Raw genomic sequence first — 114,178 nt, 5'->3', positions numbered from 1 at the left:
GGCCTCGCGGGCGTCGCCTCCCGCACCCTGATCGTCAACCTGCCCGGCTCCACCGGCGGGGTCCGCGACGGCCTCGCGGTCCTGTCCCGGCTCCTGGTGCACGCCGTCGACCAGCTCCGCGGCGGCGACCACCCCCGACCGGGGAGCCCGAGCTGAACATCGCGACCTGGCCGGTGACGCTGACCGACGGCGAGATCGTCCTGCGCCCGATAAAGATGCGCGACCAGCGGGTGTGGCGTGAGGTCAACCGGCGCAACCGCGACTGGCTGCGCCCCTGGGAGGCGACCGTCCCGCCGCCCGCGCCAGGCGGGCCGGTCGCCCAGCGGCCCACCTACCGCCAGATGGTCCGCCACCTGCGCGCCGAAGCGCACGCCGGGCGGATGCTGCCGTTCGCCATCGAGTACGAGGGCCGGCTCGTCGGCCAGCTCACGGTCGCGGGGATCACCTGGGGTTCGATGTGCTCGGGTCATATCGGCTACTGGGTCGACCAGGGCGTCGCAGGGCGCGGAGTGATGCCGACGGCCGTGGCGCTCGCCGTCGACCACTGCTTCCGCTCGGTGGGGCTGCACCGCATCGAGGTCTGTATCCGCCCGGAGAACGCGCCGAGCCGCCGGGTGGTGGAGAAGCTCGGGTTCCGCTCCGAGGGCGTGCGCCCGCGCTATCTGCACATCGACGGGGCCTGGCGGGACCATCTGGTCTTCGCGCTCACGGCCGATGAGGTGCCCGAGGGCATGCTCCGGCGCTGGCGCCGTACGCGGCCGACGGCCCCGCGAAGCCACGGACAGCCCGGCGAAATAAAATAGATGTTCGAATTTGATCGACGGATGGCAGCAATGGGTCGCACTATCGGTGACTGTTGATCCGATCAATCACAAAAAAAGTCCGTGATATCAGCCGGATCGTGCGACACACCGGGCCAATTGGCGGATGCCTCCGCGTAAACCCCTCTACGGTGTGAGCGTGAGCAGCAGCGGCCTCATCTACGCAGTCATCGTCGGGGCCTGGGCCGCCTACTTGGTGCCGATGTGGCTCCGCAGGCAGGACGAGCTCAACGAAGCCCGTCCGACGGAACGCTTCAGCACCGCCATCCGGCTGCTGTCCGGACGGGCGGCGATGGAGCGCCGGTACGCCAGGGAGCTGCGGGAGCGCACCGCCGAGGAGGCGGGGCCCGACGTCGACCCGGACGCCGAGACGGACCGTATGGATTCCGTCGACGTCCGGGCCTTTGCCGCGCCTCCGGCGCATACGGAAGTCAGGGTGCAGGACCCGGCGCACGCTCCCGAGCGAGCCCCTGGCCCCCATGCTTCCGAACGCCAGGCGCACGACCGGCGCCCGGGGCACCAGCCACCGGACCGCCAAGCGCACGACCGCCGGTCCGGCGAGCGCCCCGCGCCCCCCGGACCCCCGGACCAGCGCCGCCCGCGCACCGAAGCCGCCGACGCCGAGCGGGCCCGGCGCGCCCAGCGCTCCCAGGTCCTGGCGCGGCGCAGGCGGACAACGGTGGTCCTCTTCCTGGCCTTCACCCTCGGCGCGGTCGTGGCCGCGGTCGGCGGACTCGGCTTCCTCTGGGCGCCGGCCGTCCCCGCCGTGCTGCTGAGCACGTACATCGTGCATCTGCGTGCCCAGGAGCGGCGCCGGTTCGCGTTCACCATGGACCGCCGCCGGGCCGAGGTGGCGGCGCAGCGCCTGCGTGAGAACCGTCCCCGCGGGCACCAGCCCGCCGCCTCCACCCCCGCCGACCAGGACGACGACTCCGAAGCCCACCACCCGGAGCCGGAACCCACTCCCACCGTCTCCCCGCAGGAAGCCGGTCGCCGCGCCCTCGTGGAGCAGACGGACCACGCGGAGTGGGTGGACCAGCAGCGCGAACGCGGCCGGGTCCAGGGCGACAGCTGGGAGCCCGTTCCCGTACCGCTCCCCACCTATGTCACCGCCCCCGTCGCCCCCCGGGCCACCGGCGGCGTCGAGGTCGGCGACCCGGAGACCTGGAGCGCGGCCCGCTCCAGCACGGCCGAGCCCACCCAGACCGGCACGTCGCACCCGACCGCCCCTGCGGTGGACCCGGCGCCACGCCAGCGCACCAACCAGTCCCGCCGCACCCGCGACCGGGGCCGGACCCCCCTCTTCGACCAGTACGACGACGAGGACCGGCCCCGCGCGGCCAACGAATGAGACCGGCGGAACCCCGGCACCGCTGACCAGCGGAGGAGCGGATTTCCAAGCACCCGGGTAGGGGTGCTAGAGTTTCACTCGTTGCAAGGGCCTGTGGCGCAGTCTGGTAGCGCACCTCGTTCGCATCGAGGGGGTCTGGGGTTCAAATCCCCACAGGTCCACAACATGATCGTTCCGGAGTTCGCTCGGGAACGGTCCGCGAAATCCCGCCCAGTTGTTTCAACTGGGCGGGATTTCGCGTTTCTCAGGCTGGTGCCACGCGGAGGCCGCTGTTCCTGCGGTTCGGGATGTGGCGGAGCCGCCCGGGGAACGGCGTCGGAGGGCGCGTGGGAGGCCTTCACGCCCGCCATGCGCGAGCAGCGCCGCGGGTGTTGGGACAGGCGGCCGCAGGCGCCTTGCCGCTCTCGGCGAGGGCGGCCGTCCGGAGTGTCGGTGCCGCCGCAGCGGCGGCCTGTCCATCCTCCAGCGCCCAGCCCTCGTACCGGGCGGGTTCTCCAGGAGATGCCGTCGGCCGGCAGCTCGTCCAGATCCGGACCTTCGAAGAAGATCTCCGGGAAGTCGAGAGCTCTGGCGATGCGGCCCGTGGTGGCCCGTCGGGCGCTGTGCGACCCGTCTCGTGGCCCGTCGCGGTGGGTGACGGGTCCGGGCGGGTGCCCGGCCGGAGTTCCGGCCGAGGCACCCGCTCGTTGTGTTTCCGTCGTGTTTCTCTACAGTTCTCGGCCAGTTCTGTAGATAAGAGCCCCATCTCCGGTCCTTGTCGCGGCAGTTCCGATTACGCGAGAGTTCGATGCGCGGCGACAGGAACATGTCATCGCCGTCGGGCAGTGTCCATGGAACACATCGCGTGTCCCCAAGCGCGGTGTGGCCACCCCCCCCATTGTCTGGACGCTCGCCCGTGTAGCGGAAGGAATCGCGTGAAGCACGGAAAGAAGAACGCGCGCAGATACATCGTGGCGGCCTCCATCGGCGCCCTCCTGTCGGCCGGAGTCGCCACAGGGGCTTACGCCGGTGCGGCGGAATCCGCACCGCTGAAGTACCAGCCGGAGATGGTCCAGGCTCTCGCCACCACCCTGGGTGTGAGCGAGCGGGAAGCCGTCGAACGGCTGGATGAAGAAGCGCGGCAGCAGGGCCGGTTCGCGAAGCTGCGGGCCGAGAAGGTCTCCACCCTCGGGCCTTCTTCGCCGAGGACGGGACGCTCGTCGTCAACGCCGCCGACGCGCGGGCGGCGAAGGAGGTCAAGGCGGCGGGACTCGCAGCACGGGTCCCGGAGCGTGGTGAGGGCGAGCTGAACCGGATCAAGGCCCAACTCGACGCCAAGGCGCTCAAGAGCGCCCCGGCCGGAGTGTCGGCATGGTCCGTGGATCTCGCCTCCGACACCGTGACCGTCGAGGTCAACGGGGCCTCCGACGCCGCCACCCGTACCTTCCTCAAGGCCGCGAAGAGCAACGGCGACGCCGTACGGGTCGTCCAGGGCCAGGAGAAGCTGGAGACGCAGGCCGTCGTACCGCCGGGCAGCCGTATGACGTTCAACGGCTACCTCTGCTCCGTCGGGTACGGGGCGAAGGACCGCAACGGCAAGCAGGTGCTCGTGACCGCCGGGCACTGCATCGAGGACCTGCCCGCACTGGCCTACAACGGGACCCGGTTCGCCAAGGGCACCCACACCCGGTTCGCGCTCGGCACCCGCAGCGTGGACATGGGCATCGCCTCCGTGGACTCCGGCCACTCCATCGGCCTGGACATCACCACGTACGGCAAGGCGGGCACCGTCGCCGTCCGGGGCAGCCAGCGGGCCCCGCAGGGTTCGGCACTCTGCAAGGCCGGCCAGACCACCGGCTGGACCTGCGGCAAGGTCGGCTCGTACAACGTCAGCGTCACCTACACCGACCAGAACGGCGGTCCGGACACCGTCGTGACCGGTCTCGCCAGCTCCACCGTCTGCACCCAGGGCGGGGACAGCGGAGGCGCGTACGTCTCCGGCAACCAGGCCCAGGGGATGACCTCCGGCGGGCCGATCAGCCAGCGGTGCAACGGCCAGGTGAACTCGCCCGGTTCGTCGTACTTCCAGCCGCTGGACGACGCCCTCGCGTACTACGGGCTGACGCTCAACACCAAGTAGCCCCGACCGGGTGAAGGTGCCGCATACGCGGGAGACCGTCCACTGACCCTGGGCGGTCTCCCGTTTCCAACGTGTCCGTCATTCCGTCGTGTTCGTCATTCCGGCGCCTCGAAATCCCAGGCCACTCCGTGCACTCCGGGTTTGCAGCGGGAGGCGAGCACGTGGGTGCTGTGGGAATCGTTCATCGAAATGCGTCGCTGCGCGCGGGGCGGGGCGCCCACCTGGTCCCGGAAGTACCGCCGGCAGCCCGAGGGAAGCGCGTCCGGATGGAAGAACACCTGCTGAAGGTATTCGTGCAGATTCGCCCGCGACCACCGTTCGTAGTGCGTTGCCGGTTCCCGGGAGGGGCTCACATCGACCGAGTAACTCACCACTGTCGTATCGAGTTTGGCGAGTTCGCGGCCGAAGTGGATTTCCAGCACCAGGGATTTGAGTCCCTTGAGGTACGTGGCCTCGCCCAGCCGTCCGCTGTTGACACGGATGTCGAGTGGCTCGGCCTGTTCGTCGTCGAAGCTGAGCACGAAGAGCGCGCGGTCGGCTCCGGCGCGGCTGGCCCGCAGCACATTGGTCGTGCTGATGCTGCTCAGCGTTCCGCTCGGGCCCAGCCGTACGATGTCGTGGATCAGCAGCGAGCTGGTCTCCTGGTTGAAGTGGCGGAACCGCTCGCCGAGCGCCTTCTCCACCACCGAGTCCTCGCCCAGCACCTGAAGGGCCGCTCCCTCGCCCCGGGCCGGTGCGATCCGGCCGCGCGGGCGGCGCGGGCCGAGCAGCGAGCGCAGCGCCCCGCCCGGCAGGTCCAGGATCTCCTCCAGCACCTCCACGGCCCGCAGCGACCGGGCCCGCTCCGGCTGGCTGCGGCCGCGCTGCCAACTGCTCAACGTGGCCTGGCTGACCCCGATACCGCGCGCCCTGAGCCGCTCGCTCACCCGCTCCAGGGAGAGCCCGCGCCGGCCCAGCGCCTCCCGCAGGGCCGCCGGGAAGGCGTCGGCGCCCGGGGGAGGGGAGTCGCCCGAGGACGACCCGCCGTGGGAGGGGGCCCCGGCCGACGACCCGCCGTGCGGGGAGGCCGTGGCCGACGAGGCCCGGCCGTGGGGGGAGGTATCGGCCGACGAGGACCCGCCGTGGGGAGGGACTCCGGCCGACGGCCCGCCGTGGGGAGGGGGTCCGCCCGCCGGCCGTCCGCCATGGTGAGGGCCTTCCGCCGACCCCGCCTTCAGCGTGGCCCGCAGGTCACGGGCGTTCGTGGCGCCCGTGGCGCTTCGTCCGCCCTCGGCGTCCGGCAGTCCGACGCCCGCTTCCATCCTGCTCGACATGTCCCTCCCCCATCCCGGCACTCCCGCCGCAGGGCATCCGCAAGGCCCCCGCATACTGGTTGACCACCGGAGAGGGACCGGATAACAAAACCCCCAGGAGTGACCTGCCCCACACTCCGAGGGTGCGCTGCCTGGCGTCCTCCGCACGGCCCGAGGAAGTGAGCACGTGGTGAACAGCGTCAACGGTGTGGACGTCACCGCTCTGGTCGTCGCGGCCAGGGACGGGGACCAGGGAGCCGGGGAGCGGCTCGCCGCCCTCTACCTGCCGCTCGTCTACAACGTCGTGGGCCGGGCCCTCAACGGCCACCCGGACGTGGACGACGTGGTGCAGGAGACCATGCTCCGGGCGCTCTCCGGCCTCTCCTCGCTGCGCGATCCCACCCGGTTCCGGTCCTGGCTGGTGGCCATCGCCATGAACCAGGTCCGCACCCGCTGGTCCGTGCTCGGCCACCGCCCCGCCGCGCTGGAGGAGGCCGACGAGCCCGCCGACCCGGCCGCCGACTTCGTCGACCTGACCATCCTGCGCCTGGAGCTCTCCGGCCAGCGGCGCGAGACCGCCGAGGCGACCCGCTGGCTGGACGACGCGGAACGCGATGTGCTCTCCCTGTGGTGGCTGGAAACCACCGGCGAACTCACCCGGGCCGAACTGGCGGAGGCCCTCGGCCTCTCCCCGCAGCACGCCGCCGTACGCGTACAGCGGGTGAAGAACCAACTCGACGTCGGGCGCGCAGTCGTCCGGGCGCTGGCCGCCGAACCCCGCTGCCCGATCCTGGGCGACCTGGTCGCCGACTGGGACGGGGCGCCCACCCCCCTGTGGCGCAAGCGCATAGCCCGCCACATACGCGGCTGCGCCTCCTGCTCGGCCGGCGCTTCGGGGCTCGTACCGCCGGAGGGGCTGCTTTCGGGGCTCGCTCTGGTGGTGCCGTTGTACGAGGGGGGCCAGCACGCCGCCGCCGCTGTCGCCCCGGCCGTGGCTCCGGCCGCGTTCTCGGCGGGGAAGGCGGCGGGGCTCGTTGCCGCGGCGGCCGCCGTGACCTCGATCGCCGTACTCCTGTGGCCGTCCGCGCCCGCTCCGCCCGCACCCCGCGCCGAGGGGGGTACGACGCAGCTCCCGGCGCCCGCGCCCGTCACGACGACGGCGGCGGCCACCCCGTCCGTGTCCCCGACGCCCACCGCCACGCCGTCACCGACGCCGAGCCCGACCGCGCCGAGCGCCTCGCCGTCCACCGTGGCGCCGCCGCCGTCCCCGAGCGCGGCGCCCCGGGCGCGGCCCCGCCCCGAGACGCTCCTGGTCGCCGAGGTCAACACCCTGCGCGCCCACAACGACTGCCCGCAGCTGACCACCGATCCCCGGCTCACCGAGGTCGCCCAGCGCCACTCCGAGGACATGGCGGCCCGCGACTATTTCGACCACACGGACTCCACGGGCCGGAACATGGGCGACCGGGTGACCGACTCCGGCTATCGGTGGACCGCCGTCGGCGAGACCATCGCCACCGGGAACGCCGATCCCGCCGCCGTCGCCGAGCAGTGGCGCCGCAGCCCCGGCCGGGACGACGACATCCTCAACTGCAACTTCACGCACGTGGGCGTGGGCATCGCCGACTCTCCGCGCGGCCCCTACTGGACGCAGGTGCTGGCCACGCCCCAGTGAGGCGTCAGGGCTGCCGGAGCGGCTTGGCCATGCAGATGCTGCTGTCGTACGTCCGGTAGTGGCCGAACCTCTCCTCGCAGACCGTGTAGCCGCACGAGGTGTACAGCGCGACCGCCTCCGGCTGCTGGTCGCCGGTCTCCAGGACCATCCGGACCCGGCCGGCGGCCCGGGCGTCCTCCTCCAGGGCGGCGAGCATCCGGCGGGCCAGACCACGGCCGCGCCCCTCGGGGATCACGAACATCCGCTTGATCTCGGCGTCACCGTCCCCGTAGCCCTCGTCGTTTCGGTCCTGGGTCCGCCAGCCACCGGTCGCCACCGGGCGCTCCAGCTCGTCGTAGGCGAGCAGGTACAGACCGTGCGGCGGTACGAACATGGCCGGGTCGAGGTAGGTGACATCGCCCTCGTCGCCGTAGCGCTCGGCGTATTCGAGCTGGACCTGGTCGTTGAGTTTGACGGCGTCGGGGTGGTCGAAGCGGGATGGCCGGATGTTCATGCTGAGTATCGTATATCTATGAGTGGGGGTGGGGTAGGTACTGTTTCCGGATGCTGACTGTTACATCTGTGAATGTTAATGGGCTCCGGGCCGCCGCGAAGAAGGGCTTCGTGGAATGGCTGGCGGACACCGAGGCCGATGTGGTCTGCCTCCAGGAGGTCCGTGCCGAGCCCGGCCAGCTGGCCGAGGAGGTCCGTACCCCCGAGGGCTGGCACACCGTGCACGCCCCCGCCGCCGCCAAGGGGCGCGCCGGGGTCTCCCTCTACTCCCGGCAGGCGCCGGAGCGGGTCCAGATCGGCTTCGGCGGGTTCGGCGTACCCGGGGCCGAGGAGTTCGACGCGAGCGGCCGGTACGTCGAGATCGACCTGCCCGGTGTGACCGTCGCGAGCCTGTACCTGCCCTCCGGCGAGGTGGGCACGGAGCGGCAGGACGAGAAGGAGCGCTTCATGGCGGCCTTCCTGCCCTACCTCCAGGGTCTGAAGGGGCGCGCGGCGGCGGACGGGCGTGAGGTCGTGGTCTGCGGTGACTGGAACATCGCGCACCAGGAGGCCGACCTGAAGAACTGGAAGGCCAACCGGAAGAACTCCGGCTTCCTCCCCGAGGAGCGGGCCTGGCTGACCCGGGTCTTCGAGGAGGCCGCGTACGTCGACGTCGTACGGCAGCTGCACCCGGACGCGGCGGGGCCGTACAGCTGGTGGTCCTACCGGGGGCGCGCCTTCGACAACGACGCGGGGTGGCGTATCGACTACCAGATCGCCACGCCGGGGCTTGCCGCGCGTGCGGTCAAGGCGTGGGTGGAGCGGGCCGCCACGCACGACGAGCGGTGGAGCGACCATGCGCCGGTGACGGTCGTGTACGAGCGGTAGTTCCGGTCAGCCGGCTTTCGGCGGCTGCGTGCCGTCCTCGCGGCGCAGCCGCCGGTCCAGCGCCATCGACAGCTCCGCGTCCACCACCGCGCGGGCCAGTGGCCGGAGTTGGGCCGGTTCGGTCTCGGTGGCGTGGGCATGCAGTACGCGTACGAAGATTTCGGCGAGAGCGTCCGCGTGCTCGCGGACGCGGCGGCCCGAGGAGAGCACCGTGGCGAGCGGCACCCCTTCCCGTACGAGCTCTGCCGAGACCTCCAGCAGACGCCGGCTGATGTGGACGATCTCGTCGCCGTCGGTGGCGAGATAGCCCAGATCCAGCGCGGTGGCCAGGTTCTCCGGGGTCACCTCGCCCTCGAAGTAGTCGGCGAGCTGCTCCGGGGTGAGCCGGACCGGGGTCTCCTCGGTCGGCTCGCCGAGCCCCAGCACCTCGGCGACATCGCGCCCGCTCTCGAAGGTGGCGGCCAGATCCGCGATGCCGTTGAGGGTGTGGCCGCGCTCCAGCAGGCCCGTGATGGTCCGCAGGCGGGCCAGGTGGTGGCCGCCGTACCAGGCGATCCGGCCCTCGCGGCGGGGTGGCGGGATCAGGCCGCGCTCCCGGTAGAAGCGCAGGGTCCGCACGGTGATGCCGGCCTCCTCGGCCAGCTCCTCCATGCGGTATTCGCGGTCCTCGCGTCCTTCAGCCACAGGGGCACCCTATGTTGTACCGCCGGTAACTTTCCTCGGTCGGACCCCTACCCATCGGTACGAGCCTGCTCTACTCTCCGAACCATGCCAGTGATTGCTGGCGTAATCGTGTGACGTACCGCGGGAGGCGGCAGCATGGCCCAGCACGAGCACGTACGTGTGGCGGTGATCGGAACCGGATTCGGGGGCCTGGGGGCCGCCGTCCGGCTGCGCCGCGAAGGCATCACCGACTTCGTCGTCCTGGAGCGCGCCGACTCGGTGGGCGGCACCTGGCGCGACAACAGCTATCCCGGCTGCGCCTGCGACGTACCGTCCCACCTCTACTCCTTCTCCTTCGCGCCCAACCCCGACTGGCCGCGCACCTTCTCCGGCCAGGAGCACATCCGGGCCTACCTGGAGCGCGTCGCCGACACCTTCGGGCTCCGCCCGCACATCCGGCTGAACCACGAGGTGAAGCTGATGAGCTGGGACAAGGAGAACCTGTACTGGGTGATCGAGTCCGCCAACGGCACGACCCTGCGCGCGGATGTCGTCATATCCGCCACCGGGCCGCTCTCCGACCCCAAGACGCCCGACATACCCGGGCTGGACTCCTTCCCCGGCAAGGTCTTCCACTCCGCGCGCTGGGACCACGACTACGACCTGGCGGGCAAGCGGGTCGCGATGGTCGGAACGGGCGCCTCCGCCATCCAGATCGTCCCGGCGATCCAGCCGAAGACCGCCAAGCTCACGCTCTTCCAGCGCACGCCCCCGTGGGTCATGCCGCGCGTCGACCGTACGATCAGCAAGGCCGAGCAGGCACTCCACCGCGCGATACCCGCCACCGGCACCGCACGCCGCGGACTGCTGTGGGGCATAAGGGAGTTGCAGGTCAGCGCCTTCACCAAACACCCCGACCAGCTGGGCCTGGTGGAGAAGATAGCCAAGTCCAACATGGCGCGGGCCATCAAGGACCCGGCCCTGCGGGCCAAGCTGACGCCCGACTACCGCATCGGCTGCAAGCGCATCCTGCTCTCCAGCACCTACTACCCGGCGCTCGCCCAGCCCAATGTGGACGTCGTGGCCTCCGGTCTCAGCGAGATACGCGGCTCCACCGTCGTCGCCGCCGACGGCAGCGAGGCCGAGGTCGACGCGATCATCTTCGGCACCGGCTTCCATGTGACGGACATGCCGATCGCGGAGCGGGTCGTCGGCGAGGAGGGCATCACGCTCGCCGAGTCCTGGAAGGACGGGATGAACTCGCTCCGCGGCGCCACCGCCGCCGGGTTCCCCAACTGGATGACGATCATCGGCCCCAACACGGGCCTCGGGAACTCCTCGATGATCCTGATGATCGAGTCCCAGCTGAACTACATGGCCGACTACCTGCGCCAGTTGAACGTGCTCGGCGGCCGCGCGGCGCTCGGCGCCCGCTCCACCGCCGTCACCGCCTGGAACCACCGGGTCCAGGAGCGGATGAAGCGCACGGTGTGGAACACCGGCGGCTGCACCAGCTGGTACCTGGACGAGTCGGGCCGCAACACGACGGTCTGGCCGGGCACGACGGGTGAGTTCCGGCGGCAGACCCGGTCGGTGGACCTCGCGGAGTACGACGTCATCCGGGCGGCCGCGAAGCCGGGCGCCGGGCGGCTGGGCGGCAGCGGTCTGGTACCGGAGCAGCCGCGACGCGACGAGCGGGAGACCGTCACCGCGACGGACCCGGTGGCGTCCGCGGGGTCCGGCGGCGGCAGCGTCGTCGAGGAGGCCTCCCGATGAGCCGGCTCCTGCACCGCGACGACGCCCCGCCCGTCCCCGCGGACGAACTCTTCGTCACATCGGCCGACGGCTCCCGCATCCATGTGGAGCTGCACGGCCCCGAGGACGCCCCCGCCGTGGTCCTCGCCCACGGCTGGACCTGCAACACCCACTTCTGGGCCGCGCAGATCCGGGACCTCGCCGCCGACCACCGCGTCATCGCCTACGACCAGCGCGGCCACGGCCTCACCCCCGAACCGGGCCCCGGCGGCTACAGCGTCGACGCGCTCGCCGACGACCTGGAGGCCGTGCTCGCCGCCACCCTCGCCCCCGGGCGGAAGGCGGTGCTGGCCGGGCACTCCATGGGCGGGATGACGCTGATGGCGGCGGCCCGCCGCCCCGGCCTGCGCGAGCACGCCGCCGCCGTACTCCTCTGCTCCACCGGCAGCGGCCGGCTGACCGCCGAGGCCCTCGTGCTGCCGCTGCGGGCGAGCGCGTTCCGGACCCGCCTCACCGCCGCGGTCCTGGGGGCGAAGGCGCCGCTCGGCCCGGTCACCCCGGTCTCGAAGAAGCTCCTCAAGTACGCCACCATGGGCGTCGGTTCGGCCCCGGAGCGGGTCGACGCCTGCGCCCGGATCGTGCACGCCTGTCCGCGCCGCGCGAGAGTGGGATGGGGGCATGTGCTCGCCGGGCTGGACGTCACGGCGGACGTGCGGGAGCTACGGGTGCCGACGGCGGTCATCGCCGGTACGGGCGACCGGCTCACCCCGCCGGTGCACGCCCGGGCCATCGCGGCGGCGCTGCCGGTCGGCCTCGGACTGACCGAGCTGCCCGGCATGGGCCACATGACGCCGCTGGAGGCCCCGGAGGCCGTCACGGCGAAGCTCAGGGAACTGACCACCCGGTACGTCGCAGCCCCGACGGCCGCCACGGCCGCCCCGTCCGAGAAGGAGGATGTCGCATGAGCAGCAGGCGGAGTCTGGAGGGCCAGGTCGTCGTCGTGACCGGCGCGGCCCGGGGCGTGGGCGAACTGCTGGCCCGCAAGCTGTCGGCGCGCGGCGCGATGCTGGCGCTCGTCGGCCTGGAGCGGGACGAGCTGAAGAAGGTCTCCGAGCGGCTGCACGGCGAGAGCGACCACTGGTTCGCCGATGTCACCGACCACGCGGCGATGGCCCAGGTGGCGCGCGAGGTCAAGGAGCGGTTCGGCAAGGTCGACGTGGTCGTCGCCAACGCGGGCGTCGCCTCGGGCGGCCCGTTCGTCGACTCCGACCCGGACGCCTGGCGGCGGGTCATCGAGGTGAACCTGATCGGCGGGGCGGTCACCGGACGGGCGTTCCTGCCGGTGCTGACGGAGAGCCGCGGCTACTTCCTCCAGATAGCCTCGCTGGCCGCGATCACCCCGGCGCCGATGATGACGGCGTACTGCGCCTCCAAGTCGGGCGTCGAGGCGTTCGCGCACAGCCTGCGCGCCGAGGTGGGCTACAAGGGCGTCAAGGTCGGCGTCGGCTACCTCTCCTGGACCGACACCGACATGGTGCGCGGCGCCGACCGGGACGACGTGATGCGCGAGCTGCGCCAGCGGCTGCCGTGGCCGATGAACCGGACGTACCCGCTCGGCCCGGCCGTGGACCGGATCGTCGACGGCATCGCGCGGCGCTCCCCGCATGTGTACGCCCAGTGGTGGCTGCGCGGGATGCAGTCGGTCCGGGGCTACCTGCCCTCGGTCATCGCGATCGGCGGACAGCGCGAGATGCGGCGCTTCGAGCCCCGCCTCCACACGGTGTCGAAGGGGCTGGTGGGGGCCGGGGGAGCGGCGGACCAGGACGCGCGTGCGGAGCGTGCGGACCGTACGTAGGTGCGCCTGCGGGGCCCACGTCACGGTCGGTAGTGGTCCGAAATGCGCGGGATGTCGGGGCGTGCAACGCTGAGCACGGCCCCGCTGGGGGCCATCCCCACACGTACCCCAGGCATCCCACAGGAGTGAACAGCATGGGTATCGCAGACCAGTTCAAGGACAAGGCGCAGGAGCTCGCCGAGCAGGCCAAGCAGAAGGCCGGCCAGGGCAAGGACGAGGCCCAGGAGCGCGGCTCGAAGGGTCGCGACCACGACCGCGACCAGCAGCACGGCTCCGACGCGTCGACCGGACTGCGGGACCGGGCCCAGGACGCGGCGGACCAGGCGCGCGAGCGCTTCGACCGTTGACGGTCGCTGAGGTGTGACGCGTGCGCGCTGCGGTTCGCGCGTGCGTGCGCGTCGCTTGAGGAGGCGCACCCGGGTTTCCGGGTGCGCCTCCTTCTTGTGCGGGATGCGCCCCGCAGGCCCCCCTCGTGGCGCGCACCCCGACCCGGGCGGATCCGGCGCGCCCCCGGCCCGGGCGGAGAAGATGTCCTCAATCGCCGGACGGGCTCGGTTTCCGGGCGGGCCGGATCTCCGTACGGGCTGGACTCCGGACGGGCTGGATTCAGCGCGGCGGCAACGGCGGTCGCCGCAGGTCCGGGGCCGTGTCGTACGAGGGCGGGGTCGACGCCGGGTGGGCGGCCAGCAGCTCCAGGGCGATCCGGACCGCGTCGTCCAGGACCGCGTGGCGGCCCTCTGCCCAGTCCAGGGGGGTGCGCAGGGCCTCCACGTCCGGTTCCACGCCGTGGTTCTCCACCGACCAGCCGTACGCGTCGAACCAGGCGGCGTTCATCGGCACCGTGATCGACGTGCCGTCGCCGAGCCGGTGGCGGCCGGTCATGCCGACCACCCCGCCCCAGGTCCGCTGGCCCACCACCGGGCCGAGCTTCAGCAGCCGGAACGCGGCGGTGATCATGTCGCCGTCGGAGGAGGTCGCCTCGTCGGCCAGGGCGACGACCGGGCCGCGCGGGGCGTTGGAGGCGTAGCTCACCGCCTGGGCGTTGCGGGTCAGGTCCCAGCCGAGGATCTTGCGGGTGAGCTTCTCCACCACCAGCTCGCTGATGTGGCCGCCCGCGTTGCCGCGTACGTCCACGATCAGGGCGGGGCGGGAGACCTCCAGCCGCAGGTCCCGGTTGAACTGGGCCCACCCCGAGCCGCCCAGGTCCGGGATGTGCAGGTAGCCGCATTTGCCGCCGCTCAACTCCCGTACGACATCACGGCGTTTGGCCACCCAGTCCTGGTAGCGCAGCGGGCGCTCGTTCACCAGGGGCAGGATCGCCACCCGGCGTGAGGGGCCGCCGCCCGCCGGGGTGAACGTGAGCTCCACCGTCGTACCGCCCGCCGCCGTCAGCAGCGGGAACGGGCCCGTCACCGGGTCCACCGGGCGGCCGTCCACATGGGTGAGGACGGCGCCCTCGCGGATGCCCGTACCGGCCAGCGGGGAGCGGGCCTTGGAGTCGGAGGAGTCGCCGGGCAGGATGCGCTGGAGGGTCCAGGCGCCGTCCCGGCAGACCAGGTTGGCGCCGAGCAGGCCGATCGCCCGCTGGTAGTGCGGCGGGCCCTCGTTGCGGCGGGCGGGGGAGACGTACGCGTGCGAGGTGCCCAGCTCGCCCAGCACCTCGCGCAGCAGATCCGCGAACTCGTCGGGGGAGGCGACCCGTTCGACCAGCGGGCGGTACTGGTCCAGCACCCCGTCCCAGTCGATGCCGCACATGTCCGGCTCCCAGAAGAAGGAGCGGATGATCCGGCCCGCCTCCCCGTACGCCTGCCGCCACTCCGCCCCCGGGTCGACCTCGTGCAGGATGCGGCGCAGGTCCAGATAGACCGTGGAGTCGGTGTCGCCGGGCTCGGTCGCCGGTACGGCACGGAGCTCGCCGTCGTCCATCACCACCAGGCGCGAGCAGTCGCCGCTGACCGCGAACCAGTCGAGGTGGTCGACCAGTTCGGTCTTACGCGCCTTCGCGATGTTGAAGTGCTCCAGCGTCGGCCGCCCCGACATGTCGGCCGGGTTGGCGAACGTCTCGCCCAGCGCCCCCGAGATCGGCCAGCGCAGCCAGACCAGCCCGCCCCCGCTCACCGGGTGCAGCGCCGAATACTTGGAGGCGGAGACCGGGAACGGCGTCACCCGGCTCTCCAGGCCCTCGAACTCGACCATGACCGTCGACCCCTCCGACGTGCCACCTCCCTCCGGAACGTCTATCGGGTCCAGGCCGCCCGCCGCCGGGCGTCCGTCCGGGGAGAGCGCGAAGGGGGAGGGGGTGGCCGAGGAGAGCGGTACCAGGTAGGGGCGGCAGCCGAGCGGGAAGGAGAGGTCGCCGGTGTGGACGTCGTACACCGGGTCGAAGCCCCGCCAGGACAGGAACGCCAGATAGCGGCCGTCCTCCGTGAAGACCGGGTTCTCGTCCTCGAAGCGGCCGTTGGTGACGTCCACGATCACCGGGGCGCCGGGGCCGGAGATCCGGGCCAGCTTGATCTGCCGCAGCGAGCGGCCGATGCCGGGGTGCGACCAGGTCACCCAGTCACCGTCGGGCGAGAAGGCCAGGTCGCGGACGGGGCCGTTGACCGAGCGGATCAGCTCGGTGAGGCCGGGGTGTTCGTCGACCGGGGCCGCGCTGTCCGGGCGGGCCGCGCCCGTCGCCGCGTAGAGGTCGGCGCGGGTGGAGCCGCTGGGCGCCCGCTCCGGTACGTCGGCGGCCTCCGGCTCCCCTGTGTCCAGGAGCAGCAGCCGCCCGTCGTTCGAGGCGATGGCCAGCCGCTCCCCGTCCGGGTCGGAGACCATCTCCTGCACCCGGCCCAGCTGCCCCGAGGCGAGCCGGCGCGGGGCCCGGTCGCCGCTGGCGCGCGGCAGGTAGGCGATCTCCACCGCGTCCTCGCCGTCCGCGTCGGTGACGTACGCGACCTGCCCTCCGCTGCCCAGCATCTCCGGCAGCCGCACCCGCACCCCCGGGGTGTCGCTGATGGTGCGGGCGGGGCCGTCGCGGTGGGTGAGCCAGTAGAGGCTGCCGCGTACGGTGACGGCGCTGGCCCGGCCCGTCTCGTCGACCGAGAGCGAGTCGACGTTGCTGGCGGCGGGCACCTGGTAGTGGCGCCGCCCGCTGCGCGGCCCGCCGAGCCGGACCTCCAGCTTGCGCGGGGCGGCGTCCGGCGAGTCCAGGTCCTCGACCAGCCAGAGGTCACCGGCGCACTGGTAGACGACCCGGTGGCCGTCGCTCGCGGCGTTGCGGGCGTAGAAGGCGTCGTGGTCGGTGTGGCGGCGCAGGTCGGTGCCGTCGGTCCGGCAGGAGTAGAGGTTGCCGACGCCCTCGTGGTCGGAGAGGAACGCGATGCGCCGGCCGACGAACATCGGCGAGGCGAGGTGGCCGTCGATGTCCGGCAGCAGCCGCTCCCCGTGCAGCCAGAGGCGGCCCATCGCCCCGCCCCGGTAGCGCTTCCAGGCGGCCGGTTCGTGCGGGGGCGTGCCGGTGAGGAGCAGGGTGCGGCGCTCGCCGTCGAGGTCGGCGACCGCGATGTCGGAGACCGGGCCCCAGGGGAGCCGCCCGCCGGGGCTGCCGTCGGTGGGGACGCTGTAGGCCCAGGAGAAGTACGAGAACGGCTGGTTGTGCGAGGAGACGGCGAGGATCTGGGAGGCGTCAGCGGGGTCGGGGCTCCAGCCGCAGACCCGGGCGTCGGTCGACCCCCAGTGGGTGAGCCGGCGGGCCGGGCCGCCGTCCACCGGGGCGAGGTGGATCTCGGGGTCGAGGGTGCGCCAGCTCGTGTAGGCGATGGAAGTGCCGTCGGGCGAGAAGCGGGGATGGCTGACCCGGGTCCGGTCGACGGTCACCCGCCAGGCCCGCCCCGGCCGATGCCCGGCGGCGGCGAGCGGTGCGACCCAGAGGTCGTCCTCGGCCGCGAAGCAGAGCATGTCCTGGTGGAGATGGGGAAACCGGAGGTACGCCACGTCATCACTCACCCCTCAATGCTTTCCGCGTGAGGGGCCCGGGGCAACTTGTGGTGCAGCCCACAAGCGAAACGATTTCGTTTCGCTGGGTGGGCGGGGTACGGTTCAAGTGTACGAAACGGTTTCGTTCGATGATGAACGGGACAGGGGACCGGTGGACAGGCGTACCGAGGAGGTCGGCACATGGCACGCACCAGGCTGACCCCCGAGCGTGAGGGCGAGCTCTACGAGGCCGTCCTCGACCTGCTCCGTGAGGTCGGCTACGACGCCCTGACCATGGACGCCGTCGCCGCCCGTACCCGGTCGAGCAAGGCCACCCTCTACCGCCAGTGGGGCTCCAAGCCCGAGCTGGTCGCGAAGGCGCTCCGGCACAACAAGCCGGGCGACCTCGCGGACATCGACACCGGCTCGCTGCGCGGTGACTTCCACGCCGTGCTGAGCCGGACCGACGACTGCCAGATGGAGAAGGACGCCGCACTGATGCGGGGTCTGAGCCATGCCGTCCACGAGTACCCCGAGCTGCTCGAAGCCCTGCGCGAGCTCTTGATCGAACCCGAGATGAACGGATTCGACGAGATGCTCCAGCGGGCGGTGGCACGGGGCGAGCTGCGCGCGGACAACCCCGCGCTGAAGTACATCCCGCACATGCTGGTCGGCGCGCTCGCCGCCCGGCAGCTGATCGAGGACCGACCGGTCGACCGGGCGTTCCTCGTGGATTACGTGGACTCCGTGGTTCTCCCCGCCCTCGGTGTCTGACGTCCCCGATCCGCCCGCACGGCCCTCTCCCCGACGCTCCACCTGACACGCCGCTCTCGTCGTCGGGCTGGTTCCTCACGCCCATGTCCACTCATACGACCTGACCGGGAGTACGCCCCCGTGGCCACTTTCCTCTACAAGCTCGGACGGCTCACCTTCCGCCGCCGCCGCTTTGTCGCCCTGATCTGGGTGGCACTGCTGGCGCTCGCCGGATTCGGTGCCGCCTCCGCGTCCACCGCCGCCTCCAGTTCCTTCTCCATCCCCGGTACGGAGGCGCAGCGCGCCTTCGACCTGCTGGAACAGCGCTTCCCCGGCTCCAACGCCGACGGGGCCACCGCCCGGGTCGTCTTCAAGGCGCCCGAGGGCGAGAAGGTGACCGACGCCGGGAACAAGGGCGAGATCACCGGCATCGTCAAGGAACTCCAGTCCGGCTCCGACCAGGTGGCCGGTGCCGCCGACCCGTTCGAGGCGCAGGCCGTGAGCGAGGACGGTTCGACGGCGTACATCTCGGTCTCCTACAAGGTCAACTCCATGGAGCTGACCGATGAGACCCGGGACGCACTGGAAGGCGCGGGCAAGGACGCGCAGAGCAGCGGCATGAAGGTGGAGATCGGCGGTGACGCCCTCCAGGTCATGCCGCACACCGGGACTGCCGAGATCATCGGTGTGGCCATCGCCGCCGTCGTCCTGGTCATCACCTTCGGTTCGCTGATCGCCGCCGGGCTGCCGCTGGTGACCGCGCTGGTCGGGGTCGGTATCGGCGTCTCCACGATCACCGCGCTGGCCAGTGTGATGGACCTGGGCTCCACCACCTCGATCCTCGCCATGATGATCGGCCTCGCGGTCGGCATCGACTACGCCCTCTTCATCGTCTCCCGCTACCGCGCGGAGCTGGCCGAGGGCCGGGAGCGGGAGGAAGCCGCCGGGCGGGCGGTCGGCACGGCCGGATCCGCCGTCGTCTTCGCGGGCCTGACCGTGGTCATCGCACTGGCCGGCCTGGCCGTCGTCAACATCCCGATGCTGACCAAGATGGGTCTCGCCGCCGCCGGTACGGTCTCCATCGCCGTCCTCATCGCGCTCACCCTCGTCCCGGCGGCCCTCGGCTTCGCGGGCAAGCGGATCATGGGCCGCAAGGCGCGCAAGGCCGCCGAGGCGGAGAACCGCCCCGAGGCCAAGCCGAACATGGGCACCCGCTGGGCGCGGTTCGTGCTGCGCAAGCCGGTCTGGGTGATGCTCGTCGGCGTCCTCGGCCTCGGTATCGTCGCCATCCCGGCCACCTCGCTGGAGATGGGCCTGCCCGACGACGGCGCCCAGCCGAAGTCGACCACGCAGCGCCAGGCGTACGACACGCTCTCCGACGGCTTCGGCCCCGGGTTCAACGGCCCGCTGCTGGTCGTGGTGGACGCCAAGAACAGCTCCGACCCCAAGGCCGCGGCCGACCAGGTCGCCAAGAAGGTCGAGTCCCTCGGCGTCGCGGCCGTCGTCCCGCCCGCCTTCAACAAGGCCGGTGACGCCGCGACGATCACGGTCATCCCCAAGGACCGGCCGTCCTCGCACGCCACCGAGGAGGTCGTCCACGACATCCGGGACGCGGGCAAGGACATCAAGGCGGACACCGGGGCCGAGGTCCTGGTCACCGGCGCCACCGCGATGAACATCGACTTCTCGCAGAAGATGAACGACGCGCTGCTGCCCTACCTGGCGCTCGTCGTCGGCCTCGCGTTCCTGCTGCTGATGCTGGTCTTCCGCTCGGTCCTCGTCCCGCTGAAGGCGGCCCTGGGCTTCCTGCTCTCGGTGGTCGCGGCGCTCGGCGCGGTCGTCGCGGTCTTCCAGTGGGGCTGGCTCGGCTCGCTCTTCGGGGTGGAGCAGACCGGTCCGATCATGAGCATGATGCCGATCTTCATGGTCGGTGTGGTCTTCGGTCTCGCGATGGACTACGAGGTCTTCCTCGTCACCCGGATGCGTGAGGCGTACGTCCACGGCGAGAGCCCCGGCCAGGCCATCGTGACCGGCTTCAAGCACGGCGCACGGGTCGTCACGGCGGCAGCGGTGATCATGATCGCGGTCTTCTCGGGCTTCATCGGCTCCAGTGAGCAGATGATCAAGATGATCGGCTTCTCGCTCGCCATCGCCGTCCTCTTCGACGCCTTCGTGGTGCGGATGGCGATCGTCCCGGCCGTCCTGGCCCTGCTGGGCAAGCGGGCCTGGTGGCTGCCGCGCTGGCTGGACCGGGCGCTGCCCAACGTGGACGTGGAGGGCGAGAAGCTGCAGAAGCAGCTGACGGAGGAGCCCGCCGGCTCCGAGGGCGGCGGTGACGGCGGCGAGCGGGAGCTCGTACGCGTCTGAGCCTCGCCGGCTGTACGGGGACTCCGCGGAGCCGTTCGAGTCCCCCCTGAACTCCGGGGCCGCGTCTGAGCGGAGCGCGGCCCCGGAAGCGCCGGTCACCTGTGGGGACGGGGGACCGGAGCACATGGAAGGCCCCCGTGCGATGAGCACGGGGGCCTTCCTCCTGTGTGCGGACCTCCTTGCTCACGGGCCTGCTGCCGACCGCCCACGGGGCATGGGCGGGGGCGTTTCCCGTACGTGCCGGCCCGGGGTGCGCGTGGAGCGCCGCACGTGCTCAGCGTGCCGCCGGGTCGCGGCGGAAGAGCGACATCGACCACCGGTGGCCGAGCACGGCCAGGGCTGCGCTCCAGCCGACGGCCAGCCAGCCGTGGTGGCCGATCTCCGTTCCGAGGAGCAGGCCTCGCAGGGTCTCGATGACCGAGGTGAAGGGCTGGTACTCGGCGATCGGCCGGAACCAGCCCGGCATGCTGTCCGCCGGGATGAAGGCGCTGGAGATGAGGGGCAGCAGGATCAGCGGCTGGGCGCTGTTGGCGGCCGCCTCCGCGCTCGGGCTGGCCATCCCTATCCCGACCGCGATCCAGGTGAGCGCCAGGGCGAAGAGCGTGACCAGTCCGAAGGCGGCCAGCCACTCCGGGGCGGTGGTGCCGACGGGCCGGAAGCCGATGGCCACGGCGACGGCGCCGACCACGACCAGGCTGGCGAGGATGCGCAGCACACCTCCGACGACATGCCCGGTGACCACGGAGCCGTGGTGGATCGCCATGGTGCGGAGGCGGGCGATGACGCCCTCGGCCATGTCGGTGGAGACGGACACCGCGGCTCCGATCACCGTGGAGCCGATGGTCATCATCAAGATGCCCGGCACGATGTAGGCGATGTAGTCGGAGCGGTCCCCGCCGCCGATGCCCGCGCTCATCACCTCTCCGAAGATGTAGACGAAGAGCAGCAGGAGCATGACCGGTGTGAGCAGCAGGTTGAGGGTGAGGGAGGGGTAGCGCCGGGCGTGGAGGAGGTTGCGGCGCAACAAGGTGCCGGTGTCGCGGGCGGCGAGGGCGAACGAGCTCATCGGGTGTTCTCCTTGGGCCGGTCGTTCTGGGCGGGGACGGGAGCCGAGCCGGTGATGGCCGGGCCGGTGAGGGCGAAGAACACGTCGTCGAGGTCGGGGGTGTGCACGGTGAGTTCGTCGGCTTCGATGCCGGCGTCGTCCAACCGGTCGAGGATGGAGCGCAGTTCGCGCTGACTGCCGTCACTGGGAACGCGGAGCGACAGCGCCTCGTCGTCGTGCGTGGCCCCGGCAAGCGCGGAGGCGGCGCTCCGGTAGGCGTCAGGCCCGGTGAAGCGCAGTCTGACGTGTCCGCCGGGGACGATCCGCTTCAGCTCCTCGGCGCTGCCCTCGGCGGCGATCCTCCCGCCGTCGATGACGGCGATACGGTCGGCGAGTTCGTCGGCCTCTTCCAGGTACTGGGTGGTGAGGAAGACGGTCACCCCGTCGGCGACCAGGCCGCGGATGATGCCCCACATGGTGTGGCGGGAGCGCGGGTCGAGCCCCGTGGTCGGTTCGTCCAGGAAGATGATCCGCGGCCCGCCGACCAGGGTCATGGCGATGTCCAGACGGCGCTTCATTCCGCCGGAGTAGGCCGACGCGGGCCGCTTCGCCGCCTCCACCAGGTCGAAACGCTCCAGCAGTTCGGCGGTCACTCGCCGGCCCTCGCTCCTGGGCAGGTGGTGCAGGTCCGCCATCAGGAGCATGTTCTCCTCGCCGGTGATCAGACCGTCGACGGCGGAGAACTGTCCGGTGACGCCGATCGCGGCGCGGACCGCCTGAGCCTCGGTGGCGAGGTCGTGGCCGCCGACGCGGATCTCGCCGGAGCCGGGGCCGGGGGAGACGAGGGTGGAGAGGATCGTGACGGCGGTGGTCTTGCCCGCGCCGTTCGGGCCCAGCAGGGCGAAGACGGTGCCCGCGGGGACGGTCAGGTCGATACCGTCCAGGACGGTCTTGTCTCCGTACGACTTCCGCAGCCCCTTCGCCGCGATGGCCGGATCGGTCATGGTCGTTGCTCCTCGGTGGTGGTCGCGGGGTCCGACAGGTTCCCGGCGGGTTCTCGGTGAGGTGGAGCCGCGGTCAGAGGCTGCGGGCGGCGATGTCGCCGTGGGACGTGGCGGCGTGGATGCCGAGCTCCGCGGCGCCGTCGTTCCTGAGGGAGTTGTCGACACGGCCGAGGCCGGTGCGGGCGTCGAGGACGGCCGAGACGCCGGGGGCCGCGGTGACGGAGATGTCACCGGAGCGGGTGCGGAGCGCGACCGTGCCGCGCACGGCTTCGGAGATCCGGATGTCGCCCCGCGTGGTGCTGATCTCTGCGGGACCGTTCAGCCGGCCGATCTCGACATCGCCTTCGACAGCGGCGAGCCGCACCCCGGCCGCCTCGTCGATCTTGATCCGGCGGTAGGCGCCGTCGAAGGCCACCGAGCCGAGACGTCCGACACCTCGGAGTTCGGCCGCGGTCGTGTGCGCCTCCACATGGGAACCGGCGGGCAGTTGGACAGTCACCTCGACCGAGCCGGAGTGCCCGAGGAGCCGCTTTCCGGACTTCTTCGCGGTGACGCGCAGGACACCCTCGCCGAAGGCGACCACCACCTCTTCGGCGGCTTTCACGTCCCGGCTCCGGGAGGCGTCGGAGGGGCGGACCTCGACCGTGGCGTCGGACCGGTCGGCGGCGATGAGCTGGATGCGCCCGGCGGGGATGTGCAGGACAGCGGTGACCGGGGCGGTGGTGGCGAACTTTCGCATGGCTCTCTCCTGGGAATCGATGTTTCCGATGAGAGAAAAGCTACGTTGCGTTTACTGATTGCTCAACGAGAATATTGCGCGATGCTGACGTATTCGCAGCTGGAGGCCGCAATTTCGTTGCGCTGATCCTCTCGCTTAATGCAACGCTCCATGGTGGTTCGTTGCAATGGGGTGAAGGTGAACGCTATGTTGGGACCTCGTCGACCGAGAAGGAGGCCGGGATGCCGGGAGGCAGGATCACCCAGCAGGAGCGTCAGCGGATCGCGTCGGGACTGGCCGACGGGCTCGCCTATGCGGAGATCGCCCGGCGTCTGGACCGTCCGACCTCGACCGTCACGCGTGAGGTGATGCGCAACGGCGGTCCCACCACCTACCGCCCCGAGCCGGCGCACCGCGCCGCCGAGCGTCGCGCCCGCCGGCGCAAGCGGATCGCGCCGCTGGTGGATGAGGCGCCGGTCCAGCCCTACGGGCGTGACGCCGAGGCCGTGCAAGCGTTCGAGGAGATGTACGCCACGGCCATGATGGCCTCAGGCATGCCCTTGATGATGGCCCGGGTGCTGACCAGCCTCACCCTCGCCGATTCCGGCACCCTCACCGCGCAGGAACTCGCCCGGCGCCTCCAGGTCAGTCCGGCGTCCGTCTCCAAGGCGATCGCGTTCCTCGACGATCAGGGCATGGTCCGCCGGGAGCGCGACGAGCGCCGCCGCGAGCGCTACACCGTGGACGACGAGATCTGGTACCGGTCGATGATGGTCAGCGTCCGGTCGACGGCGGAACTCGTCGAGATCACGCGGCAGGGCGTCGGTGTGCTCGGTCCCGGCACTCCGGCCGCCGCCCGTCTGGAGGGCGTCGCCCGTTTCCTCGACTTCGTGGCAGAGGCCATCGCCCGAGCCGCGGAGCAGGCCCGCGACATCCTCCGTACGTCGCCGGGGCCCGGGGCGTCGCCGGAGGCCACCGAAGGGCCGCCCGGGGTGGCGCCGGAGGCCGCCGAGGGGCCGACGGGGCCGCCCCCTTCCTAGCGGATTCCGCAGCCTCCGGGGGTCACCTTCAGCTCCGGGGGCGTGGCCGCCACGCTTGGAGCGTGGGGGTCGGCTTTCCTGTGCGGATGTCAGCCGCGGGCCGGCTGGGTGTCCTTCGCCCCGGGCCGGGCGCCCCGCTCCGGGCGGGTGCGGGACGGTCGCTTCTCCGGGGCTGCGTCCGACGCCGTGGCCGGGGCCTGCGCGCGGGTGCGGGCGAGGAAGCGGATCAGCGTCCTGATCTCGAACTGGAACACCTCGACCCCGTCCGTCGAGTGCAGCTCCACGATCAGCTGCGTACGGCCGCAGGGCCAGACGCGGACGGCGCCCCGCTCGATCGGCGTGCGCAGGCCGCGTTCCAGCAGGTCACGGCCGAAGGCCCAGTCGGTGCCGCCGGGCAGGGTGATGTGGACGGTACGCGGGTCCTCGGCGGGGTCGTAGCGCAGATCGACGGGGACCGGGCGGGTCAGAGGGCCATCGGTGATGAGCCGGGCGCGTGCATGTTCTTCGATCACAGGGGACATGAGCCGGCTCCTCCTATATGCGTCGTTCTGCCCTCTAATGTCCCATATTTCACGGAAGTGGCACGGTGGGCGTCCGCTCACCGTGACAGCAGGTGAAGTCCGGAGCCTCCCGCCGACGGTGGACGCGGCGTAGCTGCCAGGCGCCAGCTCTTGCATATGGTTCGCAGGAGAGCACTATTATTGATGGGTTCATGACCCCGCCCGCAGCACCGCGCCCGCGCGGACGCGGACACCGCGCGGAACCGCAGGAAGCGGAGCCTCTCCCTATGCATGTACCCGATGGATTCATCGATGCACCTGTCTCCGTGGCGGCCGGGGTGGTCGCCGCCGGCGCGGTCGCCGTCAGCCTGCGCGGCGCGCGCCGTGAACTGGACGAGCGCACCGCCCCGCTCGCCGGTCTGGTGGCCGCGTTCATCTTCGCCGTGCAGATGCTGAACTTCCCGGTGGCCGCCGGTACCAGCGGCCACCTGATGGGAGGGGCGCTGGCCGCGATCCTCGTCGGGCCCTACACGGCGGTGCTCTGCCTGGCGGTGGTGCTGCTGATGCAGGGCATCTTCTTCGCGGACGGCGGCCTCACCGCGCTCGGCGTGAACATCACCGTCATGGGCGTGGTCACCGTCGTCGTCGCGTACGGGCTGTTCCGCCTGCTCACCGGCCTCCTGCCGCGCACCCGCCGGTCCGCGACCGCCTCGGCGTTCGTCGCCGCGCTGGTCTCCGTGCCCGTGTCGGCCGCCGCGTTCACGCTGCTCTACTGGATCGGCGGCACCACCGACATCCCGATCGGCAAGGTGTTCACGGCCATGGTCGGCGTACACATCCTGATCGGGATCGGCGAGGCCGTCATCACCGCGCTCACCGTCGGCGCCGTCCTCGCCGTGCGTCCCGACCTCGTCCACGGCGTCCAGGGCCTGGCCGCGCCCCTCAAGCTGCGGGTCGACGGCGAGTTGGTCGACGCCCCGGCCGCGACGCGCGAACCGGAGCCCGCCGCCGCGCACCGGTCCACGCGCGGGTTCTGGATCACCGGCCTGGTCTCGGCGTTCGTCCTCGCCGGGTTCGTCTCCTTCTACGCCTCCGCCAACCCCGACGGCCTGGAACGGGTCGCCGCCGACCAGGGCATCGACGAGAAGGTCCAGGAGCACGGCGCCGCCGACTCCCCGCTCGCGGACTACGGGGTCGGCGACATCGCGAACGCCCGGCTCTCCGGCGGCCTCGCCGGGGTGATCGGCGTCAGCGCCACGGTGGTCGTGGGCACAGGAGTCTTCTGGGTGGTGCGCCGCCGCAAGGAGGAGTCCACCGAGACCTCCCGCGACCACGAGAACGTCTGACCGGGCAGTGGTCCTCCAGGCCGCGCGGTCCGACAGGGAAGAGGTCTGACCATGGGAGCGGGCCACGCCCACAAGCTCTACCGGCACGGACACAGCCCGGTGCACCGGCTGCCCCCGCACTGCAAACTGGCCGCCGTCTTCGGCTTCGTGCTCGTGGTCGTCTCCACCCCGCGCGAGGCGATGTGGGCCTTCGCGCTGTACGCGGCGCTCCTGGCGGCCGTCGCGGCGGTGGCCCGCATCCCGGCCGGCTTCCTGCTGAAGCGGCTGGTCATCGAGGTGCCGTTCGTGGCGTTCGCGCTGCTCATGCCGTTCGTGGTGCCGGGCGAGCAGACGGAGATCCTCGGTGTCTCGGTCAGCGTCCCCGGCCTCTGGGGCGCCTGGAACGTGCTGGCCAAGGCCACCCTCGGCGTCGCCGCCTCGGTGCTCCTGGCCTCCACCACCGAGCTGCGCGCCGTCCTGCTCGGCCTCCAACGGCTGCGGCTGCCCCCGCTGCTGGTCCAGATCGCCTCGTTCATGATCCGGTACGGCGACGTCATCACCGACGAGATGCGGCGCATGTCGATCGCCCGCCGCTCCCGGGGGTTCGAGGCGCGCGGCGTACGGCAGTGGGGCGTCCTGGCCACCTCGATGGGCGCCCTCTTCATCCGCTCGTACGAACGGGGCGAGCGCGTGCACCTCGCCATGGTCAGCCGGGGGTACGCCGGGACGATGCCCGTGATCGACGAGGTGACGGCCACCCGGACGCAATGGGCGTACGCGGCGGCCCTCCCCGTACTCGCGCTCACGGTCTGTCTGCTGGGATGGACCCTGTGACTTCCTCTCCCGCACCCCGGGGACCCGCCCCGTCCCTCGACGTCAGCGGCCTCGCCTACGCCTACCCCGACGGCCACCAGGCCCTCTTCGGGGTGAACCTGACCGTGGGGCGCGGTGAGCGCGTCGCGGTCCTCGGCCCCAACGGCGCGGGCAAGACCACGCTGGTCCTCCACCTCAACGGCATCCTGGAGGCGGGCTCCGGCACGGTCCACGTCGCCGGTCTCCCGGTGGCCAAGCGGCACCTCGCGGAGATCCGCCGCCGGGTCGGCATCGTCTTCCAGGACCCGGACGACCAGCTGTTCATGCCCACGGTCCGCGAGGACGTCGCGTTCGGGCCCGCGTCGGCGGGGCTGCGCGGCCCCGAGCTGGAGGAGCGGGTCCTGCGGGCGCTGAGGCAGGTGGGGATGGAGGATTACGTGGCCCGCCCGCCGCACCACCTCTCCTTCGGCCAGCGCCGCCGCGTCGCCGTGGCCACCGTCCTCGCCATGGAGCCGGAGATCCTGGTGCTGGACGAGCCCTCGTCCAACCTGGACCCGGCCTCCCGCCGCGAACTGGCCGACATCCTGCGCTCGTTGGACGTCACGGTGCTGATGGTCACACACGACCTGCCGTACGCGCTGGAGCTCTGCCCGCGCGCGGTGATCCTCAGCGAGGGTGTGATCGCCGCCGACGGACGTACGCAGCACCTCCTCTGCGACGAGGAGTTGATGCGGGCGCACCGTCTGGAGCTGCCGTTCGGCTTCGACCCGAGGTCGGTCACGGTTCCGTCCCCGTAAACAGATCGTGACAGTGCGGTGGTGAGGGCGACCCGCTCCCCGGGGACCCCGCCGGGACGTGCACCATGGAGGGATGAGCGAGGGCGTGGGCGCGGGCACATCGGCGGATACAGCAACAGGCGTGGGCGTGGGCGTGGATGTACGGGGCACGGTGGCCCCCGGGTTCGAACCGGTCCGGGACGCCTTCGTCCGCAACTTCGAGCAGCGGGGCGAGCGCGGTGCGGCCGTCGCCGTCTACCGGGACGGGCGCAAGGTCGTCGACCTGTGGGCCGGTACGAGGGACGTGGACGGCACCGAACCGTGGGCCGTCGACACCGTCCAGATCGTGCGCTCGGCGGGCAAGGGCATCGCCGCCGCCGTCCCCCTCCTGCTCCACCAGCGCGGGCAGGTGGACCTGGACGCCCCGGTCTCCACGTACTGGCCGGAGTTCAAGGCGAACGGCAAGGAACGCGTCCTGGTCCGCGACCTGCTGGCCCACCGCGCCGGGGTCCCCGCCCTGGACCGCCCCCTCACGCCGGCCGAGGCCGTGGACGGGGTCACCGGCCCCGCGGCCGTCGCCGCGCAGCGCCCGGAGTGGGAGCCGGGCACCGACCACGGCTACCACGCGCAGACCTACAGCTGGCTCATCGGCGAACTGGTCCGCCGCGCCACCGGCCGCACCATCGGCCGCTGGATCGCGGAGGAGATCGCGCGCCCGCTCGGCCTGGACTTCTGGTTCGGACTCCCGGCGGAGGAGGCCCACCGCATCGGCCGCATCGGTCCGGTGGAGCCCCCGGTGTCCACCGCCGCCTCCGGCGCCCTGCGCGTACGCCCCAAACGCTCGGTCGTCGAGGCCTACCGCGACCCGGACTCGCTCACCCGCCGTGCCTTCGGCGCGATCGACCCGCTCCCCGACGAGAACGACGCCGCCTACCGTACGGCGGGACTCCCCGCCTCGGGCGGCATCGCGACGGCCCGGGGCCTGGCCCACTGCTACGCCGCGATGATCGGCCCGGTCGACGGCCACCGCCGCCTCTTCGCCCCCGCCACGCTCACCCTGGCCCGCACGGAGGAGTCGGCGGGCCCCGACCGCGTCCTCGTCGTCAACACCCGCTTCGGCCTCGGCTACATGCTGCACGGCCCGGCGGCGCCGCTGCTGGGCCCGGGCTCGTTCGGCCACCCCGGCCGGGGCGGCTCGCTCGGCTTCGCCGACCCGGAGTCGGGCATCGCGCTGGGCTACGTCACCAACGGCCTGCAGAAGGGAGTCACCGCCGATCCCCGTGCCCAGGCGCTGGTCAGAGCAGTACGGTCGGCGCTATGACACGACTTCGTTTCGACGGCTACAGCATCCTGATCACCGCCGCCGGCCAGGGCATCGGCGCGGCAACGGCCCACCGCCTGGCGGCGGAAGGCGCCAAGGTCCTCGTCACCGACCTGGACGCGAAGCGCGCCTTTGACACGGCGGCGGCGATACGCGAGGCGGGCTTCACGGCCGACTCCCGGGCCTGCGACGTGGCGGACCGGACGGCGGTGGAGGCGGCGGTGGCGTACGCGGTCGAGACCTTCGGCGGCCTCGACGTCCTGGTCAACAACGCGTACGCGGCGAGTGATGACGCCGAGCTCTTCGAGGACGAGCCGGACGCGACCTGGGAACGCGACCTGGACATCACCCTCTCCGGCCCCTTCCGCTGCGCCCGCGCCGCCCTGCCGCACCTGGTGGCCTCGGGCCGGGGGGCGATCGTCACCATCGGCTCGGTCAACGGCGAGCAGGACTTCGGCGGCCACGCGTACAGCGCGGCCAAGGCGGGCCTGACGAGCCTGACCCGCACCCTGGCGGGCCATGCGGGGCCGCGCGGCGTACGGGTCAACCTGGTGGCGCCCGGCACGATCCGCACGGCGGCCTGGTCGGGCCGCGACGCGGAGCTGGAACGAGCCGCCGCGCTCTACCCGCTCGGCCGGGTCGGCACCCCGGAGGACATCGCATCCGCCGTCGCCTTCCTCGCCTCCTCCGACGCGTCGTGGGTCACGGGGACGACGCTGCGGGTGGACGGCGGGATCCTGGCGGTGAACACGGGCTTCCGCCGGGCCATGAGCCAGCCGTAGATCCCGTGACGGGGACGGAAATCCCCTGGCCCGGCGCCACGCACCGCCCTACCCTCCCCGCATGTCCATCACATACGACCACACCGACAGGGCGGGCCGCCCCGTCACCCTCCACGCGGTGGACGCGGACAACTGGCGGGCGGTCGCCGACTGCGCCCCGCGCGACGACCAGCGCGACTGGGTCCCGGCCCTGGCCGCCCGCTACCTGGTCCTGACGTCCCGCGAGGACACCTGGAACTCCCTGGCGGTCCTGGCCGGCGACCAGGTGACCGGCCACATCATGTGGGCCCGGGACGAGGACGGCTCGCACTGGCTGGGCGGCATGCTGATCGACGCCTCCCACCAGGGCCGGGGCATCGGCGCAGCCGCCGTACGCACCCTGACGACCTGGCTCTCGGACCGGGAGGGCCACCCACCGGTCCGCCTCTCCTACACCCCGTCCAACGAGGCCGCCGCCCACCTCTACGCACGGCTCGGCTTCCGGCTGACGGGGGTGGAGGAGGACGGGGAGGTGGTGGCGGAGTGGGCGGGGGCGGGGTGAGAGCGAGGGGCGGCCCCGCCGCGTTCGGCCTTCCGCGCCAGGGGCCGGGGAGCTGATCCAGGGCATCGCCCACCGACGACCCGCCCGGCGGCAGGCACCGGTGGCGTACGGCGGGTCCGTCTACCGCTCGGACCGCAGGATCATCAGCCGCTCCGGATCGGGTACGGGCACGAACCCGACCTTCGCGTACAGCTCGTGGGCGTCCAGGGTGGCGAGGATGGTCCGCTTCAGCTCGTACGGGGCGAGGTGGTCGCGGACGGCGGTCGCCAGTCGTACGCCGAGGCCCCGGCCGCGGTGTTCGGGTGCCACGTAGACATCGCAGAGCCAGGCGAAGGTCGCCCGGTCCGTGACCACGCGGGCGTAGGCGGCCTGGGCGCCATCGGGGCCGTAGACACCGAAGTTGAGCGAGCCGCGCATGGACCGCTCCACGGTGTCGCGGCTGCGGCCCAGCGCCCAGAAGGCGTCGGTGGAGAGCCAGTGGTGCACGAGGCCGACGTCGAGGCGTTCCGGGTCGGTGTCGATCTCGTACCCGTCGCTGCCCTTGTTCCCGTTCCCGTCTTCGCTGCGTGTGGTGGTGGTCATGGGCTGGGAGCGTAGTCGCGGGCACCGCGAGCCGCTCAGGCGGCGGCCTGTGGGGGGCGGGTTGGGTTCGGCAGTCGCGGCAGTGGCCGGGGGTGGGGGCACGGAAGCCGCGTTCGCAGCCGTCGCAGGTCTGGAAGGGGGGACGGCGATGCGTGGGCGGGCGGGGGCGGTGGCGGGGTCTGCGGGGCGGCGGGGGCCGTCGCGCCTCGGGGGCGTAACAGTGCCGCAGGCTGGTTGCAGAAGGCCGTGCGGGTGACGATCCGGCCGTTCGGGAGACGGGTGCGGGCCCGTTGCAGGTAGCCGTGGGCTGCCAACTCGCTTAGGGCGGCGGCGATGAGTTTCTCGCCCTCGGGGAAGCGGGCGGCCAGGGCCCCGACTTCCGTGCCGCGTCAGGCCGGCACGGCGGGCGTCACTTCACCACGACGTGGTCCCCGGACGACGTGGACGCCCCGGTGGTGGTGTTGCCGTAGTACGCCCAGCGCCATGTACCCGTCTTGGACGCCTTGACGGTCGTCTTGAGGGTGCCCGAGCTGTTGGCGTACACCTTCTTCACCGTGGTGTAGGAGGTGGCTCCGGCGGGCTTGAACTGAAGGCTTACGTGGCGGCCGCCGTAGGAGGCGTACTTCCTGGTCTCCCAGTTGGCCCGGGTGACCTTGCCGGTCACGGTGAGGGGCTTGCCCTTGGCCACCGGCTCGGGCGCGGCGTCGACGGTGAGGCGGGAGTTGCGCTTGACGTGGACCGTCAGCCCTGTGGCGTCGACGTCTTTGCTTCCGTCCTTGAAGTACACCTCGCCCGCGACCTTCCAGGCCCCGGCCTCACTGTTGCGCAGCAACGACAGGCTCGGGTCGAAGTACAGCGTTTCCTGGATGTCGCAGGGGCCGGTCCGCAGGGGGCAGTCGCTCGACCCGATGTCGTGCCACAGCTTGTCGTCCGCGTTCTTGCGGTAGAGGTACACCAGGGGGGCCCACTTCCACTCGCGCGTGGTCGTGACCCGGAAGGAGGCCGGTATCGCGACCTCCTTCGACGTCCCGATCACGACCGGCTTGCCGCCGTTCACCTGGACACGGCTGAACGAGGCACCGCCCTCGACGGCCCCTGCCGGCACCGTGGCCACAGCCGTGAACACCGCCGCCGCACCACCGGCCACGACGGCTCTCCAGACCTGCTTCCCCACCCGATCCCCGATTCTCCGTACGCAGAAGCGCCGGAGGCCATCCCTCCGGCGCCTGAAAGACAGCCGGGGGCCATCCAGGGTTGTAGGCCGCAACATCACGATGAGACATCGGGCCACCCTCCCGCATCCCGCGCCGTCGACGGTCCGGTGCGTCTCCTCGGGTCAACTCGTGTGCAGCATCAGCCCGATGCCCACCACCATCAGCCCCGCCGCAGCGATCCTCGGCGCCCCGAAGCGCTCCTTGAAGAACAGCGTGCCGATCGCCGCGCCCACGATGATCGACGACTCCCGCAGGGCCGCGATCGGGGCGAGCGGGGCCCTGGTCTGGGCCCAGAGGACCAGCCCGTACGCGACGACCGACAGGGCCGCGCCGAGCAGGCCCCGCACCGCGAACGGCCTCAGCTGGGCGGTGAGTTCGGCGCGACGGCGGTAGTACGCGTACGCCGGGATCGCCAGGCCCTCCAGGATCATCAGCCAGGCGACGTAACCGAGCGGTGTGCCGGAGGCGCGGACCCCGACGCCGTCGACCGTCGTGTACCCGGCGATGGCCAGGCCCGTGCCGAGGGCCGCCACGATCGCGGGCCAGTGCGGGCGCTTGCCGGAGCCCCGGATGCCCCAGAGCGCCAGGCCGACCAGCCCGGCCGAGGCGACCGCCACGCCCGCCGTCGCCCAGGCGTCCGGGCGCTCGCCGACGAAGACCGCCGCCAGGACCGTCACCACGAGCGGGGCCGTACCCCGGGCGATCGGGTACATCTGGCCGAAGTCGCCTAGGGTGAACGACCGCATCAGCAGCATCATGTACGCCACGTGCAGCACGGCCGAAGCGCCGAGGTACGGCCACGCGCCCGCCGCCGGCAGCGGGGCGAACAGGGCCATCGCCACGCCGATCAGCAGGCCACCGCCGGAGATCAGCGTGAAGGAGAGCAGCTGGTCCTTGATGGCGTGGGCGATGGCGTTCCAGCTGGCGTGCGTTATCGCGGCGACGAGGACCGCGAGGGCGACCAGCGGGGTCACTTGGCGGGCTCGCGCACATCCGCAACCGTCGCGCCCGCGTGGGCGATCAGCGTCTTGGGGTCGAGGGGGAAGACCGTGTGCGGGGTGCCGGCCGCCGCCCACACCACGGGGTGGTCCAGCAGGCGGCGGTCCGCCAGGACCCGGGTCCGGGTCGCGTGGCCGAAGGGGGGTACGCCGCCGATCGCGTACCCGGTCGTCTCCCGGACCAGGTCCGCGTTTGCCCGTGCCACCTTCTGCGCGCCGAGTTCGCGGCGTACCAGCTCCACGTCCACCCGGGACGACCCGTCCATCAGGACCAGGACCGGGACGCCGTCCGCCGTGAAGACCAGGGACTTGACGATCTCGCTCAGCGCGCAGCCGACCGCCGCAGCGGCCTCGGCCGCCGTACGGGTCGCGTCGGGGAAGCGGCGTACCTCGACCTGGAGGCCCAGCTCGGCCAGTGCCTCGGCGAAGCGGGGGTGGGCGTGCGAGGCGGGTGCGGCGGTCGGAGACGGCACGGGGGTTTCGGGGGTTTCGGATGGGCTGCTCATGGCTGCACGCTAGCGGTCGGTGCAGTATGCATGCGAGCGGGTTCCGGGTGGCGGGTGGCGGGCGGCGGGCGCTGGTCGCGCAGCGCCTCGGCATCTCCGTACGGACGGGCAACTCGTGCCCGGACCGTGTGCGGATCGCGTACGCCGACGTCGGTCGCCCCGCCCGGACGGCGGCGAGCCGGGTGGCCCGGGCCGTCCATGGTGGCCCCGTCGACGTCGGACGGCCTCTGAGACCTCCGCCAGGACCTCAGCGGCCCGCGCGCAGCACCTCCGCCACCAGCGGGCCCGCCGCGTCGCCGCCGTGGCCGCCGGACTGGACGACTGCCGCCGCCGCGAGGTCGTTGCTGAAGCCGGTGAACCAGCTGTTCGACGTCTGCCCGTCGACCTCCGCCGAACCGGTCTTGGCGCCCTTGTCGCCGCCGACGCCCGCCATGGACTTGGTGCCGGTGCCGGTGGGGCTGGTCGCGGTGTAGCGCATCATCTGCCGCAGTTGCTCGGCCACCCCGGCCGGGAGCGGACGGGCACCGGCGAAGGGCCGGTTGTCCAGCTCGCGGGCGATCAGATACGGCTGCTTGAAGCCGCCGTTCTTCACCGTGGCGGTCACCGAAGCCATGTTCAGTGGGCTCATCAGCACCTTGCCCTGCCCGATGTACGAGGCCGCGGTCTCGGTCCCCGAGGACTCCGGGACGCTGCCGTCGAAGGAGGGCACACCGGTCTGCCAGTTGTCCTGGCCGAGGCCGAAGTAGTCACGGGCCTCCTGGCCGAGGGCCGATCCGGCCCGGTCACCGAGCGGTTTGACCGGCTTGATGAAGGTGCTGTTGCAGGACTGCGCGAATGCCTCCCGCAGTGTGGCGTTGCCGATGGAGAAGTCCTTGAGGTTGTGGAAGGTCACCCCCGCCCAATCGACGGTGGCCGGGCACTCCACCGCGGAGTTCATGCTGCCGAGACCGTTCTGGATGATCATCGCCGCTGTCACGATCTTCATCGTGGAGCCGGGGGCCAACTGGCCGCTCATGGCCGCGTTGTAGCCGTCCTCGCGGTTGTTGGCGATGGCGAGGATCGCGCCCGTGGACGGCTGGACCGCCGCCACCGAGGACTCGGCGAACCGCTTCACCGCCTGCTCGGCCGCGGCCTGGACGCCGGCGTCGAGTGTCGTCCGTACCTTGCCGGGCTTGCCCTTGGTGAGGGTCAGCAGGCTGATGTCGGCCCGCCCGTCCTCGGCGGGGTCGATCCAGGTCTCGACGCCGGGCGAACCGCCGGCGGATTCCCCGTACTTCTGGCGCAGGGTGTCCAGGATCGTACCCAGGGAGGGGTACTCCTCCTTGGTGAGTACGGTGCCGTCGCGGTCGACGGTCTCGATGGCCGCCGTCGACGACTCACCGGTCTTCAGCGTCGCGCCCTCGGTCAACCGGGGGTGTATGACGGTGGGTTCCCAGTCGACCAGGGCCTTCCCGGTCGTCAGCCCACGGACGACGGTGAGCTCGGAGGCGTACGACAGGGGCTTGGATTTCCCGTCGTAGGAGACGGTGGCCTTGACGGTGTAGGGCACCGTCGTGCCGACGGCCGGACCCGGGGTGATCTTCACCTTGCCGATGTGGGCGGCCGCGCCGTACGAGGCGAGTACGGGCTCCGCGTCGGCCTCGTTGTTGGTGAGGAGGGCCGCGCCGGCGGCATCGCCCGCCGCCCAGGCGTCGAAGAAGGACTTCGACGTCTCGGTTATCTCCTCCGCGCTGGGCGGCCCTGTCCTCACCTCGGGCGTCGCGTTCTGCGAGGCGACCGTGCCGCCGTCCGCGCCGTTCCCGAGCACGCTGTAGGCCCCGTAGCCGACCCCGCCGGCCACGAGGACGAACACTCCGCCGACCGCGGCGACCTTCGCTCCACTGCGCATCTGTGCAGTCCCCCTCCCCAGGAGTGCCCCTTGAACGCGTTCAAGGGGCAACTGTGAGGAACCCTAAGGGGTTGTCGCCCCCGGTGAGGGTGTCGTTACCGGACCGGAACGCTCGGCTGGAGCGCTCTCCGGGCAGGTCCGCGCAACCCGGACCTCCGCTGCCGAGAGCAGGCAGCCGGGCCGTCCCGCCGTGCCGACACCGGGACCTGTGGGCGACCGGCCGCGCGGCCTCCCCTGTTCCTGATCCTGGCGGCCGGGGCGGCGGTCCTCCTGGCCCGGCAGCGGCGGGCGGCAGGGGCCTGTGACCTGGGCATGAGCCCGGGGGGTCCGGCCTGATCGATAAGGGCTCACGGGCGGCCGGGGAACAAATTTTCGTCGTGGTGAGTGAACGGGGAATTGCCGGGCACTAGGACCAACGCAACGAGGTCCTGGCGACCATTCGGAGCCGGGACATACCGGTGGGGCGAACTGTGGCCGTTGTGAAGTGCAGGCGCGCAAGCGCCTGAAAACCGGACTTGACGATGGGAACTGAAAATGATCCTCCTTGGACTTCTTCTGCTTATTATCGGCCTGCTTGTTGGCATGGGCCTGCTGACGACGATCGGCGGCATTCTCATCGTCGTGGGCGTCATCCTGTGGATCCTGGGTGCGACCGGCCGCGCGGTCGGTGGACGCAAGCACTTCTTCTAACCCCGGAGTTGACCTTCGGGGTCGGAGGAAGCCGGGAATTCTGCCGAACCGGCAGACACCTGCGCATGCGGGCGGGCCGCGACGAATTTTCGTCGCGGCCCGCCCGCGCTTCGGGAGCTTCTGCGTATTACCTGCGGCAGCCCCCTGTGACGCGAGACGGGCCCGGCGCGCTTTCCGCGTGCCGGGCCCGTCCGTCGGTCACCTACTCGTCCGTGCGAGTCACTGACCCGCGGCCTTCTTCCTGCGCAGGAAGAACATCGCCGCGCCGCCCGCGGCGACGAGGGCCACCGCGACACCCGCGATCATCGGTGTGGCGCTGGAGCTACCGGTCACCGCGAGGTCACCGCCGCCGGTCGTGCCACCGGTGGTGCCCCCGGTGGTCTCACCGGAGGTGCCCCCGGTCGTGTCGCCCGTGGTGCCGCCGGCCGTGTCATCGGACGGGCTGGGGCTCGGGGTGGACGGCGGGGTCTCGCCACCACCGCTCGTCCCGGGGGGCGGGGTGCCCTGGGTCTCGCAGTCCAGGACGCCCTGGAAACGCTCCGAGAAGCCGTTCGGACCGGTGACGGTGATGTCGTACGCCTCGTCCTCGCCGACCGGGACGGTCACGGTCTTGCTGTCGCCACCGGCGACCGTGTGCTCGGCACCGGCCAGCTCGAAGGTGAAGTCGGAGTCACCGGCGTTGCTGACCGTGACGTCGATGCCGCCCGCGGTGCAGTTCTTCTCCGCGGTGACCGAGGGGATGGCGCCCTTCTTGGCCCAGTTCGCGGTCGCGGTCGCGGTGACCGTGGACTCGGTGGAGCCGGCGAGGATCTGCGTCTGGCTCTTGCTGGCGCTCGCGAAGGCCCGGCCGACCGGGACCTGTGTGGTGGTCTTGGCCGAGAGCGACGCGGTGCCGTCGGCGGTGCCCGCGGGCACGTCGAAGTACAGCTCGGTGCCGTTGACGGCCGACGTGACGGGCTGGCCGTCCTTGTCGGTCACCTTGACGCCTGCGGCGATGCCGGCGTCGGCGGCGACGGAGACCTTGTCGGCGTCGGTGTGCACGGTCACCGGGCCGAGCTTCTCGCCCGACTTGCCGGACACGGCGTTCGGGCCCAGCGTCAGCGAGGTCTTCGGCTCCTGGAGGTTCTGAGCCTGTGCCTCGAGCCAGTCCGCGAGCTTCTCGGCCTGCGCGTTCTTCGCCTCGACCTTCGCCCCGTCCGAGAACCGCCAGATGGCGACCTGGGTACCGGCGGCGGCCGTCTTCGGGGACAACTGCCCGGCACCCGACTTCTGGGCGAGCGCGTTCAGGTCGCCGGCCTGCGGGTAGGAGTTCCGGAGGATCCAGAGGATCTTTCCGGCGTCCTCGTTGGTGCCGAGGGAGGTCTGGCCCCAGGGGGTTTCGAGATACTTCGCCTTGTTCTGGGTCGGGTTGTGGATGTCGATGCAGTACGTCTGCAGTCGGCCACCACCCTGGACGTTCATCTCGAACAGGCCCGCGGAGACGCTCTTGGTCTTGCCGTCCCCGGTGTGGATGCGAGCCGAGTCGAACGTCTTCAGCCCGTCCAGAGTGGCAACCGCGCCACCCTGGTGGTGGACGTCGTCACCATCGGCCGAGGCGCTGCCGGCCCCGGCCAGCGAGCCCAGGACCAACAGGCCCACCGTGGCAGCCGTTGTGGCTATCCGGCGGCCGGCGGTACCCCGCCGGGTCGCGGAAGCGGAAAAGGTTGTCAACACAGAAGTCCCCTCCGGTGCGGCTCATCCTTAAGGCGCGTCAGATGCGCCACACGAGATACGTGGTGGGAGAGTCGCGAACACAGTCTCAAGTGCCCTGTGAGCACGTGGAGATAGTATGAAGAGGGGGTCGTCTGATGCCCATCGCTGGCACCTTTTGAACCTTCCGAATCGGAATCGTTACCTCCGGTGCGCGGGCTGGGCACCTCCGCTGGATCGCCCGGCTACACCCAGGTGTCCAGCCACATCCGGTCCCGCCACAGGTCCTCCGGGATCGACGTCCCGGTGTAGAGCGGCCAGAAGTAGATGAAGTTCCAGATGATCAGGAGCACCAGCACGCCTGCCGCGATCGCGCCCAGCGTGCGACGGCGTTCTCCTGTCGGGTCGTTGGCCCTCAGGCCCAGCTCCGCCCGGGTGCCCCTGCCCGCTGCCGGGCCCACGATCGCGCCCAGCATCATCGTGACCGCCAGACAGAGGAACGGGACGAACACCACCGCGTAGAACAGGAAGATCGTGCGCTCCTGGTAGAAGAACCAGGGCAGCCAGCCCGCCGCCACGCCGCACGCGATCGCGCCGGCCCGCCAGTCGCGGCGGAAGAGCCAGCGCCACACCACGTACGCGAGGGCGAAGCACGCCAGCCACCAGAGCAGCGGGGTGCCGATGGCCAGGACCTCGGCGGCGCACTTGCCGGTCGAGGACGCCGCGCAGCCCGTCTGCTCCTCGTAGAAGTACGAGACGGGGCGGCCGAGCACCAGCCAGCTCCACGGGTTCGACTCGTAGGTGTGGCCCGAGGTGAGGCCGACGTGGAAGTCGTACACCTGGGTCTCGTAGTGCCACAGGCTCCGCAGCCAGTCCGGGAGCCAGCTCCAGGACGAGCCCTTGCCTTCCGTGGCCGCCCAGTTGCGGTAGTAGCCCTTGTCCGTGACGATCCAGCCGGTCCAGGAGACGAGGTACGTGACGATCGCGACCGGGACCGTGGAGACGAAGGCGGGGAGCAAATCCCGGCGCAGGACCGCCGGGTACGGCTTCGCCGCGCCTGCCGTGCGGCGCGCTCCTACGTCCCACAAGACCGTCATCAGGCCGAACGCGGCCAGTACGTAAAGGCCGTTCCACTTCGTCGCGAACGCCAGGCCCAGCATCACGCCCGCCGTCAGCCGCCACGGCCGCAGCCCCAGGCGCAGGGTTTCCGCGATCCGGGCGTCCGGGCGCAGCACCCCGTCCTCGTCCACCGGCAGTGCGGCCGCCAGCCGTTGCCGGGCCCGATCGCGGTCCACCACCAGGCAGCCGAACGCCGCCAGCACGAAGAACATCACGATCAGGTCCAGCAGCGCGGTCCGGCTCATCACGAAGTGCAGGCCGTCCACCGCGAGCAGCAGCCCCGCCAGGCAGCCCAGGAACGTCGACCGGAACAGCCGCCGGCCGATCCGGCAGAGGAGCAGGACGGAGAGCGTGCCGAGCACCGCCACCATGAACCGCCAGCCGAACGGCGTGAAGCCGAAGAGCTGCTCACCGAAGCCGATGATCCACTTGCCCACCGGCGGGTGCACCACATAGCCGGGGTCGGTCGGGATCGGCACGGAGGAGGGGTCGTTGAGGATCTGCTTGTCGACGTCCTTGGGCCACGAACCCTCGTACCCCTGATTGACCAGCGCCCACGCGTCCTTCGCGTAATACGTCTCGTCGAATATCACCGCGTGGGGCTGGTCCAGCTTCCAGAAGCGGAGCAGGCCCGCGACCAGGGTGACCAGAAGCGGGCCGCCCCATCCCGACCAGCGCACCAGGCGGTCCGCGACGTGCGGCGGGATCGCGAGCACCGACCACACCTGCCGTCCCGGCCGGGTGTACGGCGGGTCCAGCCGGTCGCGGAGAGAGGTCTCCGGGCGCGGGACATGGCCGAAGCGGCGCAGCCGCCGTTGCCAGGAGGTCGGCTGTTCGCCGAGCGGGTCCCCGGCGTCTTGGCCCCGCTGGGTCTCGGGTGCGGTACTGGTCACCGCGCCATCGTAGGGAACGCATCTGTGCGAAGGGTGCGGCGCGTGCTGCGAGGATGGCTGATGTGACTGGAACGACTGGAACGCTCGTGCTCGCAGGGACCCCCATCGGTGACGTGGCGGACGCCCCGCCACGCCTGGCCGCCGAACTGGAGCGGGCCGACGTCGTCGCCGCCGAGGACACCCGGCGGCTGCGCCGGCTCACCCAGGCGCTCGGCATCCACACCTCGGGGCGTGTCGTCTCCTACTTCGAGGGGAACGAGTCCGCCCGTACCCCTGAGCTGGTGGAGGCTCTCGTCGGTGGAGCCCGGGTGCTCCTCGTGACGGACGCGGGGATGCCGTCCGTCTCCGACCCGGGATACCGGCTCGTCGCCGCCGCCGTGGAGCGCGACATCCGTGTCACCGCCGTGCCGGGGCCGAGCGCGGTGCTGACCGCCCTTGCCCTCTCGGGGCTGCCCGTCGACCGTTTCTGCTTCGAGGGGTTCCTGCCGCGCAAGGCGGGTGAACGGCTCTCCAAGCTCCGTGAGAACGCCGACGAGCGGCGCACCATGGTCTTCTTCGAAGCTCCGCACCGACTCGACGACACCCTTGCCGCCATGGCCGAGGTCTTCGGCGCCGAGCGGCGCGCCGCCGTCTGCCGTGAGCTGACCAAGACGTACGAGGAGGTCAAGCGCGGCCCGCTCGGTGAGCTGGCCGTGTGGGCCGCCGACGGTGTACGCGGGGAGATCACCGTCGTCGTCGAGGGGGCCACCGACTCCGGCGACGAGGGGCTGGACGCCGAGGAGCTCGTACGGCGCGTGCGCGTGCGCGAGGAGGCGGGGGAGCGGCGCAAGGAGGCCATCGCCGCCGTCGCCGCCGCTGCCGGGGTGCCCAAGCGGGAGGTGTTCGACGCGGTGGTGGCCGCCAAGAACGCCGAGAAGGACACCGAGAAGGACGCGGGGAAGGCTCCCAAGCCGTAGGCGTACATCACGCGCGAACCTCAGTAGCTCACGCGGGAGCCTGACCAGCTCACGCGTGAGCCGTCCACGTCGGGTCACGCGTGAACCCTCCGCGTCAGATCACGCGGTGAGCCCTCTACGTCACGCGTCAGCCCCAGCGGTCAACGCGTTTCCGTCAGCAGCCCGTACGCCGTCGCCACGAACGTGTCCGCCCGGTGCACCCGCCTCGTCGCCGTCGCCGCCACCGCCAGGCTCGTCCCGGGGCGGAACCCGAGGAAGGCCTGCTGGCCGAGGGTCGCTCCCGCGTGGAAGAGGACCGGGCCGTACGGGGTCGGGTGCTGGAACCACGTCAGCGTGTGGGTGTGCGTGTGGCGCCAGCCCCGCCGGAGCACCGGGCGGGTCACCTCGGTGAGCGCGGTCGCCAGTGAAGGGTCCGTCGGGGAGCCCGTGGCGCCGCCCACATGCGCCTCCAGGAACGTCAGCAGGTCCAGCGGTGACGAGCGCAGCGCCCCCGCCGCCGTGAAGCCTCCCGTGTCCAGCGCCGGCAGCGGGGTTCCGTCGCGGCGGTGGCCCGTCGCGTCGGTGCCGTCCGGGCCCGGGCGCAGCAGCGTGGCCTCCAGGCCCAGCGGGGCCAGGACCTGCTGGTGCAGCAGCACCTCCCACGGGGTGCCGGTGGCGGCGGCCAGCGTGTGGCCGAGGACGGAGACCGCGAAGTTCGAGTAGTGCCAGCGGGTGCCGGGGCGGTGGCGCGGGCGGGCGCGGAGGAAGGCCCGCACCACCCGGTCCGCCGGATAGTTGCCGTACGGGTCGCTCGACCAGCGCGGCACCGCCTGCGGGTAGAAGTCGGCGGGCAGGCCCGGCAGCCCCGAGGTGTGGGTGAGCAGATGGCGCAGGGTGATCCGGCGCACCGCCGGGTGCACCGGGAGGCCCGGGGCCAGCAGGTCCGCCGCCCGGTCCTCGTACCGCACCCTCCCCTGCGCCACCAGCCGGGCCAGCAGCAGCCCCGCGAACGGCTTCGACGCCGAGCCCAGTTCGTGGTGCAGGCGCTCGCGAGGGATCGGGCCCGGCTCCGCGCTGCCGCCCGTGTGGACCGTACGGACTCCGGTCCGGCTCATCGCGAGCACCACGTCCGGGGCGTCGATCCGCCCCGCCGCCTCGGCGAGAAGGCGTGCGGTGGCCGGCGAAGCCGGGGCGTCCACAGGAGGTACGGAGAGGTCCGTCATGCCGGGGCCGGTTCCGCGCTCAGGTCGGACAGGGCGCGGCTCATCGCCAGCGCCGAGGCGAACGCGGCCACCAGCGTCGGGTGGTAGACCAGGTCGAACACCGACGCCTCGTCCCCCTCCGGCATCCCGCCCACCACCGGCATCGCCCCGTCCGGCTGCTGCGCCTGCGCGAAGCCCGCCCAGGCCGCCGCGTCCAGGGTCGGGGACGGCAGGCAGGCGTCGACCACCAGCAGCTCGCCCAGCAGGTCCCAGCGCTTCAGGTCCAGCCAGTCGTCCAGCCAGGCCGGCAGCCACAGCTCCAGGTACTCCGCGAGGTCGGCCGGCAGTCCGGCCGGCCTCTCGCCCCAGTCGGTGAGGTGGAAGACCGTGTGCGTGATGTCGTAACCGATGTGGCCCTCGGCCGTCCACGGTTCGGGCCGCCGCGCCAGCCAGGTGTGCGCCAGCGCCGCCGTCTCCGGAACGCTCGGCTCCACCCCGAACCGCCGCTCGATCGCGCTCAGCCCCAGCCGCCGTACCGGCAGCACCTCCAGCGCCGCCCAGCTGGCGAGGCGGTGGTTGAGGCGGATCGCCGACTCCAGCTCCGGCTGCCGGTAGCCCAGCTCCCGGAACGGTACGTAGACCTCCAGCGGCACCGGTGAGAGCGGTTCGCGCCGCTGGCCCTCCAGCAGCCGCGCACCCGAGCCCAGCAGCTCGTGCCAGGCGTGGTCCAGGAGCTTGTGCGCGAGTGCGGACTGCCGCGAACCCGCCACACCCTCGCGGAAGATGACCTTCCCGATCAGCGCCAGCTCGCCCAGCGGCTTGAACCGGTCCAGCATCCCCGCCTCCGGGGACGGGTCGGACTCCAGCCGGAACCCTTCGCGGTGCTCGTACAACCAGCCCAGGGCCTTCGCCCCGACGTCATGGATCTGCTGGATGCCGCTGCTGCTCATGGGGTGTGCCTTTCCCGGCCGGGCGTGACCTCGTCCGTCAGCGACCTCAGCGACAGAGCCGCCGCGAAGGCCGTGACGAGGGTGGAGTGGTAGCAGTCGATGAAGGGGTACGGGTCCGGCGCGTCCTCGCGGACCGGTACGCCGGTCTCCGGGACGCAGCCCGTCGCGTGCTGGACATCGGCCAGCACCGGCCAGACCGCGTCCAGCAGCTCCACGGGCGCCGGGCCCGGCAGTGAGGCGGCCACCGCGAGCAGCTCGCCCGTGAGGTCCCACTGGCCGCTCTCCAGACAGCCGTCGGCCCACGCGGGCAGCCAGGTCCGCAGGTACGCGTCCGTCTTCTCCGGCACCCGGTCGGGCATCCGGCCCCAGTCGGTGAGGTGGAAGACGGTGTGGGTCAGCGCGTAGCCGGACGGGCCCTCGAACATCCACGGCTCCGAGAGCCCGCCCAGCCAGGTCCGGGACAGGACCGCGCCCGCGTCCGTGTGGGTCACCACACCCACCCGCCGCTCGGAGTTGATCAGCCCGAGCTGGCGGTTGGCGTGCTGCTCGGTGTGGGCCCAGGCGCGGGTGGCGGTGAGCGGCCGGGCCAGGGCCTCGAACCCCTCGTGGCGCAGCCCGTACCCGGCGAAGGCCGCGTAGATCTCGTACGGGTACGCCGCGAAGGGCTCCGCGCGGAGCAGCTCCAGGAGGAGCTGACCTTGGGAGACCTCCTGCCAGGCGTACGTGACCAGGGCCCCGGCCACCTCGTGCTCCGGGGTGCCGGGGGCGGTGGCGGTGCGGACCGTGGAGCAGAGCTGGGCCAGTTCGCCGAGGGGTTTGAGCGTGGCGTTGACCTGGGTGCGGGGGTCCAGGACGTCGTCGGGGAGCCCGAACTCCGCCCGGTGCGCGTCGGTCCAGGCGAGCGCGGTGCGCAGGACGTGCGGGAGGACGGCGAGCGCGGCGCCGGGGGAGGCGTGCTCCCGTGGGGCCGGACCGGGGTGCGCCGGGGCGGCCGGGCGAGGCCCGGCACCGCGGCGGTCGGCGGGGTCCGGGTGTCCCTGGGGCCCCTGCGTCGCGGTCGTCGTCATCGTGCCCTCGCCTCGGCCATCAGCCGGGCGGCCCGGATGTGCAGGGTGACGCGGGGGTCGAGGCCGCCCATCAGCTCCACGAAGTCCAGGCCGCGCTCCAGGCCCAGGGTGGCCGGTTCGCCGCCGATCGCCGCGAGCCAGCGGCCCGCGCCCGCCGCCTGGAGCCAGTCGCGCCGCCGCACCGCCCGGACGAAGCCGCGCGAGAGGTCGACCGCCCGCGTCGCCGCCGCTCGCTGCACGGCCGAGGGGGCGGCCGGTACGGCGAGGGGGGCGAGCACCGAGAGCTGGTGGGTGAAGGACTGCCAGGGCGCCTGCTCCAGCCAGGCGGCGTCGGGCTCCGCGTACGTCCCGGTGGGTGCGGTGGCCCCCGTCGTGCCCGCCGCTCCGGTCGCGCCCGTCTCGCCCGCAGGCCGGGCCACGCGCTGGAGGGTGGAGATCATGTGCCAGTGGCTCCAGGCCGTCGCGGCCGGAGCATCGGGCTTGGGCGGGAATTCCCGTACCGCCCGGTCGAGTACGGCGACATCCCCGGGATGCGGATGACGGCCGTACAGAACGCTGGGCAGCAGCAGATCGGCACCGATGACCCGCGCGGCCGCGATTCCGGTCCTGTTCTCCTCGTCGATTCCCGCCGCGCCGCACACCGTGGCGAGGTGGTCCCCGCTCCGAAGAGCGAGGACCACCTCAGTTGCCAGGTCATGCACGGCACCCGCCAGCGGGGACGCAGCATGTGTCTGGTCCATGTTCCGACGTTCAGCCCTTCTTCGGGCGCGGGGTCGGAGGCGAAAGCAGCAGGGCGCCGCCGCCGGCGAGAAGCGCGAGGTAGGCGCACTCGCGGGAGTCGCGGTAGACGCCGTCGATCTCGCCCGGGTTGAGCGCCGCGTCGAGGTCGGTCTCGATTTCGGTGGCAGTGGTGTCCGTGGTGTACATGGGTGCTCCCCATCCTGTGGGAAATCGGGTTGGTGTACGTACCGAGTCACGCTTGACGTACATATCGAGTGAAAGGGAGGAATGCGGGCGCCGCAAATCGGGGCTGGACATCCGTGGTAATAGGGGATTCAATTGAATGATGAATTCATCGGCGAATGGGTGAGGGAAGGCCGGGAATTCGGGGAATTATCGGGGGTGCGTGGGGGTGGTGCGCGGGCGCATTGACCTGGGGTTGCGGGCGCGTTCGGGGGCGCTCGGTGGAGCGTCGGTCACCGGTTGTCTGCTCCCGCGGTCACGGCCTGTCCTGTCGTCGGCCATGCGGCGGCAAAGGGCGCCCAAAGGAAGCCAAGAACGCATCAATATCGCCTCTGACCTGGTGCGTCGGTCCGGGTGCGGGTGTCCACTGGAAGGGACGGGCCACCTGACCGAAACCCTCGGGCGGGACGGCCTTCCCCGGAGTGCCTGACCGGCGGACAAGAGGAGCGGGTATGAGCGAGATCGCAGCGACCACCGTCCACGAGGCCTACGCCTTCGCCTGCATGCGGTGCGGGTACGGCTGGGAGCAGTCCTACGAGATAGAGCACCACGTGGACGGCGAAGGCCATGAGTTCGTCGTCTACACGGCCGACGGCCAGCGTGTGCCGTCCCCGCTCTCCACGCCCACCTGCACCAACTGCGGCGGGCACGTGGTGCGCATCATGCGGTCCGGCCGGGTGGCCGGTGCGCAACAGTCCCTGCACACCTCGCGGCGCGCGAAGGAGGACGCCGAGAAGGTCCCGGCCGCCCGCTCCGCCGACCGCCACTGGCGCCTCTCGGACCTGCTGCACCCGTTCCACCGCAGGTGACGAGGGCGATGTGACCGGGCCCGGCCCACCGGCGTCGCGCCTCCCCGCGTGAGGACCCCGTCCTCGTACGCCGGTGCACCGGGCCCTCGTAGAGTCGTCCGCATGAGCCGTACCGAAGCCCCGCCGCTGCCCGACCCCCTCCGGGTCCCGGTCGCCGACTCCCACACCCACCTGGACATGCAGGACGCCACCGTCGAGGAGGCCCTCGCCCGGGCCGCCGCGGTGAACGTCACGACGGTGGTCCAGGTGGGGTGCGACGTGGCCGGCTCCCGCTGGGCCGCCGAGACCGCCGCCGCCCACCCGGCCGTCCACGCCTCGGTCGCACTGCACCCGAACGAGGCCCCGCGCATCGTGCACGGCGACCCGGAGGGCACCGCGCGGCAGGGGGCCCGCGAGCCCGGCGGCAAGGCGGCGCTGGACGACGCGCTCGCCGAGATCGACGCGCTGGCCGCGCTCGGCCAGGTGCGCGGGGTCGGCGAGACGGGCCTGGACTTCTTCCGTACCGGCCCCGAGGGCACCGCCGCCCAGGAGGAGTCCTTCCGGGCCCACATCGAGATCGCCAAGCGGCACGGCAAGGCCCTGGTCATCCACGACCGGGACGCGCACGCGGACGTGCTGCGGGTCCTGGCGGACGCGGGGGCGCCCGAGCGGACCGTGTTCCACTGCTACTCGGGCGACGCCGAGATGGCCGAGATCTGCGCGCGGGCCGGGTACTTCATGTCCTTCGCCGGCAACGTGACCTTCAAGAACGCCCAGCCGCTGCGCGACGCCCTCGCCGTCGCCCCCACCGAGCTGGTCCTCGTCGAGACGGACGCGCCTTTCCTCACCCCCGCCCCGTACCGCGGACGGCCCAACGCCCCCTACCTCATCCCCGTCACGCTCCGCGCCATGGCCGAGGTGAAGGGGCTGGACGAGGACACGCTGGCCGCCGCGGTCTACGACAACACGGCACGCGCGTTCGACTTCTGAACCCGGAAGCGCACGCTGCGTAGCCGTGTCGCTTTGGAGAGTGACCAGCGCTCCGCTATCGTCCCCGCGCACGACGGGGCGGCAGCAGGCGGATCTTCGGGAGCGGCGTGAGCACTTCGCAGGGCAGTCACCGGGCGGCGCGCGGCCGACGGCGTACGGCACTGGCGCCGCCGCCCCCGCTCCGGTGCCGGTCTCCTTGCCCGGCACCTTCCGACAGGCCTTCCCCGACCCGTTCCACCAGCGGCTGACCGTGGCCGACGGCGCCCTCGTGGAAGGCCTCGCGGCGCCGGGCGTCCACGCTCCGACCGTGGCCGACACCCCGCTCGCCGGACCGCCGCCCGTGGTGCCCGGCCCCCAGCCCACCCGCGCCGACACCCGGCGGGCCGCCAGACGCCGCCGTACGTTCGCGAGAGTGCCGTTCACCGGAAACCCGTTCGCGGCGAACCCCGACACCCTCCGCCGCCTCGTCCCGCAGGCCCTCGTCGTCGCCTTCCTGGCCGGGGGCACCACCGCGTTCGTCGCCCACGACAAGGCCGTCCGGCTGGACGTCGACGGCACGCCCCGCACCCTGCACACCTTCGCCGACGACGTCACCGGACTCCTGGCGGACGAGGGAGTCACCCTCGGCGCCCACGACCGCGTCTCCCCGGCCCCCGGCACCGACCTGACCCACGGCGACGAGGTCACCGTCCGCTACGGCCGCCCCGTCGACCTCACCCTCGACGGCCACCACCGCCGGGTCTGGACGACCGCCGACACCGTGGACGGGGCCCTGCGCGCGTTCGGGGTCCGCGCCGAAGGGGCGTACCTCTCCGCCTCCCGCTCCGCCCGGATCGCCCGCACCGGCCTCACCCTCACCGTCCGCACCGAACGCACCGTGACCTTCATGGCCGACGGCCAGGAGCGCACCGTGCGCACCAACGCCGCCACCGTCCACGAGGCCCTCGCCCAGGCGGGCATCACCCTGCACGGCCAGGACACCACCTCGGTCGGCCCCGGAAGCTTCCCGCGCGACGGCCAGACCGTCTCCGTCCTGCGGATCACCGACAGCCACGAGGTGCACGAGGAGAGCGTCCCGTACGCCGTCGAACGGAGCGAGGACCCCGAGCTGTTCCGGGGCACCGAACTCGTGGAGCGGGCCGGGCGCAACGGCGTGCGCCGGGTCACGTACGCCGTCCGGACCGTCAACGGCGTACGGCAGAAGCCCCGCAGGACCGGGGAGGAACTGGTCCACCGGCCGGTCAGCCGCGTCGTGCGCACCGGCACCCGGCAGCGGCCCGCCTCCGTCGCCGGGGCGGACGGGCTGAACTGGTCCGCGCTCGCCGCCTGCGAGTCCGGCGGGCGGGCGGGGGCGGTGGACCCGAGCGGGACGTACGGCGGGCTCTACCAGTTCGACACAGAGACCTGGCAGTCCCTCGGCGGCGGCGGGCGGCCCCAGGACGCGCCCGCCGCCGAGCAGACGTACCGGGCGAAGAAGCTCTACGTGCAGCGGGGGGCGAGTCCGTGGCCGCACTGCGGCCGTAGGCTTACCGGGTGAGCAGCACAGAGCCCGACGCCCTCCTGGGCCCCGCAGACATCCGCGACCTGGCAGCGAAGCTGGGCGTACGCCCGACCAAGCAGCGCGGTCAGAACTTCGTCATCGACGCCAACACGGTCCGCCGTATCGTGCGCACCGCCGAGGTCCGCCCGGACGACACCGTCGTCGAGGTCGGCCCCGGGCTCGGCTCGCTGACCCTGGCGCTGCTGGAGGCGGCGGACCGGGTGATCGCGGTCGAGATCGACGATGTGCTCGCGGCCGCGCTGCCCGCCACGGTCCAGGCCCGGCTGCCGGAGCGCGCCGAGCGGTTCGCCCTGGTCCACTCCGACGCGATGCTGGTCACCGAGCTGCCCGGCCCCGCGCCCACCGCGCTCGTCGCCAATCTCCCGTACAACGTGGCGGTCCCCGTCCTGCTCACCATGCTGGAGCGCTTCCCCAGCATCGAGCGGACCCTCGTCATGGTCCAGGCCGAGGTCGCCGACCGGCTGGCCGCCCGCCCGGGCAACAAGGTCTACGGTGTGCCGTCGGTGAAGGCCAACTGGTACGCGGAGGTCAAGCGCGCCGGGTCCATCGGCCGCAACGTCTTCTGGCCCGCCCCGAACGTCGACTCCGGCCTCGTCTCGCTCGTCCGCCGCACGGAGCCCATCGCCACCACCGCGAGCCGCGCCGAGGTCTTCGCGGTCGTGGACGCGGCCTTCGCCCAGCGCCGTAAGACCCTGCGCGCGGCCCTGTCCGGCTGGGCCGGCTCCGCGCCCGCAGCCGAGGCCGCGCTGGTCGCCGCCGGGGTCTCGCCGCAGGCGCGCGGGGAAGCGCTGACGGTGGAGGAGTTCGCGGCGATCGCGGAGCACAAGCCGGAGGTGCCGTCCCTGTGAGCACGGTCCGTACGGGCGTCACCGTCCGCGTCCCCGCCAAGGTCAACGTCCAGCTCGCCGTGGGCGCCGCCCGCCCCGACGGCTTCCACGACCTGGCCAACGTCTTCCTCGCCGTCGGCCTGTATGACGAGGTCACCGCCACCCCCGCCGACGAGCTGCGCATCACCTGCTCGGGCCCGGACGCCGCCCAGGTGCCTCTGGACCGGACGAACCTCGCCGCCCGGGCCGCCCTCGCGCTGGCCGAGCGGTACGGCATCGAACCCGCCGTCCACCTCCACATCGCCAAGGACATCCCGGTCGCGGGCGGCATGGCGGGCGGCAGCGCCGACGGGGCGGCCGCCCTGGTCGCCTGCGACGCCCTGTGGGGGACCGGCGCGAGCCGGGACGAGCTGCTCGCCATCTGCGCCGAGCTGGGCAGCGATGTGCCGTTCAGCCTGGTGGGCGGGGCCGCGCTCGGCACCGGACGCGGTGAGAAGCTGACCCCGATCGAGGTGGGCGGGGACTTCCACTGGGTCTTCGCGGTGGCGGACGGGGGGCTGTCCACGCCTGCGGTGTACGGGGAGTTCGACCGGCTCACGGCCGGGGCGGACGTCCCCGAGCCGACCGCCTCGCCCGCGCTGCTGGCGGCCCTGCGCTCCGGCGGTTCCGGCGCACTCGCGGCGGCCCTGAGCAACGACCTCCAGCCCGCCGCGCTCTCCCTGCGCCCCTCCCTCGCCGACACCCTGGCGGCCGGCACCGGGGCGGGGGCGCTGGCCGCCCTGGTCTCCGGGTCGGGGCCGACGACGGCGTTCCTGGTGGCGGACGAGGCGGCGGCCCACAAGGTGGCCGACGCGCTCCTGGCGTCCGGGACCTGCCGGAACGCGCGGGTGGCGCCGGCCCCCGCACCTGGCGCGCGTGTGGTGACGGCGTCCTTGTGAGCCGCTGAGGCGGCGGGCGGCTCAGCGGCCCGTCGAACCGTCGATCAGTTCACGCAGGATGTCCGCGTGACCGGCGTGGCGGCCGGTCTCCTCGATCATGTGGGCGAGCGCCCACCGGACGCTGGGCGCGGGCTTGCCCGGCTGCGGCCGGGGGACCGGTGCGGCCAGGTCGGTGCACCCGTCAAGGACGGTGTTCGCGCCCTCGACCGCCGTACGGTAGCGGGCGACGACCTCGGCCACGCTGTCCTCCGGCGCGGCCGAGAACGTGGCCTGCCAGTGGGTGACCCGCTCCCCGAGGAAGATCGCGCGTTCGACGTACGTCAGGTGGTTGAGCAGGCCGAGCAGGTTCGTGCCCGAGCGCACGGCGGCGGTCCGGACCTCCGGTTCGGGGGCGCCCTCGACCTTCGCGGCGACCGAGGTCCGCAGGTAGTCGAGGAAGCCGCGCAGGGTCTCGGCCTCGGTGGTGCCGGTCCGGGGCGGCGGGGTGTCACGGGTGGCCATCGGCTCCTCCTTTGCGGGTGCGGGCGTCAGGCCGTGCGGCGGACGACCAGGACGTGGTCGGTGACCTCGGCGGTGGTGCCGTCCGGGCCGGTCGCGGTCCGGCGGGGTGCGTCGGCCCGCTCCACCGTCCAGGCCGCCGGGTCGAGAGCGAGGCCGTCGGCGACCTCCTGCGGGCTCGGGAAGGAGGCGTCGGGGTCCTGGTTCCACGACCAGGGCGCGGTCGAACCGTGGTCGACGACCAGCAGCCGTCCGCCCGGCCGCAGCGCGTGGGCGGCCCGGCGCAGGACGGCCGCCCGGTCCAGGTCGTACGGGGTGTGCAGATAGTGGGCGGTGACCAGGCCGAACCCGCCCTCGGGGCCGTCCGGGAAGGTCGCGCCCAGGTCGTGCCGCTCGGCGGTGACCCGGTCGCCCAGGCCGAGCGAGCGGGCCAGGGCGGTGAGCCTCTCGACCGCGACCTCCGAGACATCGACGGCGGTGACCCGCCATCCCCGGCGCGCGAGCCACAACGTGTCGCCGCCCTCACCGCAGCCGAGCTCCAGCGCGTCGCCGGGCGGCAGGTCCGCGACCGTCTCGGTGAGCCGGACGTTGGGCCGGGGGTCGGTGGCCACGGGGCGGGCGGCGTAGATGCCGTCCCAGGAGGTGCGGGCGTCGTCGGTGGTCAACGGAGGGCTCCTTCGTCCGGGACGCGCGGCGGGGCGCGCTGTCGGGTGTTCGCCCAGTGTGGTCACCGGCTGCCGCGATCCGCACGAGAAGTTGCCGTACCGGCAAACCGCTCAGGAGGTGGAGGACGGGTCGTTCTCCTCGTGCAGGTAGCCGTTGAAGCTCGTCGTGCAGTCGCTGAAGTCCTGCGCGAGCCTGACGGTGACCGTGGTGGTGGCCGGGAGCGGGTCGCCGGGCCGGGGACTGGAGTCGCAGATGTACCAGCCGTCGTGATCCCGAGGGACGGTGACGTCCTTGTGCTGGGCGGCGGCCGTCAGGCGCGCGGGGGACAGGCCCTGGCGGTTGAACTCCGTCCGCGCCTGCCCGTAGGTCCTGCTGTGCAGGGCGGGCATCACCGCATCGGGCGTGGGGGCGGTCGAAGCGGTGGCCGGGGCGGTGGTCGTGGCCGGGGAGGTGGGCGGGGCCGTGGTCGTCGCGACGGTGGCGGGCGAGGAGGACGGGGTGTCGTCGCCGGCCGGTACGCCGTTCGAGCATCCGGCCAGGGCGAGCACGCCGACGAGGACCGACGGGGCGAGGCGGCGAGGATTGCGCACCATGGTGGTACTCCGATCCGGGAAGCGGTGAAAGGCGTCCGCACGCAACGGAGCCGACCGATTTGCGGCGTCCCCTGCGCTTATCTCCTACCCCGTACCGAGACGGCCAACGGGGCGCACAGGCGGCGCCATCCCGCGTACTCAGTAACCGAATTGAGTACCCGTACCCTCCCGCCGCACCCCCGTCCGCCGCGAACGTATGCGCATGGGATCACCAGTTCGCGTACTCGCCGAGGCCACCCCCGCCACCCGGGACCGCTACGTCGATCTGCTGCGCGTCGCCTCGCTCGGCGCGGTCGTGCTCGGGCACTGGATGATGGCGGCCGTCACCCCGGACGGGGTCGGCAACCTGCTCGCCGTCGTACCGGCCCTCCAGCCGCTGACCTGGCTGCTCCAGGTCATGCCGGTGTTCTTCTTCGTCGGCGGCTTCGCGCACGCCCTGTCGTACCGCTCCCTGCTCCGCAGGCGCCCCGAGGGCTCCACCGACTCCGTCTACGCGGCGTTCCTGCGGGCCCGGCTCCAGCGGCTGCTGCGCCCCACCATGGTCTTCGTCCTCGTCTGGGGCGCGGCCGCGCTCCTCGTCCAGCTGCTCGGCGGGGGCGGCGGACTGACCGGGGTCATGCTGCGGCTGGTGACCCAGCCGCTCTGGTTCATCGGGATCTACCTGGCGATGGTGGCGTTCACCCCGCCGCTGCTGAGGCTGCACGAGCGGTACGGCTGGGGCGCGTTCGCCGGCCTCGCGGGTGCGGCGGCGGCCGTGGACGTGCTGCGGTTCGCGGCCGGAGTCCCGTACGTCGAGTTCCTCAACTTCGCCTTCGTCTGGCTCGCGGTCCACCAGCTCGGCTTCCTGCGCGCCGACGGCCGCCTCGGCGTCGGGCCGGGCCTCGCCGCCCTCCGCCGCCCCGCCCTGCTCGCCGGGGCCGGGCTGACCGGTGCGGTGGCCCTGGTGGCGGCCGGGCCCTACCCGCTCTCCATGGTCGGGATGCCCGGCGAGAAGGTCAGCAACATGGCCCCGCCCACCCTCGCCCTGCTCTGCCACGGCCTCTGGCTGGTCGGCGCGGTCGAACTCCTCCGCGCCCCGGCCGCCCGGCTCCTGGCCCGCCCCCGCGCCTGGGCCACGGTGGTGGCGGCCAACGGGGTGGCGATGACCGCGTTCCTCTGGCACCTCACGGCGATGCTCGGGGTGTACGGGGCGATGCTCGCCCTGGACGTCCCGCTCCCCGAACCGGCCACCGCCGCCTGGTGGGCCCAGACCCCGCTGCGGCTCGCGGCCGCCGCCGCGCTCGCCGCCGCCCTGGTCGCCGCCTTCCGCACCTTCGAACGTCCGGCCCCCACGGCCCCCGGCGCGGGCTCCGGCCCCCTCGCCGCCCTGGGCGTCACGCTCTGCCTGCTCGGCGTGCTCGGCCTCTCCATGGTCGGCTTCGCCGGCCTGCTGGAGGGCCGCACGGCCCTGCTGATCGCCATCCCGGTCTCGGCCCCCGCCGCCGTCGCGACGACCCTGTGCGGCTGGCTCCTGGTGGAGCGGGCGGGGCGGGGTGTCCTGCGCGACCGGGGCATGTCCGGCAGATCCGGGCGTCAGCGGCCGTAGTGGTAGCGGCAAGCGGCGACGCGGACCTCGTCGTCGACCGCTTTGTCCTTCGCCCGGGACTCCGTGTAGGTCACCGTCCGCATACCGTGCTCCGACGTACGTCATTCCGTACGTACAGGAAACTGCACGACTCCCTGTGGTCGGCGGCAAGAGCGCGCCACAGGCCCCCCTCCGCCGCGCCGTACCCTGGGAAGGTCGATCAACCCCCCGGGCAGGAGTGAAATGGCCGTCAATCTGGTCAATGTCGAGCAGGTCAGCAAGGTGTACGGCACCCGTGCCCTGCTCGACGGTGTATCCCTCGGGGTGTCCGAGGGCGACCGGATCGGGGTCGTGGGCCGGAACGGCGACGGCAAGACCACCCTCATCCGGATGCTCGCCAAGCTGGAGGAGGCGGACACCGGCCGCGTCACCCACAACGGCGGGCTGCGGCTCGGGGTGCTGACCCAGCACGACTCCCTGGACCCGGCCAAGACCATCCGCCAGGAGGTCATCGGCGACCTCGCCGACCACGAGTGGGCGGGCAGTGCCAAGATCCGCGACGTGCTCACCGGGCTCTTCGGCGGGCTCGCCCTCCCCGGCTTCGAGCACGGGCTCGACACCGTCATCGCCCCGCTCTCCGGCGGTGAGCGCCGCCGTATCGCGCTGGCGAAGCTCCTCATCGACGAGCAGGACCTGATCGTCCTCGACGAGCCCACCAACCACCTCGACGTCGAGGGCATCTCCTGGCTCGCCGGACACCTCCGCACCCGGCGCTCGGCCCTCGTCTGCGTCACCCACGACCGGTGGTTCCTCGACCAGGTCTGCACCCGCATGTGGGACGTGCAGCGCGGCACCGTCCACGAGTACGAGGGCGGCTACAGCGACTACGTCTTCGCCCGCGCCGAGCGTGAGCGGATCGCCGCCACCGAGGAGTCCAAGCGGCAGAACCTCATGCGCAAGGAGCTGGCCTGGCTGCGCCGGGGCGCCCCCGCCCGCACCTCCAAGCCGCGCTACCGCATCGAGGCGGCCAACGAGCTCATCGCCGACGTGCCGCCCCCGCGCGACACCAGCGAGCTGATGAAGTTCGCCAACGCCCGCCTCGGCAAGACCGTCTTCGAGCTGGAGGACGTGACCGTCCAGGCCGGGCCCAAGACCCTGCTCACCCACCTCACCTGGCAGCTCGGCCCCGGCGACCGGGTCGGCCTGGTCGGCGTCAACGGCGCGGGCAAGACCTCGCTGCTGCGCGCGCTGGCCGAGGCCGCTCGTACGCAGGGCGACGAGCAGCCCGCCGCCGGGAAGATCGTCGTCGGCAGGACCGTCAAGCTCGCCTACCTCTCCCAGGAGGTCTCCGAGCTCAACCCGAACCTCCGCGTCCTGGAGGCCGTCCAGCAGGTCCGCGACCGGGTCGACCTGGGCAAGGGCCGCGAGATGACGGCGGGTCAGCTCTGCGAGCAGTTCGGCTTCACCAAGGAGAAGCAGTGGACGCCCGTCGGCGACCTCTCCGGCGGTGAGCGCCGCCGGCTCCAGATCCTGCGGCTGCTGATGGACGAGCCCAACGTCCTCTTCCTCGACGAGCCCACCAACGACCTGGACATCGAGACCCTCACCCAGCTGGAGGACCTCCTCGACAGCTGGCCCGGATCGATGATCGTGATCTCCCACGACCGGTTCTTCATCGAGCGCACCACGGACAAGGTCATGGCGCTCCTCGGCGACCGCGCCCTGCGGATGCTGCCGCGCGGCATCGACGAGTACCTGGAGCGCAGGCAGCGCATGGAGGAGGAGGCCACCCCCTCCGCCGCCGCCCCCTCGCGCGGCGCCGCCGCCCCGGCCGCCCCCGCCGTCTCCGCGCAGGAGGCCCGCGCAGCGAAGAAGGAGCTCCAGAAGGTCGAGAGGCAGCTCGACAAGCTCTCGACCCGGGAGACCGCGCTGCACAAGCAGATCGCGGAGAACGCCACCGACTTCGAGAAGGTCGCCGGACTCGACGCCGAGCTCCGCGAACTCGTCACCGAGCGCGACGAGCTGGAGATGCGCTGGCTGGAGCTGGCCGAGGACGCCTGAGGACAGGCGGGCCGACGGCAGCTGAGCGGCCGGGCCGGGGAGGCCTGAGCGCGGCCCGGCCGAGCGGGTAGGGCCGTACGAGGGGGAGGCGTACGGGTGCCCGCCGCCTTCCGGTGGTGGCCGCAAGGTCCGGGAGGGCATCTTCTCCGAGGCGCGGGCCGCCTGCTCCGGCGGGCGCGCGGTGCTCCTGCGGCCGTTCGTCAGCGGGGGTGACGACGAGCAGCCCTGGCGTCGGAGGCGACGCCGTGGTCGGGGAGGAGAAGGGCACCGTCCCGATGCTCGTCCTCGGTGACTGGCCGTCACCTTCCGCCGGTCGTAACGAGGGCATCACAACGCGGTTCTCCCTTGGGAACAGCGGGTGGACCGATCCGGTGTTCGACGGCAGGTGGGTGGTACAAAGAAGCCCCGCCCGACTGTCGTGACACCGCGGAAGCCATGCCCGATTCGCTCCTTTCCGAGGGGAATTGAACCCTTCCGGAATCGCGGGGGAGACCGGATCGGGCACCGGACCGCACGAAGGGGGACGTGCTGATGAGCCAGCCGCCCAGCCAGCAACCGCCGCAGGGGGGCTTCGGGGCTCCGCAGGAGCCGCCGCAGGGGACTCCTCAGCCGCCACAGGACCAGCAGCCGCCGTCCCTGGCCAAGCAGCCGGAGCAGACGCCGCCCGCCGAGCCGCCGCAGGCCCCGGCGGGTCCGCCCGCTCAGCCCCCGGCCCCCGCCGGCCCGCCGCAGACACCGCCCCCGGGCGACCCGGCGTACGGCTACCCCCAGGCACCCCCGGCCCAGCCGGGCTACGGCTACCCCCAGGCCCCGGGACAGGCCCCGGGGCCGTACGGCCAACAGGCCCCCGGCCAGGCGCCCGGCCCCTACGGTCAGCAGCCCGGCCCTTACGGCCAGCCCGGCCCCTACGGCCAGCCCGCCCCCGGTCCCTACGGCCAGCCCACGCAGCCCGGTTACGGCTACCCGCAGCAGCAGTACCCCGGCGCCCCCGCCCCGGGCGGAACCGGCGGCGGTCCCTTCAAGGGGAAGACCGGCATCCTCGCCGCGGCGGCCGTCGCCGTCGTCCTGCTCGTCGGCGCGGGCGCCTGGTACGTGGTGAGCGACAGCGGCGACGACCCCAAGAAGCCGGTCGCGGGCCCGAGCAGCGCCCCCAAGGCACCCGAGACGCCCAGCGCCTCCCCCTCGGTCGACGAGGGCGACGGCACCGGCGGTGGCCGGGAGACGAACGACGACCTCAACGCCGGGCGCAAGCCGGGCGAGGCCAAGGTCGCCTGGCTCCAGAAGAACGAGGTCGACCTCCCGCGCAACGGCGGCGAGATCCACGGCCCCTGGTTCGTGGACGACACGATGGTCACGGCTCTGTACCGGGGGATCTCCGGCTACGCCGTCGCCGACGGCAAGAAGAAGTGGACCGTCCCGCTCCCCGCCGACATCTGCGCCACCCCCAACACGGTCTCTTCCGACGGCAAGATCGTCATCGGCATCAAGAACGGCACCACGGACCGGTCCAACTGCTCCGTGATGCAGATGATCGACCTCAAGACCGGCAAGGCCGGCTGGAAGGCCGAGGTCAAGAAGGCCGGCGCCTTCGACCTGATATCCGACATCGGTCTCGCGATCAGCGGGAACACGGTCACCGCCGGGCGGACCAGCTACTCCAGCGCCTACCGGGTCAGCGACGGCAAGGAGCTGTTCGGCACCCCCACGGGCAACTGCAAGACCTTCGCCTTCGCCGGCGGCCCGAAGCTGATCGCCGCCGCCAACTGCCGCAACGGCGACACCGACAACCCGCAGCACCAGCTCCAGGAGCTGGACCCGGTCACCGGCAAGGCCAGGTGGACCTACCAGCCGCCGGCCGGGTGGGAGATCAAGAAGACCTACTCGGTGACCCCGCTCGTGGTCTCACTGGAGAACCGGAAGAAGAAGCAGTGGTCGGTGGCCGCCTTCACCGACAAGGGCAAGCTCCGCTCCCAGCTGAGCCCCGCCAAGGGTGACGAGGTCGTCGCCAACTGCGGCGGACTGCTCTCCATCTTCGGTCAGAAGCTCGAAGGGTGCACCGGGGTCGCCGCCGACGCCGACACCTTCTACATGGCCACCAAGGCCGGTACGGGCGCCGGGCGGACGAACAAGGTCGTCGCCTTCGACCTGAACACCGGTAAGCCCAAGTGGACGGCGGCCGCCCCGGCCGAGCGCACCATGAGCCCGATCGGGATGGAGGGCGGCAAGGTGCTGCTCTACCTGGAGCCGCGCTACGACAAGGCCGGCGCCATCCTCACGCTCCCGCCGACGGGCGGCACCCCCGCTGTCCTGCTCCAGCACCCGGCGGGGACCAACCGGATCGAGAACAGCCTCTACGGAGGGCAGACCGCCCGGTACGAGGGCGGTCAGTCCTACCTCCTGCCCAGGCGGCTCAGCGGCCGTGACGACGGCGAGATGGAGCAGGCGACGGCGTTGGTGTTCGCCAAGTGACCGCCGCCCCCACAGCATCCGAAACTCCCACACAACCCCCGTCCCCCGAGGTACGTACGCGATGACCCAGCCGCCGCAGCAGCCCCCCAACGAGCCTCCCCACGAGCCGGCCGACCCGTCGTCGGACCAGCCGTCGGGCGAGCAGCCGAGCCGGCCCCCGGCCGGTCCGCCCGCCGGTGGGTTCGGTGCCCCGCAGGACCCGCCGCCCGGTGGGTTCGGTGAGCCGACCCCGCCGCCCGCGGATCCCTTCGCCAAGCAGCCCCCGCCCGCCGCCCCGCCCACCCCGCCGGCCGGTGGCTACGGCTCCCCGCCGCCCCCGCCCGCCGGGGCCTACGGCGCACCGCAGCCCGGCTACCCGACCCCGCCGGCCCCGCAGCCCAACGGTTACGGCTACCCGCAGGCCCCGCAGCCCGGTTACGGCTACCCGCAGGGCGCCCCCGGCCAGCCGGGTCAGCCCGGGTACCCGGGGCAGCCCGGCATGCCGCAGCAGGGCTACGGCTACCCCACCCAGCCGATGTACGGGGCTCCGCAGCCCGGCCCGGCCGTCCCCGGCGGTGGCAAGAAGTTCAGCACCCAGATGCAGATCATCGTCGCCGCGGCCGTCGCCGTGGTGCTGATCATCGGCGCGGCTGTCGTCTACAGCGTCACCAAGGACGACGGCGGCAAGGACGACCAGGCGTCCACGTCCGGCTCCACCGGCGGCGGCGAGGGCAAGGGCGGTGACGGCAAGGGCACCGAGGGCGGCGGCCTGGCCGGCGGCAGCGAGAAGGCCCCCGGCAACACGAGCTCCCAGGTCGCCTTCCAGGTCCCGCAGCCGGAGGTCTCCACGGTCACCTCGGTCAAGGGCTCCTGGCTCACCGACAAGGCGTACGTGAAGCCCGGTGCGAGCGAAGTCGTCGCCTACGACCGGGACAAGGGCGCCAAGCTCTGGACCCTGCCGGTCGACGGCGAGGTCTGCGGCGCCTCCCGCCACATGACCAAGGACTACAAGACGGCGATCCTCTTCAAGGAGGGCAAGCCGACCAAGGAGAAGAAGTACCCCGCGTGCAACCAGGTCGGCGTCGTCGACCTGGCCACGGGCAAGCTCCTGTGGAGCAAGTCCGTCACCTCCGCCACCGGCGGCGACCGGCCGGTCCAGTTCGACGAGGTCACGCTCAGCGGGACCACCGTCGCCGCGGGCGGCACCTCGGGCGGCGCGGCCTTCAAGCTGGCGGACGGCGCCGAGCTCTGGAAGCCGAAGGTCGACGGCAACCGCTGCTACGACACCGGGTACGCGGGTGGCGAGGCCCTCGCCGTGGTCCGCAAGTGCGGCTCGTACGACAGTCCGCAGCTCCAGATCCAGGCGCTGAACCCGGCGACCGGCGCACCGCTCTCCTCGTTCCAGATGCCCGCGGGCGTCGACTACGCGTCCATCGTCTCCACCAAGCCGCTGGTGGTCGCGGCCAACGTCGGCGACACCGCCAACGACGGCAGCGGCATCTCCGACTTCTTCTCGATCGACGCGGCGACCGGCAAGCTGATCGTGCGGATCTCCGCCGACGCGGAGAAGTACGCGGCGCGCTGCGGCTCCACCGATGTCGAGAGCTGCCGCGCGGCGGTCGTCGGCAACAACCGGCTCTACCTGCCGACCGAGGACCACGACGGTGCGAGCGAGTACGGCGACACCAACGAGGTCGTCGCCTTCGACCTGACCACCGGCAAGCTGCTGGGCGGCCGGGCCGACGCGGGTGAGCGCTACAGCCTGATCCCGATCCGGATGGACGGCACCAGCGTGATCGCGTACAAGAAGCCCCCTTACGACAAGGGCGGCCAGATCGTCTCCATCGACGGGGAGACCTTCAAGCAGACGCTGCTGATGGAGAACCCCGCTGATGAGTCGGTCCGGAAGGCGGAGACCGCGTTCTCCGTCGACCACTCCGAACTCCTCTACGGGGAGGGCCGGTTCTTCCTCTCGAAGCAGCTGATCAGTGAGCGCCGCGACAGCCAGCCGGACGAGAGGCTCAACCTCGCGATGGGCTTCCGCACCGGCTGACCGTCCGCTCACCCGTAGTTCCGCGACAGCCCTGCCAGTTGATCACCGACTGGCAGGGCTGATCGTTTTCCGCCCTTCCCGCGATCCTCAAGTGGCCCTCAACGGAGCAGAATTCGGCATTCACAGGGGCTTCTCCCCCGTAAGGGGCACACGCCGTCGAACAAGCGTGTACGTTGCCGGGTCAGGAGCCCGGGGGGCCGGTAACCAGGGCGTACGGGGCATTTGGAGCTTGATCGATGAGCGTGCGGCTCATGGTGGTCGACGATCACCGCCTGCTCGCCGAGGCACTGGCCTCGGCGCTGAAACTGCGCGGGCACCGGGTGCTCGCGGCGGCCGCCCCGACGTCCGGGTCGGCGGAGCTGGTGGTCAGCAGGGCCCCGGAGGTCTGTCTCTTCGGTACGGCCTCGCCCGCCGCGCCGGGGGTGTTCGACCCGATCGTGCGCATCGGCCAGGAGCGCCCGCAGGTCGCGGTGGTGGTCCTCGGGCCGGTGCCGAGCCCGCGCGGGATCGCCGCGGCCTTCGCGGCCGGTGCGGCGGGGTACGTCCGCCACGACGAGCGCATCGAGGGCGTGGAGCGGGCGATGCTGAAGGCGCGGGCGGGGGAGAGCGCGGTCGCCCCGCAGCTGTTGCGCGGTGCCTTCGCCGAGCTGCTCAACCCGGCGGCCCAGCCCGACGACGAGGGCCGCCGGCTGCTCCGGATGCTGACCCCGCGCGAGGCGGAGGTCCTGGTCCGGGTGGCCGAGGGCGAGGACACCCGGCTGATCGCGGCCGGGATGCGGATCGCGCCGAGCACCGCCCGTACGCATGTCCAGCGGGTCCTGATGAAGCTGGGCGTCGGCTCCCGGCTGGAGGCGGCCGCCCTCGCGGCCCGCACCGGGCTGCTGGACCGGGCGGCGGGCAGCAGGAGCGGCGACGGCAACGACGGCGGTACGCCGCAGGGGCCGTACGTCCCCGGGCAGCGCGGGTGACGTACGGCCCCTGCGGGCACGTCGGCCGGGGCCTCAGTCCGCGTCGGTCTCCTGGACCGGCGCGGCCGGGGCCTCCGCCGGGCGGAGCTTCATCCAGACCAGGAAGAACAGGCCGAGCGCCAGCATCGCCAGGCCGGTCCACAGGTTGATGTGGACGCCCTCGGCCTTCTTCAGGTCGGCGTCGGACGGGCTGATCCCGGCGATGGTGACGATCACGCCGTAGACCACGAACAGGCCGCCGATGATCCGCCGGATGTCGAAGAGCCGGGCCGCGGTCGCGGACTTGCGCTCCAGTTCGGAGACTTCCTTGTGCAGGTCGGACATGGTGGGTTCCTCCGATCGGAAGTGTCAGAACGAGTACGGGACGTAACACAGGGCGGCGAGCACGATCGCGCCCCAGCCGAGCAGCGCGGGCTTGCGGTACCAGGCCTTGTCGGCCTCCTCCAGCGCCTCGTCGGGGTCGGGGGAGACGGTCCCGTACACCAGACCGGCCAGCTCCGCGTCGGGCTTCGGCGCGGTGAAGAGCGTGACGAGGACCATGACGACGGCCCCGGCGACGAACCCGACGATCGCGGAGACGAAGTTGGCGCCCTGGTCGGACGGGATGTCGATGACCCCGCCCTTGTAGATCCAGAAGTAGTTGACCATCGCGGCGCCGGTCCCCGCGACCAGCCCCCAGACACCGGACTTCATGGAAGCGCGCTTCCAGAACATACCGATGATGAAGACGACGAACATGGGCACGTTGAAGAACGAGAACAGCGTCTGCAGGTAGCTCATGATGTTCGAGAAGCTCGCCGCGATGAACGCCGTACCGATCGAGGCCAGCACACCGATCGCCGTGATCAGCCGGCCGAACCTCAGGTAGTACGTGTCCGGCTTGTCCTTCACCACGTACCGCTGCCAGATGTCGGTGGTGAACACCGTGTTGAACGAGGACACGTTGGCCGCCATGCCCGCCATGAACGCGGCGAGCAGACCGGTCACCGCGATGCCGAGCACGCCGTTGGGCAGCAGCTCCTGCATCAGCAGCGGGATCGCGTCGTTGTACGTGAGGTCCGAGTCCGGGGTGCCGATCTGCGGCACGATCACGGCCGCGACGAGGCCCGGGATCATCACCGCGAAGACGATGAAGATCTTCGGGAAGGCGGCGATCAGCGGGGTGCGCTTGGCGGCGGAGAGGTTCTTCGCGGAGAGGGCGCGCTGCACCTCGGCGAAGTTCGTCGTCCAGTAGCCGAAGGAGAGCACGAAGCCGAGGCCGAGGATGATCGTCAGCCAGTTGGCGCCCAGCGGGTTGGCGTCACCGATGCCGGTGCCACCCCAGGCCGTCATGAAGTCGCCGCCGTGCTGCTTGGTCAGCGACTCGCTCATCGCGTCCCAGCCGCCGACCCGCTTGAGGCCCAGCACGGTGATCGGGATCAGCGCGGCGAGGATGACGAAGAACTGGAGCACCTCGTTGTAGATCGCCGAGGAGAGCCCGCCGATGGTGATGTAGACCAGCACGAACAGGCCCGCGACGACGATCGCGACCCACTGCGGCCAGCCCAGGAGCGCCTCCACGACGATCGACAGGGCGTAGAGGTTGACGCCCGCGATGAGGATCGCCGCGAAGGCGAAGAGTATGGAGCTCAGCAGGTGGGCGGACTTGTCGAACCGCTGGAGCAGGAACTCCGGTACGGAGCGCACCTTGGAGCGGTAGTAGAACGGCATCATCACCAGGCCGAGGAAGACCATGGCGGGGATGGCGCCGATCCAGTACCAGTGGACCACCGCTACGCCGTACTGCGCGCCGGTCGCCGCCATGCCGAGGATCTCGGTGGCCCCGAGATTGGCCGCGACGAAGGCGAGACCGGTCACCCAGGCGGGCAGGGACCGTCCGGAGAGGAAGAAGTCGAGGCTCGTCCTCACACTGGCGCGGGCCATGAAGCCGATGCCGAGGACGACGACGAAGTAGATCGCCAGGATGGCGTAGTCGAGCCCGTTCGTGGGGAGACGGAGCCCTTCGGCCAGTGTCTGCATGGGGGGTACTCGCTTCGTTGCGCGAACTGAACCCGAGGGAACTTACGCCTCTGTGTTCGTTAAATGAACAGTTTCGTTGGGGTTCTTTGTTCGATCGTGATCGAGGGTGGGGGAATGTCCGGGTATGCCATACGGAAGGCGTGCGCATGGTCCGCAGCGGTGGCGGCCATTGACGAGGGTGTTCGTTTGTGATTTGTTATGTGCGTTTATGTTGGTTGGGGGAACGGGTGGAGGACCCTGGTGAAGAAGACGGTTACGCGTCTGGCCGACGGCCGTGAGCTGATCTACTACGACTCCGCGGACGGCGCCGTCCGCGACGCCGTCGACCGGCGCCCCCTCGACGCCGTGTCGACCTCCTCGGAGATCCGCCGTGACCCGCTGCTCGGCGACGCGGTCGCCGTCGCCTCGCACCGCCAGGCCCGCACCTACCACCCGCCCGCCGACGCCTGCCCCCTCTGCCCCACCCGGGACGGCCGCCTCAGCGAGATCCCCGACAGCCACTACGACGTCGCCGTCTTCGAGAACCGCTTCCCCTCCCTCGCCGGCGACTCCGGCCGCTGCGAGGTCGTCTGCTTCACCTCCGACCACGACGCGTCCTTCGCCGACCTCACCGAGGAGCAGGCCGCGCTCGTCCTCGCCGCCTGGACCGACCGCACCGCCGCGCTCTCCGCCCTCGACCAGGTCACCCAGGTCTTCTGCTTCGAGAACCGCGGCGCCGAGATCGGCGTCACCCTCGGCCATCCGCACGGCCAGATCTACGGCTACCCCTTCGTCACCCCGCGCACCGAGCTGATGCTCCGCTCGGCCGCCCGCCACCGCGAGGAGACCGGCGGGAACCTCTTCGACGACGTGGTCGCCCGCGAGGAGAAGGAGGGCACCCGGGTCGTCCTCGCCACGGACCACTGGATCGCCTACGTCCCGTACGCGGCGCACTGGCCCTACGAGGTCCACCTTCACCCCCGCCGCCGCGTCCCCGACCTGCCCGCACTCGACGAGGCCGCCCGGACGGAGTTCCCCCAGGTCTATCTGGAACTCTTGAGGCGCTTCGACCGGATCTTCGGACCCGGCGAGCCGCCGACCCCGTACATCTCCGCCTGGCACCAGGCACCGTTCGGGGTGGACGGCCGGGAGGACTTCGCCCTGCATCTGGAGCTTTTCACCATTCGCCGGACCTCCGGCAAGCTGAAGTTCCTCGCGGGTTCCGAATCCGGCATGAGTGTGTTCATCAACGACGTGCCGCCGGAAGCTGCGGCCGAGCGACTGCGAGAGGTAGCGAGCGAATGAGCGAGCCGAAGAAGTACCTGGTCACCGGCGGGGCCGGATACGTCGGCAGTGTCGTGGCCCAGCACCTGCTGGAGGCCGGGCACACGGTCACCGTCCTGGACGACCTCTCCACCGGCTTCCGGGTAGGCGTCCCGGCCGGCGCCACCTTCATCGAGGGCCGCATCCAGGACGCCGCCCGCCACCTGGACCCCTCCTACGACGGGGTCCTCCACTTCGCCGCGTACTCCCAGGTCGGCGAGTCCGTCGTGGACCCGGAGAAATACTGGGTCAACAACGTCGGCGGCACCACCGCCCTCCTCGCCGCGATGCGCGAACACGGCGTGCGCACCCTCGTCTTCTCCTCCACCGCCGCCACCTACGGCGAGCCGGTCTCCACCCCCATCACCGAGACCGACCCCACCGCCCCCACCAGCCCGTACGGCGCCTCCAAGCTCGCCGTCGACCACATGATCAGCGGCGAGGCGACCGCCCACGGCCTGGCCGCCGTCTCACTGCGCTACTTCAACGTGGCCGGGGCGTACGGAAGGTGCGGCGAACGCCACACCCCCGAGTCCCACCTCATCCCGCTCGTCCTCCAAGTGGCCCTGGGCAAGCGGGAGTCGATCTCCGTCTACGGCGACGACTACCCCACCCCCGACGGCACCTGCGTCCGCGACTACATCCATGTCGCCGACCTGGCCGAGGCCCACCTCCTCGCCCTGACCGCCGCCGCCCCCGGCGAGCACCTCATCTGCAACCTCGGCAACGGCAACGGCTTCTCGGTCCGCGAGGTCATCGAGACCGTCCGCAAGGTCACCGGCCACCCGATTCCCGAGACCCCGGCCCCGCGCCGAGGCGGCGACCCGGCCGTCCTCGTCGCCTCCGCCGCCACCGCCGTCGAACGCCTCGGCTGGCAGCCGTCCCGCGCCGACCTGGCCGGAATCGTCGCCGACGCCTGGGAGTTCGCCCGCCGAGAGGAGACCACCACCCCATGACCGAGACCGTCGCGCGGACCGGGCCCGACCCCGCCGCCACCTTCACCGAGCTGTACGGGGCCGCACCCCACGGCATATGGGCGGCACCCGGACGGGTGAACCTCATCGGCGAGTACACCGACTTCAACGACGGCTTCGTCATGCCGCTCGCCCTCCCGCACACCGCCCGCGCCGCCGTCGCCCCGCGCGCCGACGGCATCCTGCGGCTGTACTCCACCGACGTGCCCGGCGGCGTCGTCTCCCTGCGCGTCGAGGAGCTGGCCCCGCACTCCGGCCACGGCTGGGCCGCCTACCCGGCGGGCGTGGTCTGGGCGCTGCGCGAGGCCGGCCACCCGGTCACCGGGGCCGACATCGCGCTCACCTCCACCGTCCCCACCGGCGCCGGGCTCTCCTCCTCCGCCGCCCTGGAGACCGTCACGGCGCTGGCGCTCAACGACCTGTTCCAACTCGGCCTGAGCGGACCGGAACTGGCCGTCATCGGGCGTCGCGCCGAGAACGACTTCGTCGGCGTGCCCTGCGGGATCATGGACCAGATGGCGTCGGCCTGCTGCACCGAGGGCCACGCCCTGCACCTGGACACCCGCGACCTCAGCCTGCGCCAGGTCCCCTTCGACCTGGCCGCCCAGGGCCTCACGCTCCTGGTCGTCGACACCCGGGTCAAGCACGCGCTCGGCGACGGGGCGTACGCGGAGCGCCGGGCCGGCTGCGAGGAGGGCGCCCGGCTCCTCGGGATACCCACCCTGCGCGACCTCCCGTACGACGGTCTCGACGCGGCCCTGACCACCCTCGCGGACGCCGGGGCGGACGAGTCCGTCATCCGTTACGTACGCCATGTCGTCGGCGACAACCGCCGGGTGGAGCAGGTCATCGCCCTGCTGGACGCGGGCGACGTGCGGGCGGCCGGACCGGTCCTGGACGAGGGCCACCGCTCGCTCCGCGACGACCTGCGGGTCTCCTGCCCCGAGCTGGACCTGGCGGTCGCGGCGGCACGGGAGGCCGGGGCGCTCGGAGCGCGCATGACCGGCGGCGGCTTCGGCGGCTCGGCGATCGTGCTGGTGGAGGCGGCGGAGGCCGACGCGGTGGCGGAGGCCGTCACGAAGGCGTTCGCCGGGGCCGGGCACGCGGCGCCGGGCATCTTCGCTGCCGTCCCGTCGGCGGGAGCGCGCCGGCTGAGCTGAACCGGCTCACGCCTCCCGAGCTGAACCGGCTCACGCCGGCTGAGCTGAACCGCTTTACGGGCAGGGGCTGTTCAGAGCTGCTTGGTGAGGATGAACTCGGTGACGCCGGGCGGGTATTCCTCGACCCGGCCGATCTCCTCGTACCCCTGCTTCCGGTAGAAGTCCGGGGCCTGGAAGTCCCAGGTCTCCAGCCGGGAGCGGGTGCAGGCCCGCTCGGTGCGGGCCACCCGCTCGGCCTCGGCGAGGAGTTGGGAGCCGAGGCCGGAGCCGCGGTGGCGGGCGTCGACCCAGAGCAGTTCGACATGGAGCCAGTACGCCCAGGTCCGCCCGGTCAGCCCGCCGGCGACCGCGCCGTGCTCGTCCAGCGCCCAGACCTCCAGCGGGGTTTCGTGCTCGGCGGAGGTGGAGAGCAGGGCGCGCAGGGCGGGCGACGCCGCCCTGTTGTCCTCGCGCAGACGCCCGCTCAGCAGAGTGCGACGTTCTTTGTCTACTTCTGTCTCAAGACGGAACATGAACCCCACCATAAACACCCAGGTGCCCACCCCGGGCCACCAGTTCCGCGAATCGCCTCCCCCCTCCGGCCCCCGCCCGTACGCTGATCCCAGCACCGGTGGGGGCCGGTGCCGAATCAGGGGGCGAGAGAGTCGGGTACGGCGCCCGGAGCGGGGTGGCAGGCGGTGCATACGACGGCGGTCGGAGCACCACGGGCCACCCGGAAGGCAGGCCACGGGCCCGCCGGAAGATCCAGGCGCCGTACCCGCAGCTGTCCGCCCCCGCCGATGGGGGTCTCTCTGTGGCTCGAATCCGGGTTCTGGTGGTCGACGACCACCGCATCTTCGCCGAATCGCTCGCGGCGGCCCTCGCGGCCGAACCGGACGTGGACGTGGCGGCGGCGGGCAGCGGCCCGGCCGCGCTGCGCGCACTGGAGCGCGCGACCGCCGAGGCGCGCCCGTACGACGTGATCCTGGTCGACGCCGAGCTGGGCGCCCTGGCCACCGGCGGCGCCCCGGCGCTCCCCGGGCCCCGGCCGGAGGAGCAGGCCCTCGTCGACGGGATCTCGCTGGTCGCCCAGGTCCGCGCGGCCCGGCCCGGCGTCCGCTCGGTGGTGCTCGCGGAGAAGGACGACCCGCGCAGCGCCGCCCGGGCGCTCCAGGCGGGCGCTTCGGGGTGGGTGGCCAAGGACTGCTCGCTGCAACGGCTGCTGACGGTGATCCGGGGCGTGCTGCGCGACGAGACCCATCTGCCGCCGGCCCTGCTGACCGGGGTCCTGCGGGAGCTGACGGCGACCCGCAAGCACCGCACCGAGAGCGAACAGCTGGTGGAGTCGCTGACGCCGCGCGAGCGTGAGGTGCTGCGCTGCATGGTGGCGGGGCTGGGGCGGAAGGCGGTCGCGGAGCGGCTGTTCCTCTCCCCGCACACGGTCCGTACGCATATGCAGAACGTGCTGGGCAAGCTCGGGGTGCACTCGACGCTGGCCGCCGTGGCGCTCGCCCGGCGGGCCGGGGTGGGCCCGGCGGAGCCGGTAACGGTCCGGCTAGCCGGGGATGTTGTCGAACGGGGCAGTCAACTGGCGTAGCAGCCCGGCCAGTTCACCACGCTGGTGGCGGGAGAGCTCACCGAGGATGGCCCGCTCCTGGTCGAGGAGCCCGGCCAGCGACTGGTCGGCCTTGTCGCGCCCCTCGGCGGTCAGCCGGACCAGGACGCCGCGCCGGTCGCTGGGGTCGGGGAGCCGCTCCACCAGGTTCTTCTTGGTGAGCCGGTCGATGCGGTTGGTCATCGTGCCCGAGGTGACCAGGGTCTGGGTCAGCAGCTGCCCCGGGGAGAGCTGGTAGGGGGCACCGGCCCGGCGCAGGGAGGTCAGTACGTCGAACTCCCACGGCTCCAGGTTGTGCTCGGCGAACGCTATGCGGCGGGCCCGGTCGAGGTGGCGCGCCAGGCGGGAGACGCGACTGAGCACCTCGAGCGGTTCCACGTCGAGGTCGGGGCGCTCCCGGCGCCATGCTGCGACCAGTCGGTCGACCTCGTCCTCCATGTGGATCAGTGTAGAGGGTCTGTCGACATGAAGTCTCTTGAATTCAAGTGTCTTGACATCAAGATATTGTGAGCGTGATCCTGTTTCCCATGACATCCACGCCGCCATCCACGCCCGACCCCACCTGGGACCCGCAGCAGTACCTGCGCCACGCGGACCACCGCACCCGCCCCTTCCACGACCTGCTGGCCCGGATCGGCGACCTCCCCGGCCACCCCGCACCCCGCATCGCCGACCTCGGCTGCGGCGCCGGGAACGTCACCGCCCTCCTCGCCGACCGCTGGCCCCAGGCCCGCATCACCGGCTACGACACCTCCCCGCAGATGCTCGCAGAGGCCGCCGCCCACGCCCGCCCGCCCCTCCTCGACTTCGCCCGGGCCGACGCCGCCACCTGGACGCCCACCGAGACGTACGGCCTGATCGTCTCCACCTCCGCGCTCCAGTGGATCCCCGGCCACGCCGCGTACTTCCCCCGCTGGATCGACGCCCTCGCCCCCGGCGGCACCCTCGCCTTCCAGGTCCCCGGCAACTTCACCGCCCCCAGCCACACCCTCCTGGCCCGCCTCCGCGACTCCGACCGCTGGCGCCCCCGCCTCCACGGCACCGGTGACCGCACCGCCGCCGTCCTGGACCCCACCGACTACCTCACCCGCCTCCGGGACCTGGGCTGCACCGCGGACGTCTGGGAGACCACCTACCTCCAGACCCTGCACGGCGACGACGCGGTCCTGGACTGGGTCAAGGGCACCGCCCTGCGCCCCGTCCTCACCGCCCTGGCCGACGACCCCGACGCCCGCGACGCGTTCCTCACCGACTACCGCGACCTGCTGCGGGAGGCGTACCCGCCGGGCCCGTACGGCACGGTCTTCCCGTTCCGCCGCATCTTCGCCGTGGCCCGCAAGGAGACGTCATGACCGATCGGGTGGGCCTCGCCGCCGTCGACCACGTCCAGCTCGCCGCCCCGCCCGGCTCCGAGGACGCCCTGCGCGCCTTCTACGCCGACGCCCTGGGCATGACCGAGATCCCGAAACCCCCGGTACTGGCCGCCCGCGGCGGCTGCTGGTTCGCCGCCGGCCCCGTCCAGCTGCACCTGGGCATCGAGAAGGACTTCCACCCCGCGAAGAAGGCCCACCCGGGCCTGCGCGTGACAGGGATCGAGGGGTACGCGGCCCGCCTGGAGGCCCACGGCGTGGAGGTCACCTGGGACGGCGCCCTCCCCGGCCACCGCCGCTTCTACGCCCACGACCCGGCGGGCAACCGCCTGGAATTCCTGGAGCCGGACGCCGTGTGAGGCGCTCCGGAGCTCCTTGAGCGCGTCCGCCGAGATGCCGATGTCCACGGGCCTCGGAGCCGGGGGAGACGACTTCCACGGCGAGGAGGTGTATCCGCCCTGCGGGGGCACCGGCCGGGGGAGCTGTGCGCGGTCGTCGGCCCGGCGGTCATGGTTCCTCGCAGGGGCGGGATCCTCTGCCCTGCCGACCACACCACGGCGGGACAACCGTGGCCGTCCTCACGGCGGGTGACGGAGTGCGAACGGGTTCGAGGATCAGCTCTTCCGGTGCCCTATCAGCCGCGGCTTCGACTCCAGGTTCTCCAGCCCGTGCCAGCACAGATTGACCAGGTGCGCCGCGACCTCCGCCTTCTTCGGCTTGCGGACGTCCAGCCACCACTGGCCGGTCAGCGCCACCATCCCCACCAGCGCCTGCGCGTACAGCGGGGCCAGCTTCGGGTCGAAGCCCCTGGCCTTGAACTCCAGCCCCAGGATGTCCTCCACCTGCGTGGCGATATCGCTGATCAGGGAGGCGAACGTGCCCGTCGACTGCGCCACCGGGGAGTCCCGGACCAGGATCCGGAAACCGTCCGTGTACGACTCGATGTAGTCCAGCAGCGCGAACGCCGCCTGCTCCAGCAGCTCGCGCGGATGGCCCGCCGTGAGCGCCCCCGTCACCATGTCCAGCAGCTGGCGCATCTCGCGGTCGACGACCACCGCGTACAGGCCCTCCTTGCCGCCGAAGTGCTCGTACACCACCGGCTTGGAGACCCCGGCGCGGGCCGCGATCTCCTCCACCGACGTACCCTCGAACCCCTTGTCGGCGAAGAGGGCACGGCCGATGTCCAGCAGCTGCTCGCGGCGCTCCTTGCCGGTCATGCGGACGCGCCGGGCCCGCCGGGAGGAGGTGGGTCTGCTCTTCTCGCTGCTGCCGTCGGTCGCCACGTCGTCAATCATGCCGGGTCGGCCGGTACGGGCGTGCGCCGGGCATCGATACGGGCCGCGTCCGGCCACCGCACGTCGGACGCCCACCCCAGCTGCTCGAACCAGCGGATCAACCGGGCGCTGGAGTCGATCTGCCCCCGCATCACCCCGTGCCGCGCGCTCGTCGGGTCCGCGTGGTGCAGGTTGTGCCACGACTCGCCGCACGACAGCACCGCCAGCCACCACACGTTCCCCGAACGGTCACGGGACTTGAAGGGGCGCTTGCCGACCGCGTGGCAGATCGAGTTGATCGACCACGTCACGTGGTGCAGCAGCGCGACCCGTACCAGCGAACCCCAGAAGAACGCCGTCGCCGCACCCCACCACGACATCGTCACCAGGCCGCCCACCAGAGGCGGGATCGCCAGGGAGACGATGGTGAAGGAGAGGAAGTGGCGCGAGATGCCCCGGATCGCCGGGTCCTTGATCAGATCGGGGGCGTACTTCTGCTGCGGGGTCTGCTCCTCGTCGAACATCCACGCGATGTGCGCCCACCACAGGCCCTTCATCAGGGCCGGCAGGCTCTCCCCGAACCGCCACGGCGAATGCGGGTCGCCCTCCGCGTCCGAGAACTTGTGGTGCTTGCGGTGATCGGCCACCCACCGCACCAGGGGCCCCTCCACCGCCAGCGAACCCATCACGGCCAGCGCGATCCGCAGCGGACGCTTCGCCTTGAACGAACCGTGCGTGAAGTACCGGTGGAAACCGATCGTGATGCCGTGGCAGCCGATGAAGTACATCGCCACCATCAGCCCGACGTCCAGCCAGCTCACCCCCCACCCCCACGCCAGCGGCACCGCCGCCACCAGGGCCACGAACGGCACCACGATGAACGCCAGCAGCGCGAACTGCTCGATCGACCTCTTCTTGTCCCCGCCCAGCGTGGCGGGGGGAAGGGAAGCGATGGCGGTGGCGGATGGGCCGGTCTCGTCGATCACATCGGGCGTGGACGGCATAGGGGAGTCCCCCGGAGGGTGAGGAAGCGGTGCTCGGACGGCCGTGGCTACGGTTCCGTAACCTACGGCTTGGTAAGTATGACAGTGACGGGACCCACAACACGAGAACCCGGTCCAGTCCGTCGTACGCGGTAGTCCGCCTGCCCGAGGGGTAGGGCACTGGGTGCCGACGCCGTTCTCCGGCCCCCGCCAGGGCTGCGGACACGCCGAAGGCGAGGACACCTATCCTGGAAGGGTCGGACAGCGCGGTCCGCACCCGCTCGTCGGGGCGTGGCGACAGCACCGCTGCCTGCCGCAGGCCCCGTAACCCGCCACGCGCCTCCCACACCCATCAGCACCGCCACGGGAGACGCCGAAGCGACGCACCTCCTCATTCACTGCAAGGAGCCGCACACTGTGAGCAGTGCCGACCAGACCCCCGCCGCCAGCCCCGAGCTGCGCGCCGACATCCGCCGCCTCGGCGACCTCCTCGGCGAGACCCTCGTACGCCAGGAAGGCCAGGAACTCCTCGACCTCGTCGAGCGGGTACGCGCCCTGACCCGCACCGACGGCGAAGCGGCGGCCGAACTCCTCGGCGACACCGACCTGGAGACCGCCGCACAGCTCGTGCGCGCCTTCTCCACCTACTTCCACCTCGCCAACGTCACCGAGCAGGTCCACCGCGCCCACGAGATGCGCGACCGCCGCGCGGCCGAGGGCGGACTCCTGGCCCGCACCGCCGACCGGCTCAAGGACGCCGACCCCGAGCACCTGCGCGCCACCGTCAAGAACCTGAACGTCCGGCCGGTCTTCACCGCCCACCCCACCGAGGCCGCCCGCCGCTCGGTCCTCAACAAGCTCCGCCGCATCGCCGAGCTGCTGGAGACCCCGGTCATCGAGGCCGACCGCCGCCGCCACGACCTCCGGCTCGCCGAGAACATCGACCTCATCTGGCAGACCGACGAACTCCGCGTCGTCCGCCCGGAGCCCGCCGACGAGGCCCGCAACGCCATCTACTACCTCGACGAACTGCACGCCAACGCCGTCGGCGACGTCCTCGAAGACCTCGCCGCCGAACTGGAGCGCGTCGGCGTCGAACTCCCCGCCGGCACCCGCCCCCTCACCTTCGGCACCTGGATCGGCGGCGACCGCGACGGCAACCCCAACGTGACCCCCGCCGTCACCTGGGACGTCCTGATCCTCCAGCACGAGCACGGCATCACCGACGCACTCGAACTCATCGACTACCTGCGCGGCCTGCTCTCCAACTCCATCCGCTACACGGGCGCCACCGACGAGCTGCTCACCTCCCTCCAGGCCGACCTGGAACGCCTCCCCGAGATCAGCCCCCGCTACAAGCGGCTGAACGCCGAGGAGCCCTACCGCCTCAAGGCCACCTGCATCCGGCAGAAGCTCGTCAACACCCGCGAGCGCCTCGCCAAGGGCACCCCCCACCGCCCCGGCTGCGACTACCTCGGCACCTCCGAGCTCCTCGCCGACCTGGCCCTCATCCAGACCTCCCTGCGCGAGCACCGCGGCGGCCTCTTCGCCGACGGCCGCATGGACCGCACCATCCGCACGCTCGCCGCGTTCGGCCTCCAGCTCGCCACCATGGACGTACGCGAACACGCCGACGCCCACCACCACGCGCTCGGCCAGCTCTTCGACCGCCTCGGCGAGGAGTCCTGGCGCTACGCCGACATGCCCCGCGACTACCGGCAGAAGCTCCTCGCCAAGGAGCTGCGCTCGCGCCGGCCACTCGCCCCCACCCCGGCCCCCCTCGACGCGGCCGGCGAGAAGACCCTCGGCGTCTTCCACACCATCAAGGAAGCCTTCGAACGCTTCGGCCCCGAAGTCATCGAGTCCTACATCATCTCGATGTGCCAGGGTGCCGACGACGTCTTCGCCGCCGCCGTCCTCGCCCGCGAGGCCGGACTCCTCGACCTCCACGCCGGCTGGGCCAAGATCGGCATCGTCCCGCTCCTGGAGACCACCGACGAGCTCAAGGCCGCCGACGTCATCCTCGACGAGATGCTCGCCGACCCCTCCTACCGCCGCCTCGTCTCGCTGCGCGGCGACGTCCAGGAGGTCATGCTCGGCTACAGCGACTCCTCCAAGTTCGGCGGCATCACCACCTCCCAGTGGGAGATCCACCGCGCCCAGCGACGCCTCCGCGACGTCGCCCACCGCTACGGCGTACGCCTGCGCCTCTTCCACGGCCGCGGCGGCACCGTCGGCCGCGGCGGCGGCCCCTCCCACGACGCGATCCTCGCCCAGCCCTGGGGAACCCTGGAGGGCGAGATCAAGGTGACCGAGCAGGGCGAGGTCATCTCCGACAAGTACCTCATCCCCGCCCTCGCCCGCGAGAACCTGGAACTGACCGTCGCGGCCACCCTCCAGGCCTCCGCCCTGCACACCGCACCCCGCCAGTCCGACGAGGCCCTCGCCCGCTGGGACGCGGCCATGGACACCGTCTCCGACGCCGCCCACAACGCCTACCGCAAGCTCGTCGAAGACCCCGACCTGCCCTCCTACTTCCTCGCCTCCACCCCGGTCGACCAGCTCGCCGACCTCCACCTGGGCTCACGGCCCTCCCGCCGCCCCGGCTCCGGCGTCTCACTCGACGGCCTCCGCGCCATCCCGTGGGTCTTCGGCTGGACCCAGTCCCGGCAGATCGTGCCCGGCTGGTTCGGCGTCGGCTCCGGCCTCAAGGCCCTGCGCGAAGCCGGACTCGACACCGTCCTCGACGAGATGCACGAGCACTGGCACTTCTTCCGCAACTTCCTCTCCAACGTGGAGATGACGCTCGCCAAGACCGACCTGCGCATCGCCCGGCACTACGTCGACACGCTCGTCCCCGACGAGCTGAAGCACGTCTTCGACGCCATCGAGGCCGAGCACGCCCTGACCGTGAGCGAAGTCCTCAAGGTCACCGGCTCCACCGAACTCCTCGGCACCAGCCCGGCGCTCCAGCAGACCTTCGCCATCCGCGACGCCTACCTGGACCCGATCTCCTACCTCCAGGTCTCCCTGCTGGCCCGCCAGCGCCAGGCCGTCGAGCGCGGCGAAGAGCCCGACCCGCTGCTCGCCCGCGCCCTGCTGCTCACCGTCAACGGTGTCGCGGCGGGCCTGCGCAACACCGGCTGAGTACGCCGTACGTCGAAGGGGCGGCCCTGCTACAGCGCGACGAACGTCGCCACCAGCAGGGCCGCCCCCGCCGTTCCGAACCCCCACGCCGTACGCGTCATCCGCATCCCACCGCCGATCACGAGCCCGGCCAGCACCATCGCCCCGCTCAGCGGCAGCCAGGCATGCAGAAAGCCCGGCACCCCCGTGCGGACCACCGCATCGGTACCGGGCTTCACCACCACCGGAAACCGGTCGCCCTCCTCCGCCGCGACCGACCGCTCCACCGTCACCCGCGCCCGCTCCGGCGACATCGCGTCCGGCTCGTACCGGCCGGTGCAGCTCTCCCGGCCGCACTCCGTCACCGTCAGCGTGCCGTGCTCACGCCCCTTGGCCAGCACGACATGGTGCGCGGTGTCCCACGACGACCACACCCCCGCGACCAGCAGCACCAGGGCCACCAGCCCCATCACCGTCCGACGGCCCACGAACGCCGCGCGCTGGGAAGAGCTCCGCTTCATGGGGGCAGATCCTTGGCCAGAGCAGAGCCCCCGGTCAACCTGCGGCCGGAAAACGCCCCACGAGCGACAGGAATGTCAGGAGTTGTGCGCGGCAGGGAAGCGCAGGTCGACGGGTTGGAGCCGTACCCGCCACGGAACGTCTGCCGGGCCTCAGGAGTGGTTACGCGTCAGGGGCGAACGCGAACAGACCGCGGCTCAGGCGTTGTACGCGCTCTGCGCCCGCTCCAGCCCCTCCGCCAGCAGACACTCCACCGAGTCCGCCGCCCGGTCCACCAGGAACGCCAGCTCCTTGCGCTCCACCGACCCGAAATCCTTCAACACGAAGTCCGCGACCTGCATCCGCCCCGGCGGCCGCCCGATCCCGAACCGCACCCGGTGATAGTCCGGACCCATCGACTTCGTCATCGACTTCAGCCCGTTGTGCCCGTTGTCCCCGCCGCCCAGCTTCAGCCGCAGCATCCCGTAGTCGATGTCCAGCTCGTCATGGACCGCCACGATGTGATCCGTCGGCACCTTGTAGAAGTCCCGCAGCGCCGTCACCGGCCCGCCCGACAGATTCATGTACGACATCGGCTTCGCCAGCACCACCCGCCGGCTCCCCGGACCCGGCGGACCGATCCGCCCCTCCACCACCTGCGCCTGCGCCTTCTGCGCCCGCTTGAACTTCCCGCCGATCCGTGTCGCCAGCAGATCGGCCACCATGAACCCGACGTTGTGCCGGTTCGCCGCGTACTCGGGGCCGGGGTTGCCGAGGCCCACGATGAGCCAGGGGTCGGTGGCGTCGGACATCAGCGCTCGGTCTCCTCGTACGGGGACAGGGGATGGCAGGCGAACGGGGCGGCGGCTCCCCGGAAGGGAACCACCACCCCGTCAGTCAAGCAGGTGGAACGTCAAGCAGGTGGAACGGGAGCGGCGAGGGCTCAGGCCTCGGTGCCCTCGGCCTCGGCGGCCTCCTCCGCGGACGGCTCCTCGGCCTGCGCGGCGACGACCTGGATCACGATGGCGTCCTCGTCACCGGCCAGCGTGGAGCCCTTGGGCAGCTTGATGTCCTTGGCGACGATCGAGTCACCGGCGTCCAGGCCCGCGACGGAGACCGTCACGGACTCGGGGATGTGGGTGGCCTCGGCCTCGACGAGCAGCGTGTTCTGCACGAACTCCAGCAGGTTGGCGCCCGGCGCCAGGTCGCCCTCGGCGTGCACCGCGATCTCGACGTTGACCTTCTCGCCGCGCTTCACGGTCAGCAGGTCGACGTGCTCGATGGTGCCCTTGAGGGGGTGGCGCTGCACGGCCTTCGGGATGACCAGCGTGTCCTTGCCGTCGATCTCCAGGCCGATGAGCACGTTGGCCGTACGGAGCGCGAGCAGCAGCTCGTGGCCCGGCAGCGTGATGTGGACCGACTCGGCGCCGTGGCCGTAGACGACCGCGGGGACCTGGTTGGCACGACGGATACGGCGGGCGGCGCCCTTGCCGAACTCGGTACGGACCTCGGTGGCGAGCTTGATCTCAGCCATGGTTGCACTCCTCGTCAGGTGGCGGAACCGTCGGAAACGGATCTCGAACGGTCACCCGGCCCACGACAGGCCTGCTACGAAGAGCGCGTCGATAACGGAGCCCCGTACACACGGGTACGGCCTCCCTCGCCGAGCAACTCGGTGAGTCTACCCGGCGGGGAGGCCGTACCCCAAAGTGGATCAACAGCAGGCCACAGGGCCTGATGTCAGCCCTGCTCCTCGAAGAGGCTCGTCACCGAACCGTCCTCGAACACCTCACGCACCGCACGCGCGATCGTCGGCGCGATCGACAGCACGGTGATCTTGTCCAGCTCCAGCTCACCCGGGGTCGGCAGCGTGTCCGTGAAGACGAACTCGCTCACCTTCGAGTTCTTCAGCCGGTCCGCCGCCGGACCCGACAGCACCCCGTGCGTCGCCGTCACGATGACGTCCTCCGCACCGTGCGCGAACAGCGCGTCCGCGGCGGCGCAGATCGTGCCACCGGTGTCGATCATGTCGTCGACCAGCACGCAGACCCGGCCCTCGACGTTACCGACGACCTCGTGGACCGAGACCTGGTTCGGCACGTCCTTGTCACGCCGCTTGTGCACGATCGCCAGCGGCGCGTCCAGCCGGTCGCACCAGCGGTCCGCGACCCGCACCCGGCCCGCGTCCGGCGACACGATCGTCAGCTTGGAGCGGTCGACCTTCGCGCCCACGTAGTCCGCCAGGATCGGCAGCGCGAACAGGTGGTCCACCGGGCCGTCGAAGAAGCCCTGGATCTGGTCGGTGTGCAGATCGACGGTGAGGATCCGGTCCGCACCCGCCGTCTTCATCAGGTCCGCGATCAGACGGGCCGAGATCGGCTCACGGCCGCGGTGCTTCTTGTCCTGGCGGGCGTACCCGTAGAACGGCACGATCACCGTGATGGAGCGGGCCGACGCGCGCTTGAGCGCGTCCAGCATGATCAGCTGCTCCATGATCCACTTGTTGATCGGAGCCGTGTGGCTCTGGATCAGGAAGCAGTCCGCGCCACGTGCCGACTCCTGGAACCGTACGTAGATCTCACCGTTGGCGAAATCGAAGGCCTTCGTCGGCACGAGACCGACACCCAGTTGATGTGCGACCTCCTCGGCCAGCTCGGGGTGGGCGCGGCCGGAGAAGAGCATCAGTTTCTTCTCGCCGGTCGTCTTGATCCCGGTCACAGCACAGTCTCCTCAGACGTGTATCTGGCGCTGCACGCATAGGTCCCGATGTGCAACGAGCCAGCCGAAATGGGGTGAGCATCTATCACGGTACGCCGTCACCGGCGCACCTGTTTCCGGTCAGCTTTCGCCGTCGGCTCCCTGCGACGACGCCTGAGCAGCCTGAGCGGCGGCGCTGCCCGGACGCTTCCGGGCCACCCAACCCTCGATATTCCGCTGCTGGCCCCGGGCCACGGCGAGCGAACCGGAGGGGACGTCCTTCGTGATGACCGACCCGGCGGCGGTGTAGACCCCGTCCCCGACCGTGACGGGTGCCACAAACATATTGTCCGAACCGGTACGGCAGTGAGAACCGATCGTCGTGTGGTGCTTGGCCACCCCGTCGTAGTTCACGAAGACGCTGGCGGCACCGATGTTGGTGTGATCGCCGATGGTCGCGTCACCGACGTAGCTGAGGTGCGGGACCTTGGTCCCTTCCCCGACGGTGGCGTTCTTCATCTCCACGTACGTACCGGCCTTGGCCTTGACCCCCAGCCGCGTCCCCGGCCGCAGATACGCGTACGGCCCGACGGAGGCCCCCGCCCCGATCTCGGCCGAGTCGGTCACGGAGTTGTCGACACGGGCCCCGGCGTGCACGAGGGTGTCCTTGAGCCGGGAGTTCGGCCCGACTTCGCAGTCCTCGCCGAGATACGTCGTCCCCAGCAGCTGGGTCCCCGGGTGCACGACCGCGTCACGCTCGTACGTCACCGTCGCGTCGATCAGCGTGGACGCCGGGTCCACGACGGTCACGCCCGCGAGCATCGCGCGCTCCAACAGCCGCTCGTTCAGCAGCCGGCGGGCCTCGGCGAGCTGGAGCCGGTTGTTGATGCCGAGGATCTCGCGGTGGTCGCCCGCCACGGACGCCCCGACGCGGTGCCCGGCCTCGCGGAGGATGGAGAGCACATCGGTGAGGTACTCCTCGCCCTGGCTGTTGTCGGTGCGCACCTTGCCCAGCGCGTCGGCCAGGAGCGACCCGTCGAAGGCGAACACCCCGGAGTTGATCTCGCGGATCGCGCGCTGCTCGTCGGTGGCGTCCTTGTGCTCCACGATCTCGGTGACCGCACCGGTGGCCGGGTCGCGCACGATCCGCCCGTAACCGGTGGAGTCCGGGACCTCGGCGGTCAGGACGGTCACCGCGTTGGCGTCGGCGGCGTGGGTGGCGGCGAGCGCGCCGAGCGTCTCGCCGGAGAGCAGCGGGGTGTCGCCGCAGACGACGATCACGGTGCCGTCGACGGTTCCGCCGAGCTCTTCGAGCCCCATCCGGACGGCGTGCCCGGTCCCGTTCTGCTCGGCCTGGAAGGCGGTGCGCACGGGTTCGTCGCCGGCGTTCAGATGCGCGGTGACCTGCTCACTGGCGTGGCCGACGACCACGACGAGGTGCTGGGGGTCCAGCTCACGGGCGGCGGCGACGACATGTCCGACGAGCGAGCGCCCGGAGATCTCGTGCAGGACCTTGGGTGTCTTCGACTTCATACGGGTGCCCTCACCCGCTGCGAGGACGACGACGGCTGCCGGGCTGGTTGCGCTCACGGATGTGCCCTTCGGCTTCGGGTGGTGGTCATCCGCAGGATACCGGGGGTGTTTCCGGTGGAAACGGGGGCGGGCCCCGACCGGTGTGGTCGGGGCCCGCGTGCCTAGGCTCCCCCACCAGGATTTGAACCTGGACATACGAGACCAAAACTCGCAGTGCTGCCTGATTACACCATGGGGGATCAATTCCGACTAAACCGGACATCGCGTCGGCTCGCCGGACTGGCACCCAACACTATGCCGTACCAGGAGCCTTCGATGCGACGGTACAGCTCGGCGCTTTTCGGGACGCCTACGGCAAGGCAGCCGTAGTGGTTCTCGCCGACGTTCTTACGGTTCGTCTTCGGTATGTGCTTCTTGATCGATGTTTTGCCGAACGCCGCGGTTCTGGCGCCGGTGAGGCCCTCGAAGTCGGCGTACTCGCTGGTGGTTTCCGTCATACGGCGATCGCCGTCCGGAACGCGAACCTCCGGGTCGAAAGTGCGGTCGGTTCGCCATTTCGGGCGATCGGCGTGCGTTTCGTGCACGTTCGAACGCGGAACGTGCTGTTGCCGGTCAACGGAAAAGGGGATGCGTCCGCCCGTAGGCTGGATGCCATGACCGCAACGGGGGCAGACCGGGAGGCGGCGGGATCGACCACCCGCGGCTACTGGTGGTGGGAGCGGCGGCGCAGTGTCGCCCTGGACGTCGGACTGGCGCTGGTATCGGCGCTGGAGTGCGCCCTGGAGGGGGTGGAGTTCGCCGGGAACACCGGGCTGCCGGTGCCGTTGGGCGTGGTGTTCGGGCTGCTGGCGGGTTCGGTGCTGGTGGTGCGGCGGCGGTGGCCGATCGCCGTGGTGCTCGTGACCATCGCGATGACGCCGGCCGAGATGGGCTTCCTGATGGCCCTGGTGGGCCTGTACACGCTGGCCGCGTCCGAGGTGCCGCGCCGGATCACCGTCGTCCTGGCGGGGATGGCCCTGGTGGGCACGTTCATCGTCACCTACGTACGGCTGCGCCAGACCGTGGCGGAGGAGGCCGACTTCGGGCCGGGGGACTGGTATGTGCCGCTGGTGTCGGTGTTCATGGCGGTGGGGCTGACGGCTCCCGCCGTGCTGTTCGGCCTCTACATAGGGGCGCGGCGCCGTCTGATGGAGAGCCTGCGGGAGCGGGCGGACTCGCTGGAGCGGGAGCTGTCGCTGCTGGCGGACCGGGCGGAGGAGCGGGCCGAGTGGGCGCGTACGGAGGAGCGGACCCGGATCGCGCGGGAGATGCATGACGTGGTGGCCCACCGGGTGAGCCTGATGGTGGTGCACGCCGCCGCGCTTCAGGCCGTCGCCCCGAAGGACCCGGCGAAGGCGGTGCGGAACGCGGCGCTGGTGGGGGACATGGGGCGGCAGGCGCTGACGGAGCTGCGGGAGATGCTGGGGGTGCTGCGGAGCGGGGACGCGCTGATCGCGCCCGCCGCCGCGGGTGGCGGTGCGGTTCCGCTGGCGTCGGTGGCGCAGGCTGCTGCGGCGGTCGCCGCGGCGGCGTCGGAGGACGGGCCCCGGCTGAGCGAGCTGGAGGCGCTGGTGGCGCAGTCGCGGCAGGCGGGGATGGTGGTGGAGCTGTCGGTGGACGGCGAGCTGCGTCCGTATGCGCCGGAGGTGGAGCAGACGGCGTTCCGGGTGGTGCAGGAGGCGCTGACGAACGTGCACAAGCACGCGGCGGGGGCGAAGACGTGGGTGCGGCTGGCGCATCGGGGGGCCGAGGTCGCGATGCAGGTGGAGAACGGTCCTTCGGACGCGGCGGTGGCGGATGCGGGGCTGCCGAGCGGGGGGAACGGGTTGGTGGGGATGCGGGAGCGGGTGCTGGGGCTGGGGGGTGTGTTCGTGTCCGGTCCTACGGACGCGGGCGGCTTCCGGGTGTCAGCGGTGCTGCCGGACAGTTCCAGCCCGTCCGGCGTTTGAGGACGGGAAGCGTCGCTCGGGGCGGACTGGCGCCATCACGTCCCCGGGCACGGAGGGGTCGCCGCTCTCCCCGGCATGGGTTCCGTCCTCGAGTGCCGGACCGGCTGGAGTGGCGCGGGCTTCCGTCCTCGAACGCCGGGCGGGCTGAAGGGGCCGCGCCGCGGCTCCATGTGGCTCACGCCCCCGTCGGGCCGGACAGGCGGGCCGGCTGCGTGCCCGTGATCAGCGTTGCCAGCGCCTCGTCGATGTCCTGGCCCAGGAACCAGTCGCCCGTGTGATCGATGCTGTACACCCGCCCCTCGGTGTCGATCGCCAGGACCGCCTGCTCCTCGCCCTCCGCCCCCAGCGGGGCGACCTCCGTCTCCAGGGCCCGCCCCAGGTCGCCCAGCGTCCGGGCGAGGTGCAGCCCGTGCAGCGGGTCCATGCGGACGGCGGCGGGCGCGATCTGCCGGCCCGGTGCGGTCGCCGTGATGTGCAGGGCCCCGAACTCCGCCCAGGCCTCCACCGCCGCCGGGAACACCGCGTGCCGGTGCCCGGCCGGCGAGGTGTGGGCGCGCAGGGCGTCGGCCCACTCCTCGGCCTGTCGGATGTCCCAGCGCCCGGGCTGCCACCCCGCCTCGCGGAGGGCGGCGTCGACGGCGACGGGGAAGCGCGTGGAGTTGTGCGGGGACTGCTGCGGAAGGTGCGGCTGCTGGTCGTGCATCGGTGGGCGGTCAGCCCTTCTCGGCGGTGGTCGCGGCGCCGGTGGTGGTGAGGTCGACGGGGCGTACGCCGAAGTGGGAGAGGAGCGCCGAACAGGATCGGCACGGCGGTGCGTAGCTGCCGTGCAGCGGGTCGCCGTCCTCACGGATGCGGCGGGCGGTGAGCCGGGAGTGCTTGAGCGCGCGCCGCGCCTCCCCGTTGGTCAGGGGTTTTCGCTGGGCGCGTTTGGAGCGGCCGCTCTCGGTGGCGGTGAGCTGCCGGGAGAGCAGTATGGCCTCGGGGCAGCGGCCGGTGAAGCGTTCGCGCTGGCCGCTGGTGAGGGCGTCGAGGAAGTCCTGGACGAGCGGGTGCAGAGCCGGCGGCTGGTCCCCCTTGCCGGCGGTGCAGGTGAGCGTCTCTCCGCGTACGGACAGCGCGGCGGCCACGGCGGGGAGGATCCCGTCGCGGCGGTGGAGCAGGTGAGGCGTGCGGCTGGTCTCGGTGCTGCTCCAGTTGAGTCGCGGGTCCCCTGATGTTCCATTTGTGACTGTTTGTACTGAATGCATGGTGCGGTCGTCCCTCCCTGCAATCCCCCGAGTTGCGGGGACAGCCTGCCAAATGTGCCGCGTCGTGGGGAAGCTGGGTCGGTGAAACACGCGCGCGTGTCGCCGGAAGGTGCGACACTGCCGCCTCACCGTCACGCGCACGTGACCGTTCGTGACGGAATCGGCGGGACGGGACCGCCTGTTGCCCCACCGCTTAGGCTGTGCGGAACCACCAGACGCAGCAGGGGGCAACCGCCATGACGACAGGTCGGCTCGGGCAGCAAGCCGCGCCACCGAACGCGGCCTATGCCGGTCAGGTCGTGCACTTCCCGGACCCGGTCCGGGCGTCCCGCCACCCCAGAGGTGTGCGCGTGGGCGACAGCGGCCATCCGGATTTCTCGCCGTACGCGCGGGCCGCCGCGGAGATCGCCGACCCCCCGCAGGGGTTCGGTGTCGACGAGCTGCGGCTGACCGACTACGTGTCGGCGAACGCGGCGATGGCGGCCGCCGGCCATGAGCTGTGGGACACGATTTCGGCGGTGGCGACGCCGCACGGCTGGACCTGGCACCACGTGGCGGGCGGCCGGCGGATGGAGCTGGTGCCCGTCGAGGTGAAGGCGCTGCTCCGTCACCACGGCGGTCTGGCGACGACCGAGGTGGACCTGGACCGGCGCGGTACGCGCCCGTTGCAGGAGACCCGCCCCGCGCATTTCCGGCTGCCCAAGGGGGCGGTCGCGGTGAGCGAGCAGCAGATCCAGGGCGTCGAGGAGGACCTCGGCTACCGGCTGCCGGGTGCCTACCGTTCCTTCCTCAAGGCGGCGGGCGGTTCGGCCCCGGTGGGGGCCGCGCTGGACGCCGAGCTGGGGCTGCTGGTGGACCAGCCGTTCTTCACGGTGCGTGACGAGGCGGCCGTCAACGACCTGGTGTACGTGAACAAGTGTCTGCGGGACCACTTCACCAAGGACTACCTGGGCGTCGCCTTCGTCCAGGGCGGGATCCTGGCCGTGAAGGTGCGCGGGCAGGACGTCGGTTCGGTGTGGTTCTGCCCGTACGACGACGCCCGTGACCAGGACGGCTGGAGCGTGCAGGAGCGCGTGGAGCGGCTGTTGCTGCCGTGCGGTGCGGACTTCGACGCCTTCCTCCAGCGGCTGGCGGGCAACCCGCCGGAGCTGGAGACGGTGGCGAACCTGATGGTGGACGGCGGCTTCGCGCGCGCCGTCCCGGTGGAGGGGTGAGCGCGGTGGTGACTTTCGCGCAGGCGCAGGAGCGGGCGGACGAGTGGGTCAACGGCGACGTGCCCGCGTACCAGCACCGTGAGGTCCGGGTCCGTGAGTTCGAGCTGGGTTTCGTGGTGTGGGCCGAGGACCGCGCGGAGGGCCCGGTCTCGGACGGCGGCCGTCAACGGCTGGTGATCGCCCGGGACAGCGGCGAGGCGACGTTGTGGCCGGGGCTGCCGGTGGGTGAGGTCATCCGGCGGTACGAGGAGGAGTACGGGGCCCCGGCGGGTGCGCCGGCCCCCGCGCCGGAGCCGCCGCAGCGGGTGGACCTGAACCAGACGTCGTTCCTGCTGACGCCTCCGGAGTGGCTCCAGGAAGCGGCGGACAAGCTGGGGATCCCGGATCACCGGGCGGAGCGCCTGGCCGCGGAGGAGGAGGCGGACGCGGCCGCGGCAGCGGCTGCTTCCGGTTCCACCCCCGTCGCGGCGTCCGCCTCGACCGGATCCGCCTCGCCGTCCACGCCGACGCCGACCGGACCGGCATCGACCGGATCCGCGTCGGCCGGACCCACGTCTACGGGACCTGCCTCCGCCGGACCCGCATCCGGCCCGGCGCCGGGTGGAACCCCCGTGCCCGCCCCCGCCGATGAGCCCGCGGACGGAACACCGCCCCCGGCCACCCCGGCCTCGGCCCCCACCCCTCCCCCTCCTGGCCCGCCGCAGGCGGCAGCGTGGGCGGGGCGGCGGCCTACGAGCCCACCGCCAACGACGGCGTGCCCGCCGACGCGACCCCGTGGGCCGGTACGGACACCAACTCCTCCGACTCCGACGACGGGGCCGTTCCGCTGCCCGCGACGGTGTTCGCGCCGCCGCTCTCGGGTACGGACGACGAGGAGGCCCCGCCGCCGGTGGTGTCGGCGGAGGCGCCCACCGCGCTGATGTCGGGCGGCAGCCAGCTCCCGCGTACGCAGGTGGCCCCCAGGCTCAAGCCCGACCAGGGCTCCCCGGCCTCCGAGGGCGCCGAGGACATCGCGGACGCGGCCACCAGCAAGGCCGTGGTGCCGCCGCGCGGTTCGCGTGGGGCGGGTTCGGCGCCCCCGCCGCCGCCCGGCGCACCCGGCATCCCCGGCGTACGCCCCGGTGCGACACCGCCGCCCTCGGGTCCGGGTGCGCCCGGGGCTCCGGCGGGCGGGTACCTCCCGACGCAGCTCGTCCCCCAGACCGGTCCGTCCGGCGCCCCGCAGCCGCCCGGTCCGCCCGGCGCCACGCCTCCTCCGCCCCCCGGCGGGGTCCACCACGCGGCGACGATGCTCGCCGACGGGAGCAGCGTCGGCGCGGGCGTCCCGTCCCCGGGTGCGCCCCGCCCGCCGGGCCCTCCCGGCACCCCGGGCGCCCCGTTGCCCCCGGGCCCGCCCGGCGTGCCCGGAGCGCCGCGGCCCCCCGGCCCGCCCGGGCCCCCCGGTCCTCCGCCCGGCTCCACGCCGCCTCCCGGCGGGGTGCACCACGCGGAGACGATGTTCGCGAACTCCGGCCCGATCCCGGTCCCGGGCCCGCCCGGTCCTCCCGGGCCTCCGCCCGGTGCTCCGCAGGGCGGCGCCCCCGGCCCCGTACACACTCCGCCGGGTCCCGGTCCGCACACCCCGCCGCCCCCCGCGTACGGCTATCCGCAGCAGCCGAGCGGTCTGCCGACCGTGGGCCCGGGGTACCAGGCGGTGCTGCGGTTCCGGGCGCCGGACGGCAGTGAGCAGCAGCTGATCCGGCGTTCGGCGCCGGGCACCCCGCACCCCGAGTGGCAGATGCTGCACGAGCTGCGGGCGATGAACGTCTCCCCGCAGCAGGTGATCGAGTTGCACACGGAGCTGGAGTCCTGCGAGCTGCCGGGCGGGTACTGCGCCCGGATGATCCGGGAGACCTGGCCGCAGGTGCGGATCACCAGCGTGGCGCCGTACGGCACCGATCACGCGAGCCGTCAGCAGGGCATGCAGCATCTGCTCACCCACCAGGGCGAGCTGCACCAGGTGGCGGACGGTCCGGCGCGGCCGGCCCCGGTGCGGGCGCCGCTGCCGCAGCTGCCGCCCGCGCCCGCGCTGCCGCCGGAGGCGGTGGCCGAGGAGCTGCTCCAGGCGTTCGGTCCGCAGGGGATCCTGCGGTTCGACCAGCGGGCGGTGTCGCGCCAGGGCGTCCCGGAGATCGTGGCGCGGACCCTCGTCTGGGCGGGGCTGCCCGCCGATTTCGGGCCGTTCTTCTGGGCGCAGCCGGGGCAGCCGGTGGTGCCGACGCTGGGCGAGCTGGCAGCGCAGCGGCAGGTGCAGGCGGCGCCGGACGCCGGGTCGTACCTGGTGATGGGTACGGACTTCGGGCGCGCGATCTGTGTCCAGTACGGGACGGCGAACGTCGTGGCCGTGCCGGTGGAGGCGGGTCCGGGCGGTCAGCCGGTTCCGCCGCAGTTCGTGAACACGGGGCTGCCGGAGTTCGTGCGGTCGATGGCGCTGCTGGGCCGGATGTGGCGGCTCCGGTTCGGGCTGACTCCGGAGCAGGCGGGGCGCTGGACCGTCGATTTCCAGGCACAGCTGGTGGCGCTGGATCCGGCGGCGCTGGCGTCGCCGGAGAGCTGGTGGTCGGTGCTGCTGGAGCAGATGTGGGATGGTCTGCTCTGATCCGTACCGCTGGCCGATAGCTGGTGTACGAGGCACCCGGTCCGGGACGGATCGGGTGCCTCACCGCGTACCGGGCGTGTGATGCCGATCGCTTTCCGTCCTGAAAGCGTCTGATCGATTCCGACTTCCGGCCCCAATTGCCGCATCCTTGACGTATCGCGGGGAGACCCGTGTGCGCCGATGCGCCCGTGTGTCCGTATGTCCGAATGTCGTAGAGGGGCTTCAGGCTATGAGTGCTGGACCGGTGTCCGCGTTCGACGTGGTCGGCGTGCGGGGGCGTGGTTACCGTCCGGAGCAGGTGGACCGCGCCGTGGCGGCCAGGACGGCCGAGCGGGACACGGCGCTCGCGGAGGCGGTGCGGCTGGAGCGGCTGGCGCAGGAGCTGGCGGCGGAGGCGGCCCGGCTGGCGGAGACCGTGGCGGGGCTGCCGGAGCAGGATTACGCGGAGCTGGGGGAGCGGGCGCAGCACATCCTGGCGCTGGTGCGGGAGCAGGCCGCTGCCCTGCGGGCGGACGCGGAGGCGGCGGGCCAGGAGCTGGCGGACGCGGCCGACGCGGAGGGCCGGACGGCCGGTGACGCGGCGCGGCAGGCGGCGGACGCGGTACGGGCCGCTGCCGTGGCGGCGGCGGAGGAGCGGGTCGCGGAGGCGGTCCGGGAGGCGGAGGGCGTGCTCGCCGCGGCCCGTAAGGAGGCCGAGGAGGTGCGCGGCGCGGCCGAGGAGGCGATGGCGCAGACCCGGAGCCGTACGGCGAGTGTGCTGGCCCACCAGGAGCAGGAGCACACGGAGCGCCACCAGGCCGCCGAGGCCGAGATCGCCGCCGCCGAGGCCGAGTCGGAGGCGCGCCACACGGAGCTGACCGAGCGCGCGGAGGCCCTTCTCGCGCAGGCGGCACGCGGCCTGGCGGAGACCCAGGAGGCGGCCCGCCACGGCCAGGAGGACGCGGAGGCCCGGGCGGCGGAGATCCTTTCGGAGGCCCGGGTGCGCGAGGAGCGGATCGTCCGCGAGACCGAGCGGGTGCTGCGGGAGCACGAGGAGGGCCGCGAGGAGGTCCAGGCCCACATGGCACACGTCCGCAGCTCACTGGCGGCACTGACGGGCCGGGTGACGGCGGGGCCGGCCGGGCCGGCGGAGGAGTGAGGGGCCTCGCCGCGGGGACTGGTGGGGGCCACCGTCCCGGGTGACGGGGCCCCGCCCGAGGGCGCTCCCGGGAGAACCGGCTGCGGTGTCGGACGGGTTCGTGGCGGACAGCCCTTGCGTATATCTGCTCGGGCGAGCTGAATTGTCAGTGCGGTTTGCATTTCCCCGCTCTCCGCACACGTTCGCCGCGCAAGGGAGTGTTATGTCCGCCCGAATACCGGACATTCTGTCACCAGAGTTCGAGAAGGACCCGTACGGGGCGTATCGGCAGATGCGTGACGACGATCCGCTCAGCTGGCACGAGGCCACCGGCAGCTACATCGTCTCGCGTTATGAGGACGTCGAGAGGATCTTCAAGGATAAAAAAGGCGAATTCAGCACGGAGAACTACGACTGGCAGATCGAGCCGGTGCACGGCCGGACGATTCTCCAGCTCAGCGGGCGGGAGCACGCCGTGCGCCGGGCCCTGGTCGCTCCCGCCTTCCGGGGCAGCGACCTGCGGGACAAATTCTTACCGGTCATCGAGCGCAATTCGCGCGAGCTGATCGACACATTCCGTGCCACCGGGTCCGTCGATCTGGTCACCGACTACGCCAGCCGCTTCCCGGTCAACGTCATCGCGGACATGCTGGGTCTTGACAAGTCCGACTACGACCGTTTTCACGGCTGGTACACGGCGGTCATCGCCTTTCTCGGCAATCTCTCCGGCGACCAGGACGTGGTGCGTGCGGGCGAGCGTACGCGCGTCGAGTTCGCCGAGTACATGCTGCCGGTCATCCGCGAGCGGCGCGCGGCGCCGGGGGACGACCTGCTGTCGGTCCTGTGCACCGCGGAGGTCGACGGGGTGCGGATGAGCGACGAGGACATCAAGGCGTTCTGCAGCCTGCTGCTGGCGGCCGGGGGCGAGACCACCGACAAGGCCATCGCCGCCATCTTCACCAACCTGCTGCTGCACCCGGAGCAGTTGGAGGCGGTCCGGGCGGATCGCGAGCTGATCCCCCGGGCGTTCGCGGAGACCCTGCGCTACACACCGCCCGTCCACATGATCATGCGGCAGTCGACCACGGAGGTCGCCCTCAGCGGCGGCACGGTCCCCGCGGGCGCCACGGTCACCTGCCTCATCGGCGCGGCCAACCGTGACGAGAAGCGCTACCGGGACCCCGACTCCTTCGACATCTTCCGGGAGGACCTGGCGGCCACGAACGCCTTCTCGGCGGCCGCCGACCATCTGGCCTTCGCCCTGGGCCGGCACTTCTGTGTCGGTGCGCTGCTGGCCAAGGCGGAGGTGGAGATCGGGGTCGGCCAGTTGCTGGACGCCATGCCCGACCTCCGGCTGGCCGACGGCTTCGACCCGGTCGAGCGCGGTGTCTTCACCCGGGGTCCGCAGAGCCTGCCGATCCGGTTCACCCCGGTCTCCGGCTGACCGGAGGAGCGTGGGCGGCCGGAGCGCGTACTCCGGCCGCCCACGCTCCTACCGCGCCACCGGGCTGAAGACGACCGGCAGTTCCGACAGCCCCCGCATCCAGACCGAAGGGCGCCAGTGGAGCTCCGCCGGGTCCACCGCGAGCATCAGGTCGGGCAGCCGCTCCAGCAGCGTCTCCACCGCCGTACGGGCCATGACGTCCGCCAGCAGCGGCGCGGGGTAGGGGCAGCGGTGCTCGCCGCTGCTGAAGGAGAGGTGGGCGGCGTTCTCGGCGCCGACGTACGACTCCGGCCAGATCTCCGGGTCGGTGTTGGCCGCGGCGATCCCGAGGACGAGGCAGTCCCCGGCCCGGATGTGCCGGCCGCCGAGCTGGACGTCCCGCACGGCCCAGCGGCCGATGAAGTTCTGGGTCGGGGTGTCCAGCCACAGCACCTCGTTGAGGGCCTCGCCGACGCTGAGCCGGCCGCCGGAGACGTTGAGCGCGAACCGCTCGTCCGTGAGCAGCAGCCGCAGCGTGTTGCAGATCCAGTTGGCCGTGGGCTGCTGGGCGGCGGCGATCACCGAGATGAGGTCCTGGACGATCTGCTCGTCCGTCAGGCCCTCCGGGTGGGTGACCAGGCGGGAGGTGACGTCGGGGCCCGGGGCCGCACGGCGTTCCTGGACCAGGCGGCGCAGCCGGTCGCCGACGCGCCCGTAGGCGGCCACCGGGTCCTCCCCCTCGTTGGCGTCGAGGGAGATGCGCAGGTCGTCGACGAGCGACTGGGTGTCGTCGCCGGTCAGGGGCATGCCGCACAGCTGGACGACGGCCCGCATCGGCAGCGTGTGGACGAAGCTGCTCATCAGCTCGGTGCGACCGCTTCCGGCGAAGGCCGTGATGAGCTGGTCGGCGATGTTGCCGCAGTCGCGGGCCAGTTCGAACTGGTCCACGGCCTCCAGTGCCTCGGTGATCACCCCGGCCCTGCGCCGGTGCTCGTCGCCCTCGGTGAAGAGCACCGAGGGCTGGTATCCGACGTACGGGAGCAGCGGCCAGTCGCCGGGGATGTTCTCCCACTGGTTCCAGCGGCGGGAGTCCCGGGCGAAGATCTCGTCGTGCTCGGTGACGTAGGACAGCTCCGCGTAGCCGAGCACCAGCCAGGCGGGGATGTCGGCGTCCAGGAGCACCGGGGCCACCGCGCCGTGCTCCGCCCGCAGGGAGCGGTACAGCTCGGTGGGCGTCTGCTGGTAGGAGTTCCCTGACAGGCGCACCGCCCCCCGGCCGGCCGGGCAGCCGGGGGCGGTGGGACCGAAGGCAGGGCTGGAGGTACTCATGGGGTCGCCTCCCGGGCGAGGGCCATCGTGCGCAGATGGTCGACGAGGGTGATCAGCACGTTCTTGCTGGACGTCCGGATCCGGGCGTCGCAGTCGACCATGGGGACGTGCGGGGGCAGGGCCAAGGCCTGGCGGATCTCGTCGAGGGAGTACGTGGTGTCGTGGTCGAACCGGTTGACCGCGACCACGAACGGGGTTCCGTGGTGCTCCAGCCGGTCGATCGCGTACCAGGAGTCGTCCATCCTGCGGGTGTCCACGAGGACCACGGCCCCCAGGGTGCCGGAGAACAGCCGGTCCCACAGGAACCAGAAGCGCTTCTGTCCCGGTGCGCCGAAGAGGTAGAGCACCATGCGCTCGTTGAGGCTGATGCGGCCGAAGTCGAACGCCACCGTGGTGGTCGTCTTGCCGTCGACCCCGCTCGTCTCGTCGACCCCGACGCCCGCCTGGGTCATGACTTCCTCGGTGTTGAGCGGGCGGATCTCGCTCACCGACTGGACGAGGGTGGTCTTGCCGACGCCGAACCCTCCGACGACGACTATCTTCAGCCCGGTCTCCGCGGCGTCGGCCAGGGGCGTGCGCTGAGCGGGCAGGTCAAAGCCTACGGAGTCCATGGAGCACCTCCATCAGCAGGTCGGAGTCGGGGAGCGCGGCGGGGGAGTTGGCGGCGCGGGGGTGGCGGGCGGTGATGCGGCCCGCTGTGTGCAGGTCGTCGAGGAGGATGCGCACCACGGTGACGGGGAGGGAGAGTTCGGCCGCGACTTCGACGACGGCCGTGGGGTGACGGCACAGTTCGAGGATGCGGACGTGCTCCGACTGCATGCCCGTGGTGGGCCGGGACTCGGCGACGATGAGGGTCACCAGGTCGAAGGAGTCCTCGGACCGGCTGCGTCCGCCGGTGACCGTGTAGAGCCGGTCGGGGGCCCCGGTGTCGACGGGCCGGAGGGTCATGACCGGCTCCCCGGCGCCCCGCCCCGTGGCGCGGCGCGCAGGTGGTCGCCGATCTGCTCCACCATCTGCGTCATGTGGTGGCCCACCACGCTCGGGTCGGCGTCCTCCGAGGCGATGACGGCCAGGTGGGCACCCTCGCCGGCCTCCACGATGAAGAGCAGGCCGCCGTGGAACTCGGTCATGGAGTGCCGCACGCCCCCGGTGCTGTCGCCGAACTCGATGGACGCCCCCTGGGCCAGCGCCTGCATGCCGGAGCAGATGGCGGCCAGCTGGTCGGCCTGGTCGAGGCCGAGGTGCTCGGTCCAGCAGAGTTTCAGTCCGTCCCGTGACAGGGCCAGGGCGTGGCGTGTTCCGGGGGTCTGCTCCAGCAGCCTCTGCAGGAGCCAGGTGAGGCTGGTGTCTGTGGTCTGCATGATGTGTGGTGGGACCGTGCGGCCAGGAGGCCGGCTGTACGGCCCGTACCTCCAATCTCGGAAGGTTCGAGCGAGGGTGTCCGATGCGCCGGGCACCGGGGGGATGGGCGTACCGGGCTAGGGGGTGCCAGGAGGCGGGGTGGCCTGGCTGTCCCGGTCTCCGGGGTTCTCCTGGGGCCGGCGCCCGCGCTGGAAGGCACCGAACTGCTGGGACGCGCTGCGCGGCGGGGACTTCCTGGACGCGCCGCCGTCGGCCGCTGCCCGGCCGGCGGCTCCCCGGTGCCGGCCGTGTTCCCGGTCGGCCTCTCCCATGGTCCGGCCGGGGGTGCGTACGGGCAGGCCGTTGGGGGTGGACAGGGCCGCGGGCCGGGCCGGGGGAGGCGTCGGCTCCGGGACCGGCGGCCGGATCGTTTCCCGTACGGGCTCCGGGTGGCGCCCCGGCGGTTCGTACCTGGCCGGCGTGTGGTCGGCGGCCGGGGCGGGGGCCGGGGGCGTGAGAGGGGCGGGGGCCGGAGGCGGCAGGGGCACGGCGGCGGGCGCCGGGGGTGTCAGGGGCACGGGGGTGAGGTCGGGGGTCGTGGTCGGCGCGGGAAGGGAGCGTACGGGTGTGCCGGTGGGAGGTGTCACCGAGGAGGCGGGCGGAGGCACGGAGGCTCCGGGCGTGGACCCGGGCCGGCTGGGGGCGGTGGGCAGGCCCGGAGTCTGCTGGGTGTCGCGGTTCTCCTGGGCGATGAGCTGACGGGGCAGCAGGACCACCACGCCCGTTCCACCCCGGCTGGACGGACGGTAGTTGACGCTGATCTGGTGCTTGATCGCGAGCTGTCCCACGACGGCCAGGCCGAGCCGGGTGCCCTGGAGCGAGGCGAGGTCGGTCAGCCGCCCGGAGACGGAGTCCGCGGCCCGGCGCATGGCGGCGTCGGCCATCTTCAGCCCGCTGTCCTCGATGGTGACGACGATGCCGGTGCCGCGTTCCTCGACGTAGACGTGGACCTCGTCGATGGGGGGCGAGAAGTTGGCGGCGTTGTCCATCAGTTCGGCGAGCAGGTGCATGACGCCCTCGGCGGCGAAGCCGGAGATGGCGGCGGTGGACGAGCAGTGCAGCCGTACGCGCTGGTAGGCCGCGATGCGTCCGACCGCGCCGCGCAGGATGCTCTCCATGACGATCGGCCTGTTCCAGGCGCGGCTGGGCCGACCGCCCATCAGCAGGGCCAGCCGGTCCGTCATGAGGCCGAGCTGGGAGGTGCTGTGGTCCAGTTTCAGCAGGTCACCGAAGACCTCCTCGCCGTGACGTTCCTGCATGGTGCGCAGGTCGGCGAGCATGCTCACGGCCTTCGCCTGGACGCGGCTGAGCGCCTTGGCGGAGGCGGTCTGGGCCGCCAGGGCACGGCGCTCGCTGAGGGCGAGCTCCCGGACCACCGACTCGGCCGACGTCCTCAGCAGCGGGTGCTCGGGCAGCACGGTCTCGGCTCGCACCGAGGCGCCGGACTCCCCCTCGCGGAGGCGGACGGTCACCGACGGCAGCGTCTCCCGGGTGAACCGCTGCACCTCGGTGGTCATCACCTCCAGCTCGTCGCGGAGCCGGGCGACCTCGGCCCCCAGCTCCTCACGCAGCTGGGCGTTGCCCGCCTGGAGCGAGGCGACCTGCTGCCCCTGTTCCTCGACGGTGGCCGCGGTGATGTGCAGCAGTTTGCGGTGGCGGGGGCTCCGCGGCGGCGGCACCTGGTCAAGGGCGGCGGCGGTGTTCCAGCCGCCGCGCACCAGCCTGACCACGGCGGGCAGGGCCACGTCGGACGTGTGGGCCGCGTCCGCCTCCAGGGCCGCCGTCGAGGCCTTGAGCCGGTCGGCCTCGACGGTCCGCTCCGTCGCCGTGCGCTGCGCCTTGGCGACGAGTCTGCGGGTGGTGGCAAGGGTGGCGGCCACTGTCACCCAGGCGGTGACGACGACGGCCACGGCCCAGCCGCGTGCGCCTTGCGGCGCCAGCACCACGGCCAGGGCTCCAGCCGCGGCGCTCAGCGCCAGCAGCGCCCAGACCGGGGCCGTCACGGCCGTCGGGGCCTTCATCGGTCGCCGCTGCGTGGGAGGTTCGGGTTTGGGCATGGATGCGGGTCCCTCAGTTCATGCCGAGCAGAAGGTGGGGCCGCCTCGGAAGCCCTACCACGCGGGTGGGCGGAGGAAGGTGAGGCGGGAGGCCCCTGTCCGGCAGGCAGAGGCCTCATCGTAACCATCCTGAAGCACTCGATGATCTGCTGAGCGGCATAGTCCTACGGCAGTACGAGATTGTCGTGAACTGTGCGCCGTCGCAGCTTCCTTGCGTTCCGAGTGGTAGTTCCCGCGACAAAGGCCGAATGGCAAGGGAGAGCGCTCTTCAGCGGCCGTGGCGGCGGGCGGACGACGATGGGCACACCCGCCCGAGTATTCGGGTGAAAGCGCAATATGCGTGGTGCGTTGACTCGTTCGAGGGCTTTCTTTTCGGTCAATCTGCCTTGATCTCGCTTACTGCCGTGCGGCCCGGACCGACGCGTGACGCGGGGCGCGCAGGGGTCGCGGCACGCCGTGGTGCGGCAGCGGAGGCGGTGCGGATGGACTACGTGGGGCCGCGAGGCGGTAAGCGGTTTCGGGAACGTGGCGGAGGGCAGGCGCGGTTGAACCGCGGGAGGGCCTGACCACCCACTACCGCCACGCAAGGGGTGAACGGATGGCGGGGCTCCCATGACATTCGAGGAGCGCATTCATGCGAACGAGCAGGATCGCCGCCACTGCCGCAGCCGTCGTCGTGGGACTCACCCTGTCCGGGTGCGGGGGTGACGACAGCACGGCGAACGCGGGCAACGCCTCGTCCTCCTCACCCAGTTCCACTCCGGCCGATGGGCAGACGGAATCCGCCCCCGCCGAGCAGCCGGAGGGCGAGTCGGGCGGGGCCGGATCGCAGGAGGGTACGCCGGACCAGGGCTCGGCGGGCCAGAGGTCCGGCGGTACGGGGACCAAGCCGGAGCGGTGCCACACGGACGACCTCACGATCACGGCGAGCGACGCGACCATCGGCGGTGACACGACCAAGACCGTCGCCGTCGAACTGCTGAACAAGTCCGATCGCGAGTGCTCCATCAAGGGGTTCGCGGGGGTGAACCTGTTGTCGAGCGAGGGCGCGATCCCGGCGACGCGCAGGGACCAGAAGGACGCGGGGACCGTGCTGAAGAGCGGTGAGCCCACCTACTTCGGCATCTTCTACAAGGCGAACGAATCCGGCGGTTCCGGCGTCAGGATCAAGGGACTCGTGGTCACGCCTCCGGACGAGAAGAAGTCCGTGACCCTCAAGTGGCCGGGTGAGCCCTCGCTCCCCGTCACCGACAGCCCTGACCCCACGGTGGAGATCGGGCCGATGGGCAGCGTCGGGCAGGGTGGCTGACCCGCCTCTGTAAGAGCCCCCTGCGCGGGGAGACGTGCGGCCCCACAAGAGCCCCCTGCGCGGGGAGACGCGCGCCCCACCGCACGACGCCGTTCGGGCCCCTTCGCGTCGCGGCTACCGATCGCCGCGCAGGTAGCGCGTGACCATGTCCGTCAGCTCGTTCTCCAGCGTCTCCTCCGGGATGCGCCGGGGGTCGGCCATGTGCTTGTGCGTGTTCATCTCGACCGTGAACAGGATCAGTTCGGCCGCGGTGTCCAGGTCCCGTACGTGGACGTCCGGATGCCGGGCGAGGAGCTCACGCACCTGGCTCACCCGTTTCTTCCCGTGCCGGTCGATCGTGTCGAGCAGCTCCTGCGAGAACGACGCCTCCTCGATCATGATCCGCAGCAGCTGCGGATCGTCGCGGTGGTTGTCGATCGCGTCGCGGACCAGCGCCCGCGCGGCCGCCCGCAGGCTTCCCGCCGACAGATCGAGCTGATCGGCCTGCGTCCACGTACCGCGGTCGATGTGCCGCACCAGCAGCTCGGCCAGGACGGAGTCCTTGTTCGGGAAGTACTGGTACAGGGACCCGATCGAGATACGGGCGTGCTCGGCGATGCGGTTGGTGGTGCCGGCGGCATACCCGTACTCCGCGAAAACGTGAGCAGCGGCGTCGAGGATGCGCTCGCGGGTGAGGTCCGCGCGCACCTGGCGAGGCTTGCGACGTGGTTGGAGACGACGGTCGGCCGATGGCATGAGGGGCCTCCTGCGGCGCGCGAAATGCGAGTAGCCAAAGAGCTGAGCTATTACTCACAATAGTGCCATGACCTGCGAAGAAAGCACTCTTCCCGGTAAGGGGGAGGTGCCTTGATCCCCAAGGTGCACCTCCCCGAGTCGCGCACGATGATCACGCTGGAGGTGCTCGGTCGCGAGTTCCTCAGCCCGGGTTTCGCGAGCGTCACCCTCGGTGGCCCCGCCGTGCGGGACCTGCTGGTCGCCGGCGGGGACCAGGCGGTCCGGCTGTTCTTCCCCCGGGAAGGACAGGCCGGACTGCGGATGCCGACCCTCTCGAACGAGGCGTGGATCGCCCAGCTGATGCTGGTGCCGAAGTCCGCCCGCCCCTGGGTCCGCAATCTGACGGTCCGGCGGGCGCGGCCGGAGGAGGGCGAGATCGACATCGAGTTCGCCCTGCACGGCGACGCGCCTCTGTCGTCCTGGGTACGCCGGGTGGAGCCGGGCGACCCGGCCGGGATCTTCGACATCGGCACCACGTACCGCTTGCCGGAGCACGCGGAGGGGCAGCTGCTGGTCGGTGACGAGACCGCGCTCCCCGCCATCCTCTCGATCCTCGATGGATCAACTGGCCTGCCACCGACGGAGGTTCACCTGGAGGTGGCCTCCTCGGCCGACATCCGGTCCGTCGAGGTCCCTGCGGGGGTCCGCATCCACTGGTACGCCCGCGACGACGCGGAAGTGCGGCCCGGGAGCCTGGCCCTGGCCGGGGTGCGCGGCGCGGCCCTGCCGTCCGGCCGCTTCTCCACGTGGGTCGCGGGGGAGTCCCGGCTGGCCACATCGGTGCGGCGGTATCTGGTCAACGAGCGCGGTGTGCCCAAGCGGGACGTCACGTTCGTCGGCTACTGGCGCCTGGGGCGGTCCAGCCCGGGCTGAGACCGGTGCGCGTCGGACGGCAGGGGGCCGGACCAGGCGGGCGGCAGCGGAGGCCCGGCCCGGCGGGCGGCAGCGGAGGCCCGGTCGGGAGGCCCGGCCCGGAGGCCGGATGGAGAGCCGGTCCGCGGACCGGACGGAGAGGGAGTTCCCATGGAGAAGACGGACCGGCCGGGTGGTGCGCACCGGCTGACGACGGTCGACGAGGTCGAGCGGACCATCGGCCGGCCGCCGTCGGTGATCATGCTCAAACAGATCAAGGCCCTCGACGAGGGCTGCCGGACCGTCCTGGCCCGGTCTCCCGTCGCGGCCTTCGGCTACCGGGCCGCCGATGGCACCAGCAGGACCACCTTCATCGGCGGGGCGCCGGGTTTCGTCCGCGTCCATTCGCCCACGCGGATCTCGTTCCTCCTGCGCGAGCCCGCCGACCCGTACGGCCCGGTCTCGTTCTTCTTCCTTCTGCCGGGCGTCGGGGAGATCCTGCGGGTCAACGGCTCGGTGGCGGCCGCCCGGAAGGGTGCCGAGGTCACCGTCGATGTCGTGGAGGCGTTCGTGCACTGCGCGCAGGCCGTCCTGCGGTCGCGGCTGTGGCAGCCATCGGCCCCGGGGGAGGTGCCCGCTCCGTCCGGTGGGGCAGGTGCGCCGAGCCCGGCGGACCCGGCCGACCTGTCCGGACCGGCGGACTCGGCTGAGCCAGCGGACCCGGCTGAACCGGCCGGTCGTCCCGTCGAGGCCGCCGGTCCGGGACCCGGCCCGCTCGGTGGACCCGGGATCGCCGAGTTCCTGGCGGCGGCGCCGTTCCTCGCGCTGTCCACCTGGGACGCGTCCGGCGGCGCCGACACGAGCCCGCGCGGCGACCGGCGGGCGGCGGTGCGGATTCTCGACGGCCGGACGCTCCTCCTGCCGGACCGGAGGGGCAACAAGCGCGCCGATACGCTCCACAACCTGGTGCGGGACGACCGGCTCTCCCTCGCCGCACTCGTGCCGGGACGCACCGGTGTGCTGCACGTCCGGGGCCGGGGCACGATCACCGACGACCCCGCGCTGCTGGAGACGATGGCGCTGCGCGGGACACCCCCGCACGCGGCGCTGCTCATCGATGTCGAGTACGTGGAGCTCACCGGCAACGACGCCGTGGCACGCTCGCGGCTGTGGTCGCCCGGAGCCCACCTCGGCCGGGGTGCGGTGCCGGACCTGATGGCACTGGCGGGAGAACACCTTGCCGCCAACTCGGCCGAGGCGAAGGGCGGTTCCTCCGCCTTTCTGCTGAGAGCGCTCATGGCGGTGCCGGGCCTGTCCCGGTTGCTGCGCCTGGTGGTCGACCGTGCCTACAGCTCCGGGCTGCGCAAGGAGGGGTACGACGCCCTCGTGCCCGCCAGGAGCGGGCGGCGTCGCCGTCTCCCGTACCGCCTGTCCGCGGGCGCCGGTCGGGAGGACCGCGCGGAGCGGCAGGACCTGAGGGAGGTGCGGATCGCCGAGGTGCGCCGGGAGACGCCGAGTGCGGTCACCCTCGTCCTGGAGGACTTCGGGCGGGAACCGGGCCCGTTCGACTTCCGGCCGGGCCAGTTCTTCACCCTCGTCGCCGACATCGACGGGCGCCCGGTGCGGCGGGCCTACTCGGCCTCCTCGGTGCCCGGATCGGCCCGGCTGGAAGTCACGGTCAAACACATCGAGGGCGGCCGGTTCTCCGCCCACGTCCATCAGGGTCTCCGGGCCGGTGACCGTATCGCGGTGCGCGGCCCGTCGGGCCACTTCCACGCGGCGCCGCAGCCACCGGACGAGATCGTGCTCGTCGCGGCGGGCAGCGGGGTGACACCCATCATGAGCATGATCCGTACCCGGCTCTCCGACCGCTCGGCGCGCGACCGCATGACGCTGCTCCACAGCAGCTCCAGCGCGGAGGAGGCCATCTTCGGCGAGGAGTTGGCGCGGCTCGCGAAGGACCATCCGGACCGGCTCTCGGTCACCCAGGTCCTCTCCCGCCGCGACGGACGCCTCGACGCGGACCGGGTACGCCAGTGGGTCACGGCTGCGGCTCCGGCCCGGGACGCCCACTACTACGTCTGCGGGCCGGTCCCGCTGACGGCCCTCGTCCGGGAGGTCCTCGCGGGGCTCGGGGTGGCGGACGGACAGGTGCACCACGAGCGCTACACCGGCGGTACGGAAGCCGGGGCCGGGACCACCGTGCCACGGCGGATGACGGTCGAGAGGGACGGCCAGCCCGTCGGCGCGGCGGTGGTGGAGCCGGGCCAGACGCTCCTGGAGGCGGGACTGGCCGCGGGGCTGCCGATGCCGTACTCCTGCACCGTGGGGAACTGCGGCGACTGCATGGTGCGGCTGAGGGACGGGGAGGTCACACAGGGCGAGCCGAACTGCCTCACGGAGCGGCAGCAGGGCGACGGCTACGTGCTGGCGTGCGTGGGGTGCCCGCTGTCGGAGGTCACCCTCGACATCGCGGACCCCTGATCAATCGCGGCCCCCTGACCATCCGCCCGGTCTCCGGCGGGGCGCTGACCGGCTTGGCCCGGCCCCGGGCTCAGGCCCCGCTCCCGGCCTCCCCCGGTGCTTCGGGGCGGCCGGAGATCAGGTGGAGGTGTCCTGCCTGCCGTCCGTCTCGGTGATGACCGGGAAGCGGCGCGGGGCGAGGACGACGAGGGCGAGCAGGGCCAGGGCGGCGGCCCCCGCCGCGCCGATGTAGACGTAGTCCACCGCCGCGTCCACCGCCCGCCGCAGGTAGTCCGTCGCCGCCGCCGAGAGCGCGCCCGGGTCCTCCAGCGTGCGGGCGACCGCGTCCAGGTCGTCGGGGAGCCCGGATACGGGGGCGTCGAGGAGACGGGCGGCCAGCACGCTGTTCGCCACCGCGCCGAAGACCGCCGCGCCGATGCTCTGGCCGACCTGGCGGCAGAAGAGGACGGACGCCGTCGTCGTACCCCGCTCCGCCCACCCGACCGTCGACTGCACCCCTACGATCAGCGGCAGTTGGAAGAGCCCGAGGGCCGCGCCGAGCAGCAGCATGATCAGGGCGGGCTGCCAGGGTTCGCCGGGGTAGGGGAGCAGCGGGAAGGCCAGCAGGATCAGCAGCGCGGCGCTCATGCCGATGATGGCGGTGAGCCGGAAGCCGATGCGGTTGTAGACCCGGTCCGAGAGCGCTGCCGAGACCGGCCAGCTCAGCGTCATCACGGAGAGCACGAACCCGGCCGCGATCGGGCCGAGGCCGAGGACCGACTGCGCGTACGTGGGCAGGAAGACGGTCGGCGCCACCATCAGCAGCCCCATCGCGCCCAGCGCCAGGTTGACCGAGGCGATGGTGCGGCGGCGCCAGACCCACCCCGGGATGATCGGTTCCGCCGCCCGTCGCTCGATGACGACGGTCAGCGCGGCCAGCGCCGCGCTCGCCGCGAACAGGCCGAGCGAGGGCGCCGAGAGCCAGGGCCAGGCGACCCCGCCCTGCACGAGCGCGGTGAGCAGCAGGGTGCCGGTCGCGAAGACGGCCAGCGCGCCCGCCCAGTCGATACGGGGACGGGTCTTCGGGCGGGGGCGTGCGGGCTCGTGGAGGTGGCGGACGACCAGCCAGAGGGCGATCGCGCCCACCGGCAGGTTGATGAGGAAGATCCACCGCCAGTCGGCGTACCCGGCGAGCAGCCCGCCGACCACCGGCCCGGCGACCGCCGACGTGGCCCAGACCGTGGACAACTTGGCCTGGATGCGCGGGCGTTCCTTGAGGGGGTAGAGGTCGGCGGCGATGGTCTGGACGGTGCCCTGGAGGGCGCCGCCGCCGAGCCCCTGGACGATACGGAAGGCGATGAGCGCGCCCATGTTCCAGGCGGCGGCGCAGAGCAGCGAGCCGACCAGGAAGAGGATGATCCCGGCGATCAGGACCGGCTTGCGGCCGAAGGTGTCGGAGAGCTTCCCGTACACGGGGAGCGTGACGGTGACGGCGAGCAGGTAGCCGGAGAAGAGCCAGGAGAAGACGGTGAAGCCGCCGAGGTCGCCGACGATCTGGGGTACGGCGGTGGAGACGATGGTGCCGTCGATGGCGGCGAGCGCCATGCCGAGCATGAGAGCCGCGACGACGGGGCGGCGGCCGCGCGGGGTGGTGAGGGCGGTGGGGGGCGGCCCGGCCGCCGCCACGGGGACGTCGCCCGCGGCGGGCGGGCCGCCGGGCCCCTCCGTACCGTGCGTACCGCCCGTGCCGTCCCTGGCTTCCGTGCCGCCCACCGATTTTCCTTCCCCATGCACGTATCTCCCCGGGCACTGTCTCATCCCGGGCGGCGGCGTGGGAACGTTCGGGCGAGGTCGTGCCTGGCATGGGGGTGTTCGGGCGGGATCGTGCCGGGCGTGGGGGCGGTCGGGCGAGATCGTGCCCGGCGCGGGGACGGTCGGGCGAGGTCGTGCGCGGCGCGGGGTGTTCGGGCCGGATCGTGCGCGCGGCAGCGGCGGTGACGGGCCTCAGACGTGCAGTTCGGGCGGGAAGCCGGTCCAGCGCAGGTCGGCGGGGAGGTGGCGCATGTCGTTGGCCAGGAGGATGGAGGCGGGCCGGTCGGGCGGGTAACGGATCACCGTGAGGGCCGCGTTGGCGTGATTGAGGCCGAGCCAGCGCCACTTGGGTGCGTACATGGCGTCCCGGACGAGCCAGGCGACCAGGAAGTTGTGGGTGACGACCAGTTCGTGCCGGTCCGCCTCGCCGTCGACCGGGCCGGTGAACGCGTCCAGCGCCCGACGGGCCAGGGCGGGCCCGTGCTCCCGTTCCTCCTCGCCGGCCCCTTCGAGGAAGCGGAGGAAGAGGCCGGCCGACTCCGGCGGGAGTTCGTCCCGGTGCGGGACGTGGGGGACGTAGTCGCCGGCGAGCGGGGAGCGGTGCAGCGGTACGTCTCCCAGCTCGGCGCCGATCAGGCGCGCGGTCTCCTCCGCGCGGGGGAGCGGGCCGTGGTGGACGGCCGCGAAAGGGACGTCCGCGAGGCGCCGGCCGAGCAGGGTGGCCTGGCGGCGGCCGTTCTCCGTCAGGCCGCTCTCGTCCGGGGCCGCTTCGCCGTGCCGGACGAGGTGGAGGAAGCGGGTGGAGGCAGCGGTGGCGGTCATGTCCCAACCCCTTCGGGCGCGCCGGTGATCTTGCCCTTCGGTGGACGCCGCGCCTCCGTTCGTGGTTCCCCGGGCGGGACCCTGACCCCGCCTCCCTCCGCGGGGTGAGTCCCCCTAGGGGGCACCCCCTCCCCGTGGCCAGGGCCCCTTCCTCCCGGCGGAGGACGTGGAGCGCGAGGGCGTTTCCTTAACCTGTTCTTACGTCGCGCCTGCGGCCCGCAACAGGGGGGAGGGTGGGGAAAACCCCACCTCAAGACTGCGCTGGGCACCATCGCGCCGGACAACTTGCTGAACCCAGACTTGGACCGTACTCAACGAGATCCAGTCATCCACTGACATAGGAGACTTACCGTGACAACGGCTGTAACCATTCCCAGGCACGGGGGCACTGGAGGGCGTACGGCCGTCGCGGCGCGAGCGCGGCAGGTCCTCAAGGCGTACGGCAGCGGGGAGACCCGCGTCGTCGCACTCGACCACGTCGACGTGGACGTAGCCCGCGGGCAGTTCACGGCGATCATGGGCCCGTCCGGCTCCGGCAAGTCGACGCTGATGCACTGCCTGGCCGGTCTCGACACGGTGACGTCGGGCGAGATCTTCCTCGACGAGACCGAGATCACCCAGCTCAAGGACAAGAAGCTCACCCAGCTCCGGCGCGACCGGATCGGCTTCATCTTCCAGGCGTTCAACCTGCTCCCGACGCTCAACGCGATCGAGAACATCACACTGCCGATGGACATCGCGGGCCGCAGTCCCGACGCCGACTGGCTGCGTCAGGTCGTGGAGACGGTCGGGCTCGCCGAGCGCCTCAAGCACCGCCCCACCCAGCTCTCCGGCGGCCAGCAGCAGCGTGTCGCCGTCGCCAGGGCGCTGGCCGCCCGGCCGGAGATCATCTTCGGTGACGAGCCGACGGGGAACCTGGACTCCCGGGCCGGGGCCGAAGTGCTGTCCTTCCTCCGCAAGTCGGTCGACGAGCTGGGCCAGACCATCGTCATGGTCACCCACGACCCGGTCGCCGCCTCCTACGCGGACCGTGTGCTGTATCTCGCCGACGGCTCCATCGTCGACGAGATGTACAACCCGACGGCGGACCAGGTCCTCGACCGTATGAAGCACTTCGACGCGCGTGGGCGGACGTCATGACCGTCTGGAAGACCTCGATGCGCAACTTCTTCGCGCACAAGGGCCGGATGGCCCTCTCGGCGGTGGCGGTGCTGCTCTCCGTGGCCTTCGTCTGCGGCACCCTGGTGTTCACCGACACGATGAACACCACCTTCGACAAGCTCTTCGCCGTGTCCTCCCCGGACGTCACGGTCAGCCCGAAGGACGCCCAGGAGAGCGACGAGCAGCCCGGCAACGGCAAGCCCGCCACCCTGCCCGCCTCGCTCGTCCAGCAGGTCGAGAAGGCCGAGGGCGTGGAGAAGGCGGAGGGGTCCGCCTTCTCCATGGCGGTGACCGTCGTCGACAGCGAGAACAAGAACATGGGCTCCGACACCGGCGCCCCCACCATCGCGAGCAACTGGACCGACAACGACCTGCGTTCGATGGAGATCACCTCCGGTCACGCGCCCCGCGGCCCCACCGAGGTGATGATCGACGCCGACACCGCGAAGAAGCACCAGCTGAGGATCGGCGACGAGCTGCGCACCATCGCCGTCACCGGTGACATCAGGGCGAAGATCAGCGGCATCGCGTCCTTCACCGTCACCAACCCGGGCGCGGCCGTCGTCTACCTCGACACCGCCACCGCCCAGACCCACCTGCTGGGCTCCCCCGACGTCTTCACCCAGGTCCTGGTCACCGCCGAGAGCGGCGTCAGCGACACCCAGCTCAAGAAGAACGTGGCCGCCGCCCTCGACGGCTCCGCCGCGTACAAGCTGCAGACCCAGCAGGAGGCCGCCGACGCCAACAAGGACTCCATGGGCGCCTTCCTGGACGTCATGAAGTACGCGATGCTCGGCTTCGCCGGGATCGCCTTCCTCGTCGGCATCTTCCTCATCGTCAACACCTTCTCCATGCTGGTCGCCCAGCGGACCCGTGAGATCGGGCTGATGCGGGCGATCGGCTCCAGCCGCAAGCAGGTCAACCGGTCCGTGCTGCTGGAGGCGGTCCTCCTCGGCATCGTCGGCTCCGTGCTCGGTGTCGCCGCCGGTATCGGGCTCGCCGTCGGGCTGATGAAACTGATGGGCGCCGTGGGCATGGAGCTGTCCACCAGGGACCTCACCATCGCCTGGACGACCCCCGTGATCGGCCTCGTGCTCGGTGTCGTCGTCACCGTCCTCGCCGCGTACATACCGGCCCGCCGGGCCGGCAAGGTCTCTCCGATGGCCGCCCTCCGCGACGCCGGGACCCCCGCCGACGCCAGGTCCGGCTGGGTCAGGGCCGGGATCGGACTGGTCCTCACCGGAGCCGGCGGCGCGGCCCTGTGGGCGACGACGCAGGCCGACAAGGCCACCGAGGGCTCGGGGCTCCTCGCCATCGGCGTGCTGCTCACCCTGATCGGCTTCATCGTGATCGGCCCGCTGCTGGCCGGTGTCGTCGTCCGGGCCCTCAGCGTGATCGTCCTGCGCCTCTTCGGCCCGGTCGGCCGGCTGGCCGAGCGCAACGCGCTGCGCAACCCCCGGCGTACGGGAGCGACCGGCGCCGCCCTGATGATCGGGCTCGCCCTGGTGGCCTGCCTCTCCGTCGTCGGCTCCTCCATGGTGGCCTCGGCCACCGAGGAACTCGACAAGTCGGTCGGCGCGGACTTCATCGTCCAGGACAGCGGCGCGGGCCGCCCGATCGTGCCGCAGGCCGCCAAGGCCCTGCACGCGGTCTCCGGTCTGGAGCACCTGACGGACTACACGTACATCAAGGCGAGGATCACCGCCCCCGACGGCAGGACGGTGGACGAGGGGATCACCGCCGCCGACCCGACGTACCAGCAGGACGTCCGCCGCACCGCCCTCTCCGGCGACCTGGCGAAGGCGTACGAGAAGAACGCCATGTCGGTCGGCGAGGACTACGCGCAGAAGCACGGCGTCAAGGTCGGGGACACCCTCACCGTGGCGTTCACGTCGGGGCAGAGCGCGAAGCTGACGGTCGCGGCCATCACCTCCGACGACACCAACATCGACCGCGGCGCGATGTACACCAACATCACCACGGCTGCCTCCTACATCGCCGCCGACGAGATGCCGCAGAACGTGGCGATGTTCGGCAAGGCCGAGGAGGGCAAGGAGAAGGAGGCGTACGCGGCCCTCAAGAGCGCGCTCGCCGAGTACCCGGTCTACAAGGTGCAGAACCAGGCCGACTTCAAGGAGGACCTGAAGAACCAGATCGGCCAGCTGCTGAACATCGTCTACGGCCTGCTCGCCCTCGCGATCATCGTCGCGGTGCTCGGCGTGGTGAACACCCTGGCCCTCTCCGTGGTCGAACGGACCCGGGAGATCGGCCTGATGCGGGCCATCGGCCTCTCCCGCCGCCAGCTCCGCCGCATGATCCGGCTGGAGTCCGTGGTCATCGCCCTCTTCGGAGCGCTGCTCGGACTGGGACTGGGGATGGGCTGGGGAACGGCGGCGCAGAAGCTGCTGGCCCTGGAGGGGCTGGAGGTCCTGGAGATCCCATGGCCGACGATCCTCACGGTCTTCGCCTGCTCGGCGCTGGTCGGACTGTTCGCCGCCCTCGTCCCGGCCTTCCGGGCGGGCCGGATGAACGTCCTCAACGCCATCGCGACGGACGGGTGAGACACCTTCCGGGGTCTGACCCTGGACGGACCCCGGAGCAGCCCCGGGGGAGGCCTCTGAACAGCCCCCCGGAGCAGACCTCGGAGCGGGTCCCCCCGAGCAGGCCTCGGGGCGAGCCCGGGGCCGATCCCCGGCAGGCCTCTCAACGGGCCCCTGAACAGGCGGGGTTCACCGTAGGATGACCGGCAGGTCCCGGGGCGTTCCTCCAAACGCCCCGGGGCCGAACACGTTCCCCGTCCGGTTCCCCGACAGTGCCCGCCGGTCACGGCGGGCACTGTCAGCTTGTTGCAGGGATGGCCGCAGCCGCGTGCAGCAAGCTGTCACGACTGCACCTCTGCGTCCCCGCCCCGCGCTGGCATCGTCGTCCCTACCGGGACCCACCCCGGCAAGGACCCTCACCGACGAAAGGGGACAACGTGTACAGGACTTCGCCCCGCCCGAAGCCGCGCCGCTCGCCCCGCACCGCCGCCGCGCTCACCGCCGGGATCGCCCTCGCCGCCGTCACCCTCCTCGTCGGACCCGCAGCCGCCGCCACCCCGCAGGGGACCGCCCCGGCCGTGTCCGCGACGCACGCCGCGTCGGCCGGGGGCCACGAGCAGGTCACCCGGCTGATCTGTACGGAGCTGGCGGGGGTCCTCGGCCACCTGCCGCCGGAATCCGGGCCCGCCCGGGTGTGCAAGCTGGTCAACGGCTGGGACTAGGGGACGCCTCGGGTCGGATCGTGATGCGCTTCCAGCTCCTGGGTCCGCTCGCCCTCGCGGACGGCCCCGACGCCGTCGTCCTCCAGCCCTCCAAGCCGGTCATCCTGCTCGCCGCGCTCCTCCTGCACGCCAACTCCACGGTCTCCGCCGAGTATCTGCAACGGGCGGTGTGGGGTGAGGACCAGCCCGCCACCGCCAAGGCCGCCCTTCAGACATGTGTCCTGCGGCTGCGTCGGCTCTTCGCCAAGCACGGGGTCACCGGTACGTCCATCGAAGCGGTCCCCGGCGGCTACCGGATCACCGCCGGACCCCCCACCCTGGATCTCCTCGGCTTCCGCGACCAGGTGCGCCGGGCCACGGCTCTGGCCGCTGACCCGGAGGCGGAGCTCTACACCCTCAAGGACGCGCTCTCGCTCTGGCAGGGCTCGCTGCTCGCCAACGTACGGTCCGACGTCCTGCACCGGGACGAGGTGCCCCGGCTCTCGGAGGAGCGGCTCCGCGCGGTCGAGCGGGTCTGCGACCTGCTGCTGGGGCTCGGTCGCTGCGGCGAGGCGCTGGTCGACCTCTGGACCGCTACGCGCGTATATCCGGGGCACGAACGCTTCCATGAGCAGCTCATCGAGGCCCTCTACCGCACCGGACGCCAGTCCCAGGCCCTCGCCGAGTACCGCAGGGTCAAGGGTTTCCTGCTGGACGAGCTGGGCGTGGACCCCTCGCCGTCCTTGCGGCAGCTGGAGCTGTCCATCCTCCGCGGCGAGGACCTCGGGACCGGTGAGGCGGCCGTGCCCGCCATGGACCCGGCCCCCGCCTCGCGGGTCATCCGGGGCGCGACCGTCCCGCTCCCGGCCGCCGCCCCGGGGGCCGTCCCCGTCCCCGCCGTCCCGCACTTCACCGGCCGTGAGGCGGAGGCCGTCGCCATGGCCGCCCGCCTCACCGCCGCGCCGCCCCCGGGCGCCGACGGCCAACGCCCCCTCACCGTCCTGGTATCCGGCGCCCCCGGCATCGGGAAGTCCGCCCTCGCCCACCATGTCGCCCACCTCGTGCGGGACAGCTTCCCGGCGGGACGGCTGCTCGTCCGGATGACCCGGGCCGACGGCCACCCCCGGACGGCGGACGAGGTCGCCGCCGAGGTGGCTGACGCGCTGGGCCCCGGACGTGCGGGCGAGCGCGCCCTGCTGGTCCTGGACGACGTGGTCGACGCCGACCAGGTGCGCCCGTTACTCGCCCCGGGGGTGCGGGCCGAGGGGCCGGACCTCGCCGTCGTCGTCACCAGCCGGATGGGGCTCGGCGGCCTCATCGCCACCCACGGCGGCTGGGTGCACCGGCTCACCGCCTTCACCGAGGCGGAGTCGTACGCGCTGCTCCTCGCTGCCCTCGGCCCGGAACGCGTGGAGGCCGAACCCCGCGCGGCCCGCCGGCTCACCGCGCTCTGCGGCCACTTCCCGGCCGCCCTGCGCATCCTCACCGCCCGCCTGCTGACCCGCCCCGGGCTGCGGCTCGGCGACGCCGTCGACTGGCTGGGCGACGACCCGCTGGCCCGCCTCACCCTCACCGACTCCCCGGACCACTCGGTCAGCGGCCTCTTCGACCGCGCACTCGGCCGCCTCGACCCCCGGCTGTCGGAAGCGCTCCTCCGCATCGGCACCGGCCCGCCGGAGCTGCTGGGCGAGCCCACGGCCACAAAAGGCCCGGAAGCCCCGGAACGCCCGGCAGACATGGACGGCGGGGGCGGCACGAAGAGCCACCCGCCCGTCCCCGAAGACGTACTGGAACAACTCGCCGACGCCGGGCTCCTGGAGGACGGGCCGCCGGGCCCGTACCGCATCCACGACCTGCTCCGCGCCCACCTCCGAAGAACCGTCCGGATCCGCAACCGCCGCACAGAGAAGGTGTGACCCCCATGGCCGAGAGCGCCGCCCCCGCACCCGCCCCCGCCGCCCCCACCGGGTCCGGGGCCTTCGACGCACTCGCGGCGACCCGCCCGCGCATCCGCCGGGACGTCCTGTTCACCGAGACCCCCGGCGGAGTGCTCTTCCACAACGCCGACGGCGGCTTCCACCTCACCGGCCGCACCGCCTACCGCTTCGCCTCCCTCGTCGTCCCCCACCTGACGGGACAGCACCGCCTGGACGAGCTGTGCGCGGGGTTCGGCCCGGCCCAGCGGGCGATGGCCGCCGAACTCGTCAAGACGCTGTACGCGCGTGGCTTCGCCCGTGACATCCCGGCGACGGGCCCGGACACCGCCGGGGACGCCGGGCTGAGCCCGGAGACCGCCGAACGCTTCGCCGCCCAGATCGCCTACGTCGACCACTACACCGACGACGCCCCCGGCCGCTTCGCCCGCTACCGCACCACCCGCGTCGCCGTCCTCGGCGACGACGAGACCGCCCGCTGGTGCGCGCTGAGCCTGCTGCGCAACGGCTGCGCCCGGATCGGCACGACCACCGCCCACACGCCCGCCACTGCCCCCGCCCACGCGCCCGCCTCCGCCCACGACGACATCGCCGCCGAGGCCGCCGGGGTCGGCGCCCAGGTCGGGACGGTCGGAGCCGGGCCGGACGCGGGCTGGGCGGACCTGGACGGGTACGACGTCGTCGTGGTCACCGGTGCCGGGGCCGGGGCCCGCACCCACCGGCTGCTGGCCGCCGGGGTCCCCGAGGGCGTGACCGTCATCCCCGCCTGGCTCTTCGGCCGCCGCCTGATCGTCGGCCCGCTCTCCACCGCCGCCTCCACCGGCTGCTGGTCCTGCGCGCTGCTGCGCCTCGGCGGCAACGTCGACCCCGGCACCGCCGCCGAGCTGTGGAGCGAGGCGGCGGGAGCCGTACCGGCCTCCGGCGACGCCCTCTCCGGCCCGGTCGCGGCGATGGTCGGCAACCTCGTCGGCTACGAGGTCTTCCGCCTCACCACCGGCGCCCTGCCCGCCGAGACGGCCGGCCAGGTCCTCGTGCAGGACCTGGAGTCGCTGGACGTGATGGCCGAACCGGTCCAGCCCCACCCCCGGTGCGCCCGCTGCGCCGCCCTGGACGCCCGCGAGCCCGCCCCCGCGCTGCCGGAGACCCTCGCACTGCCCGCCACCCCGACCGTGGAGACGGCCCGGGACGCGGAGGCGCTGGTCGAGGAGTTGAACCGGGTCAGTTCGGCGCTGGTGCGCCCGTACACCGGGATCTTCCGCCGGTACGACGACGAGGAGCTGACCCAGACCCCGCTGAAGCTCAGCCGGGTCGAGGTGGCGCTCGGGGGCGGGGTGCGGCGCAGGATCGCCGCGTTCGACGTGCACCACCTGGCGGGGGCGCGGCTGCGGGCGCTGTACGCGGCGGCGGAGGCGTACGTGGAGCACGTGGTGCCCCTCCCGGCCGCCGCACACGACGACCCGGTACACGCCCTCCACCCCGCCGCCCTCACCACCGGCGGCGGCACCGGCGCCCGGGTCGCCACCTGGACCACCGCGACCTCCCTCCTCACCAAGGAGCCCGTACGCGTCCCGGCGGCGGCCCTGCGCCCCTTCGGCCCGCACAACCGCGACCGGGCGCACCTGGCGAGCCGGGCCGGTTCCGGGGCGGGCGGCAGTGCGGCGGAGGCGGCGGGGCTCGGGCTGCTGTCGGCGCTGGCGCACGACGCGCTGGTACGGGCGGTGCGGGGTACCACCCGGGTCAGCCCGGTCGCGGCCGACGGGGGCGATCCGGAGCTGGTGTTCCTGCTGAAGTCCGCCGCCAACCTGGACATCGCCGTGGAGCTGCTGGACCTGGGGGAGGCCGAGCGCACCTCGGCCCATGCGGTCCTGGTCCGCGAGGCGAACGGAAGCGCCGCACAGGGCCGTTGGGCGGTCGGAGCCGGACTCTCCCGGCGTACGGCGACCGCCTCGGCCCTGCGCGATCTGCTCGGCCAGGTCCAGCTGGCCGCCGAGGACCCGGGCGCGGTGGTCGACCTCGGTGACCCGCTGCTGGGGGACCTGGCTCCGGCGGCGATCGCGGTGCGCGGGGAGTCGGTCGCGGTGGAGGGCGCGGAGACCACGTTCGACGCGGTGCTGGAGCGGCTGCGGTCCGCCGGGCGCGATGCCCTGTACGTGGACACGACCCCCGCGGACCTGCCGTCGGGCTCCATCGCCACGGCCCGGGTGCTGCTCACGGTGGACGGCGAGGGCGGGCCCGATGCCGGTTGAGACCTTCACGGAGGCTCCGCCCGTACTGGGGGAGTCCACCGCACTCCTCGCGGAGCTGCTGACGGCGGGGCTGGCCCGGCACGGCAGGGCGGAGGCCGAGGCGGACACCGCGACCGTCGAGGTCCAACCCCTCGGCGTACGCGATGCGTTCAGGGCGGAGGGGCGGCACCCGGCCACCGCCGCCGTCCCCGTGCGCTACTACGGCCGCCACGCCGTCGTCGGCCCTTTCCCCGGGGCGGCGGGCCATGACCGGCCACTCCCGGCGGCAGACACCGCAGGCGCCCGGCTCCCGGTGGCAGGCACCGCAGACACCGTGGACACCCAGCTCCCGGCCTCCCGTGAACAGCGCCAACTCCCCTGTTCCCGCTGTCTGGAGCGCCGCTGGCAGGCTGTGCGCTCGGTCGCCCTGCGCGAGGCGCTGGAGCTGGGCGACGGCACCCGGGCGGCGGGCCCGTCCCCGTACATCACGCCCTTCGCGGCGGAGACGATCGCCGGGCTCATCGCCGCCCGGCTGGCCGGCGGCGGACCGGAGACCGGGGCCTTCCCCGCCGTCCACCTGGTCGACCTCCAGACCCTGGCCGTACGCCACTACCCGCTCGTCCCGGACCCCGAGTGCCCGGTCTGCGGGACCCCCGAGCCCGACACCGACGAGGCCGCCACGATCACGCTGAAGCCGGCGCCGAAGCTGCGGCCTGGCAGCTTCCGGGTGCGGGACATCGGGACGTACGAGCTGCCCGTGGAGCCGTACGCCAACCCGGTCTGCGGCTCGCTCGGCCCCTCCGTCGTCCAGGACGTCTCCTCCACCTCGACATCGGCCACCATCGGCTGCTTCTCGATGCGTTCGGGCCCCTACCTCCGCGAGACGTTCTGGGGCGGGCACGCCGACACCTTCGCCGAGAGCGTGCGGATCGGGGTGCTGGAAGGCCTTGAGCGGTACGCGGGCATGCGGTCCCGGGCCAAGCGCGCCCAGGTCCACGCGAGCCTGGACGGGCTCCGGGCGGAGGGCCGGGCAGCGGTCGATCCCCGGACCGTCGGCCTCTACTCGGACGCCTTCCACACGGCCAACCCCCGTGTCCTGCCGTTCACTTCGGACCGGGAGATCCCGTGGGTGCGGGGCTGGTCGCTGCGGGACGAGCGGACGGTTCTCGTGCCGGAGGTGCTCACGTACTACCACGCGCCCGGCCTGGAGAACCGGTTCGTGCAGGAGAGCTCCAACGGCTGTGCGTCAGGCGGTGCGTTGGAGGAGGCCGTCTACTTCGGGCTGATGGAGGTCGTGGAGCGGGACGCGTTCCTGCTCTCCTGGTACGGGCGGGCCGGGCTGCCCGAGATCGATCCGCGCACCAGCCGCCGCCCGGCCACCCGGCAGATGGTGGACCGGCTGGAGATGTACGGCTACGAGGCCCGGTTCTTCGACACCCGGATCTCCTTCCCGATCCCCGTCGTCACCGGGGTCGCCGTCCGCCCCGACGGCGGCCTCGGCCGGATGTGCTTCGGCGCGGGCGCCGGACTCGACCCGGAAGCGGCACTCACCGGGGCGCTCTGCGAGATCGCCACCGACGCCGTCAACCTCCAGGGCCGCACCGAGCGCGACGAGGAGCGGCTGCGGGCGATGGCGTACGACTTCGAGAAGGTGGCGGCGCTCCACGACCACCCGTTGGCGTACGGCATCCCGGAGATGGGCGACCACGCGGACTTCCTGCTCGGCGCGCCGGGAGCGGCACGCCCACCCGCGCGCTCCTTGGAGGAGTTGTACGGGGACGGGCCCGGCGGCCGGCCGGTCCTCCCCGTCTCCGACGACCTGCGCGAGGACCTTCGGCGGTGCGTGGACGCCGTCACGGGTGCCGGGTTCGACGTGGTGGTGGTCGACCAGACCATGCCCGAACAGCGGGCGCTGGGCCTGACCACGGTGAGCGTCCTCGTGCCCGGCCTGCTGCCGATCGACTTCGGCTGGAGCAGGCAGCGGGCTCTGCGGATGCCCCGGCTGCGCACCGCGCTGCGTGAGGCGGGGCTGCGTACGGCGGACCTCACCGACGCCGACCTCAACCCGGCCCCGCACCCGTTCCCATGACCGCGCCCCCTCCGCCTTCCGCTCCCCTCCCTGCCGTGACCAAGGAGCTCGCCATGGGATACGCCCATGAATACGCCGCCGCGATCATGCACCGCGGCCGGGTCCCGATGGAACCCGCAGACTTCGTACCGAACTGGCAGGACGGGCCCCGCAAGGCCAAGTTCTACCCGGGCGCCGACAGCTTCCCACTGCCCGACGCCCCCTACCCCGCCGACGCCACCCTCGACCGGGGCCTGTGCCAGGAAGGGGCCCCCGGAGAGGGCGAGTTCGACCTCACCGCCCTCTCCGGCATGCTCCGCGACTCCTACGGGCTGACCGGCCGCCGCCTGGGCGTCCAGGCCAACACCGACCTGAGCGCCCTGCCTTTCTACCCGCTGGCCAACTGGTCGCGCGGATCGGCCTCCGGGGGCGGCCTGTACCCGGTCGGCGTCCACTGGATCTCCGGGCCGAGCGGCCCCGTGCCGCCGGGCGTGCACTACTACTCCACCCGCCACCACGCCATGCAGCGGCTGCTCACCGGGGATGTCTCCGGCGAGGTGCGGGACGCGCTCGGGGAGGGCGCGCCGGGCCCGGAGACGGATCAGTACCTGGTGCTCTCCATCAAGTTCTGGCAGAACTCCTTCAAGTACAACAGCTTCTCCTTCCACGCCGTCTCCATGGACCTCGGCGCCTGCGTCCAGACCTGGCGGATGTGGGCGGCGGCCCGGGGGCTGGCGGTCGAACCGGCGCTCTGGTTCGACGAGGAGCGGCTCGCGGCCCTGCTCGGCGTCGATCCCGCGGAGGAGGGGATCTTCGCGGTCGTACCGCTGAAGTGGGCGGGGTACGAGCCGGGTTCGGGCGGATCCGCCGCCCCCGTCTCCGTACAGCGCAAAGACGTTGAGCGCTCGCGGACCGTCCTCACCTTCGACGCGCTCCTTCGTATGCAGGCCGCCACCTGCGCTGGCGCCACCGCCCGGCCCGCCCCCGGCGCGCTGGCCCCGGCCGCCGCGCACCCCGTCGACCCGGCGGCGGTGGAGGTGGAGCTGCCGCCCGCGCGGCCGCTGGAGACCGACGTACGCACCGCCCTGCGCGACCGCCGCTCCAGCTTCGGCCGCTTCGAGGCCCAGCAGCCGGTGACCCGTCCGCAGCTGGCGGCCTGCCTCGCCGCAGCGGTCGCCGGGTCGCGGCTCGGCGGGGACACGGGGGGTGATGTCCGGCTGGCGAAGCTGTACGTGTTCGTCAGCCATGTGGAGGGGGTGGTGCCGGGGTCGTACGCCTACGACCCGGAGCGGCGGAGCCTGCGGCGGATCAGCGAGGGACGGCCGGGGGAGTTCCTCCAGAAGAACTACTTCCTGGCCAACTACAACCTGGAGCAGGCCGGGGCCGTCCTGGTGCCGACCGTCCGGACCACCGCCGTCCTGGACGCGGTCGGCGATCGGGGATACCGCCTGGTCAACGCCACGATCGGGGCCGTCGCCCAGTCCGTCTACACCGCCGCATCGGCCGTGGATCTCGGCTGCGGAGTGGCCCTCGGCTTCGACAACATCTCCTACATCGAGGCGCTGGGCCTCGAAGGAACGGGCGAGGCGCCCCTGCTGATCATGATGATCGGCAACGAACGGCCCGCTCCCGCCGACTTCCGCTACGAGATCGCGTGAGCGGGGGAGAGCCGACGATGAGCGACCACACCAACCACGCAGCGGTCCGGACCGCGTTCATGGCCCGGGTCGCCGGGCTGCCGGTCGAGAGCGTGCGGGAGCTGCGCTGCCCGGAGAGCCGCCGCTGGGCGGACGAAGTCCTCGACGAGTCGGCCCAGTTGCGGCTGCTCGCGGAGAAGGCCGGGGACCAGCTCCACGACCTGATCGGCGGCAGCGACGACGAACCGCTGCGGAGGGCCCTGCTGAAGCTGCGCCGGGACATCTTCAACAACCGCCTGCCCACTGCCGATTCGGCCGACCATGCCCTCGCCCGGGTACGGCAGATGGACCCGGCCGCCGCCGCCACCCTCGCCGACTGGCTCACCGGCCGCCGCACGCTGGACGAGCGGCGCGAGGCGGGGGCCGGTCTGCTCGCCGCCGAGACCGGGC

Annotated in this window: 97 protein-coding genes, 1 tRNA gene and 2 pseudogenes (2 of these 100 cut by a window edge); 55 read left to right on the top strand and 45 right to left on the bottom strand. The window is 72.2% G+C overall.

The genetic code is table 11. The features are described from left to right. From D6270_RS13270 to D6270_RS13250, 5 genes and pseudogenes are all read left to right on the top strand, one after another. A protein-coding gene (locus D6270_RS13270) for a MogA/MoaB family molybdenum cofactor biosynthesis protein (RefSeq protein ID WP_109165207.1) crosses the window boundary here: on the top strand, positions 1–156 show its 3' end. It extends 396 nt beyond the left edge of the window; 156 of the gene's 552 nt are visible here — the last part of the coding sequence; its start codon lies off the left edge, out of view; it ends in the stop codon at positions 154–156. Positions 157–173: 17 nt separating this feature from the next. Continuing rightward, a complete protein-coding gene (locus tag D6270_RS13265; protein WP_109165208.1) occupies positions 174–803 on the top strand; it encodes a GNAT family N-acetyltransferase in 630 nt (209 codons plus the stop codon). A 124-nt stretch (positions 804–927) separates the two neighbouring features. Then, complete coding sequence (glpR, locus tag D6270_RS13260) at positions 928–2,172, top strand: divisome protein SepX/GlpR (RefSeq protein WP_109165209.1); 1,245 nt, start codon at positions 928–930, stop codon at positions 2,170–2,172. Between the two features lie 87 nt (positions 2,173–2,259). After that, positions 2,260–2,333 (top strand) — tRNA-Ala (locus tag D6270_RS13255). 753 nt (positions 2,334–3,086) lie between these two features. After that, positions 3,087–4,291, top strand: a pseudogene (locus tag D6270_RS13250) (S1 family peptidase). A gap of 95 nt (positions 4,292–4,386) precedes the next feature. On the opposite strand, the gene D6270_RS13245 reads toward D6270_RS13250, so the two are convergent. Then, positions 4,387–5,592 carry a helix-turn-helix domain-containing protein gene (locus tag D6270_RS13245; RefSeq protein ID WP_109165211.1) on the bottom strand — a complete coding sequence of 402 codons (1,206 nt, stop codon included), beginning with the start codon at positions 5,590–5,592 and terminating at the stop codon, positions 4,387–4,389. 178 nt (positions 5,593–5,770) lie between these two features. Between D6270_RS13245 and D6270_RS13240 the strand changes: the two genes are divergently transcribed. Then, entirely contained in the window at positions 5,771–7,258 is a 1,488-nt protein-coding gene (locus tag D6270_RS13240; RefSeq protein ID WP_109165212.1) for a sigma-70 family RNA polymerase sigma factor, read from the top strand. 4 nt (positions 7,259–7,262) lie between these two features. Here the strand turns inward: D6270_RS13240 and D6270_RS13235 are convergent, their stop codons facing one another. Beyond that, entirely contained in the window at positions 7,263–7,751 is a 489-nt protein-coding gene (locus tag D6270_RS13235) for a GNAT family N-acetyltransferase (RefSeq protein WP_109165213.1), read from the bottom strand. A gap of 50 nt (positions 7,752–7,801) precedes the next feature. Between D6270_RS13235 and D6270_RS13230 the strand changes: the two genes are divergently transcribed. Further along, positions 7,802–8,617 (top strand): exodeoxyribonuclease III, encoded by an 816-nt coding sequence (locus tag D6270_RS13230; RefSeq protein WP_109165214.1) that lies wholly within the window; start codon positions 7,802–7,804, stop codon positions 8,615–8,617. A 6-nt stretch (positions 8,618–8,623) separates the two neighbouring features. Here D6270_RS13230 and D6270_RS13225 read toward each other — a convergent pair whose 3' ends face one another. Beyond that, complete coding sequence (locus D6270_RS13225; RefSeq protein ID WP_109167465.1) at positions 8,624–9,268, bottom strand: MerR family transcriptional regulator; 645 nt, start codon at positions 9,266–9,268, stop codon at positions 8,624–8,626. A 168-nt stretch (positions 9,269–9,436) separates the two neighbouring features. Here D6270_RS13225 and D6270_RS13220 point away from each other — a divergent pair, with 168 nt between their 5' ends. From D6270_RS13220 to D6270_RS13205, 4 genes are all read left to right on the top strand, one after another. After that, complete coding sequence (locus D6270_RS13220) at positions 9,437–11,056, top strand: flavin-containing monooxygenase (RefSeq protein ID WP_109165215.1); 1,620 nt, start codon at positions 9,437–9,439, stop codon at positions 11,054–11,056. Then, on the top strand, positions 11,053–12,000 hold the full coding sequence (locus tag D6270_RS13215; RefSeq protein ID WP_109165216.1) for an alpha/beta fold hydrolase: 948 nt from the start codon (positions 11,053–11,055) through the stop codon (positions 11,998–12,000). Before D6270_RS13220 ends, D6270_RS13215 begins: the two co-directional genes overlap by 4 nt. Next, on the top strand, positions 11,997–12,890 hold the full coding sequence (locus tag D6270_RS13210) for an SDR family oxidoreductase (RefSeq protein ID WP_109165217.1): 894 nt from the start codon (positions 11,997–11,999) through the stop codon (positions 12,888–12,890). Before D6270_RS13215 ends, D6270_RS13210 begins: the two co-directional genes overlap by 4 nt. 134 nt (positions 12,891–13,024) lie before the next feature. Next, complete coding sequence (locus tag D6270_RS13205; protein WP_109165218.1) at positions 13,025–13,237, top strand: hypothetical protein; 213 nt, start codon at positions 13,025–13,027, stop codon at positions 13,235–13,237. Positions 13,238–13,496: 259 nt separating this feature from the next. Here D6270_RS13205 and D6270_RS13200 read toward each other — a convergent pair whose 3' ends face one another. Beyond that, positions 13,497–16,880: a S41 family peptidase gene (locus D6270_RS13200; RefSeq protein WP_109165219.1), complete on the bottom strand. Its 3,384-nt coding sequence runs from the start codon at positions 16,878–16,880 to the stop codon at positions 13,497–13,499. Between the two features lie 171 nt (positions 16,881–17,051). Between D6270_RS13200 and D6270_RS13195 the strand changes: the two genes are divergently transcribed. Continuing rightward, a complete protein-coding gene (locus D6270_RS13195) occupies positions 17,052–17,624 on the top strand; it encodes a TetR/AcrR family transcriptional regulator (RefSeq protein ID WP_109165220.1) in 573 nt (190 codons plus the stop codon). A gap of 120 nt (positions 17,625–17,744) precedes the next feature. Beyond that, positions 17,745–19,970 (top strand): MMPL family transporter, encoded by a 2,226-nt coding sequence (locus D6270_RS13190; RefSeq protein ID WP_109165221.1) that lies wholly within the window; start codon positions 17,745–17,747, stop codon positions 19,968–19,970. A gap of 274 nt (positions 19,971–20,244) precedes the next feature. Here D6270_RS13190 and D6270_RS13185 read toward each other — a convergent pair whose 3' ends face one another. From D6270_RS13185 to D6270_RS13175, 3 genes are all read right to left on the bottom strand, one after another. Further along, positions 20,245–21,036 (bottom strand): ABC transporter permease, encoded by a 792-nt coding sequence (locus D6270_RS13185; protein WP_109165222.1) that lies wholly within the window; start codon positions 21,034–21,036, stop codon positions 20,245–20,247. Then, positions 21,033–22,019 (bottom strand): ATP-binding cassette domain-containing protein, encoded by a 987-nt coding sequence (locus D6270_RS13180; RefSeq protein ID WP_109165223.1) that lies wholly within the window; start codon positions 22,017–22,019, stop codon positions 21,033–21,035. Before D6270_RS13180 ends, D6270_RS13185 begins: the two co-directional genes overlap by 4 nt. A 73-nt stretch (positions 22,020–22,092) precedes the next feature. Further along, positions 22,093–22,758, bottom strand: a complete 666-nt coding sequence (locus tag D6270_RS13175) for a DUF4097 family beta strand repeat-containing protein (RefSeq protein WP_109165224.1) — start codon at positions 22,756–22,758, stop codon at positions 22,093–22,095. 221 nt (positions 22,759–22,979) lie between these two features. Between D6270_RS13175 and D6270_RS13170 the strand changes: the two genes are divergently transcribed. Next, positions 22,980–23,777, top strand: a complete 798-nt coding sequence (locus D6270_RS13170) for a helix-turn-helix domain-containing protein (protein WP_109165225.1) — start codon at positions 22,980–22,982, stop codon at positions 23,775–23,777. Between the two features lie 89 nt (positions 23,778–23,866). Here the strand turns inward: D6270_RS13170 and D6270_RS13165 are convergent, their stop codons facing one another. Beyond that, the gene (locus tag D6270_RS13165; RefSeq protein ID WP_109165226.1) at positions 23,867–24,298 is read right to left on the bottom strand and encodes an SsgA family sporulation/cell division regulator; all 432 of its coding nucleotides are present in this window, start codon (positions 24,296–24,298) and stop codon (positions 23,867–23,869) included. A gap of 266 nt (positions 24,299–24,564) precedes the next feature. On the opposite strand from D6270_RS13165, the gene D6270_RS13160 reads away from it, so the two are divergent. From D6270_RS13160 to D6270_RS13135, 6 genes are all read left to right on the top strand, one after another. Further along, positions 24,565–25,623: an energy-coupling factor ABC transporter permease gene (locus D6270_RS13160; RefSeq protein WP_109165227.1), complete on the top strand. Its 1,059-nt coding sequence runs from the start codon at positions 24,565–24,567 to the stop codon at positions 25,621–25,623. A 51-nt stretch (positions 25,624–25,674) separates the two neighbouring features. Further along, positions 25,675–26,436: a cobalt ECF transporter T component CbiQ gene (gene cbiQ, locus D6270_RS13155; protein ID WP_109165228.1), complete on the top strand. Its 762-nt coding sequence runs from the start codon at positions 25,675–25,677 to the stop codon at positions 26,434–26,436. After that, positions 26,424–27,212 (top strand): energy-coupling factor ABC transporter ATP-binding protein, encoded by a 789-nt coding sequence (locus D6270_RS13150; protein WP_109165229.1) that lies wholly within the window; start codon positions 26,424–26,426, stop codon positions 27,210–27,212. The genes cbiQ and D6270_RS13150 overlap by 13 nt, the downstream gene beginning before the upstream one ends. Positions 27,213–27,345: 133 nt before the next feature. After that, the gene (locus tag D6270_RS13145; protein WP_109167466.1) at positions 27,346–28,512 is read left to right on the top strand and encodes a serine hydrolase domain-containing protein; all 1,167 of its coding nucleotides are present in this window, start codon (positions 27,346–27,348) and stop codon (positions 28,510–28,512) included. Further along, on the top strand, positions 28,509–29,294 hold the full coding sequence (locus D6270_RS13140; protein ID WP_109165230.1) for an SDR family NAD(P)-dependent oxidoreductase: 786 nt from the start codon (positions 28,509–28,511) through the stop codon (positions 29,292–29,294). The genes D6270_RS13145 and D6270_RS13140 overlap by 4 nt, the downstream gene beginning before the upstream one ends. Before the next feature lie 61 nt (positions 29,295–29,355). Next, the gene (locus tag D6270_RS13135) at positions 29,356–29,835 is read left to right on the top strand and encodes a GNAT family N-acetyltransferase (RefSeq protein ID WP_109165231.1); all 480 of its coding nucleotides are present in this window, start codon (positions 29,356–29,358) and stop codon (positions 29,833–29,835) included. A gap of 120 nt (positions 29,836–29,955) precedes the next feature. On the opposite strand, the gene D6270_RS13130 is transcribed toward D6270_RS13135, so the two are convergent. The 5 genes from D6270_RS13130 to D6270_RS13100 all read right to left on the bottom strand — a co-directional run bounded on the left by D6270_RS13130 (position 29,956) and on the right by D6270_RS13100 (position 35,023). After that, positions 29,956–30,417, bottom strand: a complete 462-nt coding sequence (locus D6270_RS13130) for a GNAT family N-acetyltransferase (RefSeq protein ID WP_109165232.1) — start codon at positions 30,415–30,417, stop codon at positions 29,956–29,958. Positions 30,418–30,826: 409 nt separating this feature from the next. Continuing rightward, a complete protein-coding gene (locus tag D6270_RS13120; protein WP_158650505.1) occupies positions 30,827–31,591 on the bottom strand; it encodes a hypothetical protein in 765 nt (254 codons plus the stop codon). A gap of 162 nt (positions 31,592–31,753) precedes the next feature. Beyond that, a complete protein-coding gene (locus tag D6270_RS13115; protein WP_109165234.1) occupies positions 31,754–32,605 on the bottom strand; it encodes an EamA family transporter in 852 nt (283 codons plus the stop codon). Next, positions 32,602–33,135 carry a YbaK/EbsC family protein gene (locus D6270_RS13110; RefSeq protein WP_109165235.1) on the bottom strand — a complete coding sequence of 178 codons (534 nt, stop codon included), beginning with the start codon at positions 33,133–33,135 and terminating at the stop codon, positions 32,602–32,604. Before D6270_RS13110 ends, D6270_RS13115 begins: the two co-directional genes overlap by 4 nt. Positions 33,136–33,382: 247 nt before the next feature. Then, positions 33,383–35,023 (bottom strand): penicillin-binding transpeptidase domain-containing protein, encoded by a 1,641-nt coding sequence (locus tag D6270_RS13100; protein ID WP_109165236.1) that lies wholly within the window; start codon positions 35,021–35,023, stop codon positions 33,383–33,385. 534 nt (positions 35,024–35,557) lie between these two features. Here D6270_RS13100 and D6270_RS13095 point away from each other — a divergent pair. Further along, on the top strand, positions 35,558–35,713 hold the full coding sequence (locus tag D6270_RS13095) for a hypothetical protein (protein ID WP_109165237.1): 156 nt from the start codon (positions 35,558–35,560) through the stop codon (positions 35,711–35,713). Between the two features lie 219 nt (positions 35,714–35,932). On the opposite strand, the gene D6270_RS13090 is transcribed toward D6270_RS13095, so the two are convergent. Both D6270_RS13090 and D6270_RS13085 read right to left on the bottom strand, forming a co-directional pair. Next, positions 35,933–37,351 (bottom strand): Cys-Gln thioester bond-forming surface protein, encoded by a 1,419-nt coding sequence (locus tag D6270_RS13090; RefSeq protein WP_225976834.1) that lies wholly within the window; start codon positions 37,349–37,351, stop codon positions 35,933–35,935. 296 nt (positions 37,352–37,647) lie between these two features. Continuing rightward, positions 37,648–39,414, bottom strand: a complete 1,767-nt coding sequence (locus D6270_RS13085; RefSeq protein WP_109165238.1) for a dolichyl-phosphate-mannose--protein mannosyltransferase — start codon at positions 39,412–39,414, stop codon at positions 37,648–37,650. A gap of 53 nt (positions 39,415–39,467) precedes the next feature. Between D6270_RS13085 and rsmI the strand changes: the two genes are divergently transcribed. Beyond that, positions 39,468–40,370, top strand: coding sequence for a 16S rRNA (cytidine(1402)-2'-O)-methyltransferase (rsmI, locus tag D6270_RS13080; RefSeq protein ID WP_204117124.1), 903 nt, complete (start codon positions 39,468–39,470; stop codon positions 40,368–40,370). 140 nt (positions 40,371–40,510) lie between these two features. Here rsmI and D6270_RS13075 read toward each other — a convergent pair whose 3' ends face one another. The 5 genes from D6270_RS13075 to D6270_RS33005 are packed head-to-tail and all read right to left on the bottom strand — an operon-like array spanning position 40,511 to position 44,495. Continuing rightward, complete coding sequence (locus tag D6270_RS13075; protein ID WP_109165240.1) at positions 40,511–41,572, bottom strand: serine hydrolase domain-containing protein; 1,062 nt, start codon at positions 41,570–41,572, stop codon at positions 40,511–40,513. After that, positions 41,569–42,501 carry a DUF6895 family protein gene (locus tag D6270_RS13070; protein WP_109165241.1) on the bottom strand — a complete coding sequence of 311 codons (933 nt, stop codon included), beginning with the start codon at positions 42,499–42,501 and terminating at the stop codon, positions 41,569–41,571. Before D6270_RS13070 ends, D6270_RS13075 begins: the two co-directional genes overlap by 4 nt. Further along, positions 42,498–43,568 (bottom strand): DUF6895 family protein, encoded by a 1,071-nt coding sequence (locus D6270_RS13065; RefSeq protein ID WP_109165242.1) that lies wholly within the window; start codon positions 43,566–43,568, stop codon positions 42,498–42,500. The genes D6270_RS13070 and D6270_RS13065 overlap by 4 nt, the downstream gene beginning before the upstream one ends. Then, complete coding sequence (locus tag D6270_RS13060) at positions 43,565–44,308, bottom strand: hypothetical protein (RefSeq protein WP_109165243.1); 744 nt, start codon at positions 44,306–44,308, stop codon at positions 43,565–43,567. Before D6270_RS13060 ends, D6270_RS13065 begins: the two co-directional genes overlap by 4 nt. 10 nt (positions 44,309–44,318) lie before the next feature. Next, positions 44,319–44,495, bottom strand: a complete 177-nt coding sequence (locus D6270_RS33005) for a hypothetical protein (RefSeq protein WP_093685815.1) — start codon at positions 44,493–44,495, stop codon at positions 44,319–44,321. A gap of 488 nt (positions 44,496–44,983) precedes the next feature. On the opposite strand from D6270_RS33005, the gene D6270_RS13055 reads away from it, so the two are divergent. From D6270_RS13055 to D6270_RS13035, 5 genes are all read left to right on the top strand, one after another. Beyond that, complete coding sequence (locus D6270_RS13055) at positions 44,984–45,340, top strand: hypothetical protein (RefSeq protein WP_109165244.1); 357 nt, start codon at positions 44,984–44,986, stop codon at positions 45,338–45,340. 102 nt (positions 45,341–45,442) lie between these two features. After that, on the top strand, positions 45,443–46,309 hold the full coding sequence (locus tag D6270_RS13050; protein WP_109165245.1) for a TatD family hydrolase: 867 nt from the start codon (positions 45,443–45,445) through the stop codon (positions 46,307–46,309). Between the two features lie 184 nt (positions 46,310–46,493). Beyond that, positions 46,494–47,846: a resuscitation-promoting factor gene (locus tag D6270_RS13045; RefSeq protein WP_391040334.1), complete on the top strand. Its 1,353-nt coding sequence runs from the start codon at positions 46,494–46,496 to the stop codon at positions 47,844–47,846. Further along, positions 47,843–48,718 (top strand): 16S rRNA (adenine(1518)-N(6)/adenine(1519)-N(6))-dimethyltransferase RsmA, encoded by an 876-nt coding sequence (rsmA, locus tag D6270_RS13040; RefSeq protein WP_109165246.1) that lies wholly within the window; start codon positions 47,843–47,845, stop codon positions 48,716–48,718. The genes D6270_RS13045 and rsmA overlap by 4 nt, the downstream gene beginning before the upstream one ends. Beyond that, positions 48,715–49,635, top strand: a complete 921-nt coding sequence (locus D6270_RS13035) for a 4-(cytidine 5'-diphospho)-2-C-methyl-D-erythritol kinase (protein ID WP_109165247.1) — start codon at positions 48,715–48,717, stop codon at positions 49,633–49,635. Before rsmA ends, D6270_RS13035 begins: the two co-directional genes overlap by 4 nt. Before the next feature lie 21 nt (positions 49,636–49,656). On the opposite strand, the gene D6270_RS13030 is transcribed toward D6270_RS13035, so the two are convergent. The 3 genes from D6270_RS13030 to D6270_RS32495 all read right to left on the bottom strand — a co-directional run bounded on the left by D6270_RS13030 (position 49,657) and on the right by D6270_RS32495 (position 51,392). Then, positions 49,657–50,136, bottom strand: a complete 480-nt coding sequence (locus D6270_RS13030) for a DinB family protein (RefSeq protein WP_109165248.1) — start codon at positions 50,134–50,136, stop codon at positions 49,657–49,659. A gap of 26 nt (positions 50,137–50,162) precedes the next feature. Next, entirely contained in the window at positions 50,163–50,798 is a 636-nt protein-coding gene (locus D6270_RS13025) for a class I SAM-dependent methyltransferase (RefSeq protein WP_109165249.1), read from the bottom strand. 111 nt (positions 50,799–50,909) lie between these two features. Then, positions 50,910–51,392 (bottom strand): PASTA domain-containing protein, encoded by a 483-nt coding sequence (locus tag D6270_RS32495; RefSeq protein ID WP_158650504.1) that lies wholly within the window; start codon positions 51,390–51,392, stop codon positions 50,910–50,912. Between the two features lie 202 nt (positions 51,393–51,594). Between D6270_RS32495 and D6270_RS13010 the strand changes: the two genes are divergently transcribed. The 5 genes from D6270_RS13010 (at position 51,595) to D6270_RS12990 (ending at position 60,486) form a co-directional block, all read left to right on the top strand. Continuing rightward, positions 51,595–52,977 (top strand): acyltransferase family protein, encoded by a 1,383-nt coding sequence (locus D6270_RS13010; RefSeq protein WP_109165252.1) that lies wholly within the window; start codon positions 51,595–51,597, stop codon positions 52,975–52,977. Positions 52,978–53,199: 222 nt separating this feature from the next. Beyond that, complete coding sequence (locus tag D6270_RS13005; protein ID WP_109165253.1) at positions 53,200–55,017, top strand: ABC-F family ATP-binding cassette domain-containing protein; 1,818 nt, start codon at positions 53,200–53,202, stop codon at positions 55,015–55,017. 531 nt (positions 55,018–55,548) lie between these two features. Beyond that, positions 55,549–57,486: an outer membrane protein assembly factor BamB family protein gene (locus tag D6270_RS13000; protein WP_109167469.1), complete on the top strand. Its 1,938-nt coding sequence runs from the start codon at positions 55,549–55,551 to the stop codon at positions 57,484–57,486. Positions 57,487–57,547: 61 nt separating this feature from the next. Next, entirely contained in the window at positions 57,548–59,518 is a 1,971-nt protein-coding gene (locus D6270_RS12995; RefSeq protein WP_109165254.1) for an outer membrane protein assembly factor BamB family protein, read from the top strand. A gap of 236 nt (positions 59,519–59,754) precedes the next feature. Beyond that, the gene (locus D6270_RS12990) at positions 59,755–60,486 is read left to right on the top strand and encodes a response regulator transcription factor (RefSeq protein ID WP_109165255.1); all 732 of its coding nucleotides are present in this window, start codon (positions 59,755–59,757) and stop codon (positions 60,484–60,486) included. A 33-nt stretch (positions 60,487–60,519) separates the two neighbouring features. Here the strand turns inward: D6270_RS12990 and D6270_RS12985 are convergent, their stop codons facing one another. Both D6270_RS12985 and D6270_RS12980 read right to left on the bottom strand, forming a co-directional pair. After that, a complete protein-coding gene (locus tag D6270_RS12985) occupies positions 60,520–60,810 on the bottom strand; it encodes a hypothetical protein (protein WP_109165256.1) in 291 nt (96 codons plus the stop codon). Between the two features lie 24 nt (positions 60,811–60,834). Continuing rightward, the gene (locus tag D6270_RS12980; RefSeq protein ID WP_109165257.1) at positions 60,835–62,505 is read right to left on the bottom strand and encodes a sodium:solute symporter family protein; all 1,671 of its coding nucleotides are present in this window, start codon (positions 62,503–62,505) and stop codon (positions 60,835–60,837) included. Positions 62,506–62,745: 240 nt separating this feature from the next. On the opposite strand from D6270_RS12980, the gene galT reads away from it, so the two are divergent. The 3 genes from galT to galK are packed head-to-tail and all read left to right on the top strand — an operon-like array spanning position 62,746 to position 65,941. Beyond that, complete coding sequence (gene galT / locus D6270_RS12975; RefSeq protein ID WP_109165258.1) at positions 62,746–63,789, top strand: galactose-1-phosphate uridylyltransferase; 1,044 nt, start codon at positions 62,746–62,748, stop codon at positions 63,787–63,789. Next, positions 63,786–64,763 (top strand): UDP-glucose 4-epimerase GalE, encoded by a 978-nt coding sequence (galE, locus tag D6270_RS12970; protein ID WP_109165259.1) that lies wholly within the window; start codon positions 63,786–63,788, stop codon positions 64,761–64,763. Before galT ends, galE begins: the two co-directional genes overlap by 4 nt. Continuing rightward, positions 64,760–65,941, top strand: a complete 1,182-nt coding sequence (gene galK / locus D6270_RS12965) for a galactokinase (protein ID WP_109165260.1) — start codon at positions 64,760–64,762, stop codon at positions 65,939–65,941. The genes galE and galK overlap by 4 nt, the downstream gene beginning before the upstream one ends. Before the next feature lie 71 nt (positions 65,942–66,012). Here the strand turns inward: galK and D6270_RS12960 are convergent, their stop codons facing one another. Continuing rightward, entirely contained in the window at positions 66,013–66,453 is a 441-nt protein-coding gene (locus D6270_RS12960) for a GNAT family N-acetyltransferase (protein ID WP_109167470.1), read from the bottom strand. 281 nt (positions 66,454–66,734) lie between these two features. On the opposite strand from D6270_RS12960, the gene D6270_RS12955 reads away from it, so the two are divergent. Continuing rightward, entirely contained in the window at positions 66,735–67,517 is a 783-nt protein-coding gene (locus D6270_RS12955) for a LuxR C-terminal-related transcriptional regulator (RefSeq protein ID WP_109165261.1), read from the top strand. Here D6270_RS12955 and D6270_RS12950 read toward each other — a convergent pair. Then, positions 67,476–67,973: a MarR family winged helix-turn-helix transcriptional regulator gene (locus tag D6270_RS12950; protein WP_084746825.1), complete on the bottom strand. Its 498-nt coding sequence runs from the start codon at positions 67,971–67,973 to the stop codon at positions 67,476–67,478. The genes D6270_RS12955 and D6270_RS12950 overlap by 42 nt on opposite strands. A gap of 89 nt (positions 67,974–68,062) precedes the next feature. On the opposite strand from D6270_RS12950, the gene D6270_RS12945 reads away from it, so the two are divergent. Beyond that, entirely contained in the window at positions 68,063–68,887 is an 825-nt protein-coding gene (locus D6270_RS12945) for a trans-aconitate 2-methyltransferase (protein ID WP_109165262.1), read from the top strand. Next, on the top strand, positions 68,884–69,264 hold the full coding sequence (locus D6270_RS12940) for a VOC family protein (protein WP_109165263.1): 381 nt from the start codon (positions 68,884–68,886) through the stop codon (positions 69,262–69,264). The genes D6270_RS12945 and D6270_RS12940 overlap by 4 nt, the downstream gene beginning before the upstream one ends. A gap of 255 nt (positions 69,265–69,519) precedes the next feature. On the opposite strand, the gene D6270_RS12935 is transcribed toward D6270_RS12940, so the two are convergent. Together D6270_RS12935 and D6270_RS12930 are read right to left on the bottom strand one after the other, a co-directional pair. Continuing rightward, positions 69,520–70,200: a TetR/AcrR family transcriptional regulator gene (locus tag D6270_RS12935; protein ID WP_109165264.1), complete on the bottom strand. Its 681-nt coding sequence runs from the start codon at positions 70,198–70,200 to the stop codon at positions 69,520–69,522. Next, complete coding sequence (locus D6270_RS12930) at positions 70,197–71,183, bottom strand: acyl-CoA desaturase (RefSeq protein ID WP_109165265.1); 987 nt, start codon at positions 71,181–71,183, stop codon at positions 70,197–70,199. Before D6270_RS12930 ends, D6270_RS12935 begins: the two co-directional genes overlap by 4 nt. Positions 71,184–71,579: 396 nt before the next feature. On the opposite strand from D6270_RS12930, the gene ppc reads away from it, so the two are divergent. Then, complete coding sequence (ppc, locus tag D6270_RS12925) at positions 71,580–74,309, top strand: phosphoenolpyruvate carboxylase (protein ID WP_109165266.1); 2,730 nt, start codon at positions 71,580–71,582, stop codon at positions 74,307–74,309. A 29-nt stretch (positions 74,310–74,338) separates the two neighbouring features. On the opposite strand, the gene D6270_RS12920 is transcribed toward ppc, so the two are convergent. The 6 genes from D6270_RS12920 to D6270_RS33980 all read right to left on the bottom strand — a co-directional run bounded on the left by D6270_RS12920 (position 74,339) and on the right by D6270_RS33980 (position 79,600). Further along, positions 74,339–74,809, bottom strand: a complete 471-nt coding sequence (locus tag D6270_RS12920) for a hypothetical protein (RefSeq protein ID WP_109165267.1) — start codon at positions 74,807–74,809, stop codon at positions 74,339–74,341. Positions 74,810–75,004: 195 nt separating this feature from the next. Then, positions 75,005–75,598, bottom strand: coding sequence for an aminoacyl-tRNA hydrolase (gene pth, locus D6270_RS12915; protein WP_109165268.1), 594 nt, complete (start codon positions 75,596–75,598; stop codon positions 75,005–75,007). A 131-nt stretch (positions 75,599–75,729) separates the two neighbouring features. Then, entirely contained in the window at positions 75,730–76,320 is a 591-nt protein-coding gene (locus D6270_RS12910; RefSeq protein ID WP_109165269.1) for a 50S ribosomal protein L25/general stress protein Ctc, read from the bottom strand. Between the two features lie 206 nt (positions 76,321–76,526). Further along, positions 76,527–77,504, bottom strand: a complete 978-nt coding sequence (locus D6270_RS12905) for a ribose-phosphate diphosphokinase (RefSeq protein WP_030568593.1) — start codon at positions 77,502–77,504, stop codon at positions 76,527–76,529. 120 nt (positions 77,505–77,624) lie between these two features. Beyond that, positions 77,625–79,073, bottom strand: coding sequence for a bifunctional UDP-N-acetylglucosamine diphosphorylase/glucosamine-1-phosphate N-acetyltransferase GlmU (glmU, locus tag D6270_RS12900; protein WP_109165270.1), 1,449 nt, complete (start codon positions 79,071–79,073; stop codon positions 77,625–77,627). Positions 79,074–79,255: 182 nt separating this feature from the next. Next, complete coding sequence (locus tag D6270_RS33980) at positions 79,256–79,600, bottom strand: hypothetical protein (protein WP_391040266.1); 345 nt, start codon at positions 79,598–79,600, stop codon at positions 79,256–79,258. A gap of 69 nt (positions 79,601–79,669) precedes the next feature. Between D6270_RS33980 and D6270_RS12890 the strand changes: the two genes are divergently transcribed. Further along, positions 79,670–81,004, top strand: a complete 1,335-nt coding sequence (locus tag D6270_RS12890; protein ID WP_109165271.1) for a sensor histidine kinase — start codon at positions 79,670–79,672, stop codon at positions 81,002–81,004. Positions 81,005–81,179: 175 nt separating this feature from the next. Here D6270_RS12890 and D6270_RS12885 read toward each other — a convergent pair whose 3' ends face one another. Next, the gene (locus D6270_RS12885) at positions 81,180–81,707 is read right to left on the bottom strand and encodes an SUKH-3 domain-containing protein (protein ID WP_109165272.1); all 528 of its coding nucleotides are present in this window, start codon (positions 81,705–81,707) and stop codon (positions 81,180–81,182) included. Between the two features lie 10 nt (positions 81,708–81,717). Continuing rightward, entirely contained in the window at positions 81,718–82,251 is a 534-nt protein-coding gene (locus D6270_RS12880) for a YwqJ-related putative deaminase (RefSeq protein WP_109165273.1), read from the bottom strand. A 236-nt stretch (positions 82,252–82,487) separates the two neighbouring features. Here D6270_RS12880 and D6270_RS12875 point away from each other — a divergent pair, with 236 nt between their 5' ends. The 4 genes and pseudogenes from D6270_RS12875 (at position 82,488) to D6270_RS12860 (ending at position 88,664) form a co-directional block, all read left to right on the top strand. Then, positions 82,488–83,465, top strand: coding sequence for an SMI1/KNR4 family protein (locus D6270_RS12875; RefSeq protein ID WP_109165274.1), 978 nt, complete (start codon positions 82,488–82,490; stop codon positions 83,463–83,465). Next, positions 83,462–86,103, top strand: a pseudogene (locus tag D6270_RS33635) (SUKH-4 family immunity protein). Before D6270_RS12875 ends, D6270_RS33635 begins: the two are co-directional and overlap by 4 nt. A 229-nt stretch (positions 86,104–86,332) precedes the next feature. Then, on the top strand, positions 86,333–87,241 hold the full coding sequence (locus D6270_RS12865; RefSeq protein WP_109165276.1) for a cellulose-binding protein: 909 nt from the start codon (positions 86,333–86,335) through the stop codon (positions 87,239–87,241). 271 nt (positions 87,242–87,512) lie between these two features. Further along, the gene (locus tag D6270_RS12860) at positions 87,513–88,664 is read left to right on the top strand and encodes a cytochrome P450 (RefSeq protein WP_376202306.1); all 1,152 of its coding nucleotides are present in this window, start codon (positions 87,513–87,515) and stop codon (positions 88,662–88,664) included. A gap of 48 nt (positions 88,665–88,712) precedes the next feature. Here D6270_RS12860 and D6270_RS12855 read toward each other — a convergent pair whose 3' ends face one another. The 5 genes from D6270_RS12855 to D6270_RS12835 form a co-directional block, all read right to left on the bottom strand. After that, positions 88,713–89,972 (bottom strand): cytochrome P450, encoded by a 1,260-nt coding sequence (locus tag D6270_RS12855; protein ID WP_109165278.1) that lies wholly within the window; start codon positions 89,970–89,972, stop codon positions 88,713–88,715. Then, entirely contained in the window at positions 89,969–90,583 is a 615-nt protein-coding gene (locus D6270_RS12850; RefSeq protein WP_109165279.1) for a GTP-binding protein, read from the bottom strand. The genes D6270_RS12855 and D6270_RS12850 overlap by 4 nt, the downstream gene beginning before the upstream one ends. After that, positions 90,564–90,920 (bottom strand): DUF742 domain-containing protein, encoded by a 357-nt coding sequence (locus D6270_RS12845; protein ID WP_109165280.1) that lies wholly within the window; start codon positions 90,918–90,920, stop codon positions 90,564–90,566. The genes D6270_RS12850 and D6270_RS12845 overlap by 20 nt, the downstream gene beginning before the upstream one ends. Continuing rightward, positions 90,917–91,333 carry a roadblock/LC7 domain-containing protein gene (locus D6270_RS12840; RefSeq protein ID WP_109165281.1) on the bottom strand — a complete coding sequence of 139 codons (417 nt, stop codon included), beginning with the start codon at positions 91,331–91,333 and terminating at the stop codon, positions 90,917–90,919. Before D6270_RS12840 ends, D6270_RS12845 begins: the two co-directional genes overlap by 4 nt. A gap of 117 nt (positions 91,334–91,450) precedes the next feature. Then, complete coding sequence (locus tag D6270_RS12835; RefSeq protein ID WP_225976831.1) at positions 91,451–93,430, bottom strand: sensor histidine kinase; 1,980 nt, start codon at positions 93,428–93,430, stop codon at positions 91,451–91,453. A gap of 634 nt (positions 93,431–94,064) precedes the next feature. Between D6270_RS12835 and D6270_RS12830 the strand changes: the two genes are divergently transcribed. Next, complete coding sequence (locus tag D6270_RS12830) at positions 94,065–94,739, top strand: DUF4232 domain-containing protein (RefSeq protein WP_109165283.1); 675 nt, start codon at positions 94,065–94,067, stop codon at positions 94,737–94,739. A gap of 114 nt (positions 94,740–94,853) precedes the next feature. On the opposite strand, the gene D6270_RS12825 is transcribed toward D6270_RS12830, so the two are convergent. Then, positions 94,854–95,474: a TetR/AcrR family transcriptional regulator gene (locus D6270_RS12825; RefSeq protein ID WP_109165284.1), complete on the bottom strand. Its 621-nt coding sequence runs from the start codon at positions 95,472–95,474 to the stop codon at positions 94,854–94,856. A gap of 147 nt (positions 95,475–95,621) precedes the next feature. Between D6270_RS12825 and D6270_RS12820 the strand changes: the two genes are divergently transcribed. Together D6270_RS12820 and D6270_RS12815 are read left to right on the top strand one after the other, a co-directional pair. Further along, the gene (locus D6270_RS12820) at positions 95,622–96,386 is read left to right on the top strand and encodes a siderophore-interacting protein (protein WP_202418972.1); all 765 of its coding nucleotides are present in this window, start codon (positions 95,622–95,624) and stop codon (positions 96,384–96,386) included. A gap of 150 nt (positions 96,387–96,536) precedes the next feature. Beyond that, a complete protein-coding gene (locus D6270_RS12815; RefSeq protein WP_109165286.1) occupies positions 96,537–98,849 on the top strand; it encodes a 2Fe-2S iron-sulfur cluster-binding protein in 2,313 nt (770 codons plus the stop codon). 117 nt (positions 98,850–98,966) lie between these two features. Here the strand turns inward: D6270_RS12815 and D6270_RS12810 are convergent, their stop codons facing one another. After that, positions 98,967–100,601 (bottom strand): MFS transporter, encoded by a 1,635-nt coding sequence (locus tag D6270_RS12810; RefSeq protein WP_204117125.1) that lies wholly within the window; start codon positions 100,599–100,601, stop codon positions 98,967–98,969. Between the two features lie 231 nt (positions 100,602–100,832). After that, positions 100,833–101,462, bottom strand: a complete 630-nt coding sequence (locus D6270_RS12805) for a histidine phosphatase family protein (RefSeq protein ID WP_109165287.1) — start codon at positions 101,460–101,462, stop codon at positions 100,833–100,835. A gap of 351 nt (positions 101,463–101,813) precedes the next feature. On the opposite strand from D6270_RS12805, the gene D6270_RS12800 reads away from it, so the two are divergent. From D6270_RS12800 to D6270_RS12765, 8 genes are all read left to right on the top strand, one after another. Continuing rightward, complete coding sequence (locus D6270_RS12800; protein WP_109165288.1) at positions 101,814–102,602, top strand: ABC transporter ATP-binding protein; 789 nt, start codon at positions 101,814–101,816, stop codon at positions 102,600–102,602. After that, complete coding sequence (locus tag D6270_RS12795) at positions 102,599–105,184, top strand: ABC transporter permease (RefSeq protein ID WP_109165289.1); 2,586 nt, start codon at positions 102,599–102,601, stop codon at positions 105,182–105,184. The genes D6270_RS12800 and D6270_RS12795 overlap by 4 nt, the downstream gene beginning before the upstream one ends. 416 nt (positions 105,185–105,600) lie before the next feature. Next, positions 105,601–105,885: a hypothetical protein gene (locus tag D6270_RS12790; RefSeq protein WP_109165290.1), complete on the top strand. Its 285-nt coding sequence runs from the start codon at positions 105,601–105,603 to the stop codon at positions 105,883–105,885. A gap of 23 nt (positions 105,886–105,908) precedes the next feature. Beyond that, a complete protein-coding gene (locus D6270_RS12785) occupies positions 105,909–107,780 on the top strand; it encodes an AfsR/SARP family transcriptional regulator (RefSeq protein ID WP_109165291.1) in 1,872 nt (623 codons plus the stop codon). 5 nt (positions 107,781–107,785) lie between these two features. Continuing rightward, the gene (locus D6270_RS12780; RefSeq protein ID WP_109165292.1) at positions 107,786–110,044 is read left to right on the top strand and encodes a TOMM precursor leader peptide-binding protein; all 2,259 of its coding nucleotides are present in this window, start codon (positions 107,786–107,788) and stop codon (positions 110,042–110,044) included. Next, the gene (locus D6270_RS12775) at positions 110,034–112,112 is read left to right on the top strand and encodes a TOMM precursor leader peptide-binding protein (protein ID WP_109165293.1); all 2,079 of its coding nucleotides are present in this window, start codon (positions 110,034–110,036) and stop codon (positions 112,110–112,112) included. The genes D6270_RS12780 and D6270_RS12775 overlap by 11 nt, the downstream gene beginning before the upstream one ends. Before the next feature lie 53 nt (positions 112,113–112,165). Next, positions 112,166–113,749, top strand: coding sequence for a nitroreductase family protein (locus D6270_RS12770; protein WP_109165294.1), 1,584 nt, complete (start codon positions 112,166–112,168; stop codon positions 113,747–113,749). A gap of 17 nt (positions 113,750–113,766) precedes the next feature. After that, a protein-coding gene (locus tag D6270_RS12765; RefSeq protein ID WP_109165295.1) for a lantibiotic dehydratase crosses the window boundary here: on the top strand, positions 113,767–114,178 show its beginning. 2,426 nt of this gene lie beyond the right edge of the window; 412 of the gene's 2,838 nt are visible here — the first part of the coding sequence; it begins with the start codon at positions 113,767–113,769; its stop codon lies off the right edge, out of view.

This window comes from Streptomyces griseus subsp. griseus, from assembly GCF_003610995.1.
GTDB lineage: Bacteria > Actinomycetota > Actinomycetes > Streptomycetales > Streptomycetaceae > Streptomyces.
The sequence above is the reverse complement of the archived record's forward strand: the minus strand, read 5'-3'. Positions and strand labels throughout refer to the sequence as shown.

Excerpts from the sequence above, each read along its gene's own strand:
- glpR (WP_109165209.1), top strand. The coding sequence starts at position 928 with ATGCCTCCGCGTAAACCCCTCTACGGTGTGAGCGTGAGCAGCAGCGGC.
- D6270_RS13245 (WP_109165211.1), bottom strand. The coding sequence starts at position 5,592 with ATGGAAGCGGGCGTCGGACTGCCGGACGCCGAGGGCGGACGAAGCGCC.
- D6270_RS13235 (WP_109165213.1), bottom strand. The coding sequence starts at position 7,751 with ATGAACATCCGGCCATCCCGCTTCGACCACCCCGACGCCGTCAAACTC.
- D6270_RS13230 (WP_109165214.1), top strand. The coding sequence starts at position 7,802 with ATGCTGACTGTTACATCTGTGAATGTTAATGGGCTCCGGGCCGCCGCG.
- D6270_RS13225 (WP_109167465.1), bottom strand. The coding sequence starts at position 9,268 with ATGGAGGAGCTGGCCGAGGAGGCCGGCATCACCGTGCGGACCCTGCGC.
- D6270_RS13220 (WP_109165215.1), top strand. The coding sequence starts at position 9,437 with ATGGCCCAGCACGAGCACGTACGTGTGGCGGTGATCGGAACCGGATTC.
- D6270_RS13215 (WP_109165216.1), top strand. The coding sequence starts at position 11,053 with ATGAGCCGGCTCCTGCACCGCGACGACGCCCCGCCCGTCCCCGCGGAC.
- D6270_RS13210 (WP_109165217.1), top strand. The coding sequence starts at position 11,997 with ATGAGCAGCAGGCGGAGTCTGGAGGGCCAGGTCGTCGTCGTGACCGGC.
- D6270_RS13205 (WP_109165218.1), top strand. The coding sequence starts at position 13,025 with ATGGGTATCGCAGACCAGTTCAAGGACAAGGCGCAGGAGCTCGCCGAG.
- D6270_RS13195 (WP_109165220.1), top strand. The coding sequence starts at position 17,052 with ATGGCACGCACCAGGCTGACCCCCGAGCGTGAGGGCGAGCTCTACGAG.
- D6270_RS13185 (WP_109165222.1), bottom strand. The coding sequence starts at position 21,036 with ATGAGCTCGTTCGCCCTCGCCGCCCGCGACACCGGCACCTTGTTGCGC.
- D6270_RS13180 (WP_109165223.1), bottom strand. The coding sequence starts at position 22,019 with ATGACCGATCCGGCCATCGCGGCGAAGGGGCTGCGGAAGTCGTACGGA.
- D6270_RS13175 (WP_109165224.1), bottom strand. The coding sequence starts at position 22,758 with ATGCGAAAGTTCGCCACCACCGCCCCGGTCACCGCTGTCCTGCACATC.
- D6270_RS13170 (WP_109165225.1), top strand. The coding sequence starts at position 22,980 with ATGCCGGGAGGCAGGATCACCCAGCAGGAGCGTCAGCGGATCGCGTCG.
- D6270_RS13165 (WP_109165226.1), bottom strand. The coding sequence starts at position 24,298 with ATGTCCCCTGTGATCGAAGAACATGCACGCGCCCGGCTCATCACCGAT.
- D6270_RS13160 (WP_109165227.1), top strand. The coding sequence starts at position 24,565 with ATGCATGTACCCGATGGATTCATCGATGCACCTGTCTCCGTGGCGGCC.
- cbiQ (WP_109165228.1), top strand. The coding sequence starts at position 25,675 with ATGGGAGCGGGCCACGCCCACAAGCTCTACCGGCACGGACACAGCCCG.
- D6270_RS13150 (WP_109165229.1), top strand. The coding sequence starts at position 26,424 with ATGGACCCTGTGACTTCCTCTCCCGCACCCCGGGGACCCGCCCCGTCC.
- D6270_RS13140 (WP_109165230.1), top strand. The coding sequence starts at position 28,509 with ATGACACGACTTCGTTTCGACGGCTACAGCATCCTGATCACCGCCGCC.
- D6270_RS13135 (WP_109165231.1), top strand. The coding sequence starts at position 29,356 with ATGTCCATCACATACGACCACACCGACAGGGCGGGCCGCCCCGTCACC.
- D6270_RS13130 (WP_109165232.1), bottom strand. The coding sequence starts at position 30,417 with ATGACCACCACCACACGCAGCGAAGACGGGAACGGGAACAAGGGCAGC.
- D6270_RS13110 (WP_109165235.1), bottom strand. The coding sequence starts at position 33,135 with ATGAGCAGCCCATCCGAAACCCCCGAAACCCCCGTGCCGTCTCCGACC.
- D6270_RS13100 (WP_109165236.1), bottom strand. The coding sequence starts at position 35,023 with ATGCGCAGTGGAGCGAAGGTCGCCGCGGTCGGCGGAGTGTTCGTCCTC.
- D6270_RS13095 (WP_109165237.1), top strand. The coding sequence starts at position 35,558 with ATGATCCTCCTTGGACTTCTTCTGCTTATTATCGGCCTGCTTGTTGGC.
- rsmI (WP_204117124.1), top strand. The coding sequence starts at position 39,468 with ATGGCTGATGTGACTGGAACGACTGGAACGCTCGTGCTCGCAGGGACC.
- D6270_RS13075 (WP_109165240.1), bottom strand. The coding sequence starts at position 41,572 with ATGACGGACCTCTCCGTACCTCCTGTGGACGCCCCGGCTTCGCCGGCC.
- D6270_RS13070 (WP_109165241.1), bottom strand. The coding sequence starts at position 42,501 with ATGAGCAGCAGCGGCATCCAGCAGATCCATGACGTCGGGGCGAAGGCC.
- D6270_RS13065 (WP_109165242.1), bottom strand. The coding sequence starts at position 43,568 with ATGACGACGACCGCGACGCAGGGGCCCCAGGGACACCCGGACCCCGCC.
- D6270_RS13060 (WP_109165243.1), bottom strand. The coding sequence starts at position 44,308 with ATGGACCAGACACATGCTGCGTCCCCGCTGGCGGGTGCCGTGCATGAC.
- D6270_RS33005 (WP_093685815.1), bottom strand. The coding sequence starts at position 44,495 with ATGTACACCACGGACACCACTGCCACCGAAATCGAGACCGACCTCGAC.
- D6270_RS13055 (WP_109165244.1), top strand. The coding sequence starts at position 44,984 with ATGAGCGAGATCGCAGCGACCACCGTCCACGAGGCCTACGCCTTCGCC.
- D6270_RS13050 (WP_109165245.1), top strand. The coding sequence starts at position 45,443 with ATGAGCCGTACCGAAGCCCCGCCGCTGCCCGACCCCCTCCGGGTCCCG.
- D6270_RS13030 (WP_109165248.1), bottom strand. The coding sequence starts at position 50,136 with ATGGCCACCCGTGACACCCCGCCGCCCCGGACCGGCACCACCGAGGCC.
- D6270_RS32495 (WP_158650504.1), bottom strand. The coding sequence starts at position 51,392 with ATGGTGCGCAATCCTCGCCGCCTCGCCCCGTCGGTCCTCGTCGGCGTG.
- D6270_RS13010 (WP_109165252.1), top strand. The coding sequence starts at position 51,595 with ATGGGATCACCAGTTCGCGTACTCGCCGAGGCCACCCCCGCCACCCGG.
- D6270_RS13005 (WP_109165253.1), top strand. The coding sequence starts at position 53,200 with ATGGCCGTCAATCTGGTCAATGTCGAGCAGGTCAGCAAGGTGTACGGC.
- D6270_RS13000 (WP_109167469.1), top strand. The coding sequence starts at position 55,549 with ATGAGCCAGCCGCCCAGCCAGCAACCGCCGCAGGGGGGCTTCGGGGCT.
- D6270_RS12995 (WP_109165254.1), top strand. The coding sequence starts at position 57,548 with ATGACCCAGCCGCCGCAGCAGCCCCCCAACGAGCCTCCCCACGAGCCG.
- D6270_RS12990 (WP_109165255.1), top strand. The coding sequence starts at position 59,755 with ATGAGCGTGCGGCTCATGGTGGTCGACGATCACCGCCTGCTCGCCGAG.
- D6270_RS12985 (WP_109165256.1), bottom strand. The coding sequence starts at position 60,810 with ATGTCCGACCTGCACAAGGAAGTCTCCGAACTGGAGCGCAAGTCCGCG.
- D6270_RS12980 (WP_109165257.1), bottom strand. The coding sequence starts at position 62,505 with ATGCAGACACTGGCCGAAGGGCTCCGTCTCCCCACGAACGGGCTCGAC.
- galE (WP_109165259.1), top strand. The coding sequence starts at position 63,786 with ATGAGCGAGCCGAAGAAGTACCTGGTCACCGGCGGGGCCGGATACGTC.
- galK (WP_109165260.1), top strand. The coding sequence starts at position 64,760 with ATGACCGAGACCGTCGCGCGGACCGGGCCCGACCCCGCCGCCACCTTC.
- D6270_RS12960 (WP_109167470.1), bottom strand. The coding sequence starts at position 66,453 with ATGTTCCGTCTTGAGACAGAAGTAGACAAAGAACGTCGCACTCTGCTG.
- D6270_RS12950 (WP_084746825.1), bottom strand. The coding sequence starts at position 67,973 with ATGGAGGACGAGGTCGACCGACTGGTCGCAGCATGGCGCCGGGAGCGC.
- D6270_RS12945 (WP_109165262.1), top strand. The coding sequence starts at position 68,063 with ATGACATCCACGCCGCCATCCACGCCCGACCCCACCTGGGACCCGCAG.
- D6270_RS12940 (WP_109165263.1), top strand. The coding sequence starts at position 68,884 with ATGACCGATCGGGTGGGCCTCGCCGCCGTCGACCACGTCCAGCTCGCC.
- D6270_RS12935 (WP_109165264.1), bottom strand. The coding sequence starts at position 70,200 with ATGATTGACGACGTGGCGACCGACGGCAGCAGCGAGAAGAGCAGACCC.
- D6270_RS12930 (WP_109165265.1), bottom strand. The coding sequence starts at position 71,183 with ATGCCGTCCACGCCCGATGTGATCGACGAGACCGGCCCATCCGCCACC.
- D6270_RS12920 (WP_109165267.1), bottom strand. The coding sequence starts at position 74,809 with ATGAAGCGGAGCTCTTCCCAGCGCGCGGCGTTCGTGGGCCGTCGGACG.
- pth (WP_109165268.1), bottom strand. The coding sequence starts at position 75,598 with ATGTCCGACGCCACCGACCCCTGGCTCATCGTGGGCCTCGGCAACCCC.
- D6270_RS12910 (WP_109165269.1), bottom strand. The coding sequence starts at position 76,320 with ATGGCTGAGATCAAGCTCGCCACCGAGGTCCGTACCGAGTTCGGCAAG.
- D6270_RS12890 (WP_109165271.1), top strand. The coding sequence starts at position 79,670 with ATGACCGCAACGGGGGCAGACCGGGAGGCGGCGGGATCGACCACCCGC.
- D6270_RS12885 (WP_109165272.1), bottom strand. The coding sequence starts at position 81,707 with ATGCACGACCAGCAGCCGCACCTTCCGCAGCAGTCCCCGCACAACTCC.
- D6270_RS12880 (WP_109165273.1), bottom strand. The coding sequence starts at position 82,251 with ATGCATTCAGTACAAACAGTCACAAATGGAACATCAGGGGACCCGCGA.
- D6270_RS12875 (WP_109165274.1), top strand. The coding sequence starts at position 82,488 with ATGACGACAGGTCGGCTCGGGCAGCAAGCCGCGCCACCGAACGCGGCC.
- D6270_RS12865 (WP_109165276.1), top strand. The coding sequence starts at position 86,333 with ATGAGTGCTGGACCGGTGTCCGCGTTCGACGTGGTCGGCGTGCGGGGG.
- D6270_RS12860 (WP_376202306.1), top strand. The coding sequence starts at position 87,513 with ATGCGTGACGACGATCCGCTCAGCTGGCACGAGGCCACCGGCAGCTAC.
- D6270_RS12855 (WP_109165278.1), bottom strand. The coding sequence starts at position 89,972 with ATGAGTACCTCCAGCCCTGCCTTCGGTCCCACCGCCCCCGGCTGCCCG.
- D6270_RS12850 (WP_109165279.1), bottom strand. The coding sequence starts at position 90,583 with ATGGACTCCGTAGGCTTTGACCTGCCCGCTCAGCGCACGCCCCTGGCC.
- D6270_RS12845 (WP_109165280.1), bottom strand. The coding sequence starts at position 90,920 with ATGACCCTCCGGCCCGTCGACACCGGGGCCCCCGACCGGCTCTACACG.
- D6270_RS12840 (WP_109165281.1), bottom strand. The coding sequence starts at position 91,333 with ATGCAGACCACAGACACCAGCCTCACCTGGCTCCTGCAGAGGCTGCTG.
- D6270_RS12835 (WP_225976831.1), bottom strand. The coding sequence starts at position 93,430 with ATGCCCAAACCCGAACCTCCCACGCAGCGGCGACCGATGAAGGCCCCG.
- D6270_RS12830 (WP_109165283.1), top strand. The coding sequence starts at position 94,065 with ATGCGAACGAGCAGGATCGCCGCCACTGCCGCAGCCGTCGTCGTGGGA.
- D6270_RS12825 (WP_109165284.1), bottom strand. The coding sequence starts at position 95,474 with ATGCCATCGGCCGACCGTCGTCTCCAACCACGTCGCAAGCCTCGCCAG.
- D6270_RS12820 (WP_202418972.1), top strand. The coding sequence starts at position 95,622 with ATGATCACGCTGGAGGTGCTCGGTCGCGAGTTCCTCAGCCCGGGTTTC.
- D6270_RS12815 (WP_109165286.1), top strand. The coding sequence starts at position 96,537 with ATGGAGAAGACGGACCGGCCGGGTGGTGCGCACCGGCTGACGACGGTC.
- D6270_RS12805 (WP_109165287.1), bottom strand. The coding sequence starts at position 101,462 with ATGACCGCCACCGCTGCCTCCACCCGCTTCCTCCACCTCGTCCGGCAC.
- D6270_RS12795 (WP_109165289.1), top strand. The coding sequence starts at position 102,599 with ATGACCGTCTGGAAGACCTCGATGCGCAACTTCTTCGCGCACAAGGGC.
- D6270_RS12785 (WP_109165291.1), top strand. The coding sequence starts at position 105,909 with ATGCGCTTCCAGCTCCTGGGTCCGCTCGCCCTCGCGGACGGCCCCGAC.
- D6270_RS12780 (WP_109165292.1), top strand. The coding sequence starts at position 107,786 with ATGGCCGAGAGCGCCGCCCCCGCACCCGCCCCCGCCGCCCCCACCGGG.
- D6270_RS12775 (WP_109165293.1), top strand. The coding sequence starts at position 110,034 with ATGCCGGTTGAGACCTTCACGGAGGCTCCGCCCGTACTGGGGGAGTCC.
- D6270_RS12770 (WP_109165294.1), top strand. The coding sequence starts at position 112,166 with ATGGGATACGCCCATGAATACGCCGCCGCGATCATGCACCGCGGCCGG.